A 115,343-nucleotide genomic window follows, 5' to 3' on the forward strand; every position below is an offset into this window, starting at 1 on the left:
GGACGTGGCGATGACGGGCGAGGTCTCGCTGACCGGCCGGGTCCTCCCGATCGGCGGCGTGAAGCAGAAGCTGCTCGCGGCGCACCGGGCCGGCGTCACGACGGTCATCATCCCCAAGCGCAACGAGCCCGACCTGGACGACGTCCCCGCCGAGGTGCTGGACAAGCTCGACGTCCACGCCGTGACCGACGTCCGCCAGGTCCTGGAACTGGCCCTGGCGCCGGCCACGAACGGCGCGGCCCCGGAGGTTCCGGTCGCGGCGTGACGGACGCGACCGGACCGGCAAGGCCCGGGTCCCGTGAGGGAGGCCCGGGCCTTCGCCGCGCCTCGGGGCGGGGCGTGCGGTGGTGGGTCAGCCGTCGGCCAGGGCCTGAAGGCGGTCGAGTGCCCCGTTGAACTTGTTGTGGTCGCCGACGCTCGGGCCGGAGGACGTGTACTGCCACATCGTGTAGTAGCTCCACCCCGCCGGGAGTTCGCCCACCTCGGTGGCGTACCGGGCGACCCACAGGGGGTTGGTGGTGGCGAAGCCGCTGTAGTTGCCGGTGCACTGCTTCCACCAGCTCGTGGCCGTGTAGATGACGGCGTCGCGGCCGGTGCGGGACTTGTACTGGTTCAGGAAGTCGCGGATCCAGGTGACCATCGCGGTCGGGGTCTTGCCGTAGCAGGCGGCCCCGTACGGGTTCCACTCGATGTCGAGGGCGCCCGGCAGGGTCTTGCCGTCGCCGGACCAGCCGCCGCCGTGGTCGACGAAATAGTTCGCCTGGGTTGCTCCATTGGTGGTGTCCGGGGTCGCGAAGTGGTAGGAGCCGCGGATCATGCCGACGTCGTAGGAACCGTTGTACTGCTGGGCGAACGAGGGGTTGGTGTAGTACGTCCCCTCGGAGGCCTTCACATAGGCCCACTTGACCCCGCTGCTCCACAGGGTCGGCCAGGCGACGTTGCCTTGATGGCTGGAGACGTCGACGCCTTCGGTCGATGCGGCCAGGTCGGCGGAGGGGACACCGTCCACTCCGTCGTGGGCGGCGACGCCCATTCCCATGTAGGCGGAGCCGCGGGGCGGGGTGTCGTCGGCGGAGGCGGGGGTGGGTGTGGCGGTCAGGGAGACGAGGATCAGGGTCAGGGCCGCGGCGAGCAGGAGCCCGGCGCGGTGCGGGCGCGGGGGGCGGAGCGGTTCGGATCTGTGCACGGGCATAGCGTGCCTCCGAAGACTCGGTGACGCTCGGTGGGGAAGTCGCGCGTGTCCGTGACCGGACTCCGGCGGATGAGCGTGGCGTGGGCATGCCAGTCACGGTTCTGACAGAGAAGCTAGGCAGCCGGAAGACCAGGTGGAAGGGGGTTCGGAGGCTGCCGTTGGTCTACGCCTGCGAAATACTGACGGAGCTGCGGCAATGACGGCGGTCGGCGGAAACTTTCAGGACCGGGAAATCGAGGCAGGGACTGACGTGCACGAAGACGGAAACGGCGACGGACCGCGAGTCGAATCCGGGGGCGCCCCCTCCGGCGGAGAGTCCCGTGGTGGTCCGGGCCGGCCCGAATTCCTCGACCTGGAACGTGAGCTGACGGTGCTGCTGCGGCGCGCCCGGGCCAAGCAGGGCGAGATGGCCCGCGAGGTCCATCCGGACCTGGAGTCCGCGGCGTACGGCCTGTTGGTCCGTCTGGGGGAGGCGGGCCGCCAGCGGGCCACCGAACTCGCCGCCTACATCGGCGTCGGCAAGGCCACCATGTCCCGCCAGCTGCGCGCCCTGGAGGACCTGGGCCTGGTCGCGCGCGAGCCGGACCCGGCCGACGGGCGGGCATGGCTGGTGCATCTGACCGAGCTGGGGCGGGGGCGGGTCGCCAAGGTGCGCGAGGCCCGCCGCGCCAGCTATGTCGAGCAGCTGTCCCATTGGGACCGGCGGGAAGTGGCGGAGCTGGCCCGGCTGCTGAACCAGCTGAACCGGGGGATGGAGAAGTAGCCGGCAGCGGTACGCGGCAGGAGCAGGAGGCTCACAACTCGACGTACACGACCGTCGCGTCGTCGTGCGTCTTGCTCCGCCGCAGATACGTCCGCTCCTGCGCGTCGGCCGTCTCCAGCGCCCGCACCCGGTCCACCAGTGCCTGCGCCCCCTCCTTGCGGACGAACCGGAAGCAGTCCGCCCAGTCCCCCTCGCGGAACTTCTCCACCCACCTCGTCGCGCCGTCCGTCAGCGCGGCCAGCGCCCGGACGTCGGCCCGCGGCAGCACCCCGGTCACCGCCCGGGCCGCGACCGACGGATCGGCGGCGGCCGTGAAGAAGCCGCCCTCCTTGTTGCGGACATGAGCGTCGATCAGCGCGTCCGTGGCGAGGGAGGCGCGGGGGAGGCGGGCCAGGCGGTCGTCCAGGTACGGCGTGATCACGCCGTCCGGGGACTCGGTCAACAGGGTCGAGTCCGAAAGGATCAGGTACTCCACCGTCTCGGCCGACCAGCGCACCACAACCACCGTTGCCTGTGGGGTTCGTGGGTGAGAAAGGTCACAGGTTTGTGTATGTGCCTCGGAGGTACGCGTGATGGCGCCGGCGAGGGCGTCCGCGAGGGGAACATCCGGGAGTGAAACGGTCAGTTCGGTCAGCGCTCCGCCGAGCCGCGCGGTGAACCAGGGGACGGAATGCAGGCAGCCCGTCTCGCCTCGCGGCGGAGTCACCCCGTCCAGGACGACCAGTGCGCCGCCCTGTCCCGAGGCGGGCAGGCCGACACTTGCGAAGTCCTCGTTGGGGCGGGCCGGATCACCGGACTCCGAAACAAGCTCTGTTCGCATTCGGTCAGTCTGCACGAGCCCTTCACAAGGCTCGCGAACGGGTCGCAGTAGTTGCCGAATGGGTGCACACACGCAGGTCAGGCGCCTGATTTGAGGGGGAATGCAGCGCTCCGGCCGGGCGTGGCGGCGAATACTGCCATCGCCTGCCGCGGACGTCCAACCGGCCCGCCGCGCAGGGCATGTGCGTGCGCCGGAGGAACTTGCCCGCCAACTCTCCTCCGGGGTTCACTCCTTCGAGTGGCGGGTCAGATGTTGCGCGGCCGTCGCCCACCGGCACTGGGAGGGTCGGGGACCGGTGAGGGCATCCCCTGCTCGAGCGAAGTCGAGAGCTTGGGGGAGGGTGTACGTACCGTCGGCGCCAGTTGACGGAGCGTCATCCGGACCCATGGGTATCACGAGTCAGGAATGCGAGCACCGGTGCAGAAGATGCGGCCACGTCGCTCAGGCAAGCAGACGGCCTCCGCGGGGGGCGCGCAGCCCACTCCCACTACCACCGCCGACATCACACCCGCCGGCAAGGGGCGCCCGACACACGTACGGAACCGGCTGATCGTCGCCGTGGCCGTCGTGGCCGTCGCCATAGCCGGGGCCGGTGTCCCTTCGATCGTCGCCGCCTCCGGGCAACTGCACGACTCCCAGGCGCTGGTGACCCTCGCCGAACAGACCGGGGACGCGCTCACCCTCGCGCACTCCCTCGCCGACGAGCGCGACGAGGTCACCACCTACATCGCCGCAGGCCGCCCCAAGTCCAAGGCGCCCAGCGAGCAGCGCAGCGCCCGCGTCGACCGGCAGGTCGAGGAACTGCGCGCCGACCCCGACGCCCCCGACTCACTGCATGCCGACCTCGACGGCATCGCGGCCCTGCGCCGCTCCGCGCTCACCGGCAAGAGCACGGCACTGGAGGCGCACGGGGCCTACTCGGCCGCCATCGCCGAACTCCACCGGCTCGCCGAGCACCTGGCCGAACAGATGCCGCCCCGCGCCGGCTCCGGCACCTATGCGCTGGCCGAGCTGGACTCCGCCGTACAGCAGGCCGCGGCCGCCCGTGGGCTGCTGCTCGCCGCGCTCAGCGTGCCGACCACCACCGAGACCGTCATCGACCCGGTCACCGGCCTCGCGAGCACCCAGGAGACCTCCTCGGGCGCTGACGCCAAGCAGCGCGACGCCCTCAGCACCGCCGCCCAGCAGGCCCGGCTGCGCTCCGACGCCGCCCTCGTCGACTTCCGCGACACCGCCCCCAAGAGCGCGCGCACCTCGTACGACTCCACGGTCACCGGCCCCGAGGTCGACACCGCCGAGCGGTATCTGGCGTCCCTCACCGACCAGCCCACGCTCTCCGACCGGGACCTGGCCACCAGCACCGAGCGTGCCGAGGCCGCCCTCTCCGCCCGCGTCGACATGATGCGCGGCGTGGAGTCCGCCCTCTACGACCGCCGCACCAAGGCCCTGGAGCAGCTCCGTGACGACGACGTCACCGCGCTGGAGATCCGTATCGCGATCCTCGGCGCCCTGATGCTGCTCGCCGTCGGCGTCGCCACCGGCATGGCCCGCAGCCTCACCCGGCCGCTCGCCGTGCTGCGGATCGGCTCCGCCCGCCTCGCCCGGGCCGAGGACCCGGCGGCCGAGGAACCCGTCAAGTTCACCGGGCGCAACGACGAGTTCGCGCAGGTCGTCAACTCCGTCAACGCCCTGCACGCGCACGCGCTCGCCCTCCAGGAGCGCATCACCACCCTGGAGTCCGACCGCAAGCACCTGGTCGGGCAGCGGCAGAAGATGGCCGACGCCCGAGAGGGGCTGCGCGCCGAACTCAGCGAGTCCACCGCCCAGTTGGAGCGGATACGCGACAGCATCGGCGGCTCGTTCGTCAATCTCGCCCTGCGCACGCTCGGTCTGGTCGAACGCCAACTCGCTGTCATCGAGGGCCTGGAGGAGCGCGAGCAGGACCCCGAGCGCCTCGCGACCCTCTTCAAGCTCGACCACTTCGCCACCGTCATGCGCCGGCACAGCGAGAACCTCCTGGTCCTCGCCGGCACCGAACACGTCCAGCAGCACGCCGGACCGGTCCCGCTCGTCGACGTGGTCCGGGCCGCGGTCAGCGAGATCGAGCGGTACGAGCGTGTCCGCATCGCCGCGCTGCCGCCGCACGCGCACGTGGCCGGGTTCGCCGCCGACGACCTCTCGCACCTGCTGGCCGAACTGATGGAGAACGCCACGTCGTTCTCCCCGCCCGACCTTCCCGTCGAGGTCTCCGGCTGGCTGCTGGAGAACGGCGAGGTCATGATCTCCGTGCAGGACGAGGGCATCGGCATGACCGCCGAGCGCATGACCCGCCTCAACTCCCGCCTCGCCGACTTCGACCCCGAGGCCACCTACGAGCAGGAGGGCGAGGACGGCCAGGGCCTCGGCCTCTACGTCGTCGCGCGCCTCGCCCACCGCCACGGCGTCCGCGTCCAGCTGCGCGAGCAGAAGCAGGGCGGGATCGCGGCGGTCGTGGTCCTGCCCAAGAACCTGCTGGCCCCCGCCCCCACCGCCGCGGTCCCCTCGGACGCCCCGCACCACACCGCCACCCACGCCTTCACCCTTCCCGGCGCCGACGCGGAGGCCAACTCCAACGTCCTGCGCGGCCGGGCGAAGAACGCCGACCCGCTGGTCGCGCTGGCGGAGAAGGCCCTACGGGAGACGGACGAGGCGGACGGCGTCGTAGCGGATGCGGACGCGGATACGGACGAGGCGGACTACGTCGTAGCGGATACGGCGGCCGAGACTCCTGCCGAGACGACCATGGAGCTCCTGCTCCCGGAGACGTCCGAGGAGTCGGAGCCCCCGGCCGCCCCCGACCCCTACGCCATCGGCCCCGACACGCACGAGCGTGCCCGGGACGACCGGGACGCACAGGAGGAGGGTGGCGAGCCCGAGGAGGCCGTCACCGACAAGGGGCTGCCCAAGCGCACCCCGAAGATCACCGCCCCGGCCCAGGCCCCGCGCCAGCGGACCGGCGGCGTCGATGCCGAGGCCCTGCGCAGAAGGCTCGGCGGATTCCGCCGGGGCGCGGAGGCAGGCCATCGCGATGTCCAGGCGGAGATCGCCGAACAGACCGGTCAGAGCAAGGCACCGACCGCAGGCATCACCGAGTCCGAAGCAGCTACGGGGGGCACAGTCGAGGAGGCAAGCAGTTGACGGCGCCCAGTACCTTCGGACTGAGCAGTGAAGCCCGCAACCTGCACTGGTTGTTGACGAATCTGGTCGAGGAGGTGCCGGGCATCCAGTCAGTCGCGGTGGTCTCCTCCGACGGGTTGCTCCTGCTCTCCTCGGACCACGCGCGCAACGAGGCCGCGAGAGAGGCGAGGACCGCGCGGCCCACCGGCCCGCGCGGCTCGTCCGCCGACCTCGCCACCGTCGTCTCCGGCATCGGCAGCCTCACCATCGGCGCGGCCGCCCTGATGCAGTTCGGCGGGGTGAAGCACACGATGGTCGCGATGGACGAGGGCAGCCTGTTCGTGATGTCCATCAGCGACGGCTCACTGCTCGGTGTGCACGGCTCCGCGGACTGCGACATGAGCGTCGTCGCCTACCACATGGCGCTCTTCGTCGGCCGGGCCGGCCATGTCCTCACCCCCGAACTCCGCAGCGAGCTACGGAAGTCGCTGGAGGCCGCCTCGGCAGGGAGCACCCGATGAACAACGCCCCGAAGAACAGGCCCCAGCTCCCCGTCCGCGGCGGTGACCGCAAACCCGCCCGCGTACGCCCCTACTCGCTCACCGGCGGCCGTACCCGCTTCGGCCACGTCCTCCTCGTCGAGACGTTCGTCGCGGCTCTGGAGGCCCCCGAGGAGCGCAAGGAACTGACTGGGGGCACCTCCCACGCGTTCAGCAGTGGGGGAGGTTCCCTCGCAGCCCGGGTCATGCCGGAGATGCGGGCCATCGTCGAACTGTGCCGCCGTATGCGCACGGTGGCCGAGATCGCCGCGCTGCTGAAGATGCCGCTCGGCGTGGTCCGCGTGCTCCTCAGCGACCTCGCGGACCAGGGAAAGATCCGTGTGTACGGCACCGGAACCGGCCACGGCACGGGCCGGCCGGACCGCGCTCTGCTGGAAAGGGTGCTGAGTGGACTCCGTCGTCTTTGAAGACACCGATGAGGACCTGAAGTCCTGGCAGACGGACCGCACCCGGGCCCCGGTCGCGACGAAGATAGTCGTGGCGGGCGGCTTCGGTGTCGGCAAGACCACGCTGGTCACGGCCGTCTCGGAGATCACGCCCCTGCAGACCGAGGCGCTGATGACCGAGGCGAGCGAGGACACCGACGACCTCACCGCCACGCCCGGCAAGCTCACCACGACCGTGGCCATGGACTTCGGCCGCCTCACGCTCGACGACGACCTGGTGCTCTACCTGTTCGGCACGCCGGGCCAGCAGCGGTTCTGGTTCATGTGGGACGACCTGGTGCGCGGCGCGATCGGGGCGGTCGTCCTGGCCGACACCCGGCGGCTGAAGGACTGCTTCCCGGCGCTGGACTACTTCGAGAGCTGCGGGCTGCCGTACGTCGTCGCGGTCAACCACTTCGACGACAGCGAGCTGTTCGAACCGGCGGACGTGCGAGAGGCGTTGACGATCCCCGCGCACGTACCTGTAATGATCATGGACGCGCGGCGGAGGATCTCCGTCATCGAGACCCTCCTGTCCCTCGTCGGCCACGCGCTGGACGTCACCCCCGAGTAGGAGAACAGCCCCGCATGCGGAAGATACTCGTCGTCGGAGCCGGCCAGGCCGGACTCCAGATCGCCCTCGGACTCCAGTCGAACGGGTACGAGGTCACCCTGATGTCCAACCGGACGGCGGACGAGATCCGCTCCGGGCGGGTCATGTCCACGCAGTGCATGTTCCACACGGCGCTCCAGCACGAGCGAGACTGCTCGCTGAACTTCTGGGAGTCCCAGGCCCCGAAGATCGAGGGACTCGGCGTGTCGGTGGCGGCCCCCGGCTCCTGGAACGAGGGCCCGGCGGTGCGCGCGATCGACTGGCTGGGGCACTTCGACGCGTTCGCGCAGTCCGTCGACCAGCGGGTGAAGATGGCCGGCTGGATGGAGACGTTCGCCCAGCGCGGCGGCCAGCTGGTCATCCACGGCGCGGCGGTCGGCGACCTCGACTACTTCTCCCGTACGTACGACCTGGTGCTGGTGTCGGCGGGCAAGGGCGAGCTCGTCCAGATGTTCGGCCGGGACCCGGAGCGTTCCCCGTACGGAGAGCCGCAGCGCGCGCTGGCCGTGTCGTACGTCCACGGCCTGGGCCCGCGTCCGGAGCACCCGGACACCGAGGGCGTCCGCTGCAACCTCGTCCCCGGCGTCGGCGAACTGTTCGTCATGCCGTGTCTGACGACCTCGGGGCGGGCGGACATCCTGTTCTGGGAGGGCATACCCGGCGGGCCGCTCGATGTCTTCGACGGCGTGAAGGACCCCGCGGAGCACCTCTCCCTGACCCTGGAACTCATGGAGAAGTACGTGCCCTGGGAGTACGCCCGGGCCACCAAGGTCGAGCTCACGGACGCCGGCGGCACGCTGAGCGGGCGGTACGCGCCGACCGTGCGCAACCCGATCGGGCGGCTTCCCGGCGGCGGGCTCGTGCTCGGCGTCGCGGACGTCGTCGTGGCCAACGACCCCATCACCGGACAGGGATCCAACTCCGCGTCCAAGTGCGCCGCCGCCTACCTCGCCTCGATCCTGGAGCACGGGGACAAGGAGTTCGACGAGACCTGGATGCGCGCCACGTTCGACCGCTACTGGGACACCGCGCAGCACGTCACCAAGTGGACCAACGCCATGCTGGCGCCGCCGCCGGAGCACATCCTGAACCTCATCGGCGCCGCCGGCCAGGCGCAGCCGGTCGCCGACCGGTTCGCCAACGGGTTCAACGATCCGGCTGACTTCGAGAACTACTTCTACGATCCGGAGAAGACCGCGGCTTATCTCGCTGAGGCTTCTGGGGTCTGACCTTCGGGCGTACGGCGCCCAGGACCGGGTTCGACGCGATCGGGGAGATCCTGATCTTCTCGCCGGTGCGCGGGGCCTGGACCACCTTGCCCTTGCCCAGGTACAGGGCCACGTGCGTGGCGTCGGGGAAGTAGACGACCAGGTCGCCGGGGCGCAGCTCGGTCAGCGGGATGCGCTCGAGACGCGCCCACTGCTCCTGGCTGGTGCGCGGGATGCGCGTTCCCGCGTGGGCCCAGGCCTTGGACGTCAGGCCCGAGCAGTCGTAGGACTTGGGGCCCTGCGCGCCCCACCTGTACGGCTTTCCGAGCTGCCGTTTGGCGTAGCGGATCGCCCGGGCGCCCTCGGCGGACGGCTTGTGGTCGTCGTGCGCGAGGGCGCCCGAGTCGACGAAGGCACGCTGCGCCTTCGCCGTGTCCTTCTCCTCCAGCTGGGCCAGGGCGGCGAGCTGTTCCGTGGTGAGGGACGACAGGAGTTCCTCCACCTTCCGCAGGCGCTCCAGCACCGCGTCCCGGTCCTTCTTCTGGCGTTCGGCGAGGACGAGTTGGCCGTCCAGCGCCTTGCGGGCCTCGCGGGCCAGCGCGGCGGCCCTGTGCTCGGAGCCGGCCAGCCGGCCGACCGTCTCGGCGCGCTCGCGGGCCAGGCGGCCGATGACATGGCCCTGGTCGAGGGCGTGCTGCGGATCCTGGGCCAGGAGCAGGCGGACGTACGGGGAGATGTCGGTGGTGTTCTGGTACTGCTGACGGGCCAGGCGGCCGGCCGCGCCCCGGCTGTCGTGCAGAGAGAGGCGGGCGCGGGCCAGGGCGGTGTCCAGGCGGGCCACCTCGGCGCGCTGTCTCGCCAGTTTCTCCGCGGTGGCGTTGTAGGTCTCCGTGGCCTGCTCGGTCTCCCGGTACAGCCGCTGAAGGTCCGTCAGGAGCTCTGCGGTGGGTCGCTCTTGGGGGGCCAGGGGAGCGATGGGGGTCAGGGGGGCGGAGGCCACCGGGAGCGCCGGGGGCACGGGCAGCGCGGGGGATGCGGGGAACGCCGTCGCGGATGCCGGTGCGAGGAGCGTGACGGCCGTCGCGGCTGCCGCCGTACACACCAGACGGAGAAGCCTTCCTGACATGTCATCACCTCCGATGCGGACAGGCTCTCTGCTCCGCATCGCGAGCATCGGACGTGTGCGCCGGATCCGCGCGGCGAATGTGCGCGGTTCGGCGCAGTGCGGTCACTCGTCCGGGTCGTGCGGCTTGCCGTGCGGCGTGTTGTCCGGCTTGGACCACGGCCAGTTCAGGCGGCGGCTCTGCTGTCCCTCGGGGGCGTACTCGTACTTCCAGCGCTGGGACAGACCGACGCGGGTGCCAAGTTTCCGCGGTACGCGGCGGTAGACCAGGACCGTGGGCGGGCCGCCGTGCGGGTCGGGGACCGGGATGCGGTACGTCTTGGGCGGGTGGCCGGTGATGCCCAGCAGGACGGGGAGTACGCGGCCGTCCATGGGGCCGCCCTCGAACGGGGTGTCTTCGCTCTTCACTGCAACAGTGTCGGCTATAGGTCGGCCGCCAGCTTCCGGGTCAGCGCCTCAGTCTGGGCGTCCCGGGCCGCCGTGACGGCGAGCGAGGCCTCGAACTGGTCGACGAGCCAGTCCCGCAGGTCCGGCATGGGGGGTTGCTTGCCCTCGTCGAGCCAGATCAGGGAGGCCGCCTCGACCGCGGTGATCCACACCCGCACGGTCATCCGGAGCCGGAGGCCGGGGTCGGTGACGTCCAGGTGGCTGAGGATGTGCTCGGCGGCGGCGCGGCGGACGCCGTCGACGATGGCGGTGGTGCGGGAGGTCTCCACGACGCTGCCGCCCTGGAGCAGGGCGCTGAATCCGGTGTCGTGCTGGTCGACGAAGGTCAGATAGCGGTCGAGGGCGCGGGCGAGGCGGGGGAGGAGGGGGCCGTCGCGGGGTTCGTCGAAGCAGTGCTGGAGCTCTTCGGCGGCCGAGCGCAGGGCGGCCTCGTAGAGCTGTTGCTTGCCACCGGGGAAGTAGCGGTAGACGAGGGGGCGTGAGACGCCGGCCGCTTCCGCCACGTCGTCCAGGTTCACGTCCTCGGGGGTGCGGTGGGCGAAGAGCGTGAGGGCGGCGTTGAGGAGCTGGGTGCGGCGCTCCTCGACGCTCAGGCGGCGGTAGGCGGGGGTGGGGGCCGAGGGCGTCATGACCAGCAGCGTAGTGCCATCCGGGCGGTGGGCCGGGATGCCTGCGGCGGCCTGTGCGGGTGGGGTGGGGGTTCGCGTAGCGCCTGCGCGTGCGGTGTGGGTCGGGGCCGTGCCGGGGGGTGTCCGTCCTCGGTCGGGCGGTTGCTGTGCCTCAGAGAGGTGCTGTTGCTTGACGCCCGCCGCTGCGGGCGGACACCCCCCGGCACGTCCCCTTGCCGCCGTGCGCGGGTGCGGCTCCGTGCTCCTTACGCCAGTAGGCCGGACGACTTCCACAGGCGTCGGCCCACTCCGCGCAGTACGCCTATGTCGTCCAGGAAGTCCGTCAGGCGCTTGGCGCCTGTTTGCATGATCTCTCGGCGGTGGGCGCTGGCCTTTACCTGGGCCATGGCCTCTCGCTGGTCCAGGCCTACGTTGGTGTAGACCTCGGGGTTGACGAAGGCCACGGAGAAGATGCGGGCGAACTCGCCGGAGGTGACGCGGGTGAACTCCTGGGACCACTTCGGGGCCGTCACCATCTGGCGGCGCAGCTCCTCGCGGGCGTAGCGGACGTGGCGGGCCTCCTCGACCACGTGGATGCGCGTGACGCCGCGTATGAGGGGCTGGACGCGCTCGTCCGGGAAGGTCAGGCGCTGCATCCAGTCGAGGACCTCCTCGCCGAGGAGGGTGGCGGTGAAGGAGCCGGGGGTGGTGGAGATCGTCTTGAAGAGGCGGCCCAGGTGCTGATGGGCGCGGCTGACGGGGTACCAGGGGGTGTCACCGTGGGAGATCAGGCGGGCGAACATCTTGGAGTGGCGGCACTCGTCCTCGATCTCGGTGAGGGCGTAGCGCACGTGGGCGCTCGTCGCCGCCTTGTCGTAGATGTGGCGGACCAGGAGCTGCATCAGGATGATCTCGAACCAGATGCCGAGGGAGGCCAGTGCCGCCGACTCGTGCTGGGAGAGGAGGATGCGCTGTTCCTCGCTCATCCGCTTCCAGAGGGGGGTGTCGTAGAGCGAGACCAGCTCCGGCGGCCAGAACCACTTGCCCTCCTCGAAGGGCGCCTCCCAGTCCAGCTCCTTGTCGGGGTCGAAGGAGTGCTTGGCGGAGGAGGCAAGGAGGCGTTCGGCCACCTGTTCGCGGTCCTTGAGCAGCCCGAGTGCGTCGCGCAGCCCTTCGACCGCGTCGGCTTCCGTCAGGGTCGTCATCGGTCCCTCACCTCTGTTACCGGGGTACGTCGTCCGAGTCTTATGAGACTGCCTGTCAGCAAGGCCGTCAATCCCTTGCGCAGGACTTGTTGACCCCGCGTCTACTACGTGTGAGCCTGCCGAACATGCCGACATACGACCTGTACGCCAACGATCCGGGAGAACCTCACTGGGAGGTGCCGGCGGCCGGTGCGGCCCGTTTCAGCTGGGAGTACGACAACGGGCGCGACCGGCTGCTGGCCCTGTACCAGAAGGGCAAGGACAAGCAGTGGGACGGACAGCTCAGGATCGACTGGGATCTGGAGGTCGATCCGTACGACTCGCTCGGTACGCCCGAAGAGGCCATGGCGCTCTACGGGACGCCGTACTGGGCGAAGATGAGCGAGCGGGAGAAGGGTGACCTGCGGCGGCATTACGCCTCCTGGCAGTTCAGCCAGTTTCTGCACGGCGAGCAGGGCGCGATGATCTGTGCGGCGCGGATCGTGGAATCGGTGCCCGACATGGACGCGAAGTTCTATTCGGCGACGCAGACCATGGACGAGGCGCGGCACGCCGAGATCTACGGGCGCTTTCTGCACGAGAAGATCGGGATGGTCTACCCGATCAACGACAATCTGCAGTCCCTGCTGGGTGACACGCTGCGCGACAGCCGGTGGGACATGCCGTATCTCGGTATGCAGGTGCTGATCGAGGGGCTCGCGCTCGCGGCGTTCGGCATGATCCGCGACACGACCACCAAGCCCTTGCCCAAGCAGATCCTGGCCTATGTCATGCAGGACGAGGCGCGGCACGTCGCGTTCGGGCGGATGGCGCTTCGGGACTACTACAAGCAGCTCACCGATGCCGAACTCCGGGAGCGCGAGGAGTTCGTCATCGAGGGCTGCTATCTGATGCGGGACCGGCTGCGGGGCGTCGAGGTCCTGGAGAACTTCGGCATTCCGAAGGCCGAGGCGGAGGACATCAGCGAGCGCTCGGAGTTTCTGCAGTTGTTCCGGCGGCTGCTCTTCTCCCGCATCGTGCCCTGCGTGAAGGACATCGGGCTGTGGGGCAAGCGCCTTCAGCAGGCCTATGTCGACATGGGCGTCTTCGAAATGGGGGACTCGAATCTGGACCTGCTGATGGCCCAGGACGAGGAGATCGCCGAGCAGCTCGACGCCGAGCGGTTCGCGGTCGAGGAGCGGGAGCGGGTGGCCGAGGTCGAGGACGCGATCGAGGCGGGCGCGGAGGGCTGAACCTCCCTAGAGGGAGCAGCCCAGCCCCTCCGGAACCTCGCCCAGGACTGGCTCAGCCCCTTGGGGCGGGAATGACGTGCGCAGGGTGAAGGCGTACGGGGTCGGGCCGTTGGTGCGCAGGTGCAGCAGGCGGGACTCGGCTTCCGCGACCGTCGGGCGGTGGCCCGCTGGGACCCACCACAGGGCTGTCATCGCCTCCTGGACGCGTTCGAACCACTCGCGGCGGCGGGCCAGCATCTCGCGGTGCCGGCCCTGGTACATGTACGCCGTCAGGGCGTTCGTGTCCCGCCACATCGTCAGGTTGATGATCAGCCACTCGTCCCCGAACACGGCCACGTCCGTCGCGTCGCCGGAGTCGTCCTTCAGCCGCCACACGAAGCCGTCCGCGGCCTCGGCGTCGGCGTTCACGGGGTCGAGGTTGTCGACGAAGTCCTTCAACTGCGGTGAGTCCAGCGGTGCCTTGAGGCGGGCGATGTTGACCTGGGCGAGTTCGAAGGCGGCTTCCGGTGCGGGTGAGGTCGTCATGGACCGAACGATAGGTCGGGGCCTGGCGGCAGGCCCAGAGGGCGTCTCAGTAAGTGGGCACATGTCCTTCTTTCACAGCCGGGACGATGTGTGCGTGAGTACCTGTGTACCGCCGTCTTACGGGCGGGAAACCGTGCCCTGACCGGCCCTCCCGTAGCTTCACGGAGCATGACGGGGAACTTACTGACCACCCTCCGCTCGATCGTCCGCCGCCCTGCCGCGCTGCCCGGCTGGAGCTCCATTCGGGGCCGTATGGCCATAGTGCTGGCCGTTCCGACCTGTCTGCTGCTCGCCCTCACCGGGCTCGGCGTCGCCGACCGGGCCGCCGACTGGTCCGGCGCCCGGGACACCGAGGCTCATGTCGGGGTGCTGCTCCGGGTGCAGGGGCTGGTCCGGGAAGTGCAGCGGGAACGCGGGCTGACCAACGGGCTGTTGGGGGGTGAGAAGGGGTACCGGGACGACGTCGTCGCCCAACGGACCCGTACCGACCGGGCACGGGACGACTTAGGTGCCGCGCTCGACCAGGAGGGCGGTGCGCTCGTCTCCGCCCTGCGCGCGGCCGACGTTCCGCTCGCCGCCCTCGCCACCACGCGCGAGCACGTCGACGCCGGCACCGCCGACCGCGCCGCCACCCTGCGCACCTACACCAAGGCCGTCACGCGACTCATCGACGCCGAGTCGGCGGGTGTCCCGGCCGGTGACCGGCGTATCGCGCAGGGCGTGCAGGCCCTTCAGGCCCTCGCCCGGGCCACCGAGGCCGTCGCGCTCGAACGCGGCTCCCTCAACGGGGTGTTCGCGGCCGGGCGGTTCCGGTCAGGTGAGTACCTCGACTTCACGGAGGTCCGGGCCACCAGGGTGGCAGCACTGGAGCAGTTCAGGCAGCTGGCCGGTGAGGACGAGGAGTCCGCGCTCGACAACGCCTTCGGTACGGCCGGCGCGGGCCGGGTCGCCGGATACGAGGCTCGGGCCGAGCGAGGAGCCGGCGGGTCCGCTCTCGACGTGGTCCCTGCCCGCTGGTGGGCCGACATGACGACCCTCGTCGACGATCTGCACGGTGTGCAGAGGGCGGTCGGGGACGACGTCCGTGCGCGGGCCGCCGACGCCGGTTCCGCCGCCACCCGTCAGCTCGGCGGCTTCCTCGGTCTCGGGGTGCTGATCCTCGCCGTGGCCGTCGCACTGGCCGTCTTCTCGGCCCGCTCCATCACTCGGCCTCTCGGTGCCCTCGCCGACGAGGCGGACGCCGTCGCCGGGGCGCGGTTGCCCGAGGCCGTCCGGCGGATCCAGGAGGCCGACCCCGACATCCCGCACGCCGACGGGGCCGGGCGGCCCCGACTCCCCGGCGGCGCACGGGAGATCAGCCGGCTGGCCGCCGCACTGCGCAACGTCGAGGACACCGCCGTCGGTCTCGCCGCCGAGCAGGCCGTCCTGCGCCGCACCAGTACCGAGTCCCTCGCCAGCCTCGGACGCCGCAACCAGAGCCTCCTCAGCCGGCAGCTCGGCCTGATCACCACCCTGGAGAGCCAGGAACTCGACCCGGACGCTCTCGCCGAGCTCTTCGAACTCGACCACCTCGCCACGCGGATGCGCCGCAACGCCGAGTCCCTGCTGGTGCTCGCCGGCGAGGAGTCGCCGGCCCGGTCCTGGAAGGGCACGGTCGCCGTCACGGACGTGGTGCGGTCGGCCGTGGCGGAGGTCGAGCAGTATCAGAGGGTGGCCGCCGTGGACATCCAGCAGTGCGGCGTCCGCGGCCACTGCGTCGCCGAACTGTCCCATTTGCTCGCCGAGTTGGTGGAGAACGCGCTGATGTTCAGCCCGCCCAAGCAGCCCGTGGAGGTCTACGGCTGGCAGGACGGAGCCGAGTACTGCCTGGCCGTCGTGGACCGGGGGATCGGGATGACACCCGACCGCATGGCCGAGTCCAATACCGTTCTGTCCGGCAAGGGCGACTCCCTGCACACCACCCCGACCCGGTTCCTGGGCCACCACGTCGTCGGTGCCCTCGCCGTCCGCCTCGGCGCGCATGTCGAGCTCCGCCCCACCCAGGGCACGGGCGTCACCGCCTACGTCGCCCTGCCGGCCGCCCTGATCCAGGAACCCGCGTCAACTGCCCTCCTTCGCGGGTGACTTCAGCACCGCCTCCATCACCGCCCGCGCGATCGGCGCCGCGTCCCCGCCGCCGCTGATCTCGCCCCGGTCCGCGTCCGCGTCCTCCACCACCACCGCCACCGCGACCTTGGGCTCCAGATCACGGTCGCCCTTGGCCCAGGAGACGAACCAGGCGTACGGCGTGCCGGAGTTGCCCAGGCCGTGCTGGGCCGTGCCGGTCTTGCCGCCGACCGTCGCGCCCGGGATCCAGGCGCCGGTGCCGGTGCCCTCCCGCACCACGTCCACCATCAGCTCCTTCAGGAGCCTCGCGGTCGACGGCCGCATCGCCTGCCGGATCGGGCCCGAACCGGCCGTCGACACCGTCGCGCCGCTCGCCCGGGTCGTGCGCTCCACCAGATACGGCGACCGCACCTGGCCGCCGTTCGCCACGGCCGCCGCGACCATCGCCATCTGGAGCGGGGTGGCGCGCGTGTTGTACTGCCCGATCGACGACAGGGCGAGCTGGGACCGGTCCACCGTCGTGTCGAAGGTGCTCTCGGCGACCGAGTAGGGGATCTTCAGTTTCGCGTCGTTGAAGCCGAAGGCTCCTGCCGTGGTCGCCATCTGCTTCACCCCGACCTCGACCCCCAGGCGCGCGAACACCGTGTTGCACGACCACTCGAACGCCTTGCGCAACGGGACGTCCTCGCAGCCCTCGGACTCGTTCGTCAGCGACGTCCTGGTACCCGGCAGGCGGTACGGGTCGGGGGAGTCGGTCGGCTCGTCCAGGTCCTCGACCACGCCCGCGTCCAGTGCCGCGGCCGCCGTCACCACCTTGAAGGTCGAACCCGGCGGATACGTCTTGCGCACCGCCCGGTTGAGCATCGGCCGGTCCCCGTCCCGGTTCAGCGACGCCCAGGACCGGGTCACCGACGCGCCGTTCCCGGACAGGGCGGACGGGTCGTACGAGGGGGCCGAGACCAGCGCCAGGATCCGTCCCGTCGACGGCTCGATCGCCGCCACCGCGCCCTTGCGGCCCGCCAGCCCCTCGTACGCCGCCTCCTGCGCGGCCTTGCGCAGCGTGGTGACGACGTCGCCGCCGGGGTAGCGGTCCCGGGCGACGCCGTTCATGAGCGCGAAGGGCGACAGCAGCGGGTCCGTGCCCGCCAGCACGCCGTCCTCGGAGTGCTCCAGGAGCGTCGTGCCGTACTCCTGCGAGGCGAAGCCGGTGACGGGCGCGAACATCGGGCCGTTCGTGTACGTCCGCTCGTAGCGCAGGTGCTCGCCGGTGTCATGGGATCCGGTGACCGCTTCGCCGTCGACCAGGATGTCGCCGCGGGGTTGCCCGTAACGGGCGATCGTGGTGCGGCGGTTGGCGATGTTGTCGCCGTAGGACGGGGCCTCGAAGACCTGGATACGGGTGGCGTTGACGAGCAGCGCCACCAGCAGCAGGGCGCAGAAGAACGCGGCGTGCCGGATGTGCCGGGTCATCGGGCGGCCTCCGCGGGGGCGCCGGGTCCGGTCGGTACGGCGGCCTCCTCGGTCTTGGGAACGCCGAGCCGGCTGCGTGCACGGTCGCTCAGCCGGATCAGCAGCGCCACGATCGCCCAGTTGGTGACCACCGACGAGCCGCCCTGCGCCAGGAACGGCATCGCCATGCCGGTCAGCGGGATCAGGCCGGTCACGCCGCCCGCGATCACGAACACCTGGAGCGCCACGATCGAGGCGAGCCCGACCGCGAGCAGCCGGCCGAAGGGGTCGCGCAGGGCGAGGCCCGCCCGGTAGCCGCGCTCCACCAGCAGGCCGTAGAGCAGGAAGATCGCGGACAGGCCCGCCAGGCCCAGCTCCTCCCCGGCCGTCGCCAGGATGAAGTCCGACTTGGCCGCGAAGCCGATCAGGATCGAGTGGCCGAGGCCCAGTCCGGTGCCGAGCGGGCCGCCCGCCGCGAAGGCGAACAGCGACTGGGACAGCTGGTTGGGGCCCTCGCCCGCCGCGATCGACGCGAACGGATGCTGCCAGTCCTCGACCCTGCCGTGCACATGCGGCTCCAACTCCCCGACGGCCACCGCGCCGAGCGCCGCGAGCAGCAGGCCGAGCGCGATCCAGCCGGTGCGGCCGGTGGCGACGTAGAGGAGGACCACGAACAGGCCGAAGAAGAGGAGCGAGGTGCCCAGGTCGCGTTCCAGGATCAGGACGCCCACGCTCAGCAGCCAGATGGCGACGATCGGGCCGAGGACGCGCCCGGTGGGCAGCTGGAGTTTCTCGATGCCGAAGACCCGACGGCCCGTGTACGCCAGCGCGTTGCGGTTGGCGGCCAGGTACGCCGCGAAGAACACCGCGAGCAGCACCTTCGCGAACTCGCCGGGCTGGATGGAGAATCCGGCGATGCGGATCCAGATGCGGGCGCCGTTCACGGACGGGAAGAAGATCGGCAGGGTCAGCAGGACCAGTGCGGCGACGACACAGACGTAGGAGTAGCGCTGGAGCACGCGATGGTCGCGCAGGAGGAGGACCACCACGATGAACAGCGCCACTCCCAGCGTGGACCACACGAGTTGGGTGGGCGCCGCCCGGTCGCCCGGCGTCTCCAGGTCGAGCCGGTAGATCAGGACCAGGCCGAGGCCGTTGAGCAGCACCCCGATCGGCAGCAGCAGCGGGTCCGCGCAGGGGGCGCGCAGGCGTACGGCCAGATGCGCGACCAGCGCGAGTACGCCCAGTCCGGCGCCGTAGCCGGCGGCGCCGGGCGGGACGGTGCCGTTCTTGGCGAGGCCGACCGCACAGTAGCCGTACACGGAGAGCAGCACGGCCACGACGATGAGGGCCAGTTCGATGCCACGGCGCCGGGGGAGGGGTGCGGTGGGAGCGGGTGCGTCCGCTGCCACCAGGGTGGTTCCGGCCTTGGTCATGTCCGGAACCTACCCAAATAGTCCGTCTTGTGTGCCTAATGGCTCAGCACCAGCGCGGCGAGCGCCCGAGGGTGTCGATGAACCGGGCCGAGCCCCAGGCCCAGGTGCCGTCCGCGAGGAGGTACCAGGTGCGGTTGCCCTGGACGCTCTGCCCCTCGGTCTTGCAGAAGATCCTGACGATGTCCCCCTGGCGGACGACCCGGATCACCTGGCTGCCGCGGTTGGGTGCGCTGCGCAGCAGCAGCGTGCCTGCGGTGACGCGGCCGCGGGTGAAGCGCTGGCCCTGGTCTCCGCCCTGGCCCCCGTCCCCGCCGGATCCACCCCAGTCGCCACCCCCGTCTCCTCCTTCGGACCCGCCCCAGTCCTCGCCCTGGGACGCGCCGGAGTCCCCCTGGGACCCCCACTCGTCATCGGCGGCGGCGGGCGTTGCGGCAGCCGCTGCGGCGAGAAGGCCGGCGGCTATGGATATGGCGAGTCGGGATCGCAGGGCCATGTGTACCTCCAGGACAAAGGAACGAACCTGACTAACCGCCACATTAAGCAGCCAATCGGGCGTTTCGCTCGTCCTAATGGGCCATAGGAGAAGCAGCGCGGGGAGGAGCCGCGCCTACCGCAGGGCGAGTGTCGCGACCGCGCCGCCGTCCACCGCGTTGGCGAACGTCAGCCGCGCCCCCAACACCTCCGCCTGCCCGAGCGCGATGGTCAGCCCCAGCCCGTGCCCCTTGGAACCGCCCTCGGTACGAAACCGCTGCGGCCCGTGCTCGACGAGGTACTCCGGATAGCCGCCACCGTGATCCCGCACGGTGACTTCCGGCCCGTCCACCGTCAGGGACACCGGCCCGCGCCCGTGCTTGTGCGCATTGGCGACCAGATTCCCCAGCACCCGCTCCAGCCGCCGCCGATCCGTCTCCACCACGACGTCCCGCAGGACGACGACATCGGTCTCGGTGCCGGACGCCCGCACCACCCGCTCGGCCAGCGCCGCGAGCGGCTCGCTGTCCGGCTCGGAGCGCTCGCGCCCGCTGTCCAGCCGCGAGATCTCCAGCAGGTCCTCCGTCAGCGTGCGCAACGCGGACACCCGGTCCAGCACCAGCTCCGTCGGCCGCCCCGGCGGCAGCAGCTCGGCCGCCGCGTGCAGCCCGGTCAGCGGCGTGCGCAGCTCGTGCGCCACGTCCGCCGTGAACCGCTGCTCGGCGAGCAGCTTGCTCTGCAGCGAGGAGGCCATGGTGTCCAGCGCGGCGGCGACCGCGGCCACCTCGTCCGGCGGCCGGGTCGCGTCCCGGGTACGGGGGTCGTCCACCCGCGCGTCCAGATCGCCCCCGCTGATCCGCCGGGCCACCCGGGCGGTGGCGTGCAGCCGCCGGGTCACCCGCGTCACCGCGAACGCGCCCACCAGCACCGTCACCCCGATCGCCAGCGCGGACGACCACACGATCGCCCGGTCGAGGCCGTCGATGGTGCGGGCCTGCTGCGAGTAGTCCACCTCGACCGCCAGCGCCCGCTCGCCGTCCGCCGGTCCCGCCGCCCACATCGTCGGCCGGCCGCGGTGGTCGGCGACCATCGTGCCCCGCTCCCCGGCCACCGCCAGCTTCCGCAGCGACTCGGGCAGGTCCGGGGGGTCGAGGCCCACGCCGGGCTCGATGGGGTCCCCGGCCTCGAACGCCGCGGTCGCGTCCTCCAGCCGGGACAGCGCGAGGTCGCGGGCCTGGCCGACGGTCTGGTTGGTCACCGAGACATGCACGAGGATGCCGAGCAGCGCGGCGAGCGCACAGCACATCACCGTGATGAAGACGGCGGCCTTCACGGCGAGCGTGCCGGCCCACTGGGGGAGCGCGAGCCTCATGGCGTGCTCGCCGAGGGGGACAGGGAGGGGGCCGCGGACGGTGAAGGGGACGGGTGGGGCGTCTTCTTGCGGGGGCCGGTGCGCAGCATCTCGTCGTGCGTGAGCAGCATCGCCTTCTGGTCCGCGTCCCAGGTCCACTGCAGCCGGTACTCGTACCCGGCGACCTCGGACGGCGAACGGATGATCACCGACCGTCCGGCCAGCTCGACGCTGCTGATGGCGTCGTCCCAGCTCATCACCTGGACGAGCCGGTGCTTCTCGACGGTGTAGACGCGCACCGCGGTCGTCTTGCCGGGCATCAGCCGGAAGCCGACCGTGAGCTCGGGGCGCCCGTCGCCGGTCAGGTCCCGGAAGTAGGGCCGCAGCACCGGGCACCTCCCATGGCCGGCGCCGCCCGCGCAGTGCGCCATCAGACGGCCGGTCTCGCGGTACTGCGCGTCCTTGCCCTCGTAGTCCCCGGGGCTCTTGTCGAGCTCCCGCCGCACGACCGCCACCGGGTTCACGTCGTGGATGTCGTCCCCGGGGAGCATGACGCCCTTCACGACCTCCCGGTTCACCTCGCCGATCTCATAGGCCGGCCGGGACGCCGGCGTCAGCTGCGGCCAGAGTTTGTCCGGGCTGACCGCGGTCTCGGTCGGGCCGGAGCCCTGGAGTCCCCCGGCGTCACCGCAGGCCGTCGCCGCCGTCAGCAGCAGTGCGACCAGGGCACTGAGCGCGACGGTGCGCGTGAGGCGGGTGCGGGGCACGGTTCTCCTGGGGCTCATGGTGTTGTCGCCCGTACACCCTATTCGTACGGAAGTCCTTTTTGCGCACCCGGTGGGCGGACGGGCGAAGGGCTACTCGGCGAGCTCTTCCAGGAGCCGCGCGGTCGACAGTCCGGCTCGGAGGTAGTCGACGAACAGCTCGTTGTGCAGGGCCCACGGAGAGCGGCGGGAGCGTATCAGCCGGATCGCCTGCTCGGCGGAGTGGCTACGGCGGACCAGGGCGTGGGCGACGACCAGCCCCGAGCGGTTGTAGCCGTGATAGCAGCGCACGAGGACCCTGCGGCCCTCGTCCATGGCCTCGCACGCCGCCTGCGACAGGCGTATCACCCCCGCGAGCTGGGTGCCGTCCAGCGGCCCGTCCGGGATCGGCCAGACATGGTGCTCCACGCCGGGATCGGGTCCGTGTCCGGGCAGCCGCAGGAGCGTCTGCACGAGATCGAACTCGTCCCTGACGACCGCGAACTCCAGTTGCCCCGAGCGCCCCCGGAACTCGTGCCCGCCCATCCACAGGCCGGGCACGATCTCGCTCCACGGGCTGTCCGGAGCAGGTACGTCGGGTTGCTTCCTGCGGGTACGCAACAACGCCTCCCCAACCACCCCTAGGGCGGTCTGCCCAACTCCTCTCAAAGGTAACCGGGTTCTTGCCCCCGCAGCACCCCGCCTGTTCCCATGGTCATGGGGTGATGGTGCATGAACGGACTGCGCGTCATACCGACCTGGCGGCACGGCCAGGAACGGCTCTACGTCTGTCTCACGGACGGCCGCAACCTCGCCTGGTACGACCGTGAGGCGGGCCGGATCAACCTGCTCAGCGACGCGAGCAGAGAGGATGTGCTGGAGGCGCTCGGCCCCTTCATCACCGGCCCGGTGACGGTGGGGCCGCCCCCCGTCCCCACGCCCGCCGAGCTCGCCCGCCTGACCCTGCACCCCGACGACGACCTCGCGCCCAACCGCCCCGGCGAGGCGCTCCTCATCGCCCTGGACCGGGACCCGGGCCCCACGCACCGCCTGCGGCCGGACCCGCGGCGGCGGGCGCTGACCGCGGAGCAGACGGTCGGGGAGGCGCTGGACCGGCTGGACGGCGTGGGCTGGCACGCGCTGCACTCCGTGCCGCTGCCCGGCGGCGACCGCATCCATCACCTGGTGATCGGACCCGGCGGGCTGTTCGCGCTGCATGCGCTGTACGCCCGTAAGCAGAAGGTCACCGTCGCCGACCCGATGGTCGCCCTGGGCCGCCGCGAGGCGTACCCGCTGCTGCGCCGCGTCCGCGCCGACGCCGACCGCGCGTCGTACGCCCTGACCGCCGAGGTCCGCCCGGTCCTCGCCCTGGTCACCCCGGCCGACGTGACGATCACCGGGCCGCTTCGGGAGGTACGGGTCCTCAAGGACACGGAGGTGGAGGGCCTGGCCCGGACGGGCGGGGTGCTGAAGCCGGCGGATGTGGAGGCGCTGCATGCGATGGCCCGGGACCGGCGGGTCTGGGGCTGACGAGATCAGCCCCTGCGGCGTGGCGGTGCCCCCTGGCGGGGGCGCGAGGTCACGGCAGGCGGCCCGCCCGGTCGGGATCGAGGAGCGGGGCCAGCAGGTCGCCGTAGTCCTGCAGGCGTGGCGCGATGTCCGGGGCCATGAAACTCAGGGCCGTGGGGGAGTGGCAGTCCTCGACCTCGTCCCAGGTCACCGGCGCCGACACGGTCGGCTCGGGCCGGGCCCGCAGCGTGTAGGGCGTCGCCGTCGTCTTGCGCGCGGCGTTCTGGCTCCAGTCGACGAAGACCTTGCCCGGCCGCAGGCTCTTCGTCATCCGGTGGATCGCCAGCCGGGGCAGGGCCTTCTCGGCCTCCACGGCGAGTTCCTTGGCGTACTCGGTGGCCTGCGCCGACGGGGCGGGCCGGATGGCCGCGGCGAGATGCAGGCCCTTCGAGCCGGACGTCTTGGCGTACGCCTCGATGCCGTCGGCGGCCAGCCGCTCCCGCAGCCAGAGGGCGACCTCGCAGCACTCCACCACGCCGGCCGGTGACCCGGGGTCGAGGTCGAAGACCAGCCGGTCGGCCTCGCCGGGCGCGTCGATCACCCACTGGGGCGTATGGAACTCGGTGACGAGATTGGCGGCCCACATCAGACTCGCCAGGTCCTGCACGAACACCATCCGCGCCGGCCCCTCGACCCGGGGGACCTCGGCCGTGGTGACCCACTCGGGGGTGCCCGGCGGGACGTTCTTGGTGAAGAACACCTGCCCGTCCGGCCCGTCCGGGTAGCGCAGGAAGGACACCGGGCGGTCGCGCAGATGCGGCAGCAGGACGTCGGCGGTGGTCGCGTAGTAGTGCAGCACCTCGCCCTTGGTGAACCCGGTCGCCGGATACAGCACCTTCTCCAGGTTGCTGAGCGCGAGCCGCCGCCCCTCCACCTCTGTGATCGGCGTCATACGATGAGAATCACATGAAACCGGCCGGGACCGCCTCGAAAGGTGCTGAACGTGCGATCCATATGGAACGGCGCCATCTCTTTCGGCCTGGTCAGCATCCCGATCAAGGTGGTGAACGCGACCGAGAGCCACTCGATCTCCTTCCGCCAGATCCACACCGAGGACGGCGGCCGGATCCGGTACCGCAAGTTCTGCGAACTGGAGGACCGCGAGGTCAGCCAGGCCGAGATCGGCAAGGGCTACGAGGACGCCGACGGCTCGATGATCCCCATCACCGACGAGGACCTGGCCCAGCTGCCCATCCCGACCGCGAAGACGATCGAGATCGTGGCCTTCGTGCCGGGTGACCGGATCGACCCGCTCCAGATGGACGCGGCGTACTACCTCGCCGCGAGCGGCGCCCCGGCCGCCAAGCCGTACACCCTGCTGCGGGAGGCGCTCAAGCGCAGCAACAAGGTCGCCATCGCCAAGTTCGCCCTGCGCGGGCGTGAACGGCTCGGCATGCTCCGGGTCGTCGGCGACGCCATCGCCATGCACGGCCTGCTCTGGCCGGACGAGGTGCGGGCCCCGGAGGGCGTCGCCCCCGACACCGACGTCACCGTCCGTGACCAGGAACTCGACCTCGCGGACGCCCTGATGGACACCCTCGGCGAGGTCGACCTCGACGACCTGCACGACGAGTACCGCGAGGCCGTCGAGGAGGTCATCGCCGCGAAGGCGTCCGGCGAGGCCCTGCCCTCCCTCCCCGAGCCCGCGGCCGGCGGCAAGGTCCTCGACCTCATGGCGGCCCTGGAGAGCAGCGTCCGCGCCGCCAAGGAGTCCCGCGGCGAGGAGCCGGAGGAGGCCGCCGAGGTCAGACGCCTGCCCCAGCGCAAGTCGGCCCGAGCGGCCCCGAAGCAGACGGCGGGCAAGAAGTCGACGTCGGCGGCGAAGAAGACCGCGGCGAAGAAGACGACGGCCTCGGCGAAGAAGACGACATCGAAGACGGCATCGAAGTCGGCCTCGGCGTCGGCCTCGAAGGCGACGTCCAAGTCGGTCCAGGGCGCCAAGAAGTCGGCGGCGAAGAGCACGGCGAAGAAGGCGACGGCGAAGAAGACGACGTCACGCAAGCGCACGGCGTGAGCAGGAGGGGACCGGGGAGCGGCGCCGGGGCGCCGCCTCACAGCAGCTGCGCGGTGATGAACCCGACCAACTCCTCTTTCCGCGGGTTGAGATAGAAGTGGTTCCCCTCGAAGACCCGGACGTCCAGCCCCTCGGTCGTGACGTCCGACCACGCCGCGAGGTCCTCCACCGGGCACGCGGGATCGCCGTCGCCCCCGCAGGCCGTGACCGGAACTCCCAGTCGGTGCAGGCGCGTCGGGCGGTACGCCGCGAGGAGCCCGAAGTCCGCGCGCAGGGACGGCATGATCACGGTCCGCAGCGCGGGGTGTTCGTACAGCGCGGCGCCCTGCGGATCCAGTCTGCGCACGTGGTTCAGGATGTCGTCGTCGGTCGGGGCCGACCGCGGTGCCAGCTCCTGTGCGAGGCGTGGCCGGGTGCGGCCCGACACGAACAGCCGGGTGAGCGTGCGGCCGGGGACCTCCTCCAGCCGGCGGGCCACCTCGTACGCCACCGACGAACCCATGCTGTGGCCGAACAGCGCCAGCGGCAGGTCGTCGGCCGGCTCGTCCAGCAGGGCCGCCGTGATCGCGTCCGCCAGCTCGTCCATCGTGGTCGCACACGGCTCGGACAGGCGGTCCTGGCGGCCGGGGTACTGCACCGACAGGACCTCGACCTCCGGTGGTGTCAGCGTGGCCCAGTTGTGGAAGGTGCCGGCCGCTCCGCCCGCGTGCGGAAAGCACACCAGACGGATCTTCGCGGCGGGCGCGCGCACGCCCCTGAACCAGGGGGTGCGGATGTCGGGGACGGTCATGACTCCGCCTCGAACTCGGAGAGCAGCGCGTCCAGGGCGCCGTCCGCGGCGCCGTGCTCCTTGGTCTCGACGATGCGGGTCGTCATGTCCTTCAGGGTGATCGGTTCGAGGAACAGCTGGATCGGTACGTCGATGCCCAGCTCGTCGCGGAGCCGTCCGGCGAGATGCACGGCCGTCAGCGAGTCGCCGCCCGCCTCGAAGTACGTCCGCTCCAGGCCCGCGCGGCCGTCGAGATCCAGCGCCTCGATCACCAACTCGGCGACCCTGGACTCCAGTTCGCTCTCCGGCGCGGCTGCCGGGCCGTCGGGCGTCGTCCGAGCCACCGGGCTGCCCAACGTCAGCGCGCCATGACTCTCGCCCGCGAACGGGTACGCCGGCAGCCGCACCCGCCGCACACCGGCGTCGAGGGCCGGCCAGGTCACCTCCTCGCCCCTCAGCCACGCCTCGCCCAGAGGGTCCCGCGCCGTGTCCCGGTGGCCCTCGGCCAGTGCCGTGAGCTTGTCCGAGGCCTCCCGTGCGACGGCCGCCACGACGTAGGCGCGGACGGGCATCCCGACCCGGCCCGTGCGCAGGGTGTGTGCGACGTCGGCCAGGGACGGGGCGTCCGCCTCGCGCAGGCGCGCCGCCAACCGGGCGGCAACAAGGGCGAGTTGGGCGTCGGTGCGGGCCGACAGCGGCAGCACCGTCGGCTCGGCGGCGGCACTCGCGCCCGCCCCGCGCTGCGGCGCCTCCTGCACCACCACGTGCACGTTCGTGCCGCCGATGCCCACCGACGTCACGCCGGCCAGCCGGGGCAGGCCCATCCTGCCCGGCCAATCCCGCGCCTGCGTCACCAGCCGCAGCGGTGAGCCCTGGAGAGCGGTGACCGGGCTCGTGACGTCCACCGTCGGGGCCAGCGTCCCGTGCTCCAGCATCAGGATCGTCTTGATCAGCGCCGCCGCCCCGGCCGCCGCGTCCGCGTGCCCGATGTTCGACTTCACCGAGCCGAGGGCGATGTCGCCGCCGGAGCCGAACGCCGCGCTCGCCGCCTCCAGTTCGATCCGGTCCCCCAGCTCCGTACCGGTCCCGTGCGCCTCCAGGTACTGCGCCGCCGACGGCTCCAGCCCCGCCGCCGCCCACGCCTCGGTGATCGCGGCCGTCTGCTGGTCCACCCCCGGAGCGGTGAAGCCGACCTTGCCGGCGCCGTCGTTGGTGACCGCGGTGCCCCGGATCACCGCCCGCACCGGGTCGCCGTCGGCCAGCGCGTCCTCCAGCCGGCGCAGCACCAGCACGCCCACCCCGCTGCCCGGCACCGTGCCGGCCGCCTTCTCGTCGAAGGGGCGGCAGCGGCCGTCGGGCGAGAAGATCCCGCCCTGGTAGTGGACGTAGCCCTGCTTGCGCACGCTGCCGACGGCCACGCCGCCCGCGAGCGCCGCGTCGCACTCGCCGAGCAGGAGGGCCTGGACGGCGAGATGGACCGCCGTCAGCGAGGTCGAGCAGGCCGTCTGGACCGTCATGCTCGGCCCGTCCAGGCCCAGCCGGTAGGAGATCCAGGGCGCCAGGAACTCGCGGTCGGTGAGGATACGGACCTGAAGGGCGCCGATCGACGCCGCGAGGGCCGGGTCCGTGGCGGCGGCCAGGGAGTGCTCCGTCGGGCTGCCGCCCACGTACACGCCGGTGCGGGACGGGGCGTCCAGCGGCGCGTACCCGGCGTCCTCCAGGGCGGCCCAGGCGCTCTCCAGCAGCACCCGGTGCTGTGGGTCGAGAGCCGCCGCCTCGGTGCGGTTGAAGCCGAAGAGCTCGGCCTCGAAGCGGTCCGCGTCCGCCAGATACCCGTGGGCGGGGACGTACGCGGGATTGCTCAGGTCGGCCGGGTCCGCCCCGTCGGCCAGCAGTTCCTTCTCGGTGAAGGCGGACACGGAGCAGACGCCGTCGCGCAGGTTGGCCCAGTACGTGTCCAGGTCGGGGGCGCCGGGAAAGCGCCCGCTCATCCCCACGACGGCCACCGCGGACTCAAGGTCGTACGGTGCGGCTTCCTCGGTCGTCATCGCGTCGTGCCCTTCCTGGAACGGAGTTTGTGCAGGGCCGCCCGGCGGTCGCTGCCGCGCCGGGCCGCCTCCTCGTGGGGTGCGCTCTGTTCGGCCGTACGGTCGAGATGGGCCGCCACGGCGGCGACCGTCGGATGCCGGAACAGGTCGATCAGGGTCAGGTCCCGGTACTCCGGGTGTTCCTGGAGCGCCGCGAGCACGGCCAGCAGCCGTACCGAATTGCCGCCCAGGTCGAAGAAGTTGTCGTGCGCGCCGACCCGGTCCAGGGTCAGCACCTGCTGCCAGACCCGGGCCACACGCTGCTCGGCCGCGCTGTCCGGGGCCGCGTACGACTCGCTCAGCCGGGGCCGCGAGGAGGGGGGTTCGGGCAGCCGGGACCGGTCGATCTTGCCGGAGCGGTTCAGCGGCAGCTCCGGCAGGCGCACGAAGACCTCCGGGACCATGTAGCCGGGGAGCCGTAGGGCGAGATGGGCACGCAGGGCCTCGTCCGAGGGGGTCGCGTCCTGCCCGACCACATAAGCCACCAGCCGCTGATCGGCGCCGTCCCCCCGCACCGCCGCCGCGGCCACCGTCACCTCGGGATGGTTCGCCAGCAGGGCCTCGATCTCGCCGAGTTCGATCCGGTAGCCGCGCAGCTTCACCTGCGAGTCGCTGCGGCCCAGGTAGTGCAGGACGCCTTGCGCGTCGACGCGGCACAGGTCGCCGGTGCGGTACATACGGCTGCCGGGCGGGCCGTACGGGTCGGCGACGAAGCGCTCGGACGTCATCCCGGGCCGGCCGATGTAGCCGCGGGCCAGGGTGGCGCCGGCGACGTAGAGCTCGCCGGTCACGCCGACCGGGGCCGGGCGCAGACGGCGGTCCAGGACGTAGGCGCGCGAGCCGGGCACCGCGTGGCCGATCACGACCGGCTCGCCGGGGCGCAGATCGGCCGTGGTCGAGTACACCGTGGCCTCGCTGGGGCCGTACGCGTTGACGATCCGGCGGCCCTCCTCGCCGAGCCGCTCGACCAGCTCGGCCGGGCACGCCTCGCCGCCGACCGCGAGGGTACGCAGCTCGGGCAGCGCGCCCGGGGAGCGGGGGAGCGTCATCGCGGCGGACGGCGGCAGGAAGACGTAGGTGATGCGGGAGTCCCGCAGCCGCGCCTGAAGCGCCTCGCCCAGCCGCTCGTCCTCCTGCGCGATGTGCAGCTCCGCGCCCGCGACCCAGGGGAAGAACAGGTCGGACACGGCGACGTCGAAGCCGAACGACACGAACTGCAGGACGCGGTCCGTCCCGGTCACCGGGAACACGGGCCGTACGTTCACCGCGAGGTTGTGCAGCGCCCGGTGCTCGACGGCCACGCCCTTGGGGACGCCGGTGGAGCCGGAGGTGTAGAGGACGTAGGCGAGGTCGCCGGGGGCGCACGTCGCGGGGGTGAACGCGGGCACCGTGTCCGGGTGCTCGTCCACGCGGAGTTCCGGTACGTCCGTCCCGGCCAGGCCCGTCGTCCGCGCCGCCGTCAGCAGCAGGGACGTGGCCGAGTTGGTGACCATGTAGGCGAGGCGGGCGGCGGGGTGTGCCGGGTCCAGTGGCACGTAGGCGCCCCCGGCGCGCAGCACCGCGAGGGCGGCGACGGCCATGTCGGCGCCTCGGGGGAGCAGGAGGCCTACGCGGTCGCCGCGGTGTACGCCTTGCTCGCGCAGGCGTGCTGCGAGGGTGTCGGCGCGGGTCAGCAGTTCGCGGTATGTCAGGCGCAGGTTGCCGCAGACCAGGGCGGTGGCCTCCGGCTGGGTGGCGGCGCGGTCCGCTACCAGGTCCGGAACCAAGGGTTCCGATGTGTGGCTGTCTGCGGGTCCGTCGTGGCTGGTCGCGCAGTTCCCCGCGCCCCTGAGCGGCGTCGCAGTCCCCTGCGTCAGCAAGCGCTCGCGCTCCTCGGACGGCACCATCTCCACCGTCGACATGCGCGCCTCCGGACGTTCCAGCAACCCCTCCAGCAGCGTCTCGAAGCAGGCCACCCACCGTCGTACCGTCTCCGCGTCGAACAGTGCGCTGCGGTAGATCAGATACGCGGCGAGATCCTCGCCCCACCGCTCCACCTGGAGGTGGAAGTCGAACTTCGCGGTGTCCAGGGCGACATGGAGGCGTTCGACCTCCGCACCCGCCAGGCTCAGCGTCAGTTCGGTGTCGTCGTCGTAGCCGAAGACCACCTGGACGACCGGGTCGTGGCTGATCTCGCGGGCCGGGGCGACCTCGTCGACGACCGCCTCGAAGGGGGCGTCCTGGTACGGCTGGGAGTCCAGCAGCGCGGTGCGCAGACGGTCGATCAGGTCGTGGTACGACGGGTCGCCGGACAGGTCGATCCGCAGGGCCAGGGTGTTGGTCAGCATGCCGACCATGTCCTGGAGTTCGGGGCGGTCCCGGCCGGAGACGGGAAAGCCGATCACCAGGTCCTCGGAGCCCGAGAGCCGGCTCACGAACGCGGCGTACGCGGCGAACACCGCCATGAACGGTGTGCCGCCGCGCGTCCGGGCCGTCTCGGCGATCCGCTCGCGCACCCGGGCCGGCAGCGTGAACCGCTCGGTGCCGCCCGCCGCCGTACGCACCGCCCCGCGCGGCCGGTCCAGCGGCAGCGCGACCGCCTCCGGGGCACCCCGAAGCCGCTCGGCCCAGTGCGCGACCGAGCCGGCGTACTCGCCCGCCGCCTGCCGCTCACGCTGCCAGGACGCGAAATCCGGGAACTGGAGCGGCAGTTCGGGCAGGGTGTGGGGCAGGCCCTTGGTCTCGTTCTCGTACCCGGCGGACAGCTCGCGCAGCAGCACACCCAGCGACCAGCCGTCGCAGACCAGATGGTGGGCGACGAGCAGGATGCGGTGGCTGCCGTCGGCCACGGCGTACAGCGTGCAGCGCAGGAGTGGGCCGGTCGCCACGTCGAAGGGGCGGGCCGCCTCCGCGTGCATCAGGGCCTCCACCTCGGCGACGGGCACGTCACGCTCCACGCGCGGCTCCACCTGCCCGGCGGTGGACACGATCTGGAGCGGCACCCCGTCGGGGCCGGTGCGCAGGACCGTGCGCAGTGACTCGTGCCGGGCGACGAGCGCGTCGAGTGCGCGCCCGAAGGCGGCCGCGTCGAACGGCCCGCGCACCACGAAAGCGGCCGGCACGTGGTAGGTCGCGGCGCCCGGATCCATGTGGTCCAGGACGAGCAGCCGGGCCTGCGCGTCCGAGGTCGGGAACTCGTACTCCTCGTACTCCTCGTACTCCTCGTACTCCCCGTAGTCCCCGTAGTCCCCGTAGTCCCCGACCGTGCCTATGTCGTCAGCGGCCATCTGCCTGTGCTCCATCCCCCGTGCGGTGTGCCAGTACGTTCTCCACGGCCGCGGCGATCTCGCCGACCGGCCCCGGGGTGAGCACATCGCTGTGCTCGCAGTCCAGTTCGTGCACGTCCACCCCTGCCGCGCAGCCCTGCCAGGCCGCGCGCTTCTCCTCGGTCGTCGCCTCCGAGGCGCGGGTGGCCGAGAAGAGGGTCACCCGGCCGTCGTACGGCGACGGCCGCCAGGCGCGGGCCATCTCGATGTACCGCTCCATGGCGCCGGCCAGCGCGCCGAGCCGCCGCTCGTCGAGGTCGGCGAGGAGCGCGCTGTGCGCGTGGAGGCGGGCGACGACCTCGGCCCGGTCCAGCGGGCCAGGCCCTGCCGGAGCCCCGGGCAGCGCGTTGCGCAGCAGGCTGCTCAGCGCCGCCTGCTCCACCACCGCCGGGTCCAGCGGCACCCGCGCCACCTCGGGCGGCTTCGGCATCGCGTCCACCACGGCGACGAGCGCGACCTCCTCGCCCGCCGCGCGCAGCCGCACCGCCAACTCATGCGCGAACGGCCCGCCGAAGGAACGCCCGAGCAGCAGATACGGCCCGTGCGGTCGCACCGCCCGGATGCGGGGCACATATTCCTCGGCCAACTCGCCCAGAGTGTGCGGAAGTTGCCCGCCGTGCAGCACCGGCGTCTGGAGCGCGTACACCGGCCGCCCGGGCGCGAGGTGCGGCAGCAGCGCCGCGTAGGCCCAGCCGAGCCCGAGCCCCGGGTGCAGGCAGAACAGCGGGGGCAGGTCGCCCTCGCGGCGCAGGGCGAGCAGCGGGGCGTACGCGTCCTCGGCGTCCCCGTCCGGCACCCCGGCGGCGAGGCGGGCGGCGAGCGCGCCCGGTGTCGGCGCCTCGAACAGCGTGGCGGGCGAGACCCGGGTACCGAGCTCGGCGTGGATGCTCGCGGTCAGACGCAGAGCGAGCAGCGAGTGGCCGCCGTGCGCGAAGAAGTCGCCGTCGGGGCCGATCGCGGCCACGCCGAGCGCCTGCGCGAACAGCGCGCACAGCCGCTGCTCACGCCCCGGCCGGGCGATCCGGCCGGGCCCCGCAAGCCCACGCTCCGCCTCGGGTTCGGGCAGCGCCGCCCGGTCGACCTTGCCGTGCGCGGTCAGCGGTACGGCGTCCAGGCGCGCCCACGCCGACGGCATCAGATGCGCGGGCAGCACACGCGCCGCATGCTCCCGCACCGGGCCCAGGTCGCCGCCCATGACGTAGGCGACGAGCCGCTTGCCGCCGTCGGGCCCGGGGCGCGCGGCGACCACGGCCCGCTCCACGCCGGGGCAGGCGGCCAGGGCGGCCTCCACCTCGCCGGGTTCGATCCGGAAGCCGCGCACCTTGACCTGGTCGTCGCCGCGGCCCACGAACTCCAGCTCGCCGCCGGGGAGCCGGCGCACCAGGTCGCCCGTGCGGTACATGCGGGTGCCGGGCGGCCCGTACGGGTCGGCGACGAAGCGCTCGGCACTGTGGCCCGGACGGTTCAGGTAGCCGTGGGCGAGCCCGCTGCCGGCGACGTACAACTCGCCGACCGCTCCGACCGGTACCGGGCGCAGGAGACGGTCGAGGACGTGGGCGCGGGAGTTGTCGAGCGCCCGGCCGATGGGCACGGACGCGCCGGCATCCCCCGTCACACAGTGGGCCGTGGCGAACACCGTGGTCTCGGTGGGCCCGTAGCCGTTGACCACCCGCGTGTCCGGGCAGTGCTCGCGCACCCGCCGCACCGCCTCGGGCGCGAGCACGTCCCCGCCCGCCCACACCTCACGCAGGGCGCCGAGCACCTCCGGCGCGATCTCCGCGACGGTGCGCAGGAGTTCGGCGGTGAGCCACAGGGCGGTGATCCGCGCCTCGGGCAGCAGCCTCTTGAGCAGGTCGGGGGTGACGGGTCCGGGCGGGGCGAGCACCACCGTGCCGCCGCCCAGCAGGGGCACCCACATTTCGTAGGTCGCGGCGTCGAAGGTGTGCGGACTGTGGAGGAGGACGCGCTCGTGCGCGCCGCCCGTAAACCGGGAGTCGGCGGCCAGTTCCACCACGGCCCGGTGCGGGGTGACGATGCCCTTGGGTTCGCCCGTGGAGCCCGAGGTGTACATCACGTACGCGGCGGATTCCGGATGCACGGCGGCCGGCGCCGGCGCGTCGGTGCCCTTCTCGTCGACGTCCAGCACCCGCACGCCCTCGGGCAGTCGCACGTCGCTCGCCGAGACCGCCACCCGCGCGTGCGCCGCGCCCACCAGCGCCGCCAGCCGCCCCGCCGGAGCCCCCGGATCCAGCGGCAGACAGCACGCGCCCGCCTTCAGCACCGCCAGCTGCGCGACCACCATGGACACGGACCGGGTCAGTGGCAGCGCGACGGTGTCGCCGGGCCGCACTCCCGCCTCCCGCAGCCGCCCCGCCAGGGCGTCGGACGCCGCGTCGAGACGGCCGTACGTCAGCACCTCGCCGTCGGACTCGACGGCCGGCGCGTCGGGTGTGCGGGCCACCTGCTCGGCGAAGCGCCCGGGGATGCCCGGCGCCCCGGACGCCGGACGCGTCGGGCCTTCGGCCAGGGCGAGCAGCCGGAGCCGCTCCTCTCGGGGGAGGACGTCGAGCCGGTCGGCCGGTATGCCGTGCGCGGACGTCAGCGCCTCGAAGGCGCGCACCAGGCGGGCACCGACCGTCGCGGCCGGGATGCCGCCGCGGCAGCTCACCCGCAGCAGCATCCGCTCCCCGGCGACGACGGCGACCGTCACCGGGTAGTGCGTCGCGTCCCGCGTCCCGACCAGCTCCACGGCCGGCGCGGCGCCCTCGGCGCGCGGGAAGTTCTCGAACGCCAGGACCGTGTCGAAGAGTTCGCCCGCCCCGGCCGCCCGCTGCACCTGGGACAGCCGTACATGGTGATACGGCGCCAGCAGCAGCTGCTCCCGCTGCACCCGGGCCAGCAGTTCGTCGACACCCTCGCCGGCCCGCAGCGCGATCCGCACCGGCAGCGTGTTGATGAACAGCCCCACCATCCGCTCGACGCCGGGCAGATCGTGCGGCCGCCCCGAGACGACCGCGCCGAAGACCAGGTCGTCGGCGCCGGTCATCCGGGCCAGCACCAGGGCCCAGGCGCTCTGCGCCACGGTGTTGACGGTGACGCCCGCGTCGGCCGCCCGCCGGGTCACCGCCGCCGTCAGCTCGGCGGTGAGCTCGACGTCGACCGTGTCCTCCGGGGCATTGGTGCCCCGCGGACCGTCCGGCGACAGCAGTGCGGGCCGCGGCAGACCGTCCAGCGCCTCCCGCCAGGCCGCCTGCGCACGCACTTGGTCCTGGCCCTTCAGCCACACCAGGTACTGCTTGAACGGCGCGGCGGGCGGCAGCTCGGCGCCGCCCGTCGTCAGCGCCTCGAGATCCCGCGCGAGCAACGGCAACGACCAGCCGTCCAACAGGATGTGATGCAGGGTCAGCAGCAGTTCGGCGCCCTCGTCGTGCCGGACCAGCGTGGCCCGTAGCAGCGGAGGGCGGGCCAGGTCGAAGCGACGGCCACGGTCCTCGGCCATGAGCCGGGCGAGGTCCGCCCGCGTCTCGTCCGGCGTGCGTCCGGTGCGGTCGAGCTCCGTCCACGGCGGCTGCACCGCCCGCGGGATCACCTGCACCGGCCGCTCGACCTGCTCGTGCCGGAAACACGCCCGCAGATTCGGGTGCCGCTCCAGCAGCCCGGCGACCCCGGCCCGCAGGGCCTCGCCGGTGACGCCGGGCGCGATCCGGAAGCGGGCCTGGACCAGATACGGGTCGGGCCGGTCCGGATCGCGCAGGGCGTGGAAGAGCAGGCCCTCCTGGGCGGGGGAGAGCGGCAGTACGTCCGCGATGCGGCCGCCCATCAGTCGTCCCCCTCGTCGTCCAGGTACAGGTCCAGGCCGTCCTCCAGCAGGGCGAGCTGGTCCGCGGACAGGTCGACCAGCGGGAAGTCGGAGCTGGTGTGGCCGCCCGCTCCGTCCCGGCGGGCGTGCGCGACCAGGACCTCGATCGCCTCGCACCACAGCCGCGCCAGCCGCAGCACGTCGTCCTCGCCGAGCACCCCGCGCGCGTACGAGAACCCGGCGCTCAGGCACAGCCGCCCGGCGCCCCGCTCCAGGACGACCGCGTCCACCTCCACGGCGTGCCCGAGCGGCAGCGCCTCGGCGGCCATACCGAGCAGTTCGCCGTCGGCCGTGTCGCCGCCGGAGAACCGGCCCAGGTAGTTGAACCGCAGATCGGGCACGGGCAGCAGGGCCAGCTTCGGGGCCGTGTCCGGGTTGTGGTGGCGCAGCAGCCCCCAGCCGAGGCCGCCCGCGGGGACCGACCGCAGCCGCTCCTTGATCTGCATGAGTGCCTCGCCGGCCGCGTCCCGTGCGGGCTGCCAGAAGTCCGCGCCGAGCGCGGCGCCCGCGTCCAGCCGGACCGGGTACTGGGTGGTGAACCAGCCGACGGTGCGCGAGACGTCGGCGGGCCGGGAGAGTCCCTCGCGGCCGTGGCCCTCCAGGTGGACCAACAGCCCGGTGCCCGTGCCCCGGTGCCGCAGCGCCGCGGCGGCCAGCGCGGTCAGCAGGACCGCGTCCGGGCCGCAGTGGAAGGCCTCCGTCACCTCGGACAGCGCCGCCTCGGTAACCTCCGGCGTCAGTTCCACGCTGAGCACACCGCGGCGCGCCCCGACACCCCGGCCGCCCGCGATCCGCGCGTCCGGGCCGTTCAACATCCCCTCCCACCAGGCCGACTCCACGCCGGCCCGCTCGGGCCGCACCGCCTCGTCCGCCAGCAGCCGCGCCCAGCGCGCGAAGGACGTGCCCGGCGCCTGCGGCAGCCGCTCCCCGGCCAGAGCGGCGGCCAGTTCGGGGCCGAGCAGCCGCCAGGACACCCCGTCCACCGCGAGGTGATGCACCGTCAGCAACAGCTGCCCCGGCCGCCCGGCGCCCTCGTCGAGCCAGGTGGCCCGCAGCATCTCGCCCTTCTCCGGGTCGAGCCGCACCGAGGCCGCCGTCGATTCGGCCACCTCCCGGGCATCGGCGCCGGCGGGCACCTCGACGCGCTCGACCACCACGTCGGGGACGGCCTCGGGAACCTCCAGCTCCCCCTCCACCAGCCGCATCCGCAACGCGCCGTGCCGCTCGACCAGCCCGCGCACGGCCGCCGCGACCCGCTGCGGGCCCACGCCCGACGGCACCGGGAACACCATCGACTGCGTGAACGCCGCCGCGTCCCCGCCCTGTTCGCGCCACCAGCGCATGACCGGCGTCAGCGGGAAACGCCCGGTGCCGGAGTCGTCGCCGAGATCCGCGGCCTCCCGTGCGGTCAGCGCGAGCGCGGCCGGCGTACGGGCCGTGAAGACCTCGCGCGGTGTGATGCCGAGCCCCGCACCCGACGCCCGCCCCGCCAGCTGGATCGCCATGATGCTGTCGCCGCCGAGCCGGAAGAAGTCGTCGTCGGCACCGACCCGTTCGACGCCCAGCACCTCCTGGAACAGGGCGCACAGCGTGACCTCGCGCACCCCCTCGGGGGCCCGCCCCTCGACGTCCGGCCGGCTTCCCGGCGCGGGCAGCGCCGCCCGGTCCAGCTTGCCGTTCGGCGCCAGCGGCAGCGCGTCCAGCACCATCACGTCGGCCGGCACCATGGCGGCGGGCAACCGCCCGGCGGCGTACGCCAGCAGCGCGTCCGGCGCGGGCTCCACGCCGTCGCCGCCTACGACGTACGCGACGAGCCGCGGCCTGCCCGGCCGGTCCTCGCGTACGACGGCCACCGCCCGCTCCACCGAGGGGTGCCCGGTGAGGACGGCGGCGATCTCGCCCGGCTCGATCCGCTGGCCCCGGATCTTCACCTGGTCGTCGGAGCGGCCCAGGTACTCCAGCGCGCCGTCGTCCCGGCGGCGGGCCAGGTCCCCGGTGCGGTACATGCGGGTGCCGGGCGCCCCGTACGGATCGGCGACGAACCGCTCGGCGGTCGCCCCCGCCCGGCCCAGGTAGCCGTACGCCACCGCGGGCCCCGCCAGATACAGCTCACCGCACACCCCCGGCGGCACCGGCCGCAGCCGCTCGTCGAGGACGTACGTGCGCGTGCCCGGCAGCGGGACGCCGATGGGCGGAGGCGTGCCGTCGCCGGTGAGCGGGCCGGAGACGGTGGCGGCCACCGTGTACTCGGTGGGCCCGTAGGCGTTGTGGAACCGGCGCCCGCCGACGGCCCAGCGGGCCACCAGCTCCGGCGGGCACGCCTCCGCGCCCACGGCCAGCGACCGCAGGTCCGGGTACTCCCCGGCGGGCAGGGTCGCCAGCACGGACGGCGGCAGCATCGTGGCGTTGATCCGCAGCCCGGTCAGGACATCGGCCAACCCCTGCCCGGCGAGCGGCCCGTCCGGAGCCACGACCAGCGTCCCGCCGGAACCGAACGCCATGCACATCTCGGCCACGGAGATGTCGAACGCGGGCGACCCGAGTTGCAGGACTCTGCCGCCCGGGGCCAACGCCATGGAGTCCACGAGACCGCGAGCGAGGGCGGCCAGGCCGGTGTGCGGGACGACGACGCCTTTGGGGCGGCCGGTGGAGCCGGAGGTGTGGATGACGTAGGCCGGGGTCGCCGGGTCCAATTCGGCGGGGAGTGCCGGGGGCGCCCCAAAGGGGCGCGGGGAACTGCGCGACCAGCCACCATGGCGCGGCAGACGATCCATAACATCTCGTGGCAATTCCAGCGAATTGCTCAACCTCAAGGTCGGCACATCCGTATCGACAGAGAGCCCCCGCTCCCCCACGACCACCAGCACCGGCTTCGCGTCCTCCAACGCCACCCGGATCCGCTCGGTCGGATAGTCCGGATCCACCGGCAGATAGGCGGCACCGGCCCGCTGCACAGCCAGCAACGCAGGCACCATCGCCGCGCCGCGTCCCAGCGCGAGGGCCACGACCTCCCCAGGCCCCGCACCATGTTCGGAGAACACCGCGGCCAACTGCTCGACCCGGTCGACGAGTTCGGCGTAGGTCAGCGCCGGCGCCGAGCCCTCCAGCGCCGGCGCGTCCGGCGTGCGGGCCGCCTGCCGGGCCACCAGGTCGGGCAGGGACAGCGGCTCGGGAGCGGCCGGGCCGAGGCCGAGCTCCAGCAGCCGCCTCCCGTCCGCCTCGGACAGAAGACCGACGTCGGCGAGGGGCACCTCGGGGTCGGCGGTGAAGCGGCGCAGCAGCTCCAGATAGGCGTCCGTCCAGTGCCGTACGGTGTCCGCGCCGAACAGGGCCGTACGGATCTCGAAGCTGCCGTCCATCGCGCCGTCGTCGGCGTCCCGGACGATGCCCACGAGGTCGTGCTCACCACCGGTGTGGATCCGCTCGGGCTCGCTGAACTCCCGCAGCGCGGCCACGCTGCGCTGCTGGGTGAGGTGCATGAACACCCACTGGAACAGCGGGGAGCGCCCGGCGCTGCGGTCGGGCGCGACCGTCGACACGATCCGGCCCACCGGCACGTCGGCGTTGGCCATCAGCTCGGGGAAGTCGGCCGCGAACCGGGACAGCACATCGGCGAAGGAGTCCCCGGGCCGGATCCGCCAACGGGTCGGGATGGCGTTCATGACGTACCCGATGACCCGCTCCAGGCCCTTGGCGGCCCGGTTGGCGGTCGGCGTGCCGAGCACCATGTCGTCGGCGCCGGTGAGGCGGTGCGCGAGGACCGCGAACGCCGCCATCAGGACGACGTAGACGGAGGCGCCGCGCTCGCGGGCCAGCGCCCGTACCGCCCGGGCGGTCGGGGCGTCCACCCGGAACGGGATCTGGGCGATCTCCTCCGAGGACCCCGCGCGGGCACCGGGCACGGTCAGCGGCCCCGGCGGCTCGGCGAGGTAGCGGCGCCAGAACGCCAGCCGCGCCTCGAAGACGCCGGCCGCCTCCAACTCGCCCTGCCAGGACGCGAAGTCGGCGTACTGGATCCGGGGCCGGGTCAGCGCGGGAGCCGTACCGGAGCGCGTCGCGCGGTGGGCCTCGGCGAACTCGGCCTGGAGCACGTCGAAGGACCACCAGTCGGCGATGACATGGTGCAGGCTCAGCATCAGCGTGCTCCGCCGGTCGTCGACCGTGACCAACCGGGCCCGCATCAGCGGTTCTCCGGCCAGGTCGAAGGGGCGGCGCCGGAAGGTCTCGAAGGCCTCGGCGATGGTGATGCCGGTGCCGCGCAGGTCCTCCCGCTCCAGCCGGAAGCGCTCCTCGGGCGGGAAGGTGACGGTGAGCGCTCCCGGTTCACCGTCGATGCGGGCCCGCAGGACGTCGTGGTTCCCGCGCACCAGCGTCAGCGCCGACTCCAGCAGGTCGGGGTCCATCGGGGCGTCGAAGTGGTAGGCACAGCACAGGTTGAGCGCCGCGGTGCCGGGATACAGCGACTCGTACACCCACAGGTCCTCCTGCGCCGGGCTGAGCCGCGCCGGGCCGTCCCCGTCGCGCGGCGGTACGACCGCCGGGATCAGCCCCGCCTGCCCGGACTCCACCAGCCGCCGCATCAGCCGGACCCGCTGCTCACCACTGAGCGCGCTGAACCGCTCGGCCATCGACGCGCCGGCCGCCCCCGTAGTCCCCGTCACGCCACGTCCTCCACGAGCTCGGCCAGTCGGTGCAGCCCCGCCAGTACCTCTTCGCGGCCGAGGCCGAAGTCCACGAAGCAGGCGACCTCGTCGCAGCCGAGCTCGCGCAGGTCGGCGAGCATCTTCCGGCAGGTCTCGGTGGAGCCGAGCAGGCTGCCCCAGGACAGATACCGGTGGAAGGCGAACTCGGCGAGCAGCGCGGTCTGTTCCTCGGTGAGCGCCGCCGTGGCCTTGTCGGCCGTACGGTTCGCCGTGGTCTGCCGGACATAGGAGCGCAGATACCGCTTCAGCGGCTCGGCGGTCAGCCGCCGCGCCTCCTCGTCGTCGGCGCCGACGAACGTGTGCGCCATCAGCGTCACCCGGCCGTGCGCGTCGGTGCCGCCCTGGTCGGGGGCGGCGGCGCAGACAGCCCGGTAGCGGCCGATCTTCTCGGCGAGTTCGTCCCGGCTCTGTCCGACGGTCGCCCCGAGCACCCCGGTCCGCAGACCTCCGGCCGCCTCCCAGGTCGCGGGGTTGCCGGAAGTGGTCAGCCACAGGGGCAGGGTGTCCTGCACGGGCCGCGGCTGCTGCCGGACGGTGACCGATTCACCGGTGCCGTCGGTGAACTCGGCCGCCTCGCCAGCCCACAGCCGCCGCAGCAGCGGGATGTCCCGCAGGGTCTGCTCGCGGCGGCCCTCGTAGTTGGCGGGCGCGAGCACGAAGTCGGCGGAGTGCCAGCCGGTGGCGGCCGACAGTCCGATCCGGCCGTGCGAGAGGTTGTCGACGACCGCCCAGTCCTCCGCGATCCGCAGCGGATGGTGCAGCGGCAGGATCACGCTGCCCGCCCGGATGTTGATCCGCTCGGTCGCCACCGCGAGCGCGGCGCTCAGCACCGGCGGGCTCGGGAACACCTGGCCCACCTGCTGGAAGTGCCGCTCGGGCGTCCAGATCGCGTGGAAGCCGAGCCGGTCCGCGGTCCGGGCTACGGTGAGGATGTCGTCGTAGGCCTCGCTGTGCCGAGGCGTGGCCCCCGTGTCCGCGGGGCTGTCGGCGCCGAAGAACATCACGCTCAGGTCCATGGCACCTCCTTCTGGCTGGTGTCGGTACGTCCGGCGCGGTCGGGCTGCCGGGGAACGCGCGGCCGGCGCGGGATGGGCGCCGGTGCCGTGGGAGCCTCGGCCGGCGCCCGCTCCAGCTCGGCGGCGAGAGCGGCGACGGTGGGAGAGGTGAACAGCTGGGCGGCGGTCACCGTGCGTCCGGCACCGGTGAGGCGGGCCGCGACCCGCACCGCGCGCAGGGAGTTGCCGCCGAGCCGGAAGAAGTCGTCGTGCGGGCCGACGCCGTCGACGCCGAGGACGTCGGACCACACGGCGGCGATCTCCCGGTGCAGGGCCGAGTCCGCCGGGGCGGCGTCGGCGCGGGCGGGGACGAGCACCGCGTCCCGGGCCGGGTCCGCGCGCCGGGGCGGCTCGGGCAGCGCGAGCCGGGACAGCGGCAGGTCCGGTGCGGCGACCGCCGCGCGCAGCGCCTCGACGACCGCGTCCGCCAGCCGTCCCACGAACTCCGGCTCCAGACACGAGGTCCGGTACTCGAAGACCAGCGTCATGCCGTCCGGCGCGCCCGACGGGCCGTGGTCGTCCGTCACGTCCACCAGCAGCTCGAACCGCGCCGCGCCGGTGCGCAGCGGCTCCACGCCGGTCGCGGCGCCGGGCAGGTCCACCTCGGCGCGGGCGTTGTTCTGCAACGCCAGCACCACCTCGGTGAACGGCTGCCGCCCCGGCGGGCGTACGGGACCCAGCGCGTCCACGACCTCCTCGAACGGCACGTCCTGGTGGGCGAAGGCGTTCAGCGCCGTCTCCCGGACCCGCGCGAGGAGCTGCCGCGCGGTCGGATCGCCGGAGGCGTCGGTGCGCAGCACCAGCATGTTGACGAAGAACCCGACGACGTCGTCCACCGTGCCGTCGTGCCCGCGCCCGGCGATCGGCGACCCGACCGCGAGATCCTCGCCCGCCCCCGCCCGGGCCAGCGCGGCGGCCAGGGCGGCGTGCAGCGCCATGAACAGCGTGGCGCCCTGCACCCGGGCCGTCTCGACGATCCGCGCGTGTTCGCCGGCGTCCAGCCGCCGTACGACGGTGTCGGCGTCCTGGCCTGGCAGGGCCGGGCGTCCGGGACGCCGGGGCAGCAGGGGGCCGCCGGGCGCCAGGTCGGCCAGGGCCTTGCGCCAGAAGGTGAGCTGCTGCGAGGCGAGTGATCCGGGATCGCCGGCCGAGCCGAGCCGCTCCCGCTGCCGGCGCGCGAAGCCGGCGTACGGGACGGGCAGCGGGGGCAGTTCCGGCGCGGATCCGGCGGCCCGGGCGGCGTAGGCGCGCGACAGGTCCCGGAAAAGCGGGGGCAGCGACCAGCCGTCGCCCGCGATGTGGTGCAGCACGAGCAGCAGCGCGTGTTCGCCCGGCCGGTCCGGGATGCTGAACAGCACGGCGTGCAGGGGCAGTTCGGCGCCCAGGTCGAAGCGGTGCCGGGCGGCCTCGGCGACGGCCTTCGCCAGCTCACCCGAGTCCACGTCGACCTGCCGCAGCTGCGGGAGGCCGTCGGCACCGTCGAGCACCCGCTGTCGCGGCTCGCCGTCGGTCTCCTCGAAGACGGTACGCAGCACCGCCTGCCGGGCCGCCACGTCCCCGAGGGCCGCCCGCAGCGCCGCCGGATCGACCTCGCCGCGCAGCCGCACCAGCACCGGCAGGGTGTAGGCGGTACCCGCGTCGACCCGGTCCAGGAACCACAGGCGGCGCTGGGCGTACGACAGGGGGAGTGAGCCGCCGTCCGGGAGAGGCGCGGTCGCGTCGGACCGACCGCTGCTCGCCGCCGTCTCCTCCACGTGCGGCACCAGCGCCGCCGGCGTCCGGCACTCGAACAGCGTCCGTACGCCGACCCGCGCGCCCAGCGTCAGCTGGATCCGGCCCAGCAGCCGGGCCACCATCAGCGAGTTGCCGCCGAGCGCGAAGAAGTCGTCCTCGGGGCCGACGGACGCGACCCCCAGCACCTCGGAGAACAGCCCGCACAGCGCTTCCTCGACCGCACCCGACGGCTGCCGCCCGGTCGCCGAGGCGAGCGAGCCGGTGACCGGGCCGGGCTCCGGCAGGGCCGCGCGGTCCAGCTTGCCGTTGGGGGTGAGGGGGAGGGCGTCCAGCAGGACGAAGGCCGCCGGGACCAGGTAGTCGGCCAGCAGGCGAGCCGCGTGCTCGCGCAACTCCCCTTCCGTGGGCGGCTGTCGCTCCCCGTCGCGCGGGACGACGTAGGCGACGAGCCGCTTGTCGCCCGTGGCGTCGGGCCGGGCGACCACGGCGGCCCGGACGACACCCGGATGGCGTGCCAGCACCGCCTCCACCTCGCCGGGCTCCACCCGGAACCCGCGGATCTTCACCTGGGCGTCGGCCCGCCCCAGATACTCCAGCACCCCGTCGGCCCTGCGCCGCACCAGATCCCCGGTGCGGTACATCCTCCGCCCCGCGGGCCCGTACGGGTCGGCCACGAACCGCTCGGCGGTCAGCTCCGGCCGGCCGCAGTAGCCGAGGGCGACACCCGCACCGGCGGCGTACAGCTCACCGCTCTCGCCGTCCGCGACGGGCCGCAGCCGCTCGTCCAGCACCCGGAGGCGTTTACCGGCGAGGGGGCGGCCGATCGGCACCGGCCGGCCGCCGCGCACCTCCTCGGCGGTGACCGGGTGGACGGTCAGGAAGACCATGCCCTCGACCGGGCCGTAGCCGTTGCTCAGCCGCAGCCCGGGGTGCCGCTCCAGGGCACGGGCCGCGTGCGCGGGCGACAACGGCTCGCCGCCGACGATCAGTTCGCGTACCGCGGCGAGGGCCCGCGGGTACTCGTCGACGACCACCTGGAACAGGGAGGCGGAGAGGTACAGGGAGGTGACGGGATGCCGTTCGACCAGAGCGGCCATCACCACCGGGTCGGGGCGCTGCCCCGGGTGCAGTACGCACAGGCCGCCGTTCAGGAGCGGACCCCACAGCTCCAGCGCGAACGCGTCCCAGGACACCGGGGAGCACTGCAACCACACCGCGCCGGCCCCGAAGGAGGCGAAGTCCTGCCCGGTCAGCGTCCCGGTGATCGCCGAGTGGGAGGCGACGATGCCCTTCGGGCGGCCCGTGGAGCCGGAGGTGAACATCACGCAGGCGGGGTCGTGCGGCCGTACCGCGACCTCGTCGTGTGCCGGCGCCGGGGTCTGCTCGGAGTCCTCCACTGCCACCGACTCGGCGGCGCTCACGGGCTGTTGGGCCCCGCGTCGGGAGACGACCACCCCGACCCCCGCGTCGGCCGCCATGCCACGCAGCCGCTCCGCCGGAAAGTCCGGGTCGAGCATCACATAGCCGGCACCGGCCTTGAGCGTGCCGAGCAGGGCCACCACCATCTCGGCGGACCGCTCCAGGTACACGCCCACCAGAGCCCCCGGCCGCACCCCGTGCCGCCGCAGTAACGCGGCCAACCGGTCGGCACGCGTGTCGAGTTCGGCGTACGTCAGCCGTTCGTCGCCGTGCACCAGCGCGGTCGCCGCCGGTGTCCGCCGAGCCTGTTGTGCGAAGAGTTCATGTACACCGTGCAACGCCCCCGTTGCTCCCATGTCAGGCGTCTGCGCCCGTGGGGGCGGGACATATGTCCGTCCAGTGCTCCTCGACGTAGGCGAGGCAGTCGGCACGGCTGCTCGCGCTCAGCGCCACGTCCCACCCGTCCGGCACGGTGATCCCGTCGGGCCAGAGCGAGAACTGGCCCTCGGTGTTGCTGAGGACGAGATAGGTCCCGTTCTCGTCCTCGAACGGATTGGTGGTCATGGTCAGCCCTCCACGAGTGCTTTGTTCTCGGGGTTGTCGGGTTTGTCGGTGTTTTCCGCGGCCTCGGGATCGCCGGGCCGGGCGGAGTCGTCAGCGTCGGCGTCGGGATCGCCGGGCCGGGCAGAGTCGTCGTCTTCGACGTCGGGGGAGTCGTCCGCGGCGTCGGGCAGCAGCGTGTCGATCTCGCGCACCGTGCGCCGCGACATGCCGAGCACCGCGACCGTGATGCCGCACAGGCCCGCGATGAGCAGCATGGCGGCCATACCGCTGCCCGGCCCGTCCCCCAGGACCGGCCCCAGCACCACGAAGATCCCGGCGCCGTCCGCGGCCTGCGGTTCGAAGACGTGGTCGGCGAGCGGGCCGGAGACCGCGGTGGCCAGCGGGACGGAGAGCTGCGACAGGAACATCACCGCGCCGAAGACCCGGCCGTGCCACTCCTGGGGAACCTTGGTCTGCACGATCGCCTGCATCGTGCCGTTGATCATCGGCATCAACGCCGCGCCCACGAGGATGGCCGCGCACCAGCCGACCACCCCGCCCGCGAGCGCCATCGCCACCTGGGCGGACAGACACATGCCGATGATCCCGAGCAGCATGCCCCGGGCCCGGTTCTTCGGCCCGCTCCAGGCCGCCATCAGCAGCCCGCCCGCGACCCCGCCGACGCCGATCGCGGTGTTGACGCTCGCCAGCGCCGAGGTCTCGCCGCCGGACCGGGCCAGCACCATGGGCTGTACGGCCGCGAAGCCGAACACCATGACCAGGTTGACGAAACAGAAGGCCAGCAGCAGATCGCGCAGGCTCGGCAACCGGAACAGGAAGCGCATCCCCTCGACGGCCTCCGCGACGAGCTTCCCCCGCGGGCCGCCCGCCTTCGCCCCGGGACCGGTGTCCCCGCGCATCCGTACGACCCGGATCGCGGCCAGCGCGAGGGCGAAGCTCACCAGGTCGGCGACGATGATGAAGCCGAGCCCGGAGAACGTCACCAACAGCCCGCCCAGCGCCGGACCGCCGACGTCCGCGGTGCTCTTGGCGCTCGCGAGCAGGCTGTTCGCCCGCTGCAGTTGGTTCTTGTCCACCAGCAGCGGCACGGCGGCGCCCAGCGCCGGGAACTGGAAGGCGGCGGCGCAGCCGAGCAGCATGACCGCCCCGTAGACCTCCCAGGTGCTCAGCCCGCCGGTGAAGTGCAGCACGCCGAGCAGCGCCACGATCAGCAGCCCGCCACCGTCCGCGAGTTGGAGCGCCGTACGCCGTCTGACGCGGTCGACGAAGGCCCCGGCGAGCGGGCTCAGCAGCACCTGGGGGAGCAGCGCGCACAGCGACAGCGTGGTGAGCGCGGTCGCCCGGCCGGTGGCCGACCAGGTCTCGAAGACGAAGGCGAACCGCAGGACGGAGTTGCCGACCAGGGATATCGCCTGCCCGCTCCAGACGAGCATGAAGGGACCCATACCGGTGAACCGGCCGGTCCTTCCCCCGTCGTGCGCGGTGTCGTCCTGCGAACGCGCCACATCGGCCACGTGCGTACCCCCGTCGAATGTGGCTTCCGATGGAGAACCCTAGTTCGAAAGTGGCTCGCCGCACATCCCCGATCATGAAAGGCGTCCGAGAAGCCCTCACGGACGGGCCGTCACGACCGTGAGGGCCGCCCGCTGACAAGCGCCGCACCGGGAACCGCACAGTCAACTCGTAGGCACCTACGAACAATTGACGACACAACGACATTCGGGACGTCCCGGACGAGAGGTGCTCTCCCCGGACACCGCAGCCGCCTTCCAGCAGCGGATCCCCCGCACGCCGTCCCCGTCAAGAGTGCCAATCGCCCGGTCGTTGACGGATGGACTGGCCCGACCAACTGCCCCGTCCCTAGGATGTGTTGTCGGCGAGGTGATCTCCTCGGCCGTCCTGCCCCTGGGGGAAGCCATGGAGCCTGGAAAGCAGCTGTCCACGTCCATCGATGCCACGGTCCCCACGGCCGCGCGCATGTACGACCACTACCTCGGAGGCAAGGACAACTACGCCTCGGACCGAGCCGCCTGCGAGGAGCTGGACAAGGTCGTCCCGAGCACCCGGGCGCTCGCGCTGAACAACCGGCGCTTCCTCCAGCGGGTCGTCGGCACGCTGGCCGGCGACTACGGCATCCGCCAGTTCCTGGACCACGGCTCCGGCCTGCCCACCCAGAACAACGTCCACCAGGTCGCGCAGGCCGTCGACCCCGCCTCGCGCGTGGTGTACGTCGACAACGACCCGATGGTCCTGGTCCACGGCCGCGCCCTGCTGGACCAGAACGACCACACCGCCGTCATCCACGCCGACATGCGTGAGACGGACCAGATCTTCTCCCACCCGGACACCGAGCGCCTGATCGACTTCTCGCAGCCGGTGGCGGTGCTGTTCAACTCGGTGTTCCACTGCATCCCCGACGACGAGGCCAACGGCCCGCTCGCCGTGGCCCGCCGGGTACGCGAGCACCTCGCGCCCGGCAGCTTCATGGTGATGTGCCAGCTGGTCAGCGAGGACCCCGAGGTCCGAAAGTTCGTCACCGACTTCATGGACCAGGCGACCCAGGGCCACTGGGGCCGGGTGCGCCAGGAGGCCGACGTCGCGGAGTACTTCGAAGGTCTGGAGATCCTCGAACCGGGTCTGGTGGAGGTCTCCACCTGGCGCCCCGACACCGAGGTGGCGCCGCGTCAGCTCACCCAGGAGTGGATCGAGTTCGGCGGCGTGGGCCGACTGCCGTAGGGACCGGACGGAGGGGGAGCGGCGTCACCGCCGCTCCCGGGCCGGACCCCGCTAGGCGTACCGCTTCATCGTCTCGCGCAGCCGCTCCAGCGATTCGCGCGGGTTGAGGGCCTCGTCACCCAGCCGGTCCAGGGCCAGGCGGTACTCCTCGGTCTCGTCGCGGTCCTCCAGGAAGGCCGCGCTCTTGATGTGCTCCAGATAGACGATGTCGGACAGATCGACGCCGCCGAACCGGAGATAGGTGACCGGCATGGCGGGTGCCGAGGCGTTGGTGGCGTCCAGGGGCACGATCTGCACGGTCACATGGGGCCGCTGGGCCATCTCCACGAGGTGCTCCAGCTGCGCCCGCATCACCTCACGGCTGCCCAGGACACGCAGCAGCACCGACTCGTCGACGATCGCCCACAGCTGAGGCGCGTCCGGGCGGTGCAGCAGCTCCCGCCGACGCATCCGCAGCTCCACACGCCGCTGCAGCTCGCGCGCCGGCGCGTTCGGCAGTCCGCGCTCCACCACGGCCCGGGTGTAGTCCTCGGTCTGCAACAGGCCGGGAACATACTGCAGTTCAAAGGTACGGATGGCCGTCGCGGCCTCCTGCAGCCCGACCAGCCGGTCGAACCATTCCGGCATCAGCCGCTTGTCATAGCGCTGCCACCAACCCGGCTCACCGGCACGGCGCAGCAACTGCAGCAGTACCGACGCCTCGAACTCCGCGGCGCGGTAGTGCTCCAGCAGGGTCCGTACGTCCGCCTCCGTGGGCGGCCGACGGCCCTTGCCCGCCTCGATGCGCGACAGCTTGGCAGGACTGAAGCCCACGGCACGCGCCGCCTGGTCCTGGGACAGACCGAGGTCTTCGCGAATACCGGCCAACTGGACGCCGACCAGCATCTTCAGCAAGGTCGGCGCGGGCTCGGTCCGGTCCAGATAGGGTTCGAGGCGGGAGATGCGAGGTGACTCGGCGGACATCCTGACTCCCTGTAGACCGGCATACGACAGACCGCATTATCGCATCCCGCCGCCCCGCGCCGCCGGAACCGCGAGAAGTGGAAGCGTCAACTTCCGCTTGCAGAGGGCGTTTCGCCCCTCGCCGGTCGCGCGGTCCCGGGCAGGCGCCGGTCTCATGCGAGGTGGTCGCATCTCATGCGGGGTGGTCGCATCTCACGCGAGGTGGTCGAACTCTCCCTCCTTCGCGCCCGCCAGGAAGGCCGTGATCTCGGCGGGGGTGTAGACGAGGGCCGGTCCGTCGGGATGGCGGGAGTTGCGCATCGCGACACTCCCATCGCCCAGGGCGGCCACTTCGACGCAGTTGCCCTCGGCATTGCTGTGCCGGCTCTTGATCCAGCGGACGTCCAACGAGCTTGCCCGCACGCCGTTCTGCGCTGTTGGCACTGCACTCTCCTTGCTCACGTTCCGCCACGCATGCGTCCCGACGCCTCAGCGGACCCGGGCCGCACCACGTGCTCTGCGTCGACACCCTCGCGCAATTTCCCGTGAAATTGCACGGAGGCGCCGTCGGCGTGGATAATAGCCCTTGGCGTCAAGTGCAGTGGGGACGCCCCGTCCTGACCGTGTATCAGGGGAGACGTTGTGTCCTTACCTGCGTACGAAGGGCTCCGACTGGCCCATGACGCTGCGTCACCTGCGGGGTTGACCGCGACGCCGGAACCGCACCCCGCCACCCCGCGCACCTCGCCCCGCTCCGCCGTCCTGCGCCTGGCCGGCGCCGAACGGGGCTGCGGTCAGGCCCGCGACTTCGTCCGTCGCACGCTGACCGGCTGGGAACTCGACCACTGCGGCCCCGACGCCCTGACGGTGGTCACCGAACTGCTGGCCAACGCGGTACTGCACGCCACGGCCCACCGGCCGGACCCGGGCTCCGCCCGTGGCTCCGCCCCGGACGACGCCGAGATCTGGCTCCGACTCAGCCTCCGCCGCCACGCCCACCTGGTCTGCTCGGTCAGCGACCCGAGCGACCACCCACCCGTGTACCCGCACACCAGCGACCCCTTTGACGAACACGGGCGCGGGCTGCGCATCATCGACGCCCTGTCCGAGCACTGGGGCTGGACCCGACGGCACCCGATGGGCAAGACGGTCTGGGCGATGCTCCCGACCGCGGACCGGGCCTGACCCCTCACGGCAGGGCCGCGCTGCATCCGCAAATGTGCGCCCGCACGCGAACATTTGGGTAAGTGCCCGAATAGCCCGCCATATATGGGACGCATACGCCGCACTTCGCCGGCGGTGTAACACACTCACGTTCGTCTGACGCAGAACCAGGCAGAAGAAGTCATCGTGCAGAATCCGAATCCCGGCACAGCGCGGTGGCCAGTCGCCCCTGCCAACGCGTCAGATCGGATTTCTCGTGAACACCGACCCGGTATCCGGATACCAGTCGTACGACCAGCACACCCCTCAGGGCCGCCCCGCGCGCAACCAGGACACCGCACGGAGAGCGGCCCTGACGATCTGCACGATCGCCGACGTCTCGGCCGGTCTCCTCGGCCTGTGGATCGTGCTGTACCTGCTCGACGCGAACCAGGGCAACGCTTTCGTGGCGATCGTGCACGAGTCGGCGGACCTGCTCTCCGGATGGGCACGGGACATTTTCACGATGGACACAGAGGGCCTACGGGTCGTCCTCAATTGCGGCCTTCCGGCAGTCCTGTATTTGCTCCTCGGGCACGGAATTGCCGCCCGCCTGAACAGGGCCTGACGGCAATACCCAGCGGAAGGACACCCCAGTGACACGCACTCCCACCGAAAACGATCACCTGCCCATCTATGAAGACCTGGTGCGCGAACGCGGAGACGCGGTAACGGAAGCGCAGATAGCAGCCGCACACACCCAACACCAGGCAGCGGAACTGCTGAGCGACGGGGGCCCGGGTGGCTGGGACGGCCGGCCGGGGCACGCCGGGCAGGCCCGTCACCGGTAGGTGTTCGGGCCGAAGGCGGGGACCGGGCGGCCAGGCCCGTCACCGGTAGGTGGGGCGTTCGGGCCGAGGGCGGGGACCGGGTGGGCAGGCCGGATGTGACGCACACGCGGCCACAGACTCGGGACCTGGCACCCGTCCCTGGCCTTCCGGCAAGGCGACCACTGACAAGCGGCGGCACCCGCCCGCACATACGCGAAGACCCCGCACTCAGCGAACTCGCTGGTGGCGGGGTCTTTAGGCACCTCATAAAGGGTGCCCCCGGCAGGATTCGAACCTGCGCACACGGCTCCGGAGGCCGTTGCTCTATCCCCTGAGCTACGGGGGCGTGTCGGGCGCCTTGCTTGGCGGCGACGGGTAGAACCCTACCAGCTTCGGTGGGGTGTTCATGAACCGGTTTACGGGGCCCCCGCACCCGGTGCGACCTGGGGTGGGTCGCCCGCAGGGGGTGGAAGTCGGGAAAACCCGGACGCGGTGGCCGGTCCGGACCTACTCTCGAGTTGTGCCAGGCGCTTTTGGCCGGGTCCTTGTTGTGGACGACAACAAGGTCATCCGGCAGCTGATCAGGGTCAATCTCGAGCTGGAGGGGCTCGAGGTGGTGACCGCGGCCGATGGTGCCGAGTGTCTGGATGTCGTCCACCAGGTGCGGCCCGACGTGGTCACCCTGGATGTGGTCATGCCGCGGCTGGACGGGCTTCGGACCGCCGCGGTGCTGCGCGCCGATCCCCGTACCCGCGATCTTCCTCTCGCCATCGTCAGCGCCTGTACCCAGTACGAGGTCGACGGCGGCCTGGACATCGGTGTCGACGCCTTCCTCGCCAAGCCCTTCGAGCCCGCCGAACTCATCAGCCTCGTACGGCGGTTGATCGAGCGCAAGCGCAGCCGGGAGTCCGAGGTTGACGTCGACGGCCGGGATGCCGGCGACGCCGTGTTCGGGGGAGTCCTGGGAGCAGGAGAGGCAGCGGGGCGGACCGGAGGCTGAAGCTCGGGTCGGCAGCCGCAGCTCGCCGCTCAGGCGCCGGGACCGGCAAGCCAAGCTCCCGATATCGGCAGCGCGCGCTCCCGACCTCCGCGCTCAAGCTCGGCCGGGACCGGCAGGCCAAGCTCCCGACAGCGGCGGCGTGCGCTCCCGACCTCGACGCTCAAGCTCCGCCGGGACCGGCAAGCCAAGCCCCCAGTAGCGGCAGCGTGCGCTCCAGACCTCGGCGCCCACGCCCGTCCACATCCCGAAACCCACCCCAAACCCGTTCGCATACCCACCCCCCTCCTCCCCTACGCTTGTCCCGTGACCCCCGTCGAGCTCTCCCGTTCCGTGCTGTGCGCGGTGCGTCGTGCTGTCGACGAAGGGGAACTGGCCGTCGCCGTGCCCGAGCGGGCCGTGGTCACCGTGCCGGGGCCCGGTGGGTGTGGGGACTACGCCACCAACATCGCCCTTCAGCTGGCCCGCCCGGCAGGGCAGCCCGCCCTGCGCGTCGCCGAGATTCTGCGGCCGCACCTCGCGGGCGTGCACGGTGTCGCCGACGTCGTCGTCACCGGGCCCGGCTTCCTGAACATCAGCCTCGGCGCCGCCGCGCCCGTCGCCCTCGTCGAGGAGATCCTTCGGCGCGGCGAACGGTACGGGTACGCCCATGGCCCCTCCGCGGACTTCGTGCCGCTGTCCTGTCCCCGCGAGGTCCGGGCCGTCGTCGTGATGGACGCCCTCGCCCGGATCCTGCGCTCACAGGGCGCCGCGGTCCGCACCCGCTGCGAGGCCGAGCTCCCGTCGGAGTGGGCCGACATCCTGGGCGTACGGGTCGACGCGCAGCCCGCGCGGCAGCACCCCGTCCTGCCCCACTACACCGTCCGTCCGGTCCCCGCCCCGGTCGACCCCCTCCCTCTCGGACGCGACGCCGCCCGCTGGGCGCTGCTCCACCCCGCCGACCACGACCGGCCCCGTATCACCGACGACCACCTCGTCCAGCGCGAGAGCAACCCTCTCTTCCGCGTCCGCTACGCCCACGCCCGCACCCGGGCCCTCAGCCGCAACGCCGCCGACCTGGGATTCCACGCCGAGCCCGAGTCTCTGGGGGAGGCCGACGAGCCATCGGCTCCCTCATCCATGGAGCACGTGCACCACCTGCTCGCCTCCCTCGCCGACCACCCCCGCGTCCTGGCCCAGTCGGCCGCCGATCGCGCTCCCGACCGTCTCGCCCGGCACCTCGTCAGCGTCGCCGATGCCGCTGCGCCCCTCCTGCCCGCCGTCCTTCCCCGCGGTGCGGAGAAACCCTCGGCCACCCACCGTGCCCGGCTCGCGCTTGCCGAAGCCGCCGGGACGGTGCTGGCCGGTGGCCTGTCCCTGCTCGGCATCGACGCACCCGATCACCTCTGAGAGAGCCCAAGACAGTCATGAGCCGTTCCGCACATCCCGCCGGGCCCCGCCACGCCGACGTCCTTCCCGAGGGCCACTACTCCGCGCCGCCCGCCGACCTCAACGCCCTCGACGCGAAGGTGTGGGCGCAGACCGTCGCCCGTGACACCGAAGGCGTCGTCACCGTCGGCGGTGTCGACGTGAAGACCCTCGCCGAACAGCACGGCACCCCCGCCTACTTCGTCGACGAGGCCGACTTCCGCTCCCGGGCCCGGGCCTGGCGCAGCGCCTTCGGTTCCGACGCCGACGTCTTCTACGCCGGCAAGGCGTTCCTGTCCCGTGCCGTCGTGCGGTGGCTGCACGAGGAGGGGCTCAACCTCGACGTCTGCTCCGGTGGCGAGCTCGCCACCGCCCTCTCCGCCGGGATGCCCGCCGACCGCATCGCCTTCCACGGCAACAACAAGTCCGTCGAGGAGATCGAGCGGGCCATCCGCGCCGGCGTCGGACGGATCGTCCTCGACTCCTTCCAGGAGATCGTCCGCGTCGCGCACATCGCCCGGGAGCTCGGCAAGCGCCAGCGCGTCCAGATCCGTATCACCGTCGGGGTGGAAGCGCACACGCACGAGTTCATCGCCACCGCTCACGAGGACCAGAAGTTCGGCATTCCGCTCGCCGGGGGGCAGGCCGCCGAGGCCGTGCGAAGGGCCCTCCAGCTCGACGGGCTCGAACTCATCGGGATCCACTCGCACATCGGGTCGCAGATCTTCGACATGTCCGGCTTCGAGGTCGCCGCGCATCGGGTCGTCGGGTTGCTGAAGGACATCCGTGACGAGCACGGTGTCGAGCTTCCCGAGATCGACCTCGGGGGCGGGCTCGGTATCGCCTACACCAGCGACGACGATCCCCGCGAACCGCACGAGATCGCCAAGGCGCTCACCGAGATCGTCACCCGTGAGTGCGAGGGCGCCAAGCTGCGCACCCCGCGCATCTCCGTCGAGCCGGGGCGCGCCATCGTCGGGCCCACCGCCTTCACGCTCTACGAGGTCGGCACCATCAAGCCCCTCGACGGGCTGCGGACGTATGTCTCCGTGGACGGCGGCATGTCCGACAACATCCGTACGGCGCTGTACGACGCCGAGTACAGCGTCGCCCTCGTGTCCCGGACGAGCGACGCCGCGCCGATGCTCGCCCGTGTCGTCGGCAAGCACTGCGAGAGCGGGGACATCGTCGTGAAGGACGCGTTCCTTCCCGCCGACCTGGCACCGGGTGACCTCATCGCCGTACCGGCGACGGGTGCCTACTGCCGGTCCATGGCCAGCAACTACAACCACGTGCTCCGGCCGCCGGTCGTCGCCGTGCACGACGGCGAGTCCCGGGTGATCGTCCGCCGGGAGACGGAGGAGGACCTCCTCCGTCTCGACGTCGGGTAGCCCCGAACGACAAAAAAGCCCGGGGTGGAAGATCTCCTGTCTTCCGGCCCCGTAAAAATGAAATAGATGTCTCACGATCCGGACGAAGGGCAGAAAGTCCCGTCCGGTGAGTGAGACTGGTGCAACCGTAGACGGTATGAGGAAACGAGGTCGGATGATGCGTACGCATCCGCTGAAGGTGGCGCTGCTGGGCTGTGGAGTGGTCGGCTCAGAGGTGGCGCGCATCATGACGACGCACGCCGCCGACCTCGCCGCCCGCATCGGCGCCCCCGTGGAGCTCGCGGGTGTGGCCGTACGGCGGCCCTCCAAGGTCCGTGAGGGCATCGACCCCGCGCTGATCACCACCGACGCCACCGCGCTCGTCAAACGCGGCGACATCGACGTCGTGGTCGAGGTCATCGGCGGCATCGAGCCCGCCCGCACCCTCATCACCACCGCCTTCGAGCACGGCGCCTCCGTAGTGTCCGCGAACAAGGCGCTCCTCGCGCAGGACGGCGCCGCCCTGCACGCGGCGGCGGAGCAGCACGACAAGGACCTCTACTACGAGGCCGCCGTCGCCGGTGCCATCCCGCTGATCCGGCCGCTGCGCGAGTCCCTCGCCGGCGACAAGGTCAACCGCGTGCTCGGCATCGTCAACGGGACCACCAACTTCATCCTCGACAAGATGGACTCGACCGGCGCCGGGTATCAGGAGGCCCTCGACGAGGCCACCGCCCTGGGGTACGCCGAGGCCGACCCGACCGCCGATGTCGAGGGCTTCGACGCCGCCGCCAAGGCCGCCATCCTCGCCGGTATCGCCTTCCACACGCGCGTGCGCCTCGACGACGTCTACCGCGAGGGCATGACCGAGGTGACCGCGGCCGACTTCGCCTCCGCCAAGGAGATGGGCTGCACCATCAAGCTGCTCGCCATCTGCGAGCGGGCCGAGGACGGCCAGTCGGTGACCGCGCGCGTGCATCCCGCGATGATCCCGCTGACCCACCCGCTCGCCTCCGTGCGCGGCGCCTACAACGCCGTCTTCGTGGAGTCCGACGCCTCCGGGCAGCTCATGTTCTACGGCCCCGGCGCGGGCGGTTCGCCCACCGCCTCGGCCGTGCTCGGCGACCTCGTCGCCGTCTGCCGCAACCGGCTCAGCGGGGCAACGGGGCCCGGCGAGTCGGCGTACGCCGCCCTGCCCGTCGAGGGGATGGGTGACGTCGTCACCCGCTACCACATCAGCCTCGACGTGGCCGACAAACCGGGTGTTCTCGCCCAGGTGGCGACCGTGTTCGCCGAGCACGGTGTCTCGATCGATACGGTTCGCCAGCAGGGCAAGGACGGCGAGGCCTCCCTCGTCGTCGTCACCCACCGTGCGTCCGACGCGGCCCTCGGCGGGACCGTCGAGGCGTTGCGCAAGCTCGACACCGTGCGGGGTGTCGCCAGCATCATGCGGGTTGAAGGAGAGTAACCAGCAATGACCCACCAGTGGCGCGGAATCATCGAGGAGTACCGGGACCGGCTGCCCGTCTCCGACACCACGCCGGTCGTGACGCTTCGCGAGGGCGGCACGCCCCTCGTGCCCGCGCAGGTGCTCTCCGAGCGCACGGGCTGCGAGGTCCACCTCAAGGTGGAGGGTGCGAACCCGACCGGGTCCTTCAAGGACCGCGGCATGACCATGGCCATCAGCAAGGCGAAGGAGGAGGGGGCAAAGGCGGTTATCTGCGCCTCCACCGGGAACACCTCTGCCTCCGCCGCCGCCTACGCAGTGCGCGCGGGCATGGTTTCGGCCGTTCTCGTCCCGCAGGGCAAGATCGCGCTCGGCAAGATGGGCCAGGCCCTCGTGCACGGCGCGAAGATCCTCCAGGTCGACGGCAACTTCGACGACTGCCTCACGCTCGCGCGCGACCTGAGCGACAACTACCCCGTGGCGCTGGTCAATTCGGTCAACCCGGTGCGTATCGAGGGGCAGAAGACGGCCGCCTTCGAGATCGTGGACATGCTGGGCGACGCCCCCGACATCCACGTCCTTCCGGTCGGCAACGCGGGCAACATCACCGCGTACTGGAAGGGCTACAAGGAGTACGCCGCCGATGGTGTCTCGAAGCGGACCCCGCGTATGTGGGGTTTCCAGGCCTCCGGCTCCGCGCCCATCGTGCGCGGCGAGATCGTCAAGGACCCGTCGACCATCGCCACCGCCATCCGCATCGGCAACCCGGCGTCCTGGCAGTACGCGCTCGCCGCGCGGGACGAGTCCGGCGGGTTCATCGACGAGGTGACGGACCGTGAAATCCTGCGCGCCTACCGGCTGTTGGCCGCGCAGGAGGGCGTCTTCGTCGAGCCCGCCTCCGCCGCGTCGGTCGCCGGTCTGCTGAAGGCCGCCGAGCAGGGCCTGGTCGACCCGGGCCAGCGCATCGTGTGCACCGTCACCGGCAACGGCCTCAAGGACCCCGACTGGGCCGTCGCCGGCGCCCCGCAGCCCGTCACCGTCCCGGTCGACGCGGCGACGGCGGCAGAGCGGCTCGGACTGGCGTAAGCCGGGCCACGCTCCGTCGCAGCAGGCTCGCGTACGCGACTACGAGGGCGCTCACCTGGGGAGCTTCCCGACAGGGGGTGCACAGGGGGCATACGACACGCATCGTGCGCCTCCTGTGCGCCCTATGTCGCCACAGAACCTACCTTCGATACGCTGTACTGAACCCGCCCGCCGCATATGCCTCCGCATGGGTGCGGTGCCGCGCCGTCTCCGCAGTCCGGAAACGGCCCCAGAGGTTCTCGTACGTCATCGAATGTCTTCGACAATCACGCAGCTCAAGGAGAGTCATCGAGCGATGGCCGGTCCAGCGTTCCGCGCCGCCGCCGTCCGGGTGCGCGTCCCCGCCACCAGCGCCAACCTCGGCCCGGGCTTCGACGCCCTGGGCCTGTCGCTGGGGCTCTACGACGACGTAGTCGTCCGGGTGGCCGACTCAGGGCTGCACATCGACATCGCGGGTGAGGGCAGCGAGACACTGCCGCGCGACGAGAACCACCTTCTCGTCCGCTCCCTGCGCACCGCCTTCGATCTGCTGGGCGGCCAGCCGCGCGGCCTGGAGATCGTCTGCGCCAACCGCATCCCGCACGGCCGCGGCCTCGGCTCCTCCTCCGCCGCCATCTGCGCCGGCATCGTCGCCGCGCGCGCCGTGACCATAGGCGGCGAGGCCAGGCTCGACGACGCGGCCCTGCTCGAACTCGCCACCGAGATCGAGGGCCACCCCGACAACGTCGCGGCGTGTCTGCTCGGCGGATTCACCCTGTCCTGGATGGAGGCCGGCGCCGCGCGGGCCATCAGGATGGAGCCCGCCGATTCCATCGTTCCGGTGGTTTTCGTACCCGGTAAGCCGGTACTGACGGAGACCGCGCGCGGACTGCTCCCGCGCAGCGTCCCGCATGTCGACGCCGCCACCAACGCGGGCCGTGCCGCGCTGCTCGTCGAGGCCCTCACCAGGCGCCCCGAGCTGCTGCTGCCCGCCACCGAGGACCGACTTCACCAGGAGTACCGCGCTCCCGCGATGCCGGAGAGCGCCGCGCTGGTGGAGCGGCTGCGGGCCGACGGAGTCCCGGCAGTCATTTCAGGAGCGGGCCCCACCGTGCTGGCGTTGGCCGACGCCGACAGCGCCGACAAGGTGGCCGATCTGGCAGGCGACGGGTGGGCCGCGAACCGGCTCGACCTCGACGCCCAGGGAGCGAGCGTGCTGCCGCTTGCGACCTGACACACGGTTGCCGGATTTCGAGAGGGGGAATGTTTGTTGGATCCGGTAGTGTTAACCTCAAGTCTGCACCCGACCCCACCATGGCGAGGTGCTTCGTGTCCCCGTCCGGGACAGACATTCTTCCGGGAGCCTCCCAAGTCGCACTGTGTTCCGTACGACGTACGCGGGCGCTGAGCGACCTGCCGGGCACGCTCCGGAACCGGCGCGACCGAGCCGAGTGACACAGACACTCCGTGCCACGGCTCTGGGAAGCGTCATCACCAGATATTTCCTCCGCCGCTTTGGCGGACCACCGCCCCGGCACGGTCCACACACCAAGGACCGAAGCCGGACAGCACAACCGGTCGCCGAGCCAGACAGGCCGACGTCCGCTCCAGGGAAGGACCCTTCGTGAGCGACACCACCGATCTGATGGGCGCACGTGTCGAGGAGACCGCTGCCGCGCCCGCCACGGACGCCTCCGCGCCTGCCACCGGTGCCGGCTCCCGGCGGCGCCGCGGTACCGGCCTCGAGGGCATGGTGCTGGCCGAGCTTCAGCAGGTCGCATCCGGCCTCGGCATCAGGGGCACGGCGCGCATGCGCAAGAGCCAGCTGATCGAGGTCATCAAGGAGGCGCAGGCCGGGGGAGGTGCCGCGGCTCCCAAGACGGAGGCCGCGACCGAGACCAAGCCCAAGCGCCGCGCCACCTCCAAGGCCCGTACCGGCGATGACGCCGAGAAGAAGGCGGAGAAGGCGGCCGAGGCTCCCGCCGAGAAGGCCGCGGCCCAGCAGCAGATCGAGATTCCCGGCCAGCCGGCGAGCGACGACGCCCCGGCCGAGCGCCGCCGTCGCCGCGCCACCGCCGATGCCGGTGCCCCCGCGGCCGCCCCCGAGACGGTCGCCGCCGAGGCGAAGAGCGAGCCGAAGGCCGAGACGCCCGCGCAGTCGCAGGGCGACGCCAAGGGCGACGCCGGTGACGGCGGCGAGGGCCGTCGTCGTGACCGCCGTGAGCGCGGCCGCGACCGTGACCGCGGCGAGCGCGGTGACCGTGGAGACCGCGGTGACCGTCGCAAGGGCGACGACCAGCAGGGCGGCCAGCGCGGTCAGCAGCAGAACCAGCAGCAGGGCGGCGGTCGTCAGGACCGTGGCCAGCAGCAGCAGGACGACGACGACTTCGAGGGTGGCCGTCGTGGCCGTCGCGGGCGCTACCGCGACCGCCGTGGCCGTCGTGGCCGCGACGAGATCGCCGCGGAGCCGCAGGTCAACGAGGACGACGTCCTGATCCCGGTCGCGGGCATCCTCGACATCCTCGACAACTACGCCTTCATCCGGACCTCCGGCTACCTGCCGGGCCCGAACGACGTGTACGTCTCCCTCGCCCAGGTCCGCAAGAACGGCCTGCGCAAGGGCGACCACATCACCGGCGCGGTCCGTCAGCCCAAGGAAGGCGAGCGGCGCGAGAAGTTCAACGCGCTGGTCCGCCTGGACTCCGTCAACGGCATGGCGCCCGAACACGGCCGTGGCCGCCCGGAGTTCAACAAGCTGACCCCGCTGTACCCGCAGGACCGGCTCCGTCTGGAGACCGACCCGGGCGTGCTGACCACCCGCATCATCGACCTCGTGTCGCCGATCGGTAAGGGCCAGCGCGGTCTGATCGTGGCCCCGCCGAAGACCGGTAAGACCATGATCATGCAGGCGATCGCCAACGCGATCACGCACAACAACCCCGAGTGCCACCTGATGGTCGTCCTCGTCGACGAGCGTCCGGAAGAGGTCACCGACATGCAGCGGTCGGTGAAGGGCGAGGTCATCTCCTCGACCTTCGACCGTCCGGCCGAGGACCACACCACGGTCGCCGAGCTCGCCATCGAGCGCGCCAAGCGTCTGGTGGAGCTGGGTCACGACGTCGTCGTGCTGCTCGACTCGATCACCCGTCTGGGCCGTGCGTACAACCTCGCCGCCCCGGCCTCCGGCCGCATCCTGTCCGGTGGTGTCGACTCGACCGCCCTCTACCCGCCGAAGCGCTTCTTCGGTGCGGCCCGCAACATCGAGGACGGCGGCTCGCTGACCATCCTCGCCACCGCGCTGGTCGACACCGGGTCCCGCATGGACGAGGTCATCTTCGAGGAGTTCAAGGGCACCGGTAACGCGGAGCTCAAGCTCGACCGGAAGCTCGCCGACAAGCGCATCTTCCCGGCCGTCGACGTCGACGCCTCGGGTACGCGTAAGGAAGAGATCCTGCTCGGCGCCGACGAGCTCGCGGTCACCTGGAAGCTGCGTCGCGTGCTCCACGCGCTCGACCAGCAGCAGGCGATCGAGCTGCTGCTCGACAAGATGAAGCAGACGAAGTCGAACGGCGAGTTCCTGATGCAGATCCAGAAGACGACGCCGACTCCCGGCAACGGCGACTGATCGGAAACGATCCCAAAAAGGCCGCTCCCCGTCAGACAGTGACGGGGAGCGGCCTTTTGGCGCTGAGAGGAACGGACGCATCTGTGCGTCCCTTCCGACTCAAGTGTCTCTGGGGGGACTTTCTTGACCACCACCACGTCCGGCAGCGGTCGTCACAGACGCCGGATCCGTTTCGGGCTGCCCGTCGCCGCCGCCGGCCTCGCCGCTGCCGTCGCCGCCGCGCTGCTCACCTCGTCCGCGGGGGCCGCGACCGCGCTGCCCAAGCCCACCGTGAAGCCCGCCACCAGTTCGGTCTCGCTCGCCGAGTTGGAGCGGCGCGTCGAGGGTGCCGTCGCGGGTGACGACACCGCGGGGGAGCCGGCGAAGAAGTCGTCGTACGGCGCGAGCACCAGCGGCTCCGCCGACGACTCGACCGTGAGCCCCATGGTCATCGGCGGCACCGACACCAGCATCACCTCGGCGCCCTGGATGGCGCAGCTCTGGTACTACGACGACCAGGGCACCGCCGACGAGGCCGACGACCTCGGCTTCTTCTGCGGCGGCGCCGTCGTCGCGCCGACGAAGATCCTCACCGCCGCGCACTGCGTCAAGGGCTACGACTGGTTCAACCACGGCGCCGTCGTCACCGGCACCGCTCAGCTGGCCTCCGACAGCATCCCGAGCGGCGCCACCGTCTCGGCGCCGTGGCGGCAGTGGAACCACCCGTCCTACAGCGCGGCGACGATCGACAACGACATCGCCGTCATCACCCTGGCCAATCCGGTCAAGGCGACGCCGATCCGCATGACGACGTCCGGCGACACCGCCTCGTACGCCGCCGGGACGAACGCCAAGGTCTACGGCTGGGGCCGCACCAGCTCCACCAGCCAGGACATCTCGCAGACGCTGAAGTCGGCGACGCTGCCGGTCCAGTCCGACACCACGTGCACGGGCTACTACGGCAGCGACTTCGTCAAGGGCCACATGGTCTGCGCGGGCAAGCCGGCCACCGGCAGCGACACCGGGACCGTCTCCGCCTGCAACGGCGACTCCGGCGGCCCGCTCGTCGTGAACGGCCGTATCGCCGGTGTCGTCTCCTGGGGCGTGCAGGACTGCGTCGCCCAGGGCGCGTACAGCGTGTTCGCCAAGGTCACCTCCTACGTCGGTGCCGCCTACCCGCGGATCGAGGACACCAACATCAGCGGTGACCACCGGGCCGACATGTGGCTGCGCAACGCCTCCACCAAGACCGGATACTCGAAGGACTCCAACGGCACCACGTTCGCCGCGCGCGAGTCCTGGGGCGACTGGAGCGGCGTGAACGTCGTCCTGCAGACCGACCTCGACCGGGACGGCTACCAGGACCTGGTGTTCCGGCGCAGCTCCGACGGGGCCATGTTCTGGGCGCACTTCGTGCCGTCCACCGAGACCTGGGCGACCAAGACGCTCTTCAGCAACTGGAAGACCCGTACCCGCATCGTGGCACCGGGTGACGTCACCGGCGACTACCGGCCCGACCTGCTGTCGGTCGACTCCGCCGGCGCCCTGTGGATCTACCCGGGCAACGGCAACGGCACCTTCGCCACCCCGGTGAAGTCCGGCACGGGCTTCAACAGCTACAACTCCCTGCGCGGCCACGGCGACTTCACCGGCGACGGCAAGGCCGACCTGATCGCGCGCAGCTCCTCCGGCGGCTACATCTACCTGTTCAAGGGCACCGGCAAGGCCGGCACCGGCGCGTTCGCCACCCGCGTCAAGGTGCGCACCTGGTCCACCTACACCGGCTTCGACGCCGTCGGTGACGTCACCGGCGACGGCAAGGCCGACTTCCTGGCCCGCAACTCCTCCGGCACGCTCTATCTGTACCCGGGCACCGGAAAGGCCACAAGCGAGATCTTTGCCACACCGAAGTCCGTCGGCACCGATTTCAAGCAGTACGACATCTTCGGCTGAAAGCGCAGGTGAGACCGGCATACCCGGTATCGCCGACCACGGACTGTGCCCATCACCTCACAGGTGGTGGGCACAGTCCGTTATGCAACCCTGTCCCGGGTTTCCCCGTCTGACCGGACGGGGTGACGATGGTGCGGTAAGGGCCATTTGGGCCATGCCTGACCCTGAAAGCAGGGGGTAACCGACCGGGACGACAAGCGAGGAGCACAGTGTCCGCCGAGAGCACGCCGGAGCCCGGCATACCGGGTGAGTCCGGCACCAACGGCCGGCGCCAAAGCGCCAAGGGCCGCCGCCGCAAGCCGCGCGACAAGCGCAAGGGGCTGCGGATCATGGCCTGGACGGCCGCCGGGATCGTGGTCCTGGGCGGCGCCGGAGCCGGGTACCTCTACTTCAAGCTCAACGGCAACCTCAAGAGCGTCGACATCGACCAGGCCCTCGGCACCGACCGGCCGCAGAAGGTCGACAACGGCTCGGAGAACATCCTCGTCCTCGGCTCGGACACCCGCTCCGGCGGCAACAAGGAGCTCGGCGGCGGCGCCGACGACGGCAGCGCCCGCTCGGACACGGCGATGATCCTGCACGTCTACGAGGGCCACAAGAAGGCCAGCGTGGTCTCGATCCCGCGCGACACCCTCATCGACCGCCCCGAGTGCACCGACACCGACGGCAACACGCACGACGCGGCGTCCGGCGTGATGTTCAACGAGTCGTACTCCACGGGCGGTGCCGCCTGCACGGTGAAGACCGTCGAGTCCGTCACCGGCATCCGCATGGACCACTACCTGGAGGTCGACTTCTCCGGCTTCCAGAAGCTCATCGACGAGCTCGGCGGTGTCGAGGTCACCACCACCAAGGACATCAAGGACCCCGACAGCCACCTCGATCTCAAGGCCGGCACGCATCAGCTCAACGGCAAGCAGGCCCTCGGCCTGGTCCGCACCCGGCACGGCGTCGGCGACGGCTCCGACCTCGGCCGCATCCAGCTCCAGCAGGCCTTCATCAAGGCGCTGATCGACCAGATGAAGGACATCAACCTCTTCGGCAACCCCAAGAGGCTGTTCGACCTGGCCGACACCGCCACCAAGACGGTGACGACGGACTCCGACCTGGGCTCGGTCAACCGGCTCATGTCCTTCGCAGGCGGCCTCAAGGGCATCAGCTCCAAGAACATGTCCATGGTCACGATGCCGGTCCAGTACGACCCGGCGGACCCGAACCGGGTCATCGTGGCCGAGGCGAAGGCGAAGCTGGTGTGGAAGGCCTTGAAGGCCGACAAGCCGATCCCGAAGGCGGCGACCGAAGGCACGGCGAAGGGCGATGCCAACGGTGTGGTGAGCGCCCCTTAAGGGGCGCGGGGCTGTATCGGTTTGCGGCTCCGCCGCGCGGGCGCGACAAGCCCCCACCGGCCCGCGGGGAACAAATAACGGCAACCCCCGGTTTGGGGGGATGGCCCCAGTCCTGGCAGACTGGTACGTCGGCTCCGGTTCACGCTCCCGTATCCCGCGGCAGCGACCCGGCGCCCTCCCGAAACTAGGAGACACCTTGAAGCGCGACATCCACCCCGAGTACGTCGAGACGCAGGTCAGCTGCACCTGTGGCGCCTCGTTCACCACCCGTAGCACGATCTCCAGCGGCACCGTCCGTGCCGAGGTCTGTTCCGAGTGCCACCCGTTCTACACGGGCAAGCAGAAGATCCTCGACACCGGTGGCCGTGTGGCCCGCTTCGAGGCCCGCTTCGGCAAGGCCGCCGGCTCCAAGAAGTAGCGAGCCCCCATTCGCCGGTCCACGGCCGCGCCCTACCTCAGGCGCGCCGGGACCGGCGTTTTTGGTCGCCCGCCCTTCACATACGTATTCACACAGGAGCCCAAGATGTTCGAGGCCGTCGAGGAACTGGTCACTGAGCACGCCGACCTGGAGACGAAGCTCGCCGATCCGTCGGTGCACTCCGACCAGGCGAACGCGCGCAAGCTCAACAAGCGCTACGCCGAGCTCACCCCGATCGTCGCCACGTACCGCTCCTGGAAGCAGACCGGCGACGACATCGAGACCGCACGCGAACTCGCCGCCGACGACCCGGACTTCGCGGCCGAGGTCAAGGAGCTGGACAAGCAGCGCGACGAGCTGACCGAGAAGCTGCGCCTCCTGCTCGTCCCGCGCGACCCGAGTGACGACAAGGACGTCATTCTGGAGATCAAGGCCGGGGCGGGCGGGGACGAGTCCGCGCTGTTCGCGGGTGACCTGCTGCGTATGTACCTGCGCTATGCCGAGCGCATCGGCTGGAAGACCGAGATCATCGACTCGACCGAGTCCGAGCTCGGCGGCTACAAGGACGTCCAGGTCGCGGTGAAGACCAAGGGCGGGAACGGCGCGACCGAGCCCGGGCAGGGCGTCTGGGCCCGGATGAAGTACGAGGGTGGCGTGCACCGGGTGCAGCGCGTCCCGGCGACCGAGTCCCAGGGCCGTATCCACACCTCCGCGGCCGGTGTGCTGGTCACGCCCGAGGCCGAGGAGATCGAGGTCGAGATCAACCCGAACGACCTCCGCATCGACGTGTACCGGTCGTCAGGGCCGGGTGGTCAGTCCGTCAACACCACCGATTCCGCCGTGCGCATCACGCACATTCCGACCGGAGTCGTCGCTTCCTGCCAGAACGAGAAGAGCCAGCTTCAGAACAAGGAGCAGGCGATGCGTATCCTGCGCTCCAGGCTGCTCGCCGCGGCGCAGGAGGAGGCCGAGAAGGAAGCCGCCGACGCCCGCCGCAGCCAGGTCCGCACCGTCGACCGCTCCGAGAAGATCCGTACGTACAACTTCCCGGAGAATCGCATCTCGGACCACCGCGTCGGCTTCAAGGCGTACAACCTGGACCAGGTCCTGGACGGTGAACTCGACGCGGTGATCCAGGCCTGCGTCGACGCGGACTCGGCGGCGAAGCTGGCGGCTGCGTAAGGGCGTACGGGACGTACGCACGTACGAGTACGACACGGAGGACTTGCGTGCAGCAATTCATCGGGGGGCGGACCCCAAGCCCCCGCAGCGTGCTGCTCGCGGAGGTGGCACAGGCCACCCAGCGGCTGGCGGACGCCGGCGTGCCCTCGCCGCGCAACGACGCGGAGGAGCTCGCCGCGTTCGTGCACGGCGTGAAGCGGGGCGAGCTGCACTCCGTGAAGGACGCGGACTTCGACGCCCGCTACTGGGAGGTCATCGCCCGCCGTGAGCAGCGCGAGCCGCTCCAGCACATCACCGGGCGGGCGTACTTCCGCTATCTCGAACTCCAAGTCGGGCCGGGCGTGTTCGTGCCCCGGCCGGAGACGGAGTCGGTGGTCGGCTGGGCCATAGACGCGGTGCGGGCGATGGACGTCGTCGAGCCCTGCATCGTCGACCTGTGCACCGGCACGGGCGCCATCGCGCTGGCCCTCGCCCAGGAGGTCCCGCGCTCGCGCGTGCACGCCGTGGAGCTGTCCGAGGACGCCCTGATGTGGACACGGAAGAACGTCGAGGGGTCCAGGGTCGACCTGCGGCAGGGCAACGCCCTGGACGCGTTCCCCGACCTCGACGGCCAGGTGGACCTGGTCATCTCCAACCCGCCCTACATCCCGCTGACCGAGTGGGAGTACGTCGCTCCGGAGGCGCGGGACTACGATCCCGAACTCGCCCTGTTCTCGGGGGAGGACGGCCTCGACCTCATCCGCGGCCTGGAGCGCACCGCACACCGTCTCCTGCGCCCCGGTGGCGTCGTCGTCATCGAGCACGCCGACACCCAGGGCGGCCAGGTGCCGTGGATCTTCACCGAGGAGCGGGGCTGGGCCGACGCGGCCGACCACCCCGACCTCAACAACCGCCCCCGGTTCGCGACCGCCCGCAAGGCGTTGCCGTGACCGCCCCCCAGACCCTTTCCCGGAAGCACGTGTACTTCGTGTACGAGGAGGCCCGCTAGATATGGCACGGCGATACGACACCAATGACGCGACCGACCGCACGACCGGTCTGCGTGAGGCCGCGTCCGCCGTCCGCCGTGGCGAGCTCGTGGTCCTTCCGACCGACACGGTGTACGGCATCGGCGCCGACGCGTTCTCCAAGGAGGCCGTGGGCGATCTGCTGGAGGCCAAGGGCCGGGGCCGCAACATGCCCACCCCTGTCCTGATCGGGTCCCCGAACACGCTCCACGGTCTCGTCACCGACTTCTCCGAGCTGGCCTGGGAGCTGGTCGACGCCTTCTGGCCGGGCGCGCTGACGCTGGTCGCCAAGCACCAGCCGTCCCTCCAGTGGGACCTGGGCGACACCCGGGGCACGGTTGCCGTGCGCATGCCACTGCACCCGGTCGCCATCGAGCTGCTGACGGAGTTCGGCCCGATGGCCGTGTCGTCGGCGAACCTCACCGGTCACCCCGCGCCGGAGGACTGCGACTCCGCGCAGGAGATGCTCGGCGACTCGGTCTCGGTCTACCTGGACGGCGGTCCGACCCCCGGCAACGTCCCCTCCTCGATCGTCGACGTCACCCGTGAGGTCCCCCTCCTTCTGCGGGCCGGTGCCCTCACCGCGGAGGATCTGCGGAAGGTCGTCCCCGACCTCGAGGTGGCGAATTGACAGCCCCTAAGGCGGGGCGTGGCATAGGCAACGGGGAAAGCGCGGCGGAGATCACGACGACCTTCGTGGGACTCCCGCGCGACAGCTTCCGCATCCTCCACGTCAGCACCGGAAACGTCTGCCGCTCGCCGATCACCGAGCGGCTGACCCGTCATTTCGTGACGCAGCGGCTCGGCGTGCTGGGCGGCTCGCTGATCGTGGAGAGCGCGGGGACCTGGGGCCATGAGGGCGCCTCCATGGAATCCAACGCGGAGACGGTCCTCGCCGACTTCGGCGCGGACGCCTCCGGCTTCGTCGGCCGCGAGCTCCTCGACGAGCACGTCATCATGGCCGACCTGGTCCTCACGGCCACCCGCGACCACCGCGCCCAGGTCATCTCCATGGGCCACTCGGCGGGCCTGCGCACCTTCACCCTGAAGGAGTTCACCCGCCTGGTCCGCGCCATAGACCCCGCGACGCTCCCTCCTCTGGAGGAGGGCGTGGTCCTGCGCGCACGCGCCCTGGTCCGCGCGGCGGCGGCTCTACGCGGGTGGCTTCTGGCACCGACGGCCGAGGCGGACGAGGTGTACGACCCGTACGGGGCACCGCTGACGTTCTTCCGGTCGGTGGGGGACGAGATACACGAGGCGCTGGATCCGGTCGTCACCGCGATCACCGGAGTACCCGCAAGGACCTGACAACCGGGCGCCCCCGGGGAGCCGGGCCTACATTGGACGTACGTCACCGTCGACGCACGCCCGGAGCCCATCATGTCGGTCAGCCCTACCCTCGAGGCCGATGTCCTGCGCCGTCAGGACCCACAGCTCGCCGACATCCTGCTCGGGGAGCTCGACCGGCAGTCGACGACGCTCCAGCTCATCGCCGCGGAGAACTTCACGTCGCCGGCCGTGCTGGCGGCCCTCGGATCGGCGCTGGCCAACAAGTACGCCGAGGGATACCCGGGCGCCCGGTACCACGGCGGGTGCGAGATGGTCGACGTCGCCGAGCGGCTCGCCGTGGAGCGGGCCAGGGCGCTGTTCGGGGCCGACCACGCCAACGTGCAGTCCCACTCGGGCTCTTCGGCCGTCCTCGCCGCCTACGCCGCGCTGCTGCGGCCCGGCGACACCGTCCTCGCACTCGGGCTGCCGTACGGCGGACACCTCACGCACGGCTCGCCGGCCAACTTCTCGGGCCGCTGGTTCGACTTCGTCGGCTACGGGGTGGACGCCGAGACCGGGCTCATCGACTACGACCAGGTGCGCACGCTGGCCCGCAATCACCGGCCCAAGGCCGTCGTGTGCGGGTCCATCGCCTATCCGCGCCACATCGACTACGCCGTCTTCCGTGACATCGCCGACGAGGTGGGCGCGTATCTCATCGCCGACGCCGCCCACCCCATGGGGCTCGTCGCCGGGGGAGCGGCGCCCAGTCCGGTGCCGTACGCCGATGTGGTGTGTGCCACCACACACAAGGTGCTGCGCGGGCCCCGCGGCGGGATGATCCTGTGCGGCTCGGACCTCGCCGAGCGCGTCGATCGCGCCGTTTTCCCCTTCACCCAGGGCGGCGCCCAGATGCACACCATCGCCGCCAAGGCCGTCGCCTTCGGGGAGGCGGCAACGCCGGCGTTCGCCGTGTACGCCCATCAGGTGGTCGCCAACGCGCGGACCCTGGCGGCCGGCCTCGCCGAGGAGGGGCTCGTCGTCACCACGGGCGGGACCGACACCCACCTCATCACCGCCGACCCGGCGCCGCTCGGCGTCGACGGCCGCGATGCGCGCGGCCGGCTCGCGGCGGCCGGGATGGTGCTGGACTGCTGCGCGCTGCCGCACGGCGACGCCCGCGGCCTGCGCCTGGGCACCGCGGCCGTCACGACCCAGGGCATGGGGGAGGAGGAGATGGCGTGGCTCGCCGCGCTGCTGGCGAGCGTGCTGAGGGGCGGGACCGAAACGCAGAAGGCCCGTGAAGAAGTGCGGGAGCTCACAGGTAGATTTCCGCCGTATCCGAGCTGAGGCGGGGTAGACGCACCTGCGCACACAGCCACACGTGCAACCATCGTCGCTACCCGGAAGTCCCCACACATATGCGTCGCGTATGCGTACGTCGCTAGGGTGTGGGGCTGAGATGGCCAGCGAGACTTGTGGGGAAGCCCGTGCGTGAATACCTCCTGACGCTCTGCATCACGGCCGCGGTGACGTACCTGCTGACAGGGCCGGTACGTAAGTTCGCGATCGTGGCCGGAGCCATGCCGGAGATCCGGGCACGCGACGTGCACCGCGAACCCACTCCGCGGCTCGGCGGTATCGCGATGTTCTTCGGCCTGTGCGCCGGCCTGCTGGTCGCCGACCACCTGACCAACCTCAGTACGGTCTTCGAGAAGTCCAACGAACCGCGGGCGCTGCTCTCCGGAGCGGCGCTCATCTGGCTGATCGGCGTCCTGGACGACAAGTTCGAGATCGACGCCCTGATCAAGCTGGGCGGCCAGATGATCGCCGCCGGCGTCATGGTCATGCAGGGTCTGACGATCCTGTGGCTGCCCATCCCCAGCGTCGGCAATGTCGCGCTGACCCAGTGGCAGGGCACCCTGCTCACCGTCGCCCTGGTCGTCATCACCATCAACGCGGTCAACTTCGTCGACGGCCTGGACGGCCTCGCCGCCGGCATGGTCTGCATCGCGTCGGCCGCGTTCTTCCTCTACGCCTACCGCGTCTGGGTGTCGTACGGCATCGAGGCCGCTGCCCCGGCCACCCTGTTCTCCGCGATCCTGATGGGCATGTGCCTCGGCTTCCTGCCGCACAACATGCATCCCGCGCGGATCTTCATGGGCGACTCCGGCTCGATGCTGATCGGCCTGGTCCTCGCCGCGGGTGCCATCTCCATCACCGGTCAGGTCGACCCGGACGCGCTGAAACTGTTCGCCGGCTCCGAGAAGGCGGCCGTGCACCAGACGGTGCCGGTCTACATCCCGCTGCTGCTGCCGCTGACGATCATCGCGATCCCGGCCGCCGACCTGGTGCTGGCGATCGTGCGCCGCACCTGGCGCGGCCAGTCGCCGTTCGCCGCGGACCGCGGTCACCTCCACCACCGGCTGCTGGAGATCGGCCACTCCCACAGCCGCGCGGTGATGATCATGTACTTCTGGTCGGCGCTGATCGCCTTCGGTGCGCTCGCCTACTCCGTGAACTCGGCGTCCATGTGGATCGTGCTGAGCGTGGTGTTCCTCAGCGCGATCGGCCTGGCCCTGCTGCTGCTCCCGCGCTTCACGCCGCGTGCCCCGAGGTGGGCGCAGCACTTCGTGCCGCCGCGTTACCGCCGCGGCGGGACCGTCGCCGAGCCCGCGGCCACGACGCCGCAGTCCGGCTCCACCAAGCCAACTGCCGAGACCGACGATCGCTACCCGGCCGAAGATGAGCCGCGCACACCGGTCGCCACCGGGGTTTCGGGCGTCAGCGGAGCGACCGCCATCGGCGCCCGTTCACGCCTCGTGGACCGGCGAAAGACGGGCAGTACTCAAGTCTGAACAGTGCTCAGGGCGGTTGTCGCGTCACAGCGGCAACCGCCTCTTTTGCTTACCAGGATCCGCGCTTGACCGAGAAGTGAGGTCACGGCAGGAAGGACCCCGGTGCCGCCTCGGCTCGTCTCCGCGGCTCGTCTCCGCGGAATCTCTCATTCAGATCGGTCGAATCGTTGGCAAGTAGACATAGTGCATCCGGCTCGCAGCCCGTGAAAGCGGAAATGCAAATGATCACTGCCTGAGTGTTCAGCCACGGCCATCCAGACGAAGAGGGCCTATCTGACTAAAAGGGGCACTGGTCGAGCGCTCTCGAGTGCTAGAAATTCCACGACCAAACAGATGGCGCGGCCATGACAGTGGTCCGCCTTTCATCCAGAATCGGGGAAGGCATGCGAAAGCTTGCCCAGTTCGCTGCTGCGACCGTGGCACTGGCTGTGACGTTGCCCTTGACGGCCGGTGAGGCCTTGGCGGCCGAGCAAGGGGTTGAAGCGCTGGCGACCGGTAGCTTCAGCATTCACACGCGGCCGACGGAGAAGACTGAGTCGGATCAGAAGTTCACTAAGAGGGGGACAGGCAAGGTCAAGTGCACCCTCACCTACAAGGAGTACAACAACGGGATCGGCGTGCGACTGATCACGTGCGGCGGCGACTGGAGGTCCCTGACGGAGTGGATTGACTTCAAGAAGGACATGGGGGACTACTACACCTTCGACAAGAAGGTGAAGGACGGGCAGTGCTTCCGCATCCAGGCCGGGCGTTCATGGGCCAAGGACATAAAGGGCAAGGTCAAGTACTGATCACCGCGGCTTGACCGGAGCTGTCTTGGGCCGGCAGTCACGCGTTGCGTGGCTGCCGGTTTCATGTCTGTGACCCTCCCGTGCACGGAGGGTCTCAAGATCGGTATGCCCACATCGTGCGTGGGGTCAAGGTAAGAATCTGACTAGAGCATTGCCAAGTCATGGGGGAACGAAGCATCCCAATACCAGACAAGTGGGTTGCGATTCTGCACAGACGCGCACTGTCACTCTCATGTGTGACACCGGGCACACCCGCCAGGTAAAGACCTCATCAAATAGTTTGTGATACGGTTCACGAGAACCCGGGACAGAGCCGAAGGACCGAAAGTGCGACGGTCCACCGGCGTGAGGTTCTCTCTCAGCCCGGGGCTACGCTCGTCCATGACGACACCCTGCCCCCACCGTGAAAGCGGAGTTGCCGCCATGCCGTCCAATGACGCCCGGATCCTGCTTCAGGCAGCCGTGCCCACAGCCGTCGCCGGCGCTGTTGCAGCCGTCGTCAGTGGGGTGGTCGCCGGTGGCAAGGGAGCGATCGGGGCGGTCGTCGCGACGCTGGTCGTGATCCTGTTCATGGGGCTCGGTCTCTACGTACTTCAGCGCACTGCCAAATCGCTTCCGCATCTGTTCCAGGCAATGGGCCTGATGCTGTACGCGGCGCAGATCCTGCTGCTGTTCATCTTCATGGCCGCGTTCAAGAACACGACGTTGTTCAACCCGCGGGTCTTCGCGTTCACTCTGCTCGGCACCACCCTCGTGTGGATCGCCATGCAGGCGCGTGCCCACATGAAGGCCAAGATCCTCTACGTCGAACCCGATTCGGACACCTCCTCTAAGGACGGCAAGTCCGAAAAGACGGGGCACTCGTCGTGAGAGGTAGGGGCGGGATAAAGGCGCTCGAGAAGTCCTGCTATCGTCCGGTGCCAACTGCGGCATCGCGGGCGCGGGCATCTGAGCTGACGCCTGCTCAATCGCGAGGCGAGATGCCCCCCAGCCGCCCCCACATCCGTAACACCAGTCCCGTGCCGAACCGCGGCTGCGCGCCGCGCCGACACAACGAGGTTGCCGTACCTATGCGCCACGCTGAAGGAGCCCGCGGTGAGTGCTGACCCGACGCAGGTGCTCGCCTTCGAGACCGACTGCCACATCTTCGACGGCTGTGGCTTCCCGGCTCCCGGCCTGCACTCGTTCCTGTTCGAGCCCCTCTGGGGCGACGGAACCAGCAACGTGTACTTCGACAAGACGATGTTGCTGGCGCTGCTCGGCTCCGTCGTCATCATCGGCTTCTTCTGGGCGGCCTTCCGTAAGCCGCAAGTCGTCCCGGGCAAGCTGCAGATGGTGGCCGAGGCCGGCTACGACTTTGTCCGGCGCGGGATCGTCTACGAGACGATCGGCAAGAAGGAAGGCGAGAAGTACGTACCGCTGATCGTCTCGCTGTTCTTCTTCGTCTGGATGATGAATCTCTGGTCGATCATCCCGGTCGCCCAGTTCCCGGTCACAGCGATCATCTCGTACCCGGTAGGCCTGGCGCTGATCGTCTACGTTCTGTGGGTCTCGCTGACCTTCAAGCGTCACGGTTTCGTTGGTGCCTTCAAGAACTTCACCGGCTACGACAAGTCGCTCGGCCCGGTCCTGCCGCTGGCCATGCTGATCGAGTTCTTCTCGAACCTGCTCGTCCGGCCGTTCACGCACGCGGTGCGACTCTTCGCGAACATGTTCGCCGGTCACACGCTGCTGCTCCTCTTCACGATCGCCAGCTGGTACCTGCTGAACGGCATCGGGATCGCCTATGCGGGTGTCTCGTTCATCATGGTCATCGTCATGACGGCCTTCGAGCTGTTCATCCAGGCCTTGCAGGCGTACGTCTTCGTGCTTCTGACCTGCACCTTCATTCAGGGCGCGCTCGCCGAGCACCACTGAGTGCCCGCCCCTCACCCCCGCAGACGTCCGGTGGCCAACCCCCACCGGTCCGTACAGAAAAGGAAGAACTGGCATGTCCCAGACCCTTGCCGCTGTTTCCGGCTCGCTCGGCTCCATCGGCTACGGCCTTGCTGCCATCGGTCCCGGCGTCGGCGTCGGCATCATCTTCGGTAACGGCACCCAGGCCCTGGCCCGTCAGCCCGAAGCTGCCGGCTTGATCCGCGCCAACCAGATCCTCGGCTTCGCCTTCTGTGAGGCGCTCGCCCTCATCGGTCTGGTCATGCCGTTCGTCTACGGCAAGTGATCTGCGGATCCACGACCAGCCGACTAGACGAAAGGCACTGATATGAGCCAGCTGCTCATTCTGGCGGTCGAGGAGTCGGAGAACCCCCTCGTCCCGCCGATCCCCGAGCTCGTCATCGGCCTCCTCGCCTTCGTCATCGTCTTCGGCTTCCTCGCCAAGAAGCTCCTCCCGAACATCAACAAGGTTCTGGAAGAGCGCCGCGAGGCCATCGAGGGCGGTATCGAGAAGGCCGAGGCCGCCCAGACCGAGGCCCAGAGCGTTCTGGAGCAGTACAAGGCCCAGCTCGCCGAGGCCCGGCACGAGGCCGCGCGGCTGCGCCAGGAGGCGCAGGAGCAGGGCGCCACGCTCATCGCCGAGATGCGCGCGGAAGGCCAGCGGCAGCGCGAGGAGATCGTCGCCGCCGGTCACGCCCAGATCGAGGCCGACCGCAAGGCCGCGTCGTCCGTGCTTCGCCAGGACGTCGGCAAGCTCGCCACCGACTTGGCCGGCAAGCTCGTCGGCGAGTCCCTCGAGGACCACGCCCGGCAGAGCCGCGTCATCGACCGCTTCCTCGACGAGCTCGAGGAGAAGGCCGAGGCGGGACGATGAACGGAGCGAGCCGCGAGGCCCTGGCAGCCGCACGCGAGCGACTCGACGCGCTGACGGACAACACGTCCGCCGACGCCGGACGGCTCGCCGAAGAGCTGGCCGCCGTCACCGCGCTGCTCGACCGCGAGGTGTCGCTGCGTCGGGTCCTCACCGACCCGGCGCAGGCCGGCGAGGCCAAGGCCGACCTGGCCCAGCGCCTACTCGGCAGCCAGGTCGGCGGCGAGGCCACCGACCTGCTGGCCGGCATGGTGCGCTCCCGCTGGTCGCAGTCCCGCGACCTGGTGGACGCGCTGGAGGAGCTGGCTGACACCGCCGACCTCACCGCCGCGCAGAAGGCGGGCACGCTCGACGACGTCGAGGACGAGCTGTTCCGGTTCGGCCGGATCGTCTCCTCGAACACCGGACTGCGTGCCGCGCTGACCGACCGTGCCGCCACCACCTCGGCCAAGAGCGAGCTGCTGCGCAGCCTGCTCGGCGGTCGGGCCAAGGCGACCACCGAGCGTCTGGTGACGCGCCTTGTGACCGCGCCGCGTGGACGTAGCCTGGAGTCGGGACTGGAGTCCCTGTCCAAGCTCGCCGCCGAGCGCCGGGACCGCATGGTGGCCGTGGTCACCTCGGCAGTGCCGCTGAGTGACGGGCAGAGGCAGCGCCTGGGCGCCGCCCTCGCCAAGCTCTACGGCCGCCGGATGCACCTCAACCTCGACGTGGACCCCGAGGTCGTCGGCGGCATGCGGGTACAGGTCGGCGACGAGGTCATCAACGGCTCCCTCGCGGACCGCATCGAGGACGCCGGCCGCCGACTGGCGGGCTAGCAGCAACTTCACAAGCAAGAGCAGTACGTACTTACGACGGCCCATGTTGGGCCGTGCAGAGGATTCACCTCTTTTATGGGGGGAGTCCCCATCCCCCCAAAGTGAAACTTCGGGCCCAACAAGGAGAGCAGGGAACCCAGATGGCGGAGCTCACGATCCGGCCGGAGGAGATCCGGGACGCGCTGGAGAACTTCGTCCAGTCGTACAAGCCGGACGCGGCCTCGCGCGAGGAGGTCGGTACGGTCACCCTTGCCGGCGACGGCATCGCGAAGGTCGAGGGCCTCCCCTCGGCCATGGCCAACGAACTGCTGAAGTTCGAGGACGGCACCCTCGGCCTCGCCCTCAACCTCGAGGAGCGCGAGATCGGTGCCATCGTCCTCGGTGAGTTCAGCGGCATCGAGGAGGGTCAGCCGGTGCAGCGCACCGGTGAGGTTCTCTCCGTGGCCGTCGGCGAGGGCTACCTCGGCCGCGTCGTCGACCCGCTCGGCAACCCGATCGACGGCCTCGGCGAGATCGAGACCAGCGGACGTCGTGCCCTGGAGCTGCAGGCTCCGGGCGTCATGGTGCGCAAGTCGGTGCACGAGCCGATGGAGACCGGCTACAAGGCCGTCGACGCGATGACCCCGATCGGCCGTGGTCAGCGTCAGCTGATCATCGGCGACCGTCAGACCGGCAAGACCGCGCTGGCCGTCGACACGATCATCAACCAGCGTGACAACTGGCGCACCGGCGACCCGAACAAGCAGGTCCGCTGCATCTACGTCGCCATCGGCCAGAAGGGCTCGACGATCGCGTCGGTCCGCGGTGCGCTGGAGGAGAACGGCGCGCTGGAGTACACGACCATCGTCGCCGCCCCGGCGTCCGACCCGGCCGGCTTCAAGTACCTGGCGCCGTACACCGGTTCGGCCATCGGCCAGCAGTGGATGTACGAGGGCAAGCACGTCCTCATCATCTTCGACGACCTCTCGAAGCAGGCCGACGCCTACCGCGCCGTGTCCCTGCTGCTGCGCCGCCCGCCGGGCCGTGAGGCCTACCCGGGTGACGTCTTCTACCTGCACTCCCGTCTGCTGGAGCGCTGCGCGAAGCTCTCCGACGAGATGGGCAAGGGCTCGATGACGGGTCTGCCGATCGTCGAGACCAAGGCCAACGACGTCTCGGCGTTCATCCCGACCAACGTCATCTCCATCACCGACGGCCAGTGCTTCCTGGAGTCGGACCTGTTCAACGCCGGTCAGCGCCCCGCGCTGAACGTCGGTATCTCCGTCTCCCGAGTCGGTGGTTCCGCGCAGCACAAGGCGATGAAGCAGGTTTCCGGCCGTCTGCGCGTCGACCTCGCCCAGTTCCGTGAGCTGGAGGCGTTCGCCGCCTTCGGTTCCGACCTGGACGCCGCGTCGAAGGCGCAGCTGGAGCGCGGTCAGCGCATGGTCGAGCTGCTGAAGCAGGCCCAGTACGAGCCGATGTCCACCGAGGACCAGGTCGTCTCCGTCTGGGCCGGCACCACCGGCAAGATGGACGACGTGCCGGTCGCCGACATCCGCCGCTTCGAGAAGGAGCTCCTGGAGTACCTGCACCGCAAGGAGCAGGGCCTCATGACCTCCATCAAGGAGGGCGGCAAGATGTCGGACGACACCCTCACCGCCATCGCCGACGCCATCGCGGAGTTCAAGAAGCAGTTCGAGACCGCGGACGGCAAGCTTCTCGGCGAGGACGCCCCGGCCGCGGCCAAGTGACGTAAGGAAGGGACCTGACTCATGGGAGCCCAGCTCCGGGTCTACAAGCGTCGCATCCGATCCGTCACCGCGACCAAGAAGATCACCAAGGCGATGGAGATGATCGCCGCCTCGCGCGTCGTCAAGGCGCAGCGCAAGGTGGCGGCCTCCACGCCGTACGCGACCGAGCTCACCCGCGCGGTCACGGCGGTCGGCACCGGATCGAACACCAAGCACCCGCTGACCACGCAGGCCGAGACGGTCACGCGGTCCGCGGTGCTGCTCCTCACGAGCGACCGTGGCCTCGCCGGCGCCTTCAACTCCAACGCCATCAAGGCGGCGGAGCAGCTGACCGCGCGCTTGGAGCGCGAGGGCAAGGAGGTCGACGTCTTCATCGTCGGCCGCCGTGGTGTGGCGCACTACAACTTCCGTGAGCGCAAGATCGCGGAGTCGTGGAGCGGTTTCACCGACGAGCCCACGTACGCGGACGCCAAGAAGGTCGCGGCCCCGCTGATCGAGGCCATCGAGAAGGACACGGCGGAGGGCGGCGTGGACGAACTCCACATCGTCTACACCGAGTTCGTCTCGATGATGACGCAGCAGGCGCTGGACGCCCAGCTCCTGCCGCTCAGCCTCGAAGAGGTCGCGCAGGAGGCGCCCAGCAAGGGCGAGATCCTCCCGCTGTACGACTTCGAGCCCTCGGCGGAGGACGTCCTCGACGCCCTGCTGCCGCGGTACGTCGAGAGCCGTATCTACAACGCGCTGCTTCAGTCGGCGGCTTCGAAGCACGCTGCCACGCGGCGCGCGATGAAGTCGGCCACCGACAACGCGGGCGAGCTGATCAACACGCTCTCCCGTCTTGCCAACGCGGCCCGCCAGGCCGAAATCACCCAGGAAATCAGCGAGATCGTCGGTGGCTCCAGTGCCCTGGCCGACGCGACCGCGGGGAGTGACCGCTAATGACCACCACTGTTGAGACCGCGACGGCCACGGGCCGCGTCGCCCGGGTCATCGGCCCGGTCGTCGACGTGGAGTTCCCCGTCGACGCGATGCCGGAGATCTACAACGCCCTCCACGTCGAGGTCGCCGACCCGGCCGAGGACGGCAAGAAGAAGACGCTGACCCTGGAGGTCGCCCAGCACCTGGGTGACGGCCTGGTCCGCACGATCTCGATGCAGCCCACCGACGGTCTGGTCCGCCAGGCCGCGGTCACCGACACCGGCACGGGCATCACCGTCCCGGTCGGCGACTTCACCAAGGGCAAGGTGTTCAACACCCTCGGTGAGGTGCTGAACGTCGACGAGACCTACGACGGCGAGCGCTGGTCCATCCACCGCAAGGCCCCGCGCTTCGACGAGCTCGAGTCGAAGACCGAGATGTTCGAGACCGGCGTCAAGGTCATCGACCTTCTCACCCCGTACGTCAAGGGTGGAAAGATCGGTCTGTTCGGCGGTGCCGGCGTCGGCAAGACGGTGCTCATCCAGGAGATGATCTACCGCGTCGCCAACAACCACGACGGTGTCTCCGTGTTCGCCGGTGTCGGTGAGCGCACCCGTGAGGGCAACGACCTCATCGAGGAGATGTCGGAGTCCGGCGTCATCGACAAGACGGCGCTTGTCTTCGGTCAGATGGACGAGCCCCCGGGCACCCGTCTGCGCGTGGCCCTTGCCGGTCTGACCATGGCGGAGTACTTCCGCGATGTGCAGAAGCAGGACGTGCTGTTCTTCATCGACAACATCTTCCGCTTCACGCAGGCCGGTTCCGAGGTCTCGACCCTGCTCGGCCGTATGCCCTCCGCGGTGGGTTACCAGCCGAACCTGGCCGACGAGATGGGTCTCCTCCAGGAGCGCATCACCTCGACCCGTGGTCACTCGATCACCTCGATGCAGGCGATCTACGTCCCCGCGGACGACCTGACCGACCCGGCCCCGGCCACCACCTTCGCCCACCTCGACGCGACGACGGTTCTGTCCCGTCCGATCTCCGAGAAGGGCATCTACCCGGCCGTGGACCCGCTGGACTCCACGTCCCGGATCCTGGACCCGCGCTACATCGCGCAGGACCACTACAACACCGCCATGCGTGTCAAGGGGATCCTCCAGAAGTACAAGGACCTCCAGGACATCATCGCGATCCTCGGTATCGACGAGCTCAGCGAGGAGGACAAGCTGGTCGTCCAGCGTGCCCGCCGCGTCGAGCGCTTCCTGTCCCAGAACACGCACGTCGCCAAGCAGTTCACCGGTGTGGACGGCTCCGACGTGCCGCTGGACGAGTCGATCACCGCGTTCAACGCGATCTGCGACGGTGAGTTCGACCACTTCCCGGAGCAGGCGTTCTTCATGTGCGGTGGTCTTGAGGACCTCAAGAAGAACGCGAAGGAACTGGGCGTCTCCTGACGCACCGGTGCTTGTGAGCCATTGAGCTCTTGACGAGGGGGCGGGGGTTCGTCCCGCCCCCTCTTCCACGCCTACTAGACTTGTAACCAACACCCGGCAGAACCAGCCGGGTGGTGACCCGAGGAGCCACCTTGGCTGCTGAGCTGCACGTCGCGCTGGTCGCCGCCGACCGTGAGGTCTGGTCGGGCCAGGCCACCCTGGTCGTCGCGCGCACCACGTCCGGCGACATCGGCGTCATGCCCGGTCACCAGCCGCTGCTCGGTGTGCTGGAGTCGGGCCCGGTGACCATCCGTATGAGTGATGGCGGCACCGTCATCGCCGCCGTGCACGGCGGTTTCATCTCGTTCGCGGATGACAAGCTGTCGCTGCTGGCCGAGATCGCCGAGCTGTCGGACGAGATCGATGTCCAGCGCGCGGAGCGGGCACTCGAGCGCGCGAAGGGGGCGGACGACGCCTCCGCCGAGCGCCGCGCGGAGGTCCGCCTGCGGGCGGCGACGGCGCGCTGACCCATGGGGTTACCTCCCGGGCCCTTTAGGCTCTGGGGGAGCGCACGCGATGACGTCACTCAGCCGCGGCTGGGACCGGAGCAATCCGGTGCCGGTCGCGGCTGAGGCAGATATGGAAGTTTTTTCCGTTCCGTTACCTAGGAGACGAGGAGGTCGGTGCCGATGGTCCTCGCTCTGACTGTGTGCGGAATCGTCGTCGCCCTTGTGGTGCTGGGGTTGTTCGTCTTCGGCCTGCGCCGCAGACTCATCCAGCGCTCGGGCGGCACTTTCGACTGTTCCCTGCGCTGGGACGTCTCCGAGAAACCCGACACCAGCGGCAAGGGCTGGAGCTACGGCGTCGCCCGCTACAACGGCGACCGCATCGAGTGGTACCGCGTCTTCTCCTACGCCTACCGCCCCCGCCGCATCCTGGAGCGCTCCGCGATCGAGGTGGCCGGCCGTCGCGTCCCCGACGGCGAGGAGGAGCTGGCGCTGCTCTCCGACGCGGTGATCCTCACCTGTCTGCACCGGGGCACGCGTCTCGAACTCGCCATGAGCGAAGACGCGCTGACCGGATTTCTCGCGTGGCTGGAAGCAGCCCCGCCCGGTCAGCGCGTCAATGTTGCTTAACGGGCTTGCTACAGCCCGTTGTTGATGGCGGTCACCAGCTCACCGTTGCTGGTGTCGCCGCTGAACTCCCAGAAGAACGCGCCGCCCAGACCCTGGTTCTTGGCCCACGACATCTTCCCGGCGATCGTCGACGGGGTGTCGTACGACCACCAGTTGTTGCCGCAGTAGGCGTACGCGGTGCCGGCGATGGTGCCGTTCGCCGGGCAGGAGTTCTTCAGGACCTTGTAGTCCTCGATGCCGGCCTCGTAGGTGCCGGGAGCCGCGCCGGTCGCCGTGCCGCCGGGGGCGGCCTGGGTGACGCCGGTCCAGCCGCGGCCGTAGAAGCCGATGCCGAGGAGCAGCTTGGCGGACGGTACGCCCTTGGACTTCAGCTTGGCGATCGCGTCGGCCGAGTTGAAGCCCGCCTGCGGGATACCGGCGTACGAGGTGAGCGGCGAGTGCGGGGCGGTCGGGCCCTGCGCGTTGAAGGCGCCGAAGTAGTCGTACGTCATCACGTTGTACCAGTCGAGGTACTGCGAGGCGCCGCCGTAGTCGGCCGCGTCGATCTTGCCGCCGGAGGAGCCGTCGGCGGTGATGGCCGCGGTGACCAGGTAGTTCGATCCGAACTCCGTGCGCAGTGCCGACATCAGGTTCTTGAAGGCGGCGGGGCCGGAGGTGTCGCAGGTCAGGCCACAGGCGTTGGGGTACTCCCAGTCGATGTCGATGCCGTCGAAGACATCGGCCCAGCGCGGGTCCTCCACGACGGACTTGCAGGACTTGGCGAACGCGGCCGCGTTGGCCGCGGCCTGGCCGAAGCCGCCGGAGTAGGTCCAGCCGCCGAAGGAGTACAGCACCTTGATGTGCGGGTACTTGGCCTTCAGCTGGCGCAGCTGGTTGAAGTTGCCGCGCAGCGGCTGGTCCCACGTGTCGGCGGCGCCGCTGACGGACTGGTCGGCGGTGTAGGCCTTGTCGTAGGCGGCGTAGGTGTCGTCGACGGTGCACTGACCGTTCTTGACGTTGCCGAACGCGTAGTTGATGTGGGTGATCTTCGAGGCGGAGCCCGAGGTCACCAGGTTCTTGACGTGGTAGTTGCGGCCGTAGACGCCCCACTCGGTGAAGTAGCCGAGCTTGACCTTGTCGCCGGTGGGCGGCGGGTCGGTGGTGCCGCCGGTGGTGTGCACCGCGCGGGCGCCGCTGACCGGGCCGGTCTGGTCGGCGGTGTCGCGGGCCTGGACCGTGTAGGAGTAGTCGGTGCCGGCGGTCAGGCCGGTGTCGGAGTACGACGTGGTCGTGACGGTCGCGACCTTGGCGCCGTCGCGCAGGACGTCGTAGTTCTTGATGCCCTTGTCGTCGGTGGCGGCGCTCCAGGACAGCTTCACCGAGGTGTTGGTGATGTCGGAGGCGGCGGGAGTGCCGGGAGCGCTCGGGGCGCTGTCGCCGGGTTCGGTGGTGCCGCCGTCACAACTGCCGCCGTTTAGCTTGCAGTTGGCGGGGGAGCCGGAGCCGGCGCCGTTGAAGCCGAAGGAGACGGTGGCGCCGGGGGCGAGGGTGCCGTTCCAGGACTTGTTCTTGGCGGTCCAGTGGGTGCCGGAGGAGGTGACGTCGGCGTCCCAGGCGGAGGTGACGGAGGTGCCGGAGGGGAAGTCCCACTCCACGGTCCAGGAGCTGAGGGATGTGGTGCCGGTGTTCTTCACCGTCCACTTGCCCTCGAAGCCGGAGCCCCAGTCCTGGGTCTTGGCATAGGTGGCGGTGGCGGATGTCGCGGCTTCGGCCGGGCTCGCGAGGCCGACCAGACCGGCCAGCGGGAGCAGCAGGGTCGCGAACCCCGCCACGGCTCTGTGTCTGAAGCGCATGCTGCGCCTCCTTGTTGTGGAGTCAGGGGGCATGACTGAGCCTCACGCCCACTCATGGTGGGGTGAGAATAGAAAGGTCTGGACCACCGGTCAATAGGTCTGGACCAGTTGACCTTTCGCCCCGGTTCCGCCTTGCTAGATCCCCAACTCCTGCGCCAGTACGGCCGCTTGGACCCGGCTGCGCAGCTCCAGCTTCCCCAGCAGGCGGCTGACATGCGTCTTCACCGTCGCCTCGGCCATCTGGAGCCGGGCCGCGATGTCGGCGTTGGACAGGCCCTCGCCCAGGCAGGACAGCACCTCGCGTTCGCGGCGGGTGAGACTGTCCAGGACGGACGGATCGGCGGTCGGCTCCCGTACCGGCTTGGCGGCGAACTCGGAGATCAGACGCCGGGTGACGGCTGGCGCGATGAGGCCCTCGCCGCGCGCCACCGTGCGCACCGCCTCCAGCAGGTCGCGGGCTTCGGTGTTCTTCAGCAGGAACCCGGACGCGCCCGCCCGCAGCGCCCCGAACACATACTCGTCGAGGTCGAAGGTGGTCAGCACGAGCACGTCCGCGAGCCGCTCCTCGACGACCTTGCGGGTGGCCGACACCCCGTCCAGGCGCGGCATCTGAATGTCCATCAGGACCAGGTCGGGCCTGAGTTCCCGGGCCCGCTCCACCGCCTGTTCACCGTCCGCCGCCTCGCCGACCACGTCGATGTCGGGCGCGCTGCGCAGGATGAGGACCAGCCCGGCGCGGACGGCCGACTGGTCCTCGGCGACGAGCACACGGATCATGCGGGGTCTCCTTCGGTCAGCGGAAGCGTGGCGCGTACGACCCAGATCTTGTCCGCCGCGGAGTCCGGGTCCTCCACGGGTCCCGCCTCGAAGTCGCCGCCGAGCAGCGCGACGCGCTCGCGCATTCCGACCAGACCGGCGCCCGAGCCGGGTGCGCGCGGCCCGTCACGGTCACCGAAGGGGCTGGTCACGGCGACGGTGAGACTGCCGTCCCGCTGGGCGAGCGCGACCGTGACGCGGCCCGGGGAGGCGTGCTTGAGGGCGTTGGTCAGCGACTCCTGGACGATGCGGTAGGCGGCGAGTTCGACGGGGGTGGGGACGGTGCCGGGGTCTGCGTCGAGGTGGACGTCGAGGCCGTTGGTGCGGGCGCCCGCGGCCAGTGCGTCGAGGCCGTCGAGCGTGGGTGCGGCGACCGGCTCCTTGTCGCCGCCGGCGTCGCGCAGGATGCCGATGAGCCGGCGCATCTCGGCGAGGCCCTCGACGCTGTTCTCGCGGATGACCGACAGCGCCTCCTGGGAGGTCTTCGGGTCGTCGAGGGAGAGCGCGGCCGTGGAGTGGATGGCGATGGCGGAGAGATGGTTGGCGACCATGTCGTGCAACTCGCGGGCCATGCGGGAGCGTTCGGCGACGACCGCCTGGGCGCGGTCCATCTCGGCGAGCAGCGCGGTCTGTTCCGCGCGCAGCCGGGCGGCCTCGGCGGCGTCACGGTGGTTGCGGACGATCCAGCCCGTGGCGGCGGGGCCGTACGCCACGACACCGACGACCACGCCGATCAGCAGCGCCTCCGGCTTGCGCCACACCGCGAACGGCACCAGCGTCGCGGTCACCGTGAGCAGGCCGGTGATCCACTGGATGCGGCGGGCGGAGGCGAGCGGGCCGTACAGCACGGCCGCGTAGACGATGTCGGTGAACATCAGGACCGTGGCCAGATTGCCCTGGGTCACGACGTCCGCGCAGATCGCGACCGAGCCGGTCAGCAGGGCCGTGCGCGGGGCCGCCTGGCGCAGCAGTTCGCAGCAGGCCATGACGCCGAGCGGCACCAGGATCGGCCAGGGGCCGTCGAAGAGCGTGATCGGGTCGTCGCGGGGTCGGGTGCCCAGGCCGATGCCCACCAGGAGCAGGCCGCCGAGCAGCCCGCCGACGGCGATGTACACGTCGAAGCGGCGCGGGCGGGGGAGGACCATGGCTCCATCCAACACGGTGGGCACGGTCCGCGCCTGATTCCGGGGAAGGGTCCTGGACTGCATCTTTCGATGTACCGCGAGTTCGTCAGTGCCGACGACGAAAGCGGCCGGTCCCGACGGGAGCCTGGAAAGGTGACCGAAGGGAGCATGTTGTGATCGTCGCCCTCATCATCGCCTGCGAGGTCGGCTTCTGGGTGCTGCTGGCACTGGGCCTGGCCGTCCGCTACCTGCTGAAGTGGCGCCGTACGAGCGTGGTTCTGCTGTTGTGCGAGCCGGTGCTGGAGCTGGTCCTGTTCATCGTGACGGCGATCGACCTGAAGAACGGCGCCGAACCGGGCTGGGAGCACGGCCTTGCCGCGCTGTACATCGGCTTCACCGTGGCGTACGGCCACTACACGATCCGCTGGCTGGACGGCCACGTCGCCCACCGCCTGGCCGGCGCCCCGCGCCCGCCCAAGCCTCCGCAGTACGGCATGGCACGGGCCCGGCACGAGGGACGTCTGTGGCTTCGTACGCTGCTCGCGGCGGCCGTGGCCTGTGCACTTCTCCAGGGCGCGGTCTGGTACGTCGGGGACGGCGACACCTCGTCCCTGCGGTCCTTCCAGGGGGCGGCACTGCGGACCGCCGGTATCCACGGCCTGATCGCGCTGGCGTACCTGATCTGGCCGAAGAAGCCGAAGGGCGAGCCTGGGCCCGCCGACCACTTCGCCACGTCGAAGGAACAGGCCCGCCGATGACCGCCTAGCGCTCGCCGCCGGGCACCCACAGCACGTCCCCGACCTCCTTGTTCGCCGTCCTGGCGAGGATGAACAGGAGGTCGGACAGGCGGTTCAGGTAGGTCGCCGTCAGGGGGTTCATCGTCTCGCCGTGGACCTCCAGCGCGGCCCAGGTCGAGCGCTCGGCCCGGCGTACCACCGTGCAGGACTGGTGGAGGAGGGCCGCTCCCGGGGTGCCGCCGGGGAGGATGAAGGAGCGGAGCTTTTCCAGCTGCTCGTTGAAGTGGTCGCAGTCCGCCTCCAGCTTGTCGACGTAGAACTGCTCGACCCGCAGGGGCGGGAACTCCGGGTTCTCGACCACCGGCGTCGACAGGTCCGCACCCACGTCGAACAGGTCGTTCTGGACGCGGGTGAGGACCTTGACGACCTCCTCCTCCAGCCCGCCCAGCACGATCGCCGTTCCGATCACCGCGTTCGCCTCATTGGCGTCGGCGTACGCCGAGATCCGCAGGTCGGTCTTGGCGACCCGGCTCATGTCGCCGAGGGCGGTGGTGCCCTGGTCGCCGGTCCTGGTGTAGATGCGCGTCAGATTGACCATGAGGTCAGCCTAGGGTCTGTCCGGCGGATCAGGCCGGCTGCAAGTAGCGGCATCTAATCAACGCAGATGGGCGTGCCAGGCCCCGCGACGCCGGCATGATCCGCCGGGCAGGCCCTAGTTACGCCCCGGCCGTTCGGAGCACGCGTGTGTCGACCGTCACGGCCGGCGCGGCGAAGGCCACGGCGACCAGGACGCCGTAGAACATGTGCGCCGTGGCGTACGAGCCGACGTAGGCGTCCCGGACCGCGTCCACCAGATAGCGGAACGGGATGAAGTGGGACAGCACGTCCAGCCACGCGGGTCCCAGCGTGATCGGGAGCATCAGACCGGACAGCAGCATCATCGGCATCGTCATGGCGTTGATCGCCGGGCCGACCTCCTGCGGCGTGCTGACCTTCATGGCCGGCGCGTACGACAGCGAGGCCGGCGACAGCGTCAGCAGCGCGACGAACGCGAAACCGATCAGCACGCCGCCCAGGGGAGCCCTGAGCCCCATCGCCGGCGCGGCCAGCACCAGCAGCACCGCCTGGAAGACGAACACGGTGGCGTCCCGCAGGACCCGGCCCAGCAGCAGGGCGAGCCGGCTGACGGGCGTCACCCGCATCCGCTCCACCACGCCCTGGCCTTTCTCGATGATGATGGAGAAGCCCGCGAACGACGCCCCGAACAGGCCGAGTTGAAGCAGCAGCCCGGGGACCAGAATCTGTCACGAGCTGCCCTCCCCGCCCAACGGCAGATCCGTCAGCAGCGGACCGAAGAACAGCAGATACAGCAGCGGCATCAGCAGGCCGAAGAGCAGGGCGAAGCGCGAGCGCAGGGACTGGCGGAGGTAGCGGCCGTTGATGAGGGCCGTGTCATGCAGCAGCATCTTCGTGGGATTCCTGAGCGGCTTCGTGGGATTCCTGTACGGCGACGGGGGCGGCGTCCGCCGCGGTGGGGCTGTGGCCGGTGATGGCGAGGAACGTGTCCTGGAGGGTCGCGTCGATCGAGCCGCCGTACTCCAGCTTCAGCGCGCCCGGCGTGCCCTCCGCTACGACCACGCCCTGGTCGACGACCACCAGACGGTCGGAGAGGGCGTCCGCCTCGTCGAGGTAGCGGGTGGTCAGGAACACCGTGGTGCCGTGCTCGTCGCGCAGGCGCCGGATCAGGTCCCACAGGTCGGCCCGGCTGCCGGGGTCTAGTCCCGTCGTCGGCTCGTCCAGGAACAGCACCTTCGGGCGGTGCGTGAGCGCCATCGCGATGTCGAGGCGGCGCCGCTGACCGCCGGAGAGCGCGCCCGCCTTGCGGTCGAGGAGGTCGGTCAGGCCCAGGTCGCGGGCCAACTCCCCGGCGCGCTCGGCGGCCTGCGCCTTGGTCAGGCGGTACAGGCGGCCCTGGGTGAGCAGCTCCTCCCGCACGGTGATCTGCGGGTCCACCCCGCCCGACTGTGCCACGTACCCACACACCCGGCGCACCCCGGCGGGGTCGGTCGCAGGTCGTGGCCGGCGACGGTGGCCGCGCCGCCGGTGGGCGCCAGCAGGGTCGTGAGCATCCGCAGGGTCGTCGTCCTGCCCGCCCCGTTGGGGCACAGGAAGCCAAGGATCTTGCCCTCGCGCACGGCCAGGTCGATGCGATGCCCTGGCGGGCGGCTTGAGCCGGTGAGGGAGGTGGGGGTGAGGCATGTCGTACATCACGCCCGTGTGCCGGTGGCGGCCGATTCGGGCCCGGCCCCTGTCCAGGTTCCCCCCGCCGGAGGCGCCCGCACGGGTTCGTGACCGTGACGATCGCCGAGGTGGCGGAGGCCGCCGACGTCTCCGTGAACACCGTCCACAACTACTTCCCGGCGAAGGAGGACCTCTTCTTCGACCGCTCCGCCGGCGTCGTCGAGCAGCTCTCGCGCTGGGTGCGCGGCCGGGAGGCGGGGGAGTCGGCCGCTCGTGCCGTGCTGCGCGAGCTGCGCGCCGAGGTCGAGGCGGTCTCGCCCCGGGTCGGCCTCATGGAGGGCTACGACCGTTTCATGCGCTGCATCCACGAGGCACCGCCGCTGCGCTCCGCGCTGTGGAGCCTGCAGCAGGAGATCCACGACCACCTGGAGACGACCCTGCGCGAAGAGGCCGGCGCGGACGACTCCGACCGGCTGCCGGGGCTGATCGCCGGTCAGATCGCCTGGATCCACCAGACGGTGTTCGTCCACATCGGACGGGAAATGGTCGCCGGGCGCAAACCGGGCAAAGTGTCACGGGAGGTACTCGTGCTTCTCGACGACATCGAGGAGCTGTTGAGCGAGAAGGTGCTCAACTACGCCGTCCGAGGCCCTCAATGACCCGTGCCGGTGTGATGTCCGTCAGATGAGACGTGACTCGCGTTACTAACCGGTCACACAGTGCCTCATGCCCGCTAAGGTCCGCCGCAGAGGCAATCGTAAGCAGCGTGTAAGCGCATATCGCAGTAATGCTGCCGTGATTCAAAGGGGAGTCGTCAGTGGCACGGAAGCTCGCCGTCATCGGGGCCGGACTCATGGGATCCGGTATCGCCCAGGTCTCAGCGCAGGCGGGTTGGGACGTGGTCCTGCGTGACGTCACCGACGAGGCGCTCAGGCGTGGCACCGACGGCATCAAGGCGTCGTACGACAAGTTCGTCAGCAAGGGCAAGCTGGAGGCGCACGACGCCGACGCTGCCCTCGCCCGCATCACCGCCACCACCGACCTGGACGCGGCCGCCGACGCGGACGTCGTCGTCGAGGCCGTCTTCGAGAAGCTGGAGGTCAAGCACGAGATCTTCCGCGCGCTCGACAAGATCGTGCGCGAGGATGCCGTGCTCGCCTCCAACACCTCCGCCATCCCGATCACCAAGATCGCGGCGGCCACCGAGCACCCGGAGCGGGTCGTCGGGGTGCACTTCTTCTCGCCGGTGCCGATGATGCAGCTCGTCGAGCTCGTCCGCGGCTACAAGACGAGCGACGAAACCCTCGCCACCGCGCGCGAGTTCGCCGAGTCCGTCGGCAAGACCTGCATCGTGGTCAACCGGGACGTCGCCGGCTTCGTCACCACCCGGCTGATCTCGGCCCTCGTCGTCGAGGCCACCAAGCTCTACGAGTCGGGCGTCGCCACCGCCGAGGACATCGACCTCGCCTGCAAGCTGGGCTTCGGTCACGCCATGGGCCCGCTCGCCACGGCCGACCTCACCGGCGTCGACATCCTGCTGCACGCCACCAGCAACATCTACACCGAGTCCCAGGACGAGAAGTTCGCCCCGCCGGAGCTGATGCGCCGGATGGTGGATGCGGGTGACATCGGCCGCAAGAGCGGGCAAGGCTTTTACAGCTACTGAGGTTTCGTAGACCACCGCACAGCCCTTGGACGTGTCACGCGATGGGGTGAATTCGGTATCGGTTCGCTTACAGACGGCAACCTCTGACCGCTCAACGCAGTCAGAGGTTGCATCACCGGCCACAGCGAAGACTCGTAGCAAACACAGGCACGGCAAGCACAGACACCGGCACAGACAACACATCGCGGAGCACGAACGCACGCTTAGGGGAGCGATATGCACATCAGGGGCGACCACGCCGAGCTGGTCGTCGGGGGCCGCCTCGACGTCCGCAGCGCGGCGGACGCCCGTACGGTCCTGCACTCGGCCGTCGACGACGGAGTCGGCGATCTGGTGCTCGACCTGTCCGAGCTGGAGTTCTGGGACGCCACCGGACTCGGGGTGATCATGGGGGCTCACCGGCGGGCCGGCCGCTGCGGCCGGCGCCTGGTGCTGCGCGGCGTGCCGCCGCAGATGCAGCGCCTGCTGGTGGCCACCCGGCTGCACCGGATCCTGGCGATCGAGGGCGGCATCGGGGTGGAGTCCCTGCCCCGGGTGTGACACCCCGGCACGGGTGGGGCGGGACAGTCGGGCGTTCCGGTTGCGAAGCGCACGTCACGCACAATTCTCACGAGACTGTGATGTCTCGGACGGCGCGGTACCCCGGCCTGTCGTAGATACTGTGCAAAGGTTTAGGGTTCGGCTGCCCGCCGCCTAGACAAACCCCTTCGAGCGGGCCCGGACCAGAAGCGACAGCGCGGTGTGCAGCAAGGCCGGGAGGGGCTTGGCTTTCGCACACGACGCTTTTGGGGGGCTTGAACCTATGGACCCGAACAACCGGGGACCCGAGGAGTACGGCCATGACGGCGACGGCCAGTCGTCCCGTCAGCGCCCGCCCAGGGATCCCCTCACACCCGACTTCGGACAGCACACGCCCGCACTCGCCCGCACGGTGCAACTGGTCTCGGGCGACTACCTGCTCACCGTCAACCCCGTCGACGGCAGCGAGATCGAGGTCTGCCCGCCGGCGGAGCGTCCCGGGCGGCCCGAGAAGCTGACTCCGGCCGAACGCGCCGAGGTCGACCGCGCCGCAAGGCCGCCCGTCCCGCCCGGGCCGACCCGTCCCGCGCAGCCGCTCCTGGCCCGCCAGGACGAGCGCGAACAGCTGGTGCGGATGCTCGCCCGCGGCCGCTCCGTACGTCTGGTCGGCGCCCGTGGCGCGGGCCGCACGAGCCTGCTCGACCTCGTCGCCGAGGACTGCGTGGACCTCGCCCCCGACGGCGTGGTCCGCCTCACCGGCTTCCGTCGCACGCCCGCCGATCTGCTGTACGACCTCTTCTACTCCGTCTACAGCGCGCCCCTGTACCGCCCGGAACGCGACGAACTGCTCTCCTGTGTCCGTGAGATCGGCGCGGTCGTCGTCCTGGACGACGTCGAGTTCGGCGGCGCCGCGCTCGACGAGCTGCTCGACGCGACCCCCGAGTGCGCCTTCCTGTTCGGCGCCACACCCGACGCGCCCGCGCCGTCCTCCCCCACGCTCGAATTCGCTCACGCGGGGGGACCCCCACCGTCCGGCATCGAGGAGGTCGTCCTCGGCGGGCTCGACCGCGCCGCCGGCGTGGAGATCCTGGAGCGCGGGATCGGCCGGGTCCTCACCGAGGACGAGGCGAACTGGGCCGGCGACCTGTGGTTCGAGTCGGAGGGCCTGCCGCTCAGGTTCGTCCAGGCCGGGGCGCTGCTGCGCCAGCGCGACCGGCTGCGGGCAGGCACGGAAGCCGTCGACGAGTACGGCGTCTTCGAGGACGTCCCTCCCGCCGACGCGCCCTTCGAGGCGCCGGTGGCCACCGAGGGCGGCGGCGAGGACACACCCCTGCCCTCGCTCGGCGAGGCGGCGGGACCGGCGCGGCTGCTCGCCTCCCGGCTCAGCGCCTCCGCCCGCACCACCCTGAGATTCGCCGTCGCGCTCGGCGGCGAGGTGCCGCACCAGGCGCATCTGCCCGCGCTGGTCGGTGACACCCACGCGGACGCCGCGCTGGGCGAGCTGGCCGACTGCGGGCTGGTCTCGCCGGTCGGCTCCCGCTACCGGCTGGCCGCCGGGGTACAGGCCCAGCTGGAGGCCGCCGGATACGCCGAGGACGCCCAGGACAACGCCCGCACCGCCGTGCAGCACTACGCCTGGTGGGCCGGGCACCCCTCGGTCACGCCGGAGCGGGTCTGCGCGGAGGCCGACGCCGTGCTCGCCGCGCTGGGCGTGCTCGTCCCGGCGACGACACCGCCCGCCGAGGGCGAGGAGAGCCCGACCGTGCAGCTGGCCCGCACGGCGGCGCCCGCGTTCGCGGCCGGGCTGCACTGGAGCGCCTGGGAGCGTGCGCTGCGCGCCGGTGCCGAGGCCGCCCGCCTGGCCGGTGACGTATCCGAACAGGCCTATTTTCACCACGAGTTGGGCATCCTCGCGCTCTGCGGCGGCCAGCTGGACCGGGCCCGTACCGAGTTGGAGACCTCCATCGGTCTGCGCGGTGCCCTCGCCGACAAGCGCGGCACCGTCTCCGGGCGCCGCGCGCTCGCGCTGGTCTCGGACCGCTCCGGTACGACGCCGGGGGTGGCCGCGTTCGCCGCGACCGCGGGGGAGGAGGTGCCGGACGCGCGCTACGAGGAGTCGCAGTCGCCGCCCGGCGGAGTGCCGGCCGCGTTCCCGCCCGTCGGTGACGCCACGACGCTGGTCACCCACCAGGCCTCGGCGTCGTCCCCCACCACCTCGCACAAGGGCCGCGGCGGCATCCGTAGCTTCGCTCGGCGCAACCTCGTCGCGGCCGGCTCGGGCGCGCTGCTCGTGGCCGTGCTCGGCACGGTGGTGACGCTCGGGGCCACGTCCGACAACGACCCGAACACCCCGTCCAACCAGGTCGGCGTCAACCCGTCGGCCAGCCAGGGCCCCGGTGACGACAGCCTGGGCGCGGACAAGGTGGAGAGCAACGACGACAAGGGCTCCGGCGACACCGGCACGGCCACCAGCCGGCCGACGGATCCGGGCACTGACGGTACGGATGGGACGTCGGACGACCCGACGGACCCGTCGGACGAGCCGAGCGGGACGCAGGGGTCGGGCGGCGGTTCCACGAACTCGCCGACGAAACCGCCGACGTCGACGAAGCCGCCGACTTCGAAGCCCCCGACGTCGAAGCCGCCGACGACTCCGACATCGCCGGGGTCCCCGACACCGACGCCGACACCCACGCCGACGCCGACACCCACGCCGACACCGACGCCGACCACTTCCGACTCCGCCAGCGGCCCGGCAACCTCCAGTGCTCCTGCGAGCACCTCGGCAAGCGCGCCGGGGACGACCGAGGCAGGCTCACCGAGCGGCTCGGACGCCGTGATGTGACGCCCTGATCAAGACAAGAGGGCCGGGTCCGTGCAACGGACCCGGCCCTCTTCGTCGTAGAACTGTCCGGAACGGACAGGAACGGTCGGTCAGAACAACCGCAGCTTGTCGTCCTCGATGCCCCGCATCGCGTCGTAGTCCAGGACCTGGCAGCCGATGCCGCGGTCCGTCGCGAGGACCCGCGCCTGGGGCTTGATCTCCTGGGCCGCGAAGATGCCGCGTACCGGGGCGAGATGGGGGTCGCGGTTCAGCAGTTCCAGGTAGCGCGTGAGCTGTTCCACACCGTCGATCTCGCCACGCCGCTTGATCTCGACCGCGACCGTCCGGCCCTCCGCGTCCCGGCACAGGATGTCGACCGGGCCGATCGCCGTCATGTACTCGCGGCGGATGAGCGTGTAGCCCTCGCCCAGCGTCTCGATGCGGTCGGCGAGGAGTTCCTGGAGGTGCGCTTCCACGCCGTCCTTGATCAGGCCGGGGTCCACGCCCAGTTCGTGCGAGGAGTCGTGGAGGATCTCCTCCATCGTGATGATCAGCTTCTCGCCCCCTTTGTTGGTGACCGTCCAGACGTCCTGCTGCTCGCCGTCCCCCTCCTTCAGCGTGCAGGGCGGCGACATCCAGTTGAGGGGCTTGTAGGCCCGGTCGTCCGCGTGGATCGAGACGCTGCCGTCCGCCTTGACCAGGATCAGACGGGGCGCCGAGGGCAGATGGGCGGTGAGCCGGCCCGCGTAGTCGACGGAGCATCGGGCAATGACGAGACGCATGGTCGGCAACGCTACTCGACGGGCTGGTGTCGACGCGATTCGCCCTGGGGGAGTCCGTAAGACCCCGGACTGCCCCTGTTCATTTCTGGCCGATTGTGCTCCTAACGAGGCCCGCCCATGTACGCATTCTCCTGGTGCCGTCACCGTCTGTTGCCTACCGTATTAAACGGGAGGTCGCGAGGCGTGTACACAGAGTGTCCGGTATCGCGAACTCCCTTATCTGTCCGGCAACCCCTGCTGCTGCGGGGGTGCGAGAGGAGAACCCATGTCGCTCGACGTCTCACCGGCCCTACTCGAACAGGCCGAGCGAGGCGAGGTCGACGAAGCCGCCTTCGTCGACTGCGTCCGGACCTCCCTGCCCTATGCATGGGAGATGATCAGCTCCCTGGTGGCCCAGCTGAAGGTCGACGGCGGTTCGTTCGCCGACAACCAGACGCCCCCGCCGGACGAGCAGGCACGTGGCCAGCTGCTGCGTGCGCTTGCGAGTGACGCGATACGCGGCGCGCTACAGCGGCACTTCGGGGTGCGACTGGCCTTCCAGAACTGCCACCGGGTGGCGGTGTTCCCGCTTGACTCCTCGGTCGACGAGACGCTGTCCCGCTTCACCTCGGTGCGCAGTCAGGTGATGAACCAGTCCCCGGAGTTCAGGGACTGCTGACGCACTGAGTCGCTTGCTTGCCGCTCCGTACGCGGGAGGTGCAATCAGTACCGGGGCGGCAAGCCCCCTGGCGGACCGGGTCCGTTCCGTGGGCACGAGGCGTTTCAGCCGAGGTGCGGCAGGACTTCGGCACCCAGCCGTCGGACGTTCTCCTCGGTCGCCGCCAGGTCGCCCGAGCCCTCGACGAGCAGCGCGAAGCGGGAGATGCCGGTCCGTTCGCTGGTCGCCGCGAGGCGGTCGGCGGCCAGGCGCGGGGTGCCCACCGGGTGCAGCCCGCAGAGCAGTTCGGTGTACGCCAGCGGGTCGCGCATCGCGCGATGGCGGCCGTCGACGGTCACATGGGCGTCCAGGCCCTGCCGCAGCCAGCCCGGCATCGCCTTCGTCAGGGCCTCCACCGCGTCCGTGCGCCGGTCCGCGATCTGGCAGATGCCGGCCGACACATGGGCCGCGCCACGGATCTCGTCCGCCGGCCGCCCGGCCGCGCGCGCGTGCTCCCGCCACAGGGCGACCATCTCGGCCTTCTCCTCGTCGCCCACATGCATCCCGAGCAGCATCGGCAGCCCGCGCTCGGCGGCGAGGCGCACACTGCGGGGCGAGGTGCAGGCGACGACGACCTCGGGCCCCTCGGCGTCCGTGAGGCAGTCCGACGGCCTCGGTACGACGGCGACCTCGCGGAAGCCGAACCGCTCGCCGGCGGCCGCGACCGAGGGCTCACGCAGCCAGCGCACCAGCAGATCGAGTGATTCCGGGAACCCCTCCTCGTACGCCTTGAGGCCCGAGCCGAACACCTCCAGGTCGACCCAGGGCCCACCGCGCCCCACACCCAGCGAGAACCGCCCGCCGGACGTGATGTGCAGCAGCGCCGCCTGCTCGCCGAGGGCCACGGGGTGGGCGGTGGGCAGTACGCTGACCGCTGTGCCGACCCGCAGCCGAGTGGTGCGGCCGAGCAGTAAGGCGGCCAGGGTGATCGCCGACGGACAGGTGCCGTACGGCACGAAGTGGTGCTCGGCCAGCCAGACCGCGTCGAGCCCCGCCTCTTCGGCGACCTCGGCGGAGCGGACCGCCCGGTGCAGCGCCTCCCCATCGCCTTGACCCGGGAACCGGGCCGCCAGCACGAAACTTCCTACACGCATTGCTCTTTCCCGCTTCCTTGGCTCCGACGCGGAGCTCCCCCACCGGGCATAACCGTCTGACACGTGCCGAGGACACGGCTTGGCGGAGAGATTTGCGGATTGTCTGCAGAATCGGCAGCCGCTGTGAGGGACTTGTGGGGGTTGGTGCCGTACGGCTACCCCTGTTCGCGCCGCGTAGGCTGGAACATGACCCGTGCATCCTGTATAGCCCCGTGAGGTGTTCCGTGTCCCCGCGTCGCAACCGACCCAAGGACTCAGGCTCGGCCGGCCAAAGCGCCGAGGACGACCGTCCCGGCCGGTACGGCGGCTGGCAGTCCACCCAGAACTGGGACGGCGAGGAGTGGAACGTACGGCATGTGGCGGGCTCCAGCGCCCAGGGCAAGGCGTACCGCTGCCCGGGCTGCGACCAGCCGATCCCGGACGGCGTCCCGCACGTCGTCGCCTGGCCGGAGCACGCGGGCGTCGACGACCGCCGCCACTGGCACAAGGCGTGCTGGAACGCGAAGGACCGCCGCACCACGAGGGTGCAGCGGTCCAGGAACGCGCCGAGGTTCTAGCGGGTCAGGCTCACACGTCCCGCTTTTCCAGCAGGGCGAAGGCGCCGGCGAACGCGACCGCCGTGATGCCGAGCATGATCCACAGCGGGTCCCAGCCGGACGGGCCCGAGTCGGTCAGGGACTGGGCGTAGAAGATGCTGAGCTGGTTCGGGATGGAGTACTCGAGCAGGGCCTGCTGAAGGTCCTTCAGCGACTCCGCGAACATGAACAGCGCGATGACCAGCGGGGCCAGCAGGACGCCGATCATGATCGTGATCGCGCCCGCCGAGTGCCGGATGACCGAGCCGACGACGAGCGAGAGCAGGCCGAGCAGCGCGATGTAGAACGAGATGCCGACCGTGCCCTTCAGCCACTCCTGACCGGTCGGCTCGCGCGAGCCCTCCAGCATCGCCACGTCAGCGAGCGCGACCAGGACGGCCGACACCAGCGTCACGACGAACGCGACGACGAAGAACACGATCGACTTGGCCGCCAGCACCCGCCCACGGCTCGGGCACGCCGTCATCGTGGTGCGGATCATGCCGGTGCCGTACTCCGAGGCCGTGGTCAGCACGCCCAGCGTGATGATGCACATGCTGCCGAGCAGCAGCCCGAAGAAGCCGAACGACAGCGGGCTCTCGCCGGCCAGGCCCTCCTCCGACGAGTTGGCGGAGACCAGCGCGGCGGCAGCCAGGCCGATGCCGACGACGAGCAGCACGAACACGCCCAGCGTCCACATCGTGGAGCGCACCGAGCGGATCTTCGTCCACTCCGAGGCGAGCGCGTGCCCGAGGTGCGTGCGCGTCACGGGGATCGGCGAGGTGTAGGTGGGGTACGGAGAGCCGGGCGCCGCCTGCCAGTTCGGTGCGGCGGTCTGCGGCATCGGGGGCTGGGGCGTGCTCATCGGGCGTCCTTGGGCTCGGTCGGGGCGGCGGTGGCGGCGGGGAATGACGGGGCGGCCGGGGCGGCCGGCGGCTGGGCCGGTGCCTGCGGGGGCGCAGGCGCGGCGACAGGAGCGCTCGCGGGCGCCTGGGCGGGGCTGTGGGCGACGGGCGGCGCGGGCTGCGCCGGAGCGCGGCCCGGGGCCGTGTGAGGCGCCTGGGGGGCCGTCTGCGCGTACGGGTTCGGCGTCCCGGCACCCGGAACCGCGCCGGGCGCTGCCGGGGCGCCGTACGGACCGGGCCCGCCCGGCTGCGGGGCGAGCGGCTGGCCGCCCTGCTCGGGCGGCGGCGGGGCGTACCAGCCGGGCTGACCCTGACCGGGAACCGGCATCGGCGGCTGCGCGCCCGGCGGCAGCGGCTGCTGAAGCCCTTCCTTCTGGTCGATGGTCGAGCGGTAGTCGACCGCGCCCTGCGTCATCCGCATGTACGCCTCCTCCAGCGAGGCCTGGTGCGGCGACAGCTCCCACAGCCGTACGTCGGTGTCGTGCGCGATGTCGCTGATGCGGGGCAGCGCCAGCCCGGTGACCCGCAGGCCGCCGTCCTGCTCGGGCAGCACGTGCCCGCCCGCCTCCGTGAGCGCCGTCGACAGCTTCTCGCGCAGCTGCGGCTCGGTGTCGGGCGTACGGACCCGGGCGAAGCCCGCGGAGTTCGCCGCGATGAAGTCCTTGACGCTCATGTCGGACAGCAGCTGACCGCGCCCGATGACGATCAGGTGGTCGGCCGTCAGCGCCATCTCGCTCATCAGGTGGGAGGAGACGAAGACGGTACGGCCCTCGGCCGCCAGCGACTTCATCAGGTTCCGCACCCAGAGGATGCCCTCGGGGTCGAGGCCGTTGACCGGCTCGTCGAACAGCAGCACCTGGGGGTCGCCGAGCAGCGCGGCGGCGATGCCGAGCCGCTGGCCCATGCCGAGCGAGAAGCCCTTGGAGCGCCGCTTGGCCACGTCCTGGAGGCCGACCACGCCCAGCACTTCGTCCACCCGCCGGGCGGGGATGCCGGACAGCTGGGCCAGGCTCAGCAGATGGCTGCGGGCCGCGCGGCCGCCGTGCACCGCCTTGGCGTCCAGCAGCGCGCCGACCTGACGCGGGGCGTTCTGCAGCCTTCGGTACGGGAAGCCGCCGATCGTCACATGGCCCGCGGTCGGGTTGTCCAGGCCGAGGATCATCCGCATCGTCGTCGACTTGCCCGAGCCGTTCGGGCCCAGGAAGCCGGTGACGGCACCGGGCCGCACCTGGAAGGACAAGTTGTACACAGCGGTCTTGTCGCCGTAGCGCTTGGTCAGGCCGACTGCCTCGATCATGCTCCGCACCCATCGAAAGGTTCAGGACAGCGGGGCACACGCCCCCCGTAAGGGTTAGGAGGATACCGAGGCGCTGACGGTTCCACTCAAGAGCGGGTAAAATCTCGCACCTGCGTTCCCTCGGCACACCTATTTCTGGCTATGCGTCCCGTTTCTTGAGCGTGGCGTACCCGCCGACGAGCGCCGCGATCACCCACAGCACCATGATCCCGAGCCCGCCCCAGGGGCCGTAGGGAGTGTCGCCGTCGACCGGGGTGACCACCTGCATGATCTTGCTGCCGGCCTGGTCGGGCAGGTAGCGGCCGATCTTCTCGGTGGCGGAGACATTGCCGAGGATGTTGGAGACCAGGAAGAAGAAGGGCATCAGGATGCCCAGCGACAGCATCGGCGAGCGCAGCATCGCGGCGACGCCCATCGAGAACATCGCGATGAGGGTCATGTAGAGGCCGCCGCCGAACACCGCGCGCAGCACGCCCGGGTCGCCGATCTCCGCCCGGTGCTCGCCGAGCATCGCCTGCCCGAGGAGGAAGGTGACGAAGCTCGTGGCCAGGCCGACGGCGAGGGAGAGCCCGGTCGCCACCGCGATCTTGCTGAACAGGAAGGTGCCGCGCCGCGGCACGGCGGCCAGCGAGGCGCGGATCATCCCGGTGCTGTACTCGTTCGAGACGACGAGCACCCCGAACACGATCATCGCGAGCTGACCGAGGCTCATCCCGGCGAAGCTGATGAAGGTCGGATCGAAGGAGAGCCTGTCCCGCTCGCTCAGGTTGTCGAACTCGTTCGCCGACAGACCCGAGATCAGCATGCCGAGCGCGATGGTGACCACCACGGCGAGGGAGAGCGTCCACACGGTGGAGGCGACGGACCGGATCTTGGTCCATTCGGAGCGGATGACCTGGGTGACCACGGTGCTCAGCTCCTCTTCCAGTCGTCGCCCCACTGCCGCTGCTGCTGCTGCGGCGGCGGTGCGGGCGCGTCGGCGTGCGCGTGGTACTCCACCGACTCCGCGGTCAGCTGCATGAACGCCTCCTCCAGGGAAGCCTGTTGCGGGCTCAGCTCGTGCAGCACGACGTGGTGGCGCGCCGCCAGCTCCCCGATCTGCTCGGACTTGCTGCCGTCCACCTCCAACGTGCCGTTGCCGGTCTGCACCGCGGTGACCCCGGCCTCGTGCAGCACATCGAGCAGCCGCTCGCGCTGCGGGGTGCGGATACGGACGTACGACCGCGAGTTGCGCGCGATGAACTCGGGCATGGACGTGTCGGCGAGCAGCCGCCCCTGGCCGATGACGACGAGATGGTCGGCCGTCAGCGCCATCTCGCTCATGAGGTGACTGGAGACGAAGACGGTCCGCCCCTGCGCGGCGAGGGACTTCATCAGGTTCCGGATCCAGTGGATGCCCTCGGGGTCGAGCCCGTTGACCGGCTCGTCGAACATCAGGATCCGCGGATCGCCGAGCAGCGCTGCGGCGATGCCGAGCCGCTGGCCCATGCCCATCGAGAAGCCCTTGGTCTTCTTCTTGGCGACCGCGGTCAGCCCGACCGCGTCCAGCACCTCCCGCACCCGGCCGCTCGCGATGCCGTTGCTCTGCGCGAGGCACAGCAGATGGTTGTAGGCGCTGCGTCCGGGGTGCCAGGCCTTGGCCTCCAGCAGGGCGCCGATGTACGTCAGCGGGTCCTTGAGCTGGTCGTAGTGCTTGCCGTCGATACGGACGTCGCCCGCGGTGGGCCGGTCGAGGCCCAGGATCATCCGCATGGTGGTCGACTTGCCCGCGCCGTTGGGACCGAGGAACCCCGTGACGATGCCCGGTCTCACCGTGAACGTCAGGTTGTTGACCGCGACCTTCTCGCCGTACCGCTTCGTCAGCCCCTCGAGCTCGATCATGCCGCCCACGCTAAAACGGGACAAAGCCCTCTGCCACCCCAGTGGCAGAGGGCTTTGCGAAAATTCAGCAGCCGTGTGCCCGATCGTTACCGGGACTGCTGCGCGGGAACCCCGCGGGTGATCGGCTCGTCCTCGGCGGCGGGCGCACCGGTCGCGGCCACCGCGGCGCCGGTCAGGGTCGCCAGCATCTCGCGGACGTTCGTCAGCTGAGCGTTGATGCTGTCGCGGCGGTTGGTGAGAGCCGCGAGCTCGCGCTCGGATTCCGAACGGATCCGGTCGGCCTTGGCGTTGGCGTCGGCCACGATGTCCTCGGCCTGGCGCTGAGCGGTCTCCACCGTCTGGCGGGCACGGCGCTCGGCGTCGGTGCGCAGCTTCTCGGCCTCCAGGCGCAGCTGCTCGGCGCGGTGCTCGATCTCGGCGAGGCGCTTCTCGGCCTTGGCCTGACGCGACGCCAGGTCGCGCTCGGACTGCTCGCGGCGCTTGGCGAGGTTCGTCTCGAAGTCGGCGGCGGCCTGCGCGGCCTTGGCGCGGGTCTCCTCGAAGAGGGCGTCGGCCTCCTCGCGCTTGGACTGCGCGTCCTTCTGGGCCTCCGCGCGCAGCTGCGAGGCGTCACTCTTGGCCTTCTCGACGATCCGGACGCCCTCGTCCTCGGCCTTGGACTTGCGCTCCGCAGCGAACGATTCTGCGTCGTTGCGGACCTGCTGGGCCGACGACTCGGCGAGCTCGCGGTGCTGCTCGGCGGCGCGGCGGGCCTCCTCGCGCAGATCCTTGGCCTCCTCCTCGGCGAGGCGGAGGATCTTCTCGACACGCGCGCCGAGGCCGGCGTACGACGGCTCGGCGTCGGTTACCTGGGCCTGGGCGTTCTGCGTCTCGAGGTGGAGCTCCTCGATGCGCTTTTCCAGAGCGGTGATGCGGGCCAGAGCGCTGTCGCGGTCGGAGACGAGCTTCGAGATGCGTTCGTCCACCTGCGCGCGGTCGTACCCACGCCGCACAAGCTCGAAGCCGTAGGGGGAAGTGTCGCTCATGGGGTTCCTGTCGAATGAGACCGGTGAGGTGATAAGTGGAATCCTAGGGGCCGAAGCGGTGTGTCATCGAGCGGATACGTGTTTGATCTGGAGAATGAGACCCCTTTTGGGTGGCGAACCGTCGGACGGCTTGCCAAAAACCTGGTCAAAGGCCCCAGGAGACACCGGAAGCCGCCCGACGCGCTAGCCGTCTGACGACTTGCCACCCGATCGGGGTGCTCCGACTGTCGCACCCGCCTTGACCCCGCCGTCCTTGCCGGCCGACGGTGTCTCGAAGGATTCCAGCGCCTCCAGGACGTCCTGGACGCGCGAGATCTCGGCGTTGATGTCCTCGCGGCGCCGGACGAGGACCTCCAGCTCGCGCTTGCCCTCCTCGACCGTGCGCTTGGCCTCGCGGATCGCCTCGGCCCTGAGCTCCTCGGCCTCCTTGATGAGCGAGGACCGCTTCTGCTCGGCCTCCTTCAGCAGGCCCTCGGCCTTCTTGACGGCGGCGATACGGACCTTGCCGGCCTCGGAGTTGGCCTCCGACACCAGCTCCTTGGCCTTCGCCTGCGCCTTGGCCAGCTGCTCCTCGGCGGCCTTGATGAGGGCGTCGCAGCGGTCGCCGGTCGACTTCATCGTCTCGGAGGCCTCGCGCCGGGCCCGCTCGTGCAGGCCCTCGATCTCGCTCGTGATGCGGTCGCGCAGCTCCTGAGCGCGCTCCCTTATCGAGGTGGCGTCCCGGCGGGCACCGACGAGCAGCTCGTCCGCGTCGGTACGGGACTTCTCCACCCTGGAGTTGCCCTCGACCGTCGCCTCGGAGACCAGCCGGTCGGCCTCCTTGCGGGCCGCGCCCACCATGGTGTCGGCCTGCGCCTCGGCGTCCGCGGTCGTCTTGTGCGCCTGCGCCTGCGCCTCGGTGAGCAGCTTGTCCGCCTCGGCCGTGGTCTCCGTGATGAGCTTGTCGACCTGCTCGGCCACGTCCTGGCGCCGCTTGTTCGCGTCCTTGCGAGCCTCGTCGAGGGTGCGCTCGGACTCCTCGCGCGCCGTGTTGACAAGCCGCTCCGCCTCCGCGGCCGCCTCGGCCTTGACGCGCTCGGAGTCGCTGCGGACCCGCTCGGCGTGCTGCTGGGCCGACCCCACCGTGTCGGCGGCCTCGGCGCGCAGCCGCTCCGCCTCCGACGTGGCGTCCCCGACCAGCTTCTCGGCCTTGGTGCGCGCGTCGGTGCGCACCCGGTCGGCCTCCGTGACCGTCTCCGACTGGAGCCGCTCGGCCTCCGAACGCGCCTCGGTGATGAGGGTGTCGGCCTGCGTCGCCGCGTCCGAGCGGATCCGGTTGGCGTCCTCGCGGGCGTCCGCCCGGGTGCGGGACGCGGCCTGCTCGGCCTCGGCGATCTTGTCCGAAGCCTCCGTACGGATCCGCTGGGCGTGCTCGGCGGCGTCCGACCGCAGCCGCTCCGCCTCGGCGATGGCCTCCCCGACGGTGCGCTCGGCCAGCGACTTGGCGGCCGTGGACTCCTCGCTCGCCTCGCGCCGGATGCGGCCCGCGTCCTCGCTGGCCCGCTCCCGCTCGGCGTAGGCGTCGGCGCGGACCCGGTCCGCCTCCTCCTCGGCCTCCCGGCGGGTACGGTCCGCCGCGTGCTCGGCGGCGCTGCGCAGCCCGGTGATCTCCTCCTGGGCCTGCTCGTGCAGCCCCGTCACGGAGTCGCGGACCTGCTGGGCGTGCTGCTCGGCCGCCGACACCATCTCGGTGGCGCGCCGGTCGGCCTCCTCGACCAGCCGCACCGCCTCGGCCTGCGCCTCCTCCACGCGGTTGCGTGCGGAGGCCAGCAGCTCCTCGCTCTGCTCGCGGGCCCGCTCGCGCTCCTGGTCGGCCTCCTGGCGGGCGGAACCGAGGAGTTCCTCGGCCTCGCGCCGGCGCCGGACGGCCTCCTCCTGGGCGGCGGCCAGCGTCTCGGACGCCTCCGTGGCGAGCCGCTCGGCGGCGGCCTGCGCCTCGGCGCGCACCCGGTCGGCGGTGTCCTGCGCCTCCGACTTCAGCCGCTCGGCCTCGGCCGCGGCCTCCGACCGCAGGCGTACGGCGATGGCCTCGCCCTCGGCCCGGGACGCGGACGCGTCCGACGCGGCCTCGGTGCGCAGCCGGTCGGCCTCCTGCTCGGCCTGCTGCTGGAGCGAACGGATCCGCTCGGCGGCCTCGGTGCGCAGCCGGTCGGTCTCCTCGGCGGCCTCGCGGCGGATGCGCGCGGCCTCCTCGCGGGCGTCGGTGAGCGCCTGCTCGGCCGCCGCGAGGCGCTGCTCGGCCTCGCTGTGCAGCCGCGTCAGCTCCTCGGCGGCCTCCGCCCGGCGGGCCTCGACGCCCCGCTCGGTCTCCTCGCGCAGTTCAAGGGCGGCCCGCTCGGCGTCGGCCTTGATGCCCTCGGCCTGCTCGACGACCTCCTCGCGGTGCCGCTCGGCCTCCTGGCGGGTGCGCTGGAGGGTCTCCTCGGCCTGCCGGCGCAGTGTCGTCGCGCGCTCGATGGCCTCGGTGCGCACCTTCTCGCTGTCGGTGGTGGCCTTCTGGCGCAGCTCGTCGGCGTCCTGCCGGGCCTTGGCCAGCAGCTCCTCGGCGGTCTTGGCCGCCTCCTCGATCTGCTGGACGGCCTCCTTGCGGGCCTCCGCGCGGATCTTCTCGCCCTCGGCGACCGCCTCGGAACGCAGCTGCTCGGCCTCGCCGCGCAGCCGGCGTGCCTCCTCCTGCAGCTCGACCGTCTTGGCGCGGTACTCCTTGGTGTCGTCCTTCGCCGAGCCCTTGAGCTGCTCGGCGATGTCGTGCGCCTCGGCGCGCAGCCGGTCCGCCTCGGTCTCGGCCTCCGTGCGGATCCGCTCGGCCTCCTCGGCCGCGGCCTTGGTGGTGTTCTGCGCGTCCTCCTGCGCCTTGTTGAGGACGTCCTCGGCGGTCTTGGCCGCCTTCGACAGCTGGGTCGCGCTCTCCTCGGCGGTGATCGTGCGGGCCTTCTCGCCGGCCTCGGCGACGATCTTCTCGGCCTCGGCGCGGGCGTCGGCGACGACCTGCTCGGCGTCCGACTTGGTGGACTCGGCCTCCTTGGTGGCCTCGCTGACCAGCCGGGCGACCTGCTCCTTCGCCGTACGCATGCGCTGTTCGTTGGCCGACTCGGCACTGGAGAGCGCCTTCTCGGCGGCCGTCGTGGCCTCGGCGACCAGCTTCTCGGCCTCGGTCTGCGCCTTGCGCAGCGCCTCCTCGGCCTCCGCCATGCGCTGCTCGGCGGTGCGGCTCATCTCCTGCGCCTGGCGGCGGGCGGAGTCCGACTCCGTCACGGTGGAGGTGCGCAGCTGCTCCGCGTGGTCGGTGGCCTCCTGCGCCTGCGTGGACGCGGCGTTCAGGAGCCGCTCGGCGTCCGTACGGGCCCGGAGCAGGATCTGCTCGGCCTCCGCACGGGCCTCCTCGGCCGCGCCCGTGAGGCGCTGACGGGCCTCGCCGGTGAGCCGCTCGGCCTCGGCGCGCGCGGTGGCCAGGGACTGGTCGGCCTCGGCACGCGACTCGTCGAGGAGGCGGCGGGCCTGCGACTCGCTGCGGGCGCGCAGCTGCTCGGCCCACGCCACGTTCTCGTTGACGTGCGACTCGACGGTCTGGCGGCGCTCGGCCAGCTCCTGGTCCAGCTGCTGGCGGCGGGTCACCGCCTCCTGGTGCAGCTCGGCCTGCAGCCGGGCGGCCTGCTCCGCGTGCTCCTGCAGGATGCGCTGGGTCTGCGCGCGGACCTGGCTGAGCTCGCGCTCGGCGTCCTGGCGCAGCTGGTCCGCCTGGACCTGGGCGTTGCGCAGCAACTGTTCGGCCTGATAGCCGATGTCGCCGCCGTCGAAGGCGGGCCGGGACATGATGGTCCGCCGCGCCTCGTGCAGCTTGGCGCGCAGCACCTCGACCTGGTAGCCGAGGTCCTCGGCGTGCTGGATCGCCTTTTCCCGCTCGGTCTTCAGCCGATCCATCTCGGCCTCGAACCGAGAGAGGTGGTCGACGTCAGCCGCCGGCTCTCGCTCCTGGCGTTCGTAGCCCCGCACTGCGCGGTCCCATCCGTCCCCTGGTCGCAAGTCTGGCCATACGGGCTCCGTCCGTCCGCCGAACGGGGCCCCCGAGGAATGGTGTCAGATCAACGGCAGCGCAAGGGCTGCTGCCCTGAACGCTCGCCCCCCGAAACCCGGACCCCGGCATGCGGCCACCCCGGTTCCGGAAGCGACCGCCCCCAACCCTACCGGCCCATATGTACGAGGGTCAGTGCTCAGGTGACTCAACAGGCGCCGAAGTGACCAGTTCTGTCAGTACTCCGTGGCAATCCTTTGGGTGCAGGAACGTGATTCGTGACCCCATGGAGCCGCGTCGGGGCTCTTCGTACAGAACGCGTACGCCCTTGTCCTTGATGTCGGCGGCGTCGCCGTCCACATCCGCCGTACCGAAAGCGATGTGGTGGACACCCTCGCCGTTCTTGTCGAGCCACTTCGCGACGGTGGAATCCGGGCGCGTGGGTTCGAGAAGCTGCAGGTAGGAGGCACCGCCGTCGGAGGTGTCGTTGATCTTGAGCATGGCCTCGCGGACGCCCTGCTCCTCGTTGATCTCGGAGTGGAACACCTCGAAGCCGTACGTGGCCCGGTAGAACTCCACGGTTCGGTCGAGATCGAAACAGGCGATTCCGATGTGGTCGATTCGCGTCAGCATGTTGTTCAGTGGAGCGCCACGGAGGTGGTTACGCAACGTGCGCGCGATCACACCGACGGCCCGGTGACGGCACGGAGTGCCACTCAGTACATTCGAAGTAAACCCTCGTTCACTCCTCGGCTGCTCAAGCTGGAAGGGGATCGCACCTCATGTCTTCTGGAAACGGCACGACCTCCGTGATCGTCGCGGGTGCCCGTACCCCTATGGGACGGCTGCTCGGCTCTCTGAAGTCCTTCTCCGGAGCCGACCTCGGCGGCTTCGCGATCAAGGCCGCCCTCGACCGTGCGGGGATCGGCGGCGACCAGGTGCAGTACGTCATCATGGGCCAGGTGCTCCAGGCCGGGGCAGGGCAGATCCCGGCGCGCCAGGCGGCGGTCAAGGCCGGCATCCCGATGAACGTCCCGGCGCTCACCATCAACAAGGTCTGTCTGTCCGGCCTCGACGCGATCGCGCTCGCGGACCAGCTGATCCGCGCCGGCGAGTTCGACGTGATCGTCGCGGGCGGCCAGGAGTCCATGACCAACGCTCCGCACCTGCTGCCGAAGTCCCGTGAGGGCTTCAAGTACGGCGCCGTGCAGATGATCGACGCCATGGCCCACGACGGTCTGACCGACGCCTTCGAGAACATCGCCATGGGCGAGTCCACGGAGAAGCACAACACCCGCCTCGGCATCCTGCGCCCCGAGCAGGACGAGATCGCCGCGCTGTCCCACCAGCGCGCGGCGGCCGCCCAGAAGAACGGCATCTTCGAGGCCGAGATCACCCCGGTCGAGATCCCGCAGCGCAAGGGCGACCCGGTCCTGTTCAGCAAGGACGAGGGCATCCGCGGCGACACCACGGCCGAGTCGCTGGGCAAGCTTCGCCCGGCGTTCTCGAAGGACGGCACGATCACGGCGGGTTCGGCGTCGCAGATCTCGGACGGCGCCGCCGCGGTCGTCGTCATGAGCAAGGCCAAGGCGCAGGAGCTCGGCCTGGACTGGATCGCCGAGATCGGCGCGCACGGCAATGTGGCGGGTCCGGACAACTCCTTGCAGTCCCAGCCCTCCAACGCCATCCAGCACGCCCTGAAGAAGGAGGGCCTGGAGGTCTCCGATCTCGACCTGGTCGAGATCAACGAGGCCTTCGCCGCGGTGGCCGTGCAGTCAATGAAGGACCTCGGCGTGTCCACGGAAAGGGTGAACGTCAACGGCGGAGCCATCGCCCTGGGCCACCCGATCGGCATGTCGGGCGCCCGGCTCGTCCTGCACCTGGCCCTGGAGCTGAAGCGGCGCGGCGGCGGCGTCGGCGCGGCCGCGCTGTGCGGTGGCGGCGGCCAGGGTGACGCGCTGATCGTGCGGGTACCCAAGGCCTGAGCCTTCGGTATCTCGGTACGCCTTTACTCGGAACGGAGCTGTGATGCAGGACGTCTCCACGCTGGTGGCCCAGGCCAGGGAGGGCCGGCCAAGGGCGGTCGCCCGGCTGATCTCCCTGGTGGAGGGGGCGTCCCCGCAGCTGCGGGAGGTCATGGCGGCGCTGGCCCCGCTCACGGGCAACGCCTATGTGGTGGGCCTGACCGGCTCACCGGGCGTCGGCAAGTCGACGTCCACCTCCGCCCTGGTGACCGCGTACCGCAAGCAGGGCAAGCGGGTCGGCGTCCTGGCCGTCGACCCGTCCTCGCCCTTCTCGGGCGGCGCCCTGCTCGGCGACCGGGTCCGGATGTCGGACCACGCCTCCGACCCCGGCGTCTACATCCGCTCGATGGCGACCCGGGGCCACCTGGGCGGCCTCGCCTGGGCGGCCCCGCAGGCGATCCGCGTCCTGGACGCGGCCGGCTGCGACGTGATCCTGGTCGAGACGGTCGGCGTCGGCCAGTCGGAGGTCGAGATCGCCTCCCAGGCCGACACCTCCGTCGTCCTGCTCGCCCCCGGCATGGGCGACGGCATCCAGGCGGCGAAGGCCGGAATCCTGGAGATCGGCGACGTGTACGTCGTCAACAAGGCGGACCGTGACGGCGCCGACGCCACCGCCCGCGAGCTCAACCACATGCTCGGCCTCGGCGAGTCCCGCGGCCCCGGCGACTGGCGCCCGCCGATCGTGAAGACGGTCGCCGCCCGTGCCGAGGGCGTCGACGAGGTCGTGGAGGCCCTGGAGAAGCACCGGGCCTGGATGGAGGAGCGGGGCGTGCTGGCCGAACGCCGCCGCGCCCGCGCCGCCCGCGAGGTGGAGACCATCGCCGTCACGGCCCTGCGGGAGCGGATCGCCGACCTGCATGGTGACCGCCGCCTCGGGGTGCTGGCGGAGAAGATCGTCGCCGGTGAGCTGGATCCGTATCGGGCGGCGGACGAACTCGTGGCGGGGCTGACGAAGGGCTGAGCCCCGAGGTCCGTAAGAAACGGACGTTCCGGGAACCCTCCATGGTCAACTCCTCCTCCCCGCTGCTAGGTTGACCCGCATGTACCTCCTCTTGGCATAGGGCACGCCCAGCCCGCGCACGGTGAACGGCCGGTCGGCCGGGACCGTCGCGGCGCATCGGCGTCCCCTTTTCCGCCTCGAGTCGAGGAACTCCCGTGTCTTCCACGTCTGTGGCGCGGCCTTCGTATGCCGCCGTTCTCCGGATCCCCCATGCCCGCCGTACCTTCGCCGCCGCCCTGCTCGGCAGGCTGTCGTACGGCATCGCCCCGCTGTCCGTGATGCTCGCCGTGACCCGGGCCTCCGGGTCGTACGCGGTGGCCGGCGTCGTCATGGCGCTGTTCTCCGGGGCCAGCGTCTTTCTGTCGCCCGCGCGGGCGGCCCTGATCGACCAGTACGGGCCGCGCCGGGCGCTCGTGCCGATGGCGACGGCCTACACCGTGCTTCTGGTGCTGCTGGCGGTGCTCGTCTGGCGGCCGGGTGCCCCGGCGTTCGTCCTCGGCGGCGCGGGCGCCGCCGCCGGTGCCTGCACTCCGCCGCTCGGGCCCACCATGCGGGCCGTGTGGGGGCTGCTGGCCCCGGACCGGGCGCTGATGCAGCGGGCCTACAGCCTCGACGCCGTCGCCGAGGAACTGCTCTTCGTCTCGGGCCCGTTGCTGGTCGGCGTGCTCGTCGGGTTCGCTCCGCCGGCGGTCGGGGTGCTCGTCGGGGCGGGGCTGATCGTGGTGGGGACGGCCGGGTTCGTGTCGTCGCCCGCGGTGCGCGCGGTACCCGGCAGCGGGCGTAAGGCCGGAGCACGTACGGCCGGGCAGCGGGTGCTGCGCGGCATCAGGCGCCCGGTGATCGCCGCCGCCGGGGTCGGGCTCTCGCTGGGCGTGCTCGATCTGCTGGTGGTCGCCTTCGCCGAGGGGCACGGTCACGGCGCCGGCAGCGCGGCCTGGGTGCTGGCCGCCCTGTCCGCGGGAAGCGCCGTCGGCGGGCTGCTCAACGGGGCCGTCGCGTGGCGGGCCTGCGCCGGGGTGCGGCTGTCGGCGCAGGCGGCCGGACTGGGGCTGGCGCTGTGCGGTGCCGCGCTGGCGCAGGGGCTGGGCACGCTCGCCGTGGCCGCCGCGGTCGTCGGCCTCTTCGTGTCCCCGATGATCACCACCGCGTACCTCATCGCCGACGAGGCCGCCGCGCCCGAGGCCCGGGTCCAGGCGGGCGCCTGGGTCAACACGGCCGTCAACGCGGGCGGTACGGCGGGTGCCGCGGCCGCCGGTGTGCTGGTCGGGTGGCTGCCGGCGGGGGTGTGCTTCGCGGTGACCGGGGGCGTGATGCTGCTGACCGCGGTGGCCGTGGCGCGGGGTGCGCAGCGCGAGAGGGGTACGGGAGAGCCCGTACCCCTCGTGTGACGGCCCGACGTCAGTCGTCGTCGCCGTCGTCCTCGTGACCGTCGCGGTCGTCGTGGTCCTGGGTGACCTTGCCCGTCTTGAGGTCGACCTTCCACTCGCCCTTGGTGCTGTCCACGCTCCAGGCCGCGGGGCCGTCGTCGTCGAGGTCGACGTCGGTGACGGTGCCCTTGGCCGCCACGGCCGCGGCTGCCTCGCGGGCGTCGACGGTCGCGCCCTTCAGCGCGGCGAGGTCCTCGCGGGCGTCGTCGTCATCGTCGTCGTCGCGCCGGTCGCCGAGGACCTTGCCGTCGCTCGCGGAGACCTTGACGTCGTGCTCGGTGCCGTCGCCCTTGACGACGGTCACCTCCCACCCGTCCACGCCGTCGTCGTCCAGGTCGGCGGCGACGGCCGTGCCCGGCGTGTGCTTCAGCGCGGCCGCGATGGCGTCGGCGGCGGTGACCTTGGCGGTGGCTGCGTTCGTACGGATCTCGGTGACGTCGTCGTCCCGGTCGTCGGCGGTGTCGTCCGCGCTGTCGTCCCGGTCGTCGGCGACCTTGACGCTCGACTGCCGCTGCGTGGGCGCGCTGTCGTCGCCACCGGCCGCGTAGGCCGCGACGGTGCCGCCGCCGATCAGGGCCGCTGCGGCGACGGTGGCGATGACGATGTTGCGCTTCATTCCGGTTCCTCCCGAGTCGTTGTCGTTTCGACACCGCTCAATCTGCCGAACCGACGCTGAGGGGAACCTGAAGGACCCTGAAGATATCTTCAGCTTCGCTTTGCGAACCTTTACGCATGCGCTTGTTGATCGTGGAGGACGAGAAGCGGCTGGCCCTGTCGCTCGCCAAGGGCCTGACGGCCGAGGGCTACGCCGTGGACGTCGTCCACGACGGCAGGGAAGGGCTGTACCGGGCCTCGGAGGGGTCGTACGACCTCGTGATCCTCGACATCATGCTGCCCGGCATGAACGGCTACCGCGTCTGCGCCGCCCTGCGCGCCGCCGGCCACGAGGTGCCGATCCTGATGCTCACCGCCAAGGACGGCGAGTACGACGAGGCGGAGGGGCTGGACACCGGCGCGGACGACTACCTCACCAAGCCGTTCTCGTACGTCGTCCTCGTCGCCCGCGTCAAGGCGCTGCTCAGGCGCGGAGGACAGGGCGCCGGGGCCTCGCCCGTGCACGTCCACGGCGACCTCAAGGTCGACACCGCCGCCCGCCGCGTCTTCCTCGCCGACACCGAAGTGGCCCTCACCACCAAGGAGTTCGCCGTCCTGGAGCAGCTGGTGACGCGGGCCGGTCAGGTGGTGTCCAAGGCCGAGATCCTGGAGCACGTCTGGGACTTCGCGTACGAGGGCGACCCCAACATCGTCGAGGTGTACATCAGCACCCTGCGGCGCAAGCTGCGCGCCGGGCTCATCCGGACGGTGCGCGGGGCCGGCTACCGGCTGGAGAAGGAACAATGAGAAGGCTGTTCGGCTCGGTCCGGTCCAGGGCCACGCTCGGCGCCACCCTCGTCGTCGCCGTGGCGCTGGTCGCGGCGGGGGCGGCGGTGCTGCTGTCGCTGCGGTCCAACCTGATCGAACAGGCGGGCAACGAGGCGGAGCGCACCGCGCAGAACGTCGTCGCCCAGCTCGCCGCCGGGAAGGCCTACGACCAGCTGGACCTGGACGACGACAGCCCGGTCCAGGTCGTCGACGCGCAGGGCACCCTGGTCGCGGCGAGCGGCGAGCTGGAGCGGATCAGCGGCACGGCCACGGACGCCGTGCAGCCGCAGCCGCAGAAGGGCAGTACGAGCGGCGAGGACGGCGACGACGACGCGGACGACGACTCCGCCGTGGGCGAAGCCGGGGAGATCGGCGAGGGGACCGAGTTCAGCGACGGCTCCGCGACGATCGACGGCGAGAGCGCCGACTACCGCTTCGCCGCCGTGTCCGTGGAGGCCGGCGAGCGAGGACCGCTCACCGTCTACGCCGGAGGTTCGCTGGACGCCGAGCAGAGTGCCGTGAACACCGCGCTCACCGTCATGCTCATCGGCTTCCCGCTGCTGCTCGGCGTCGTCGCCGGCGTCACCTGGCTGGTCACGAGGCGCGCGCTGCGCCCGGTCGAGGGCATCCGGGGCGAGATGGCCGCGATCACCGCTTCCGAGGATCTCGCGCGCCGGGTGCCGGTGCCGGACACGCACGACGAGGTCGCCCGCCTCGCGCTGACCACGAACGAGACGCTGGCCGCCCTCCAGACCTCGGTGGAGCGCCAGCGCAGCTTCGTCGCCGACGCCTCGCACGAGCTGCGCAGCCCGATCGCGTCGCTGCGCACCCAGCTGGAGGTCGGTGTCGCGCACCCCGAGCTGCTCGATCTCGACGGCGCGGTCGAGGACACCGTACGGCTCCAGGGCCTTGCCACCGACCTGCTGCTGCTCGCCCGGCTGGACGCGGGGGAGCGGCCCGGTGACGCGCGGTTCGACCTCGGCGCGCTGGCCCGGGAGCAGGCCGAGGGGCGAGCCGGCGTGACGGTCGAGGCGCAGGACGCGACGGTGGCCGGGTCGCGGGGGCAGGTGGGGCGGGTGCTCACCAACCTGCTGGACAACGCCCGGCGGCATGCCCGCTCGGCGGTCACCTTGACCGTGCGCACCGAGGGGGAGTGGGTCGTGGCGGCCGTCGCCGACGACGGGGACGGGGTGGCCGAGGCCGACCGGGAACGGATCTTCGAGCGGTTCGTCCGGCTCGACGAGGCCCGCAGCCGCGACGACGGCGGGGCCGGGCTGGGCCTTGCCATCGCCCGTGACGTCGCCGTACGGCACGGGGGGACGCTCACCGTGGGCCGGGCGCCGGCGGGCGGAGCCCTGTTCGAACTCCGCCTGCCGCCGGCTCAGTAGGCGCCGGGGTCGCCGGTGCCTCGGGGGCCGCCCGGGTTACGGGCGTCCCCGCTGGCCGCGCAGGTGCTCGGCGATCGGCTTGAGCCCCTTGTCGAGCTCCGCCAGGGCTTCGGGGGAGAGGAGGTCGATGAAGTGCCGGCGCACGGACGCCACGTGGTGCGGCGCGACCTTCTGCATGGTCTCCATGCCGTGATCGGTGAGGACGGCGTAGAGCCCACGGCGGTCGGACTCGCAGTTCTCACGCCGGACCAGGTTCGCGTTCTCCATCCTGGTGATCTGGTGGGAGAGGCGGCTCTTGGACTGCAGGGTGGCGGAGGCGAGGTCGCTCATCCGCATCCGTACGTCCTCCGACTCGGAGAGGTTCACCAGGATCTCGTAGTCGTTCATTGTCAGGCCGAACGGCTGCAGGTCCTTCTCGAGCTGGTACGTCAACAGCCTGTTGACCTCCAGGTGGGTGCGCCAGGCGCACTGCTCCGCATCGGTCAGCCAGCGAGTGGCCGTCTCGGTCTCCATGAATGAAGTCTACCTAAGAAGTTGAAAGGCGAACTAGTGAGGGTTTCCTATGACACGTACGTGTGAAGCCTGTGTGCTCACACGTTCGATGTCACACTCCGCAGACTACCGCTCACAGCCCGAAGCGACGCTGGAGGTCTCCCAGCTGTCCGGGAAGGCGCGGTGTCCCGGCCAGTTGTGAAGGGCCTGTGTGCGACCCCCCGCCACCGGGCACTCCGGCGTCCGGCGGGACCGCCCCCGTGGCCTGCTCGGCCATGAGGGTCTCGGTCGACTGGAGCAGGACGGTGCCGGCCCCGACGAACTCGAACTGATGCTCCTCCCCGGAGGCCCCGCCGAGGCCCGTCAGTGCACGTAGACCGCCCATCACGCCGGTCATGTAGCCATGGTCGTAGTGGTGGCACGGCGACGGGCAGTCGGCCCAGCCGACGAGCGCCTGCGGGTCCACCCGGATCGGGGGTTCCATGAACACCACCGGCCCGTTAGATGCGGCCACGAACTTTCCGGTTCCGATGAGTGTCAGAAAACCCGGCACGATCGATTGCTTGAGTGCGAGAGTTGGCTGAAAAGCGAGCAGGTTGCCCGAGCGAATGGTCAGGTTGCCGTCTTCGAGGTCGTACGAATTCACGTCGAAGGCCCGGTCGGCCAGCAGCATCTTGCCGGAGCCCTCCGCCACGACCCAGTCACTCGCGTGCAGTGGCGAATGAAAGGACGTACGGACAAGTCGGTCGAGTCGGCCGTGCCCCACGCCGTTGAAGTCGATCGAGCCGTAGTAGGCGATCATCTTCCCCTTCTGCAGGAACCACTGGCTTCCCTTGAGTTCCACGCAGAAGGTGTAGGCGTTGACGTTCTCGTCGGAGGGCAGCGAGGCCGGGTCGAGGACCGTGGGGCCGCCCGGGGTTCCGTAGGTGCTCACAGCTTTTCCTCCGACGCCTGGACGTAGACCGCGCCACTGCCGCTGAGCTCCAGCTGGAAGGCCTCGCCGGAGCCGCGGCCCACCATGTCGCGCCAGCCGAGTGCGGTGGACAGCTTGTTGCGTACGTCGCCGTGGTGGGCGACGTAGGCCTGGGGGTCGACGTGGACGGGGCGCTGGGGGGTGATCGGGATCTCGAAGACGCCGCCGTGCGCCATGACCGCCACGGCCCCGTGGCCCTTCAGGGTGGTCGTGAACAGCCCCTGCCCGCTGACCTGGCCCCGGACCATGCCCATGACCCCGCCCTGCGAGCCGAGGAACATCGTGCCCTGGTGGAGGGTGCCTTCGAAGGCGAGGAGGCGGTCCGCCTCGACGCACAGGGTGTCGCCGGTGAGCTGGATCACCTGGACGTGGTGGCCACCGTGCCCGAAGAGGACCGTGCCGCTGCCCTCGACGGTCATCAGCGGGGTGTCCTCGTTCGCCACCCGGCGCCCGATCATCGACATGATCCCGCCCTGGCCGCCCGACACGTTCGGAGTGAAGGACACCTCGCCCTTGTAGGCGAGCATCGCGCCGCGCTGGCTGAACAGCTTCTGGCCGGGCATGACCGTCGCCTCGACCATCTTGGAGTTGATCTCACGGAAGCCCATCTCAGACATCCCCCGCGATCGTGTTCCGCTCGCTCGGCTGGACGTACACCAGCCCGTCCCCCTCGAACCGGATCTGGAAGGCCTCGCCGCCGCCCTCGCCCATGAGCGTGCGGAACGTCACACCGGACTGGAAGGACTGTCGCAGATTTCCCTGGTGGGCGACGTACGCCCCCGGGTCGACGGTCAGCGGGTACTGCGCGCTGACCCGCAGCACCACGGCCGGACCGTCCGACATGATCGCCGCCTGCCCGCGGCCCTCGACGGTGGTCGTGAACAGCCCGTTGCCCTGGGAGGCGCCGCGCAGCCCCGTGAAGGAGGTGCCGGTCTGCAGCCCCGCGTCGGTCGCGAGCAGGTTGCTCGACTCGACGTACAGCTTGTCGCCCTGGAGGTTCACGAGGTTGATCTCGCAGGCGCGGTCGGCGAACCAGCACGTCCCGTGCCCCTTCACCTCCATCACCGTCATCTGCTCACCGGTGAGCCGCCGGGTCACCATGCCCCGGATGCCCTCACCGCCGCCGCTCATCTTCTTGAAGGCCATCTGTCCGTCGTACGCGACCATCGAGCCGTTCTTCGCCTTCACGGCGTCCCCGGTCATGTCGACGGCGAGCACCTTGCTGCCTTGGAGTCGGAACATCGCCACGCAGTGAAGGTAACCGCAGCCGCCTGCCGCCAACAGATCCCAAAGGTTGACTTCATCCCTGACGGGACCCCTAGGAGCGGGCTCGGCGGGTTTCGTCCCGCCGCAGCCGGATGACCGCGGTCCCCCTGCCGAGGTCCACCGTCGACCTCGGCGGCGCCCCGTCCTCCTCGTCGTCCCGCATCACCTGGGCGACGCGCCGCTCCTCCAGCTCGCTCTGCTTGCCCGGCGAGAGGGACGCGTGCAGTTGCTCGAAGCCGGTCGCGGAGATCTGGCCCTGCCGCGCGGCGTTGCGCCAGGGCAGCCACCGGGCCCGGCCGGCCCGCATCAGCAGCTGGCCGAGTGGGATCCCACTCCGATCCCCCTCGGATCCCACTCAGCGGCTCGCCGGTGGGCAGCCCGACCCCGGGCCCGGACCCCCCGTCGGGGTTTGCCACAATGGGCGGACGTTTGTGCTCGCGTTCACAAGCTGATCCGAGCCGACCGACGCTCTCCCACCGAACCCACCGAAGGTGACCCGTGGACATCAAGACCGCCACCGCCCTCCGCCGCCTCCGTCTCGTCTCGGCCCCCGAGGCGGTGTCGTTCCTGCTCCTGCTCGTCTGCTCGGTGCTGAAGCGGACCACGGACTTCAACGCGGTGCCCGTGATGGGCATGGTCCACGGTGTGCTCTTCGTCCTGTACGTGATCTTCTGGGCGGACGCCTGGAACCGCGCCAAGTGGCCGCTGAAGACCGCCGCGCTCTACTTCGTCCTCTCCGTCCTGCCGACCGGCGGCTTCTTCGCCGACCGCAAGCTCAAGCGCGAGGCCGAGGACGCGGTGATCGCGTCCCGCGCCCGCAAGCAAGGAATCGTGGGCGCATGATCGTCGCGTTTTCCGTGACGCCGCTCGGCGTCGGCGAGGACGTGGCGGAGTACGTCGCCGACGCCGTCCGTGTGGTCCGCGAGTCCGGCCTTCCGAACCGCACCGACGCGATGTTCACCTCGGTCGAGGGCGAGTGGGACGAGGTCATGGACGTCGTCAGGCGCGCCGTCGCCGCCGTCGAGGCACGCGCGCCGCGGGTGTCCCTGGTGCTCAAGGCGGACATCCGCCCCGGCGTGACGGACGGCCTCACCTCCAAGGTGCAGACGGTGGAGCGCCACCTGGCCGAATAGCCGAATAGAGGGGCGCACCTGCGTCCGACGGACCCTCCGGCCTCCGTCACCTCCAAGTCCCCGCCATCCAGCGGGGACTTCGGCGTTCTACCGGTCGCGGGGGACGCCCCCGGCGCGATGGGCGCCCCTGCCCTCCCAGCCGCCCCGAGATGTGCCTGACGTGGTGTCGGCCCGCTCCGCAGGTGTGCTCGCGTAAACGCATTCCGGCCTGCCCGGCGGGCAGTTCCCTCAATTGGCCCGCGTGGCTCGCGGAGGTCAGGGCCCTGACCCACGATGAAGGCCTCAGGGCCGAAACCCGCGTTCGCGCTGGTGGACAGGGACGGCCGCCGCTTGCTCCCGCGAAGGAAGGGTCTGCCGGATGACCACTTCGCCCTACACGTCACAGTCGGCGTTCGACGGCTCCAGGATGCGCGTCCTCCTGCTCGTCGACCTCCA

99 protein-coding genes, 1 tRNA gene and 3 pseudogenes (2 of these 103 running past the window's edge) are annotated in these 115,343 nt (G+C 71.0%); 56 read left to right on the top strand and 47 right to left on the bottom strand.

Translation table 11 applies throughout. From position 1 onward, the window contains the following. Positions 1 to 265: the final stretch of an endopeptidase La gene (gene lon, locus OG254_RS32765; protein ID WP_405588937.1), read on the top strand. It extends 2,150 nt beyond the left edge of the window; the window shows 265 of its 2,415 coding nt (coding positions 2,151-2,415); its start codon lies beyond the left edge, outside the window; its stop codon occupies positions 263 to 265. Between the two features lie 87 nt (positions 266 to 352). Here the strand turns inward: lon and OG254_RS32770 are convergent, their stop codons facing one another. Next, positions 353 to 1,192, bottom strand: a complete 840-nt coding sequence (locus OG254_RS32770) for a lysozyme (protein WP_405588939.1) — start codon at positions 1,190 to 1,192, stop codon at positions 353 to 355. A gap of 250 nt (positions 1,193 to 1,442) precedes the next feature. Between OG254_RS32770 and OG254_RS32775 the strand changes: the two genes are divergently transcribed. Further along, positions 1,443 to 1,955 (top strand): MarR family winged helix-turn-helix transcriptional regulator, encoded by a 513-nt coding sequence (locus OG254_RS32775; RefSeq protein ID WP_405588942.1) that lies wholly within the window; start codon positions 1,443 to 1,445, stop codon positions 1,953 to 1,955. A 31-nt stretch (positions 1,956 to 1,986) separates the two neighbouring features. Here OG254_RS32775 and OG254_RS32780 read toward each other — a convergent pair whose 3' ends face one another. Then, on the bottom strand, positions 1,987 to 2,775 hold the full coding sequence (locus OG254_RS32780) for a hypothetical protein (RefSeq protein WP_405588945.1): 789 nt from the start codon (positions 2,773 to 2,775) through the stop codon (positions 1,987 to 1,989). A 405-nt stretch (positions 2,776 to 3,180) separates the two neighbouring features. Here OG254_RS32780 and OG254_RS32785 point away from each other — a divergent pair, with 405 nt between their 5' ends. Genes OG254_RS32785 through OG254_RS32805 form a run of 5 tightly spaced genes read left to right on the top strand, consistent with a single transcriptional unit; the run spans position 3,181 to position 8,758 of the window. Continuing rightward, on the top strand, positions 3,181 to 5,952 hold the full coding sequence (locus OG254_RS32785; protein ID WP_405588948.1) for a nitrate- and nitrite sensing domain-containing protein: 2,772 nt from the start codon (positions 3,181 to 3,183) through the stop codon (positions 5,950 to 5,952). Next, positions 5,949 to 6,452, top strand: coding sequence for a roadblock/LC7 domain-containing protein (locus tag OG254_RS32790; protein ID WP_351192048.1), 504 nt, complete (start codon positions 5,949 to 5,951; stop codon positions 6,450 to 6,452). The genes OG254_RS32785 and OG254_RS32790 overlap by 4 nt, the downstream gene beginning before the upstream one ends. Next, complete coding sequence (locus tag OG254_RS32795; RefSeq protein ID WP_405588951.1) at positions 6,449 to 6,898, top strand: DUF742 domain-containing protein; 450 nt, start codon at positions 6,449 to 6,451, stop codon at positions 6,896 to 6,898. The genes OG254_RS32790 and OG254_RS32795 overlap by 4 nt, the downstream gene beginning before the upstream one ends. After that, a complete protein-coding gene (locus tag OG254_RS32800) occupies positions 6,879 to 7,490 on the top strand; it encodes an ATP/GTP-binding protein (RefSeq protein ID WP_351192044.1) in 612 nt (203 codons plus the stop codon). Before OG254_RS32795 ends, OG254_RS32800 begins: the two co-directional genes overlap by 20 nt. A 14-nt stretch (positions 7,491 to 7,504) precedes the next feature. Beyond that, positions 7,505 to 8,758: a styrene monooxygenase/indole monooxygenase family protein gene (locus tag OG254_RS32805; protein ID WP_405588953.1), complete on the top strand. Its 1,254-nt coding sequence runs from the start codon at positions 7,505 to 7,507 to the stop codon at positions 8,756 to 8,758. Here OG254_RS32805 and OG254_RS32810 read toward each other — a convergent pair. The 4 genes from OG254_RS32810 to OG254_RS32825 all read right to left on the bottom strand — a co-directional run bounded on the left by OG254_RS32810 (position 8,676) and on the right by OG254_RS32825 (position 12,120). Then, positions 8,676 to 9,863, bottom strand: coding sequence for an NlpC/P60 family protein (locus OG254_RS32810; RefSeq protein WP_405588956.1), 1,188 nt, complete (start codon positions 9,861 to 9,863; stop codon positions 8,676 to 8,678). The two genes, OG254_RS32805 and OG254_RS32810, sit on opposite strands and share 83 nt — an antisense overlap. Positions 9,864 to 9,965: 102 nt before the next feature. After that, positions 9,966 to 10,268 (bottom strand): hypothetical protein, encoded by a 303-nt coding sequence (locus OG254_RS32815; protein WP_405588959.1) that lies wholly within the window; start codon positions 10,266 to 10,268, stop codon positions 9,966 to 9,968. A gap of 14 nt (positions 10,269 to 10,282) precedes the next feature. Then, positions 10,283 to 10,936 (bottom strand): TetR/AcrR family transcriptional regulator, encoded by a 654-nt coding sequence (locus OG254_RS32820; RefSeq protein WP_405588962.1) that lies wholly within the window; start codon positions 10,934 to 10,936, stop codon positions 10,283 to 10,285. Positions 10,937 to 11,181: 245 nt separating this feature from the next. After that, positions 11,182 to 12,120 carry a diiron oxygenase gene (locus tag OG254_RS32825; RefSeq protein ID WP_351192034.1) on the bottom strand — a complete coding sequence of 313 codons (939 nt, stop codon included), beginning with the start codon at positions 12,118 to 12,120 and terminating at the stop codon, positions 11,182 to 11,184. Positions 12,121 to 12,245: 125 nt separating this feature from the next. On the opposite strand from OG254_RS32825, the gene OG254_RS32830 reads away from it, so the two are divergent. Further along, positions 12,246 to 13,352, top strand: a complete 1,107-nt coding sequence (locus OG254_RS32830) for a ferritin-like domain-containing protein (RefSeq protein WP_405588964.1) — start codon at positions 12,246 to 12,248, stop codon at positions 13,350 to 13,352. 6 nt (positions 13,353 to 13,358) lie between these two features. On the opposite strand, the gene OG254_RS32835 is transcribed toward OG254_RS32830, so the two are convergent. Next, positions 13,359 to 13,877, bottom strand: a complete 519-nt coding sequence (locus OG254_RS32835) for a DUF3291 domain-containing protein (RefSeq protein ID WP_405588967.1) — start codon at positions 13,875 to 13,877, stop codon at positions 13,359 to 13,361. 168 nt (positions 13,878 to 14,045) lie between these two features. Between OG254_RS32835 and OG254_RS32840 the strand changes: the two genes are divergently transcribed. Beyond that, a complete protein-coding gene (locus OG254_RS32840) occupies positions 14,046 to 16,001 on the top strand; it encodes a nitrate- and nitrite sensing domain-containing protein (RefSeq protein WP_405588970.1) in 1,956 nt (651 codons plus the stop codon). On the opposite strand, the gene OG254_RS32845 is transcribed toward OG254_RS32840, so the two are convergent. The 6 genes from OG254_RS32845 to OG254_RS32870 all read right to left on the bottom strand — a co-directional run bounded on the left by OG254_RS32845 (position 15,978) and on the right by OG254_RS32870 (position 22,054). After that, the gene (locus OG254_RS32845; RefSeq protein WP_405588973.1) at positions 15,978 to 17,453 is read right to left on the bottom strand and encodes a penicillin-binding transpeptidase domain-containing protein; all 1,476 of its coding nucleotides are present in this window, start codon (positions 17,451 to 17,453) and stop codon (positions 15,978 to 15,980) included. The genes OG254_RS32840 and OG254_RS32845 overlap by 24 nt on opposite strands. Continuing rightward, entirely contained in the window at positions 17,450 to 18,868 is a 1,419-nt protein-coding gene (locus tag OG254_RS32850) for an FtsW/RodA/SpoVE family cell cycle protein (RefSeq protein ID WP_405588976.1), read from the bottom strand. The genes OG254_RS32845 and OG254_RS32850 overlap by 4 nt, the downstream gene beginning before the upstream one ends. Positions 18,869 to 18,911: 43 nt before the next feature. Next, positions 18,912 to 19,361, bottom strand: coding sequence for an SH3 domain-containing protein (locus OG254_RS32855; protein ID WP_405588979.1), 450 nt, complete (start codon positions 19,359 to 19,361; stop codon positions 18,912 to 18,914). A gap of 114 nt (positions 19,362 to 19,475) precedes the next feature. Then, complete coding sequence (locus OG254_RS32860; protein WP_405588982.1) at positions 19,476 to 20,711, bottom strand: ATP-binding protein; 1,236 nt, start codon at positions 20,709 to 20,711, stop codon at positions 19,476 to 19,478. After that, positions 20,708 to 21,475, bottom strand: a complete 768-nt coding sequence (locus OG254_RS32865; protein ID WP_405588985.1) for a hypothetical protein — start codon at positions 21,473 to 21,475, stop codon at positions 20,708 to 20,710. The genes OG254_RS32860 and OG254_RS32865 overlap by 4 nt, the downstream gene beginning before the upstream one ends. Positions 21,476 to 21,547: 72 nt before the next feature. After that, positions 21,548 to 22,054 (bottom strand): dual specificity protein phosphatase family protein, encoded by a 507-nt coding sequence (locus tag OG254_RS32870; protein WP_351192016.1) that lies wholly within the window; start codon positions 22,052 to 22,054, stop codon positions 21,548 to 21,550. A gap of 111 nt (positions 22,055 to 22,165) precedes the next feature. Between OG254_RS32870 and OG254_RS32875 the strand changes: the two genes are divergently transcribed. Beyond that, a complete protein-coding gene (locus tag OG254_RS32875) occupies positions 22,166 to 22,963 on the top strand; it encodes a nuclease-related domain-containing protein (RefSeq protein ID WP_405588988.1) in 798 nt (265 codons plus the stop codon). Between the two features lie 49 nt (positions 22,964 to 23,012). Here the strand turns inward: OG254_RS32875 and ligD are convergent, their stop codons facing one another. Continuing rightward, positions 23,013 to 23,894, bottom strand: a complete 882-nt coding sequence (gene ligD / locus OG254_RS32880; protein WP_405588990.1) for a non-homologous end-joining DNA ligase — start codon at positions 23,892 to 23,894, stop codon at positions 23,013 to 23,015. 42 nt (positions 23,895 to 23,936) lie between these two features. Between ligD and OG254_RS32885 the strand changes: the two genes are divergently transcribed. Beyond that, positions 23,937 to 25,016, top strand: coding sequence for a Ku protein (locus tag OG254_RS32885; RefSeq protein ID WP_405588993.1), 1,080 nt, complete (start codon positions 23,937 to 23,939; stop codon positions 25,014 to 25,016). A 37-nt stretch (positions 25,017 to 25,053) separates the two neighbouring features. Here the strand turns inward: OG254_RS32885 and OG254_RS32890 are convergent, their stop codons facing one another. Genes OG254_RS32890 through OG254_RS32930 form a run of 9 tightly spaced genes read right to left on the bottom strand, consistent with a single transcriptional unit; the run spans position 25,054 to position 46,025 of the window. Next, entirely contained in the window at positions 25,054 to 25,806 is a 753-nt protein-coding gene (locus tag OG254_RS32890) for a thioesterase II family protein (protein ID WP_405588996.1), read from the bottom strand. Further along, on the bottom strand, positions 25,803 to 27,833 hold the full coding sequence (locus OG254_RS32895) for a beta-ketoacyl synthase N-terminal-like domain-containing protein (protein ID WP_405588999.1): 2,031 nt from the start codon (positions 27,831 to 27,833) through the stop codon (positions 25,803 to 25,805). Before OG254_RS32895 ends, OG254_RS32890 begins: the two co-directional genes overlap by 4 nt. Next, positions 27,830 to 31,138, bottom strand: a complete 3,309-nt coding sequence (locus tag OG254_RS32900; RefSeq protein ID WP_405589001.1) for a non-ribosomal peptide synthetase — start codon at positions 31,136 to 31,138, stop codon at positions 27,830 to 27,832. Before OG254_RS32900 ends, OG254_RS32895 begins: the two co-directional genes overlap by 4 nt. Next, entirely contained in the window at positions 31,128 to 34,997 is a 3,870-nt protein-coding gene (locus OG254_RS32905) for a non-ribosomal peptide synthetase (RefSeq protein ID WP_405589004.1), read from the bottom strand. The genes OG254_RS32900 and OG254_RS32905 overlap by 11 nt, the downstream gene beginning before the upstream one ends. Beyond that, positions 34,997 to 39,697: an amino acid adenylation domain-containing protein gene (locus OG254_RS32910; protein WP_405589007.1), complete on the bottom strand. Its 4,701-nt coding sequence runs from the start codon at positions 39,695 to 39,697 to the stop codon at positions 34,997 to 34,999. Before OG254_RS32910 ends, OG254_RS32905 begins: the two co-directional genes overlap by 1 nt. Next, on the bottom strand, positions 39,694 to 40,755 hold the full coding sequence (locus OG254_RS32915) for a MupA/Atu3671 family FMN-dependent luciferase-like monooxygenase (protein ID WP_405589010.1): 1,062 nt from the start codon (positions 40,753 to 40,755) through the stop codon (positions 39,694 to 39,696). Before OG254_RS32915 ends, OG254_RS32910 begins: the two co-directional genes overlap by 4 nt. Further along, positions 40,746 to 44,285 (bottom strand): amino acid adenylation domain-containing protein, encoded by a 3,540-nt coding sequence (locus OG254_RS32920; protein ID WP_405589013.1) that lies wholly within the window; start codon positions 44,283 to 44,285, stop codon positions 40,746 to 40,748. Before OG254_RS32920 ends, OG254_RS32915 begins: the two co-directional genes overlap by 10 nt. A gap of 19 nt (positions 44,286 to 44,304) precedes the next feature. Next, positions 44,305 to 44,511, bottom strand: coding sequence for an MbtH family protein (locus tag OG254_RS32925; protein ID WP_405589016.1), 207 nt, complete (start codon positions 44,509 to 44,511; stop codon positions 44,305 to 44,307). A gap of 2 nt (positions 44,512 to 44,513) precedes the next feature. After that, on the bottom strand, positions 44,514 to 46,025 hold the full coding sequence (locus OG254_RS32930) for an MFS transporter (RefSeq protein WP_405589018.1): 1,512 nt from the start codon (positions 46,023 to 46,025) through the stop codon (positions 44,514 to 44,516). Between the two features lie 403 nt (positions 46,026 to 46,428). Here OG254_RS32930 and OG254_RS32935 point away from each other — a divergent pair, with 403 nt between their 5' ends. Continuing rightward, entirely contained in the window at positions 46,429 to 47,247 is an 819-nt protein-coding gene (locus OG254_RS32935) for an SAM-dependent methyltransferase (protein ID WP_405589021.1), read from the top strand. 51 nt (positions 47,248 to 47,298) lie between these two features. Here OG254_RS32935 and OG254_RS32940 read toward each other — a convergent pair whose 3' ends face one another. Together OG254_RS32940 and OG254_RS32945 are read right to left on the bottom strand one after the other, a co-directional pair. Further along, positions 47,299 to 48,210: a helix-turn-helix domain-containing protein gene (locus OG254_RS32940; protein WP_405589023.1), complete on the bottom strand. Its 912-nt coding sequence runs from the start codon at positions 48,208 to 48,210 to the stop codon at positions 47,299 to 47,301. A gap of 192 nt (positions 48,211 to 48,402) precedes the next feature. After that, positions 48,403 to 48,633, bottom strand: a complete 231-nt coding sequence (locus OG254_RS32945; protein WP_147993723.1) for a DUF397 domain-containing protein — start codon at positions 48,631 to 48,633, stop codon at positions 48,403 to 48,405. Between the two features lie 258 nt (positions 48,634 to 48,891). On the opposite strand from OG254_RS32945, the gene OG254_RS32950 reads away from it, so the two are divergent. After that, positions 48,892 to 49,374 carry an ATP-binding protein gene (locus OG254_RS32950; protein WP_405589026.1) on the top strand — a complete coding sequence of 161 codons (483 nt, stop codon included), beginning with the start codon at positions 48,892 to 48,894 and terminating at the stop codon, positions 49,372 to 49,374. A gap of 235 nt (positions 49,375 to 49,609) precedes the next feature. Further along, complete coding sequence (locus tag OG254_RS32955; protein ID WP_405589029.1) at positions 49,610 to 49,960, top strand: hypothetical protein; 351 nt, start codon at positions 49,610 to 49,612, stop codon at positions 49,958 to 49,960. A gap of 476 nt (positions 49,961 to 50,436) precedes the next feature. Here OG254_RS32955 and OG254_RS32960 read toward each other — a convergent pair. Then, positions 50,437 to 50,508, bottom strand: a tRNA-Arg gene (locus tag OG254_RS32960). Positions 50,509 to 50,712: 204 nt separating this feature from the next. Here OG254_RS32960 and OG254_RS32965 point away from each other — a divergent pair. The 27 genes from OG254_RS32965 to OG254_RS33095 all read left to right on the top strand — a co-directional run bounded on the left by OG254_RS32965 (position 50,713) and on the right by OG254_RS33095 (position 79,717). Then, the gene (locus tag OG254_RS32965; RefSeq protein ID WP_405589032.1) at positions 50,713 to 51,162 is read left to right on the top strand and encodes a response regulator; all 450 of its coding nucleotides are present in this window, start codon (positions 50,713 to 50,715) and stop codon (positions 51,160 to 51,162) included. Between the two features lie 303 nt (positions 51,163 to 51,465). Then, positions 51,466 to 52,548 (top strand): ArgS-related anticodon-binding protein NrtL, encoded by a 1,083-nt coding sequence (gene nrtL, locus OG254_RS32970; RefSeq protein WP_405589034.1) that lies wholly within the window; start codon positions 51,466 to 51,468, stop codon positions 52,546 to 52,548. Positions 52,549 to 52,565: 17 nt separating this feature from the next. Further along, positions 52,566 to 53,957: a diaminopimelate decarboxylase gene (gene lysA, locus OG254_RS32975; protein WP_405589037.1), complete on the top strand. Its 1,392-nt coding sequence runs from the start codon at positions 52,566 to 52,568 to the stop codon at positions 53,955 to 53,957. A 154-nt stretch (positions 53,958 to 54,111) separates the two neighbouring features. Further along, positions 54,112 to 55,404 (top strand): homoserine dehydrogenase, encoded by a 1,293-nt coding sequence (locus OG254_RS32980; RefSeq protein ID WP_405589039.1) that lies wholly within the window; start codon positions 54,112 to 54,114, stop codon positions 55,402 to 55,404. A 6-nt stretch (positions 55,405 to 55,410) separates the two neighbouring features. Continuing rightward, positions 55,411 to 56,469, top strand: a complete 1,059-nt coding sequence (thrC, locus tag OG254_RS32985) for a threonine synthase (protein WP_147993739.1) — start codon at positions 55,411 to 55,413, stop codon at positions 56,467 to 56,469. A gap of 295 nt (positions 56,470 to 56,764) precedes the next feature. Further along, a complete protein-coding gene (gene thrB / locus OG254_RS32990) occupies positions 56,765 to 57,682 on the top strand; it encodes a homoserine kinase (RefSeq protein WP_147993740.1) in 918 nt (305 codons plus the stop codon). A 390-nt stretch (positions 57,683 to 58,072) separates the two neighbouring features. Continuing rightward, positions 58,073 to 60,073, top strand: coding sequence for a transcription termination factor Rho (gene rho, locus OG254_RS32995; protein WP_405589042.1), 2,001 nt, complete (start codon positions 58,073 to 58,075; stop codon positions 60,071 to 60,073). Between the two features lie 123 nt (positions 60,074 to 60,196). Continuing rightward, the gene (locus tag OG254_RS33000) at positions 60,197 to 62,005 is read left to right on the top strand and encodes a trypsin-like serine protease (RefSeq protein ID WP_405589045.1); all 1,809 of its coding nucleotides are present in this window, start codon (positions 60,197 to 60,199) and stop codon (positions 62,003 to 62,005) included. 209 nt (positions 62,006 to 62,214) lie between these two features. Then, complete coding sequence (locus OG254_RS33005) at positions 62,215 to 63,351, top strand: LCP family protein (protein ID WP_405589048.1); 1,137 nt, start codon at positions 62,215 to 62,217, stop codon at positions 63,349 to 63,351. A 196-nt stretch (positions 63,352 to 63,547) separates the two neighbouring features. Then, positions 63,548 to 63,769, top strand: coding sequence for a 50S ribosomal protein L31 (gene rpmE, locus OG254_RS33010; protein ID WP_016438250.1), 222 nt, complete (start codon positions 63,548 to 63,550; stop codon positions 63,767 to 63,769). Between the two features lie 105 nt (positions 63,770 to 63,874). Further along, on the top strand, positions 63,875 to 64,951 hold the full coding sequence (gene prfA / locus OG254_RS33015; protein ID WP_351191965.1) for a peptide chain release factor 1: 1,077 nt from the start codon (positions 63,875 to 63,877) through the stop codon (positions 64,949 to 64,951). An 89-nt stretch (positions 64,952 to 65,040) separates the two neighbouring features. Continuing rightward, positions 65,041 to 65,880, top strand: a complete 840-nt coding sequence (prmC, locus tag OG254_RS33020) for a peptide chain release factor N(5)-glutamine methyltransferase (RefSeq protein ID WP_405595311.1) — start codon at positions 65,041 to 65,043, stop codon at positions 65,878 to 65,880. 61 nt (positions 65,881 to 65,941) lie between these two features. Beyond that, a complete protein-coding gene (locus tag OG254_RS33025; RefSeq protein WP_147993744.1) occupies positions 65,942 to 66,589 on the top strand; it encodes an L-threonylcarbamoyladenylate synthase in 648 nt (215 codons plus the stop codon). Beyond that, a complete protein-coding gene (locus tag OG254_RS33030) occupies positions 66,586 to 67,266 on the top strand; it encodes a protein-tyrosine-phosphatase (protein WP_351191963.1) in 681 nt (226 codons plus the stop codon). Before OG254_RS33025 ends, OG254_RS33030 begins: the two co-directional genes overlap by 4 nt. 72 nt (positions 67,267 to 67,338) lie before the next feature. Then, on the top strand, positions 67,339 to 68,577 hold the full coding sequence (glyA, locus tag OG254_RS33035; RefSeq protein WP_405589053.1) for a serine hydroxymethyltransferase: 1,239 nt from the start codon (positions 67,339 to 67,341) through the stop codon (positions 68,575 to 68,577). 140 nt (positions 68,578 to 68,717) lie between these two features. Then, complete coding sequence (locus OG254_RS33040; RefSeq protein WP_405589056.1) at positions 68,718 to 70,085, top strand: MraY family glycosyltransferase; 1,368 nt, start codon at positions 68,718 to 68,720, stop codon at positions 70,083 to 70,085. A gap of 344 nt (positions 70,086 to 70,429) precedes the next feature. Continuing rightward, positions 70,430 to 70,876 carry a hypothetical protein gene (locus OG254_RS33045; protein ID WP_405589059.1) on the top strand — a complete coding sequence of 149 codons (447 nt, stop codon included), beginning with the start codon at positions 70,430 to 70,432 and terminating at the stop codon, positions 70,874 to 70,876. 423 nt (positions 70,877 to 71,299) lie between these two features. Next, entirely contained in the window at positions 71,300 to 71,746 is a 447-nt protein-coding gene (locus OG254_RS33050; RefSeq protein ID WP_405589062.1) for a hypothetical protein, read from the top strand. 225 nt (positions 71,747 to 71,971) lie between these two features. After that, positions 71,972 to 72,793, top strand: coding sequence for a F0F1 ATP synthase subunit A (gene atpB / locus OG254_RS33055; RefSeq protein WP_330356236.1), 822 nt, complete (start codon positions 71,972 to 71,974; stop codon positions 72,791 to 72,793). A gap of 73 nt (positions 72,794 to 72,866) precedes the next feature. Further along, the gene (gene atpE, locus OG254_RS33060; RefSeq protein WP_024884520.1) at positions 72,867 to 73,097 is read left to right on the top strand and encodes an ATP synthase F0 subunit C; all 231 of its coding nucleotides are present in this window, start codon (positions 72,867 to 72,869) and stop codon (positions 73,095 to 73,097) included. Between the two features lie 42 nt (positions 73,098 to 73,139). After that, positions 73,140 to 73,685: a F0F1 ATP synthase subunit B gene (locus OG254_RS33065; RefSeq protein WP_405589065.1), complete on the top strand. Its 546-nt coding sequence runs from the start codon at positions 73,140 to 73,142 to the stop codon at positions 73,683 to 73,685. After that, the gene (locus tag OG254_RS33070; protein WP_405589068.1) at positions 73,682 to 74,497 is read left to right on the top strand and encodes a F0F1 ATP synthase subunit delta; all 816 of its coding nucleotides are present in this window, start codon (positions 73,682 to 73,684) and stop codon (positions 74,495 to 74,497) included. Before OG254_RS33065 ends, OG254_RS33070 begins: the two co-directional genes overlap by 4 nt. 140 nt (positions 74,498 to 74,637) lie before the next feature. Beyond that, complete coding sequence (atpA, locus tag OG254_RS33075; protein ID WP_405589070.1) at positions 74,638 to 76,227, top strand: F0F1 ATP synthase subunit alpha; 1,590 nt, start codon at positions 74,638 to 74,640, stop codon at positions 76,225 to 76,227. A 21-nt stretch (positions 76,228 to 76,248) separates the two neighbouring features. Next, a complete protein-coding gene (locus tag OG254_RS33080) occupies positions 76,249 to 77,166 on the top strand; it encodes a F0F1 ATP synthase subunit gamma (RefSeq protein ID WP_405589073.1) in 918 nt (305 codons plus the stop codon). Beyond that, positions 77,166 to 78,602 carry a F0F1 ATP synthase subunit beta gene (gene atpD / locus OG254_RS33085; protein WP_405589076.1) on the top strand — a complete coding sequence of 479 codons (1,437 nt, stop codon included), beginning with the start codon at positions 77,166 to 77,168 and terminating at the stop codon, positions 78,600 to 78,602. The genes OG254_RS33080 and atpD overlap by 1 nt, the downstream gene beginning before the upstream one ends. 131 nt (positions 78,603 to 78,733) lie before the next feature. After that, positions 78,734 to 79,108 carry a F0F1 ATP synthase subunit epsilon gene (locus OG254_RS33090; RefSeq protein ID WP_147993755.1) on the top strand — a complete coding sequence of 125 codons (375 nt, stop codon included), beginning with the start codon at positions 78,734 to 78,736 and terminating at the stop codon, positions 79,106 to 79,108. Between the two features lie 162 nt (positions 79,109 to 79,270). Beyond that, a complete protein-coding gene (locus OG254_RS33095; protein WP_351191945.1) occupies positions 79,271 to 79,717 on the top strand; it encodes a DUF2550 domain-containing protein in 447 nt (148 codons plus the stop codon). A gap of 8 nt (positions 79,718 to 79,725) precedes the next feature. Here the strand turns inward: OG254_RS33095 and OG254_RS33100 are convergent, their stop codons facing one another. From OG254_RS33100 to OG254_RS33110, 3 genes are all read right to left on the bottom strand, one after another. Then, complete coding sequence (locus tag OG254_RS33100; protein WP_405589079.1) at positions 79,726 to 81,549, bottom strand: glycosyl hydrolase family 18 protein; 1,824 nt, start codon at positions 81,547 to 81,549, stop codon at positions 79,726 to 79,728. A gap of 135 nt (positions 81,550 to 81,684) precedes the next feature. Then, a complete protein-coding gene (locus OG254_RS33105; RefSeq protein WP_405589082.1) occupies positions 81,685 to 82,326 on the bottom strand; it encodes a response regulator in 642 nt (213 codons plus the stop codon). Further along, positions 82,323 to 83,510: a sensor histidine kinase gene (locus OG254_RS33110; protein ID WP_405589085.1), complete on the bottom strand. Its 1,188-nt coding sequence runs from the start codon at positions 83,508 to 83,510 to the stop codon at positions 82,323 to 82,325. Before OG254_RS33110 ends, OG254_RS33105 begins: the two co-directional genes overlap by 4 nt. A 152-nt stretch (positions 83,511 to 83,662) precedes the next feature. On the opposite strand from OG254_RS33110, the gene OG254_RS33115 reads away from it, so the two are divergent. Then, entirely contained in the window at positions 83,663 to 84,247 is a 585-nt protein-coding gene (locus OG254_RS33115; RefSeq protein WP_405589088.1) for a hypothetical protein, read from the top strand. 4 nt (positions 84,248 to 84,251) lie between these two features. Here the strand turns inward: OG254_RS33115 and OG254_RS33120 are convergent, their stop codons facing one another. The 3 genes and pseudogenes from OG254_RS33120 to OG254_RS33130 all read right to left on the bottom strand — a co-directional run. Beyond that, on the bottom strand, positions 84,252 to 84,824 hold the full coding sequence (locus tag OG254_RS33120; RefSeq protein ID WP_405589091.1) for a cob(I)yrinic acid a,c-diamide adenosyltransferase: 573 nt from the start codon (positions 84,822 to 84,824) through the stop codon (positions 84,252 to 84,254). A 118-nt stretch (positions 84,825 to 84,942) separates the two neighbouring features. Continuing rightward, positions 84,943 to 85,692: pseudogene (locus OG254_RS33125) on the bottom strand (ABC transporter permease). After that, positions 85,679 to 86,433, bottom strand: a pseudogene (locus OG254_RS33130) (ATP-binding cassette domain-containing protein); the annotation flags it as partial. The pseudogenes OG254_RS33130 and OG254_RS33125, both read right to left, overlap by 14 nt. Positions 86,434 to 86,565: 132 nt before the next feature. Between OG254_RS33130 and OG254_RS33135 the strand changes: the two are divergent. The 4 genes and pseudogenes from OG254_RS33135 to OG254_RS33150 all read left to right on the top strand — a co-directional run. Beyond that, positions 86,566 to 87,126: pseudogene (locus OG254_RS33135) on the top strand (TetR/AcrR family transcriptional regulator); the annotation flags it as partial. Positions 87,127 to 87,284: 158 nt separating this feature from the next. Beyond that, positions 87,285 to 88,133, top strand: coding sequence for a 3-hydroxyacyl-CoA dehydrogenase family protein (locus OG254_RS33140; protein ID WP_351191928.1), 849 nt, complete (start codon positions 87,285 to 87,287; stop codon positions 88,131 to 88,133). Between the two features lie 216 nt (positions 88,134 to 88,349). Beyond that, on the top strand, positions 88,350 to 88,673 hold the full coding sequence (locus tag OG254_RS33145; RefSeq protein ID WP_019760944.1) for an STAS domain-containing protein: 324 nt from the start codon (positions 88,350 to 88,352) through the stop codon (positions 88,671 to 88,673). 262 nt (positions 88,674 to 88,935) lie between these two features. Further along, positions 88,936 to 91,497 (top strand): ATP-binding protein, encoded by a 2,562-nt coding sequence (locus OG254_RS33150; protein WP_405589095.1) that lies wholly within the window; start codon positions 88,936 to 88,938, stop codon positions 91,495 to 91,497. A gap of 89 nt (positions 91,498 to 91,586) precedes the next feature. Here the strand turns inward: OG254_RS33150 and nucS are convergent, their stop codons facing one another. Further along, a complete protein-coding gene (gene nucS / locus OG254_RS33155) occupies positions 91,587 to 92,258 on the bottom strand; it encodes an endonuclease NucS (protein ID WP_187284309.1) in 672 nt (223 codons plus the stop codon). Positions 92,259 to 92,523: 265 nt separating this feature from the next. Between nucS and OG254_RS33160 the strand changes: the two genes are divergently transcribed. After that, complete coding sequence (locus OG254_RS33160; protein ID WP_147993767.1) at positions 92,524 to 92,916, top strand: SCO5389 family protein; 393 nt, start codon at positions 92,524 to 92,526, stop codon at positions 92,914 to 92,916. Between the two features lie 104 nt (positions 92,917 to 93,020). Here the strand turns inward: OG254_RS33160 and OG254_RS33165 are convergent, their stop codons facing one another. After that, a complete protein-coding gene (locus OG254_RS33165) occupies positions 93,021 to 94,049 on the bottom strand; it encodes an LLM class flavin-dependent oxidoreductase (RefSeq protein ID WP_405589099.1) in 1,029 nt (342 codons plus the stop codon). 224 nt (positions 94,050 to 94,273) lie between these two features. Here OG254_RS33165 and OG254_RS33170 point away from each other — a divergent pair, with 224 nt between their 5' ends. Next, positions 94,274 to 94,606, top strand: coding sequence for an ATP/GTP-binding protein (locus tag OG254_RS33170; protein ID WP_405589101.1), 333 nt, complete (start codon positions 94,274 to 94,276; stop codon positions 94,604 to 94,606). Positions 94,607 to 94,616: 10 nt separating this feature from the next. Here OG254_RS33170 and OG254_RS33175 read toward each other — a convergent pair whose 3' ends face one another. From OG254_RS33175 to mce, 7 genes are all read right to left on the bottom strand, one after another. Beyond that, positions 94,617 to 95,489: an ABC transporter permease subunit gene (locus OG254_RS33175; protein ID WP_405589104.1), complete on the bottom strand. Its 873-nt coding sequence runs from the start codon at positions 95,487 to 95,489 to the stop codon at positions 94,617 to 94,619. Continuing rightward, positions 95,486 to 96,826, bottom strand: a complete 1,341-nt coding sequence (locus OG254_RS33180; RefSeq protein ID WP_405589107.1) for an ABC transporter ATP-binding protein — start codon at positions 96,824 to 96,826, stop codon at positions 95,486 to 95,488. Before OG254_RS33180 ends, OG254_RS33175 begins: the two co-directional genes overlap by 4 nt. Before the next feature lie 139 nt (positions 96,827 to 96,965). Continuing rightward, positions 96,966 to 97,742 carry an ABC transporter permease gene (locus OG254_RS33185; RefSeq protein ID WP_405595334.1) on the bottom strand — a complete coding sequence of 259 codons (777 nt, stop codon included), beginning with the start codon at positions 97,740 to 97,742 and terminating at the stop codon, positions 96,966 to 96,968. Further along, on the bottom strand, positions 97,739 to 98,707 hold the full coding sequence (locus tag OG254_RS33190; protein WP_405589110.1) for an ABC transporter ATP-binding protein: 969 nt from the start codon (positions 98,705 to 98,707) through the stop codon (positions 97,739 to 97,741). The genes OG254_RS33185 and OG254_RS33190 overlap by 4 nt, the downstream gene beginning before the upstream one ends. Before the next feature lie 86 nt (positions 98,708 to 98,793). Beyond that, positions 98,794 to 99,732 (bottom strand): cellulose-binding protein, encoded by a 939-nt coding sequence (locus OG254_RS33195; RefSeq protein ID WP_405589112.1) that lies wholly within the window; start codon positions 99,730 to 99,732, stop codon positions 98,794 to 98,796. A 183-nt stretch (positions 99,733 to 99,915) separates the two neighbouring features. Beyond that, on the bottom strand, positions 99,916 to 103,764 hold the full coding sequence (gene scy / locus OG254_RS33200; RefSeq protein ID WP_405589115.1) for a polarized growth protein Scy: 3,849 nt from the start codon (positions 103,762 to 103,764) through the stop codon (positions 99,916 to 99,918). 211 nt (positions 103,765 to 103,975) lie between these two features. After that, the gene (gene mce, locus OG254_RS33205; protein ID WP_351191912.1) at positions 103,976 to 104,416 is read right to left on the bottom strand and encodes a methylmalonyl-CoA epimerase; all 441 of its coding nucleotides are present in this window, start codon (positions 104,414 to 104,416) and stop codon (positions 103,976 to 103,978) included. 149 nt (positions 104,417 to 104,565) lie between these two features. Here mce and OG254_RS33210 point away from each other — a divergent pair, with 149 nt between their 5' ends. The 3 genes from OG254_RS33210 (at position 104,566) to OG254_RS33220 (ending at position 108,195) form a co-directional block, all read left to right on the top strand. Beyond that, entirely contained in the window at positions 104,566 to 105,768 is a 1,203-nt protein-coding gene (locus OG254_RS33210) for an acetyl-CoA C-acetyltransferase (RefSeq protein ID WP_405589118.1), read from the top strand. A gap of 43 nt (positions 105,769 to 105,811) precedes the next feature. Continuing rightward, a complete protein-coding gene (gene meaB, locus OG254_RS33215; protein WP_351191910.1) occupies positions 105,812 to 106,768 on the top strand; it encodes a methylmalonyl Co-A mutase-associated GTPase MeaB in 957 nt (318 codons plus the stop codon). Between the two features lie 194 nt (positions 106,769 to 106,962). Further along, positions 106,963 to 108,195 (top strand): MFS transporter, encoded by a 1,233-nt coding sequence (locus OG254_RS33220; protein ID WP_405589121.1) that lies wholly within the window; start codon positions 106,963 to 106,965, stop codon positions 108,193 to 108,195. A gap of 10 nt (positions 108,196 to 108,205) precedes the next feature. Here the strand turns inward: OG254_RS33220 and OG254_RS33225 are convergent, their stop codons facing one another. Continuing rightward, the gene (locus tag OG254_RS33225) at positions 108,206 to 108,850 is read right to left on the bottom strand and encodes a PepSY domain-containing protein (RefSeq protein WP_405589124.1); all 645 of its coding nucleotides are present in this window, start codon (positions 108,848 to 108,850) and stop codon (positions 108,206 to 108,208) included. A 116-nt stretch (positions 108,851 to 108,966) separates the two neighbouring features. Between OG254_RS33225 and OG254_RS33230 the strand changes: the two genes are divergently transcribed. Further along, a complete protein-coding gene (locus OG254_RS33230) occupies positions 108,967 to 109,635 on the top strand; it encodes a response regulator transcription factor (RefSeq protein WP_405589126.1) in 669 nt (222 codons plus the stop codon). Beyond that, on the top strand, positions 109,632 to 111,044 hold the full coding sequence (locus OG254_RS33235; protein ID WP_405589128.1) for an ATP-binding protein: 1,413 nt from the start codon (positions 109,632 to 109,634) through the stop codon (positions 111,042 to 111,044). The genes OG254_RS33230 and OG254_RS33235 overlap by 4 nt, the downstream gene beginning before the upstream one ends. A gap of 36 nt (positions 111,045 to 111,080) precedes the next feature. Here the strand turns inward: OG254_RS33235 and OG254_RS33240 are convergent, their stop codons facing one another. From OG254_RS33240 to OG254_RS33260, 5 genes are all read right to left on the bottom strand, one after another. Continuing rightward, positions 111,081 to 111,557 (bottom strand): MarR family winged helix-turn-helix transcriptional regulator, encoded by a 477-nt coding sequence (locus tag OG254_RS33240; protein WP_147993779.1) that lies wholly within the window; start codon positions 111,555 to 111,557, stop codon positions 111,081 to 111,083. A 112-nt stretch (positions 111,558 to 111,669) separates the two neighbouring features. Further along, positions 111,670 to 112,470, bottom strand: a complete 801-nt coding sequence (locus tag OG254_RS33245) for an AIM24 family protein (protein WP_351191899.1) — start codon at positions 112,468 to 112,470, stop codon at positions 111,670 to 111,672. Further along, on the bottom strand, positions 112,467 to 113,117 hold the full coding sequence (locus OG254_RS33250; RefSeq protein WP_405595337.1) for an AIM24 family protein: 651 nt from the start codon (positions 113,115 to 113,117) through the stop codon (positions 112,467 to 112,469). Before OG254_RS33250 ends, OG254_RS33245 begins: the two co-directional genes overlap by 4 nt. Before the next feature lies 1 nt (position 113,118). Then, positions 113,119 to 113,751 carry an AIM24 family protein gene (locus tag OG254_RS33255; protein WP_147994297.1) on the bottom strand — a complete coding sequence of 211 codons (633 nt, stop codon included), beginning with the start codon at positions 113,749 to 113,751 and terminating at the stop codon, positions 113,119 to 113,121. A gap of 76 nt (positions 113,752 to 113,827) precedes the next feature. After that, complete coding sequence (locus OG254_RS33260) at positions 113,828 to 114,082, bottom strand: DUF6191 domain-containing protein (RefSeq protein ID WP_405595340.1); 255 nt, start codon at positions 114,080 to 114,082, stop codon at positions 113,828 to 113,830. A 191-nt stretch (positions 114,083 to 114,273) separates the two neighbouring features. Between OG254_RS33260 and OG254_RS33265 the strand changes: the two genes are divergently transcribed. The 3 genes from OG254_RS33265 to OG254_RS33275 form a co-directional block, all read left to right on the top strand. Then, positions 114,274 to 114,618, top strand: coding sequence for a DUF3817 domain-containing protein (locus OG254_RS33265; RefSeq protein ID WP_405589131.1), 345 nt, complete (start codon positions 114,274 to 114,276; stop codon positions 114,616 to 114,618). Next, complete coding sequence (locus OG254_RS33270; RefSeq protein WP_405589134.1) at positions 114,615 to 114,908, top strand: MTH1187 family thiamine-binding protein; 294 nt, start codon at positions 114,615 to 114,617, stop codon at positions 114,906 to 114,908. The genes OG254_RS33265 and OG254_RS33270 overlap by 4 nt, the downstream gene beginning before the upstream one ends. Positions 114,909 to 115,266: 358 nt before the next feature. Beyond that, a protein-coding gene (locus OG254_RS33275; RefSeq protein WP_405589136.1) for a SchA/CurD-like domain-containing protein crosses the window boundary here: on the top strand, positions 115,267 to 115,343 show its beginning. Its footprint extends 1,033 nt past the window's final position; only the first 77 of its 1,110 coding nucleotides appear in the window; the start codon lies at positions 115,267 to 115,269; its stop codon lies off the right edge, out of view.

The organism is Streptomyces sp. NBC_01092 (genome assembly GCF_045039535.1).
Lineage (GTDB): Bacteria > Actinomycetota > Actinomycetes > Streptomycetales > Streptomycetaceae > Streptomyces.

Coding starts and splice junctions, on each gene's coding strand:
- OG254_RS32770 (WP_405588939.1), bottom strand. CDS start 1,192: ATGCCCGTGCACAGATCCGAACCGCTCCGCCCCCCGCGCCCGCACCGC.
- OG254_RS32780 (WP_405588945.1), bottom strand. CDS start 2,775: ATGCGAACAGAGCTTGTTTCGGAGTCCGGTGATCCGGCCCGCCCCAAC.
- OG254_RS32785 (WP_405588948.1), top strand. CDS start 3,181: ATGCGAGCACCGGTGCAGAAGATGCGGCCACGTCGCTCAGGCAAGCAG.
- OG254_RS32795 (WP_405588951.1), top strand. CDS start 6,449: ATGAACAACGCCCCGAAGAACAGGCCCCAGCTCCCCGTCCGCGGCGGT.
- OG254_RS32805 (WP_405588953.1), top strand. CDS start 7,505: ATGCGGAAGATACTCGTCGTCGGAGCCGGCCAGGCCGGACTCCAGATC.
- OG254_RS32810 (WP_405588956.1), bottom strand. CDS start 9,863: ATGTCAGGAAGGCTTCTCCGTCTGGTGTGTACGGCGGCAGCCGCGACG.
- OG254_RS32820 (WP_405588962.1), bottom strand. CDS start 10,936: ATGACGCCCTCGGCCCCCACCCCCGCCTACCGCCGCCTGAGCGTCGAG.
- OG254_RS32825 (WP_351192034.1), bottom strand. CDS start 12,120: ATGACGACCCTGACGGAAGCCGACGCGGTCGAAGGGCTGCGCGACGCA.
- OG254_RS32830 (WP_405588964.1), top strand. CDS start 12,246: ATGCCGACATACGACCTGTACGCCAACGATCCGGGAGAACCTCACTGG.
- OG254_RS32835 (WP_405588967.1), bottom strand. CDS start 13,877: ATGACGACCTCACCCGCACCGGAAGCCGCCTTCGAACTCGCCCAGGTC.
- OG254_RS32840 (WP_405588970.1), top strand. CDS start 14,046: ATGACGGGGAACTTACTGACCACCCTCCGCTCGATCGTCCGCCGCCCT.
- OG254_RS32845 (WP_405588973.1), bottom strand. CDS start 17,453: ATGACCCGGCACATCCGGCACGCCGCGTTCTTCTGCGCCCTGCTGCTG.
- OG254_RS32850 (WP_405588976.1), bottom strand. CDS start 18,868: ATGACCAAGGCCGGAACCACCCTGGTGGCAGCGGACGCACCCGCTCCC.
- OG254_RS32855 (WP_405588979.1), bottom strand. CDS start 19,361: ATGGCCCTGCGATCCCGACTCGCCATATCCATAGCCGCCGGCCTTCTC.
- OG254_RS32860 (WP_405588982.1), bottom strand. CDS start 20,711: ATGAGGCTCGCGCTCCCCCAGTGGGCCGGCACGCTCGCCGTGAAGGCC.
- OG254_RS32865 (WP_405588985.1), bottom strand. CDS start 21,475: ATGAGCCCCAGGAGAACCGTGCCCCGCACCCGCCTCACGCGCACCGTC.
- OG254_RS32875 (WP_405588988.1), top strand. CDS start 22,166: ATGAACGGACTGCGCGTCATACCGACCTGGCGGCACGGCCAGGAACGG.
- ligD (WP_405588990.1), bottom strand. CDS start 23,894: ATGACGCCGATCACAGAGGTGGAGGGGCGGCGGCTCGCGCTCAGCAAC.
- OG254_RS32890 (WP_405588996.1), bottom strand. CDS start 25,806: ATGACCGTCCCCGACATCCGCACCCCCTGGTTCAGGGGCGTGCGCGCG.
- OG254_RS32895 (WP_405588999.1), bottom strand. CDS start 27,833: ATGACGACCGAGGAAGCCGCACCGTACGACCTTGAGTCCGCGGTGGCC.
- OG254_RS32900 (WP_405589001.1), bottom strand. CDS start 31,138: ATGGCCGCTGACGACATAGGCACGGTCGGGGACTACGGGGACTACGGG.
- OG254_RS32905 (WP_405589004.1), bottom strand. CDS start 34,997: ATGGGCGGCCGCATCGCGGACGTACTGCCGCTCTCCCCCGCCCAGGAG.
- OG254_RS32915 (WP_405589010.1), bottom strand. CDS start 40,755: ATGGACCTGAGCGTGATGTTCTTCGGCGCCGACAGCCCCGCGGACACG.
- OG254_RS32925 (WP_405589016.1), bottom strand. CDS start 44,511: ATGACCACCAATCCGTTCGAGGACGAGAACGGGACCTATCTCGTCCTC.
- OG254_RS32935 (WP_405589021.1), top strand. CDS start 46,429: ATGGAGCCTGGAAAGCAGCTGTCCACGTCCATCGATGCCACGGTCCCC.
- OG254_RS32940 (WP_405589023.1), bottom strand. CDS start 48,210: ATGTCCGCCGAGTCACCTCGCATCTCCCGCCTCGAACCCTATCTGGAC.
- lysA (WP_405589037.1), top strand. CDS start 52,566: ATGAGCCGTTCCGCACATCCCGCCGGGCCCCGCCACGCCGACGTCCTT.
- OG254_RS32980 (WP_405589039.1), top strand. CDS start 54,112: ATGATGCGTACGCATCCGCTGAAGGTGGCGCTGCTGGGCTGTGGAGTG.
- thrC (WP_147993739.1), top strand. CDS start 55,411: ATGACCCACCAGTGGCGCGGAATCATCGAGGAGTACCGGGACCGGCTG.
- thrB (WP_147993740.1), top strand. CDS start 56,765: ATGGCCGGTCCAGCGTTCCGCGCCGCCGCCGTCCGGGTGCGCGTCCCC.
- prfA (WP_351191965.1), top strand. CDS start 63,875: ATGTTCGAGGCCGTCGAGGAACTGGTCACTGAGCACGCCGACCTGGAG.
- OG254_RS33025 (WP_147993744.1), top strand. CDS start 65,942: ATGGCACGGCGATACGACACCAATGACGCGACCGACCGCACGACCGGT.
- glyA (WP_405589053.1), top strand. CDS start 67,339: ATGTCGGTCAGCCCTACCCTCGAGGCCGATGTCCTGCGCCGTCAGGAC.
- OG254_RS33045 (WP_405589059.1), top strand. CDS start 70,430: ATGACAGTGGTCCGCCTTTCATCCAGAATCGGGGAAGGCATGCGAAAG.
- OG254_RS33050 (WP_405589062.1), top strand. CDS start 71,300: ATGCCGTCCAATGACGCCCGGATCCTGCTTCAGGCAGCCGTGCCCACA.
- atpE (WP_024884520.1), top strand. CDS start 72,867: ATGTCCCAGACCCTTGCCGCTGTTTCCGGCTCGCTCGGCTCCATCGGC.
- OG254_RS33065 (WP_405589065.1), top strand. CDS start 73,140: ATGAGCCAGCTGCTCATTCTGGCGGTCGAGGAGTCGGAGAACCCCCTC.
- OG254_RS33070 (WP_405589068.1), top strand. CDS start 73,682: ATGAACGGAGCGAGCCGCGAGGCCCTGGCAGCCGCACGCGAGCGACTC.
- atpA (WP_405589070.1), top strand. CDS start 74,638: ATGGCGGAGCTCACGATCCGGCCGGAGGAGATCCGGGACGCGCTGGAG.
- OG254_RS33080 (WP_405589073.1), top strand. CDS start 76,249: ATGGGAGCCCAGCTCCGGGTCTACAAGCGTCGCATCCGATCCGTCACC.
- atpD (WP_405589076.1), top strand. CDS start 77,166: ATGACCACCACTGTTGAGACCGCGACGGCCACGGGCCGCGTCGCCCGG.
- OG254_RS33095 (WP_351191945.1), top strand. CDS start 79,271: ATGGTCCTCGCTCTGACTGTGTGCGGAATCGTCGTCGCCCTTGTGGTG.
- OG254_RS33100 (WP_405589079.1), bottom strand. CDS start 81,549: ATGCGCTTCAGACACAGAGCCGTGGCGGGGTTCGCGACCCTGCTGCTC.
- OG254_RS33105 (WP_405589082.1), bottom strand. CDS start 82,326: ATGATCCGTGTGCTCGTCGCCGAGGACCAGTCGGCCGTCCGCGCCGGG.
- OG254_RS33110 (WP_405589085.1), bottom strand. CDS start 83,510: ATGGTCCTCCCCCGCCCGCGCCGCTTCGACGTGTACATCGCCGTCGGC.
- OG254_RS33120 (WP_405589091.1), bottom strand. CDS start 84,824: ATGGTCAATCTGACGCGCATCTACACCAGGACCGGCGACCAGGGCACC.
- OG254_RS33145 (WP_019760944.1), top strand. CDS start 88,350: ATGCACATCAGGGGCGACCACGCCGAGCTGGTCGTCGGGGGCCGCCTC.
- OG254_RS33150 (WP_405589095.1), top strand. CDS start 88,936: ATGGACCCGAACAACCGGGGACCCGAGGAGTACGGCCATGACGGCGAC.
- nucS (WP_187284309.1), bottom strand. CDS start 92,258: ATGCGTCTCGTCATTGCCCGATGCTCCGTCGACTACGCGGGCCGGCTC.
- OG254_RS33160 (WP_147993767.1), top strand. CDS start 92,524: ATGTCGCTCGACGTCTCACCGGCCCTACTCGAACAGGCCGAGCGAGGC.
- OG254_RS33165 (WP_405589099.1), bottom strand. CDS start 94,049: ATGCGTGTAGGAAGTTTCGTGCTGGCGGCCCGGTTCCCGGGTCAAGGC.
- OG254_RS33175 (WP_405589104.1), bottom strand. CDS start 95,489: ATGAGCACGCCCCAGCCCCCGATGCCGCAGACCGCCGCACCGAACTGG.
- OG254_RS33180 (WP_405589107.1), bottom strand. CDS start 96,826: ATGATCGAGGCAGTCGGCCTGACCAAGCGCTACGGCGACAAGACCGCT.
- OG254_RS33190 (WP_405589110.1), bottom strand. CDS start 98,707: ATGATCGAGCTCGAGGGGCTGACGAAGCGGTACGGCGAGAAGGTCGCG.
- OG254_RS33195 (WP_405589112.1), bottom strand. CDS start 99,732: ATGAGCGACACTTCCCCCTACGGCTTCGAGCTTGTGCGGCGTGGGTAC.
- mce (WP_351191912.1), bottom strand. CDS start 104,416: ATGCTGACGCGAATCGACCACATCGGAATCGCCTGTTTCGATCTCGAC.
- OG254_RS33210 (WP_405589118.1), top strand. CDS start 104,566: ATGTCTTCTGGAAACGGCACGACCTCCGTGATCGTCGCGGGTGCCCGT.
- meaB (WP_351191910.1), top strand. CDS start 105,812: ATGCAGGACGTCTCCACGCTGGTGGCCCAGGCCAGGGAGGGCCGGCCA.
- OG254_RS33225 (WP_405589124.1), bottom strand. CDS start 108,850: ATGAAGCGCAACATCGTCATCGCCACCGTCGCCGCAGCGGCCCTGATC.
- OG254_RS33230 (WP_405589126.1), top strand. CDS start 108,967: ATGCGCTTGTTGATCGTGGAGGACGAGAAGCGGCTGGCCCTGTCGCTC.
- OG254_RS33235 (WP_405589128.1), top strand. CDS start 109,632: ATGAGAAGGCTGTTCGGCTCGGTCCGGTCCAGGGCCACGCTCGGCGCC.
- OG254_RS33240 (WP_147993779.1), bottom strand. CDS start 111,557: ATGGAGACCGAGACGGCCACTCGCTGGCTGACCGATGCGGAGCAGTGC.
- OG254_RS33250 (WP_405595337.1), bottom strand. CDS start 113,117: ATGGGCTTCCGTGAGATCAACTCCAAGATGGTCGAGGCGACGGTCATG.
- OG254_RS33255 (WP_147994297.1), bottom strand. CDS start 113,751: ATGTTCCGACTCCAAGGCAGCAAGGTGCTCGCCGTCGACATGACCGGG.
- OG254_RS33260 (WP_405595340.1), bottom strand. CDS start 114,082: ATGCGGGCCGGCCGGGCCCGGTGGCTGCCCTGGCGCAACGCCGCGCGG.
- OG254_RS33270 (WP_405589134.1), top strand. CDS start 114,615: ATGATCGTCGCGTTTTCCGTGACGCCGCTCGGCGTCGGCGAGGACGTG.